The organism is Streptomyces sp. NPDC052396 (assembly GCF_044593195.1).
Classification (GTDB): Bacteria; Actinomycetota; Actinomycetes; order Streptomycetales; family Streptomycetaceae; genus Streptomyces.
Genome location: NZ_JBIUAW010000004.1, coordinates 336,789 through 450,597, shown reverse-complemented (window position 1 = coordinate 450,597; position 113,809 = coordinate 336,789). Strand labels below are relative to the sequence as shown.

At 71.1% G+C, this 113,809-nt stretch carries 97 protein-coding genes, 2 tRNA genes and 3 pseudogenes (2 of these 102 only partly in view); 39 read left to right on the top strand and 63 right to left on the bottom strand.

All coding sequences use genetic code 11. The features are described from left to right. Positions 1 to 1,342: the 5' portion of an N-6 DNA methylase gene (locus ACIHFE_RS13400; protein ID WP_400105978.1), read on the bottom strand. It extends 722 nt beyond the left edge of the window; the window shows 1,342 of its 2,064 coding nt (coding positions 1-1,342); the start codon lies at positions 1,340 to 1,342; the stop codon falls past the left edge of the window. A gap of 190 nt (positions 1,343 to 1,532) precedes the next feature. Here ACIHFE_RS13400 and ACIHFE_RS13395 point away from each other — a divergent pair, with 190 nt between their 5' ends. Both ACIHFE_RS13395 and ACIHFE_RS13390 read left to right on the top strand, forming a co-directional pair. After that, positions 1,533 to 2,264, top strand: a complete 732-nt coding sequence (locus ACIHFE_RS13395; protein WP_400105977.1) for a hypothetical protein — start codon at positions 1,533 to 1,535, stop codon at positions 2,262 to 2,264. Positions 2,265 to 2,371: 107 nt separating this feature from the next. Next, positions 2,372 to 3,832, top strand: coding sequence for a DUF2079 domain-containing protein (locus tag ACIHFE_RS13390; protein ID WP_400105976.1), 1,461 nt, complete (start codon positions 2,372 to 2,374; stop codon positions 3,830 to 3,832). A 31-nt stretch (positions 3,833 to 3,863) separates the two neighbouring features. Here the strand turns inward: ACIHFE_RS13390 and mfd are convergent, their stop codons facing one another. The 3 genes from mfd to ACIHFE_RS13375 all read right to left on the bottom strand — a co-directional run bounded on the left by mfd (position 3,864) and on the right by ACIHFE_RS13375 (position 11,020). Then, positions 3,864 to 7,394 (bottom strand): transcription-repair coupling factor, encoded by a 3,531-nt coding sequence (gene mfd, locus ACIHFE_RS13385; protein ID WP_400105975.1) that lies wholly within the window; start codon positions 7,392 to 7,394, stop codon positions 3,864 to 3,866. A gap of 282 nt (positions 7,395 to 7,676) precedes the next feature. Then, a complete protein-coding gene (locus ACIHFE_RS13380) occupies positions 7,677 to 10,235 on the bottom strand; it encodes an ABC transporter permease (protein ID WP_400105974.1) in 2,559 nt (852 codons plus the stop codon). Further along, complete coding sequence (locus ACIHFE_RS13375) at positions 10,232 to 11,020, bottom strand: ABC transporter ATP-binding protein (RefSeq protein WP_400105973.1); 789 nt, start codon at positions 11,018 to 11,020, stop codon at positions 10,232 to 10,234. The genes ACIHFE_RS13380 and ACIHFE_RS13375 overlap by 4 nt, the downstream gene beginning before the upstream one ends. A 474-nt stretch (positions 11,021 to 11,494) precedes the next feature. Between ACIHFE_RS13375 and ACIHFE_RS13370 the strand changes: the two genes are divergently transcribed. Beyond that, entirely contained in the window at positions 11,495 to 13,198 is a 1,704-nt protein-coding gene (locus tag ACIHFE_RS13370) for a lytic murein transglycosylase (RefSeq protein WP_400105972.1), read from the top strand. A gap of 42 nt (positions 13,199 to 13,240) precedes the next feature. Here ACIHFE_RS13370 and ACIHFE_RS13365 read toward each other — a convergent pair whose 3' ends face one another. From ACIHFE_RS13365 to ACIHFE_RS13355, 3 genes are all read right to left on the bottom strand, one after another. Then, positions 13,241 to 14,077: a cellulose-binding protein gene (locus tag ACIHFE_RS13365; protein WP_400105971.1), complete on the bottom strand. Its 837-nt coding sequence runs from the start codon at positions 14,075 to 14,077 to the stop codon at positions 13,241 to 13,243. 259 nt (positions 14,078 to 14,336) lie between these two features. Continuing rightward, positions 14,337 to 17,069 (bottom strand): SUKH-4 family immunity protein, encoded by a 2,733-nt coding sequence (locus ACIHFE_RS13360; RefSeq protein ID WP_400105970.1) that lies wholly within the window; start codon positions 17,067 to 17,069, stop codon positions 14,337 to 14,339. 5 nt (positions 17,070 to 17,074) lie between these two features. Further along, on the bottom strand, positions 17,075 to 18,052 hold the full coding sequence (locus ACIHFE_RS13355; RefSeq protein WP_400105969.1) for an SMI1/KNR4 family protein: 978 nt from the start codon (positions 18,050 to 18,052) through the stop codon (positions 17,075 to 17,077). 284 nt (positions 18,053 to 18,336) lie between these two features. Between ACIHFE_RS13355 and ACIHFE_RS13350 the strand changes: the two genes are divergently transcribed. Then, the gene (locus tag ACIHFE_RS13350) at positions 18,337 to 18,891 is read left to right on the top strand and encodes a YwqJ-related putative deaminase (protein WP_400105968.1); all 555 of its coding nucleotides are present in this window, start codon (positions 18,337 to 18,339) and stop codon (positions 18,889 to 18,891) included. A 6-nt stretch (positions 18,892 to 18,897) separates the two neighbouring features. Beyond that, a complete protein-coding gene (locus tag ACIHFE_RS13345; protein WP_400105967.1) occupies positions 18,898 to 19,401 on the top strand; it encodes an SUKH-3 domain-containing protein in 504 nt (167 codons plus the stop codon). 25 nt (positions 19,402 to 19,426) lie between these two features. On the opposite strand, the gene ACIHFE_RS13340 is transcribed toward ACIHFE_RS13345, so the two are convergent. Beyond that, positions 19,427 to 20,785 carry a sensor histidine kinase gene (locus tag ACIHFE_RS13340; protein WP_400105966.1) on the bottom strand — a complete coding sequence of 453 codons (1,359 nt, stop codon included), beginning with the start codon at positions 20,783 to 20,785 and terminating at the stop codon, positions 19,427 to 19,429. A gap of 219 nt (positions 20,786 to 21,004) precedes the next feature. Here ACIHFE_RS13340 and ACIHFE_RS13335 point away from each other — a divergent pair. From ACIHFE_RS13335 to pth, 5 genes and pseudogenes are all read left to right on the top strand, one after another. Then, positions 21,005 to 21,077, top strand: a tRNA-Gln gene (locus ACIHFE_RS13335). A 117-nt stretch (positions 21,078 to 21,194) separates the two neighbouring features. After that, positions 21,195 to 22,649 (top strand): bifunctional UDP-N-acetylglucosamine diphosphorylase/glucosamine-1-phosphate N-acetyltransferase GlmU, encoded by a 1,455-nt coding sequence (gene glmU, locus ACIHFE_RS13330; RefSeq protein WP_400105965.1) that lies wholly within the window; start codon positions 21,195 to 21,197, stop codon positions 22,647 to 22,649. Between the two features lie 73 nt (positions 22,650 to 22,722). Next, positions 22,723 to 23,700: a ribose-phosphate diphosphokinase gene (locus ACIHFE_RS13325; protein WP_400105964.1), complete on the top strand. Its 978-nt coding sequence runs from the start codon at positions 22,723 to 22,725 to the stop codon at positions 23,698 to 23,700. A gap of 161 nt (positions 23,701 to 23,861) precedes the next feature. Continuing rightward, a pseudogene (locus ACIHFE_RS13320) lies at positions 23,862 to 24,143 on the top strand (50S ribosomal protein L25); the annotation flags it as partial. 97 nt (positions 24,144 to 24,240) lie between these two features. Further along, a complete protein-coding gene (gene pth, locus ACIHFE_RS13315; RefSeq protein WP_400105963.1) occupies positions 24,241 to 24,837 on the top strand; it encodes an aminoacyl-tRNA hydrolase in 597 nt (198 codons plus the stop codon). A 3-nt stretch (positions 24,838 to 24,840) separates the two neighbouring features. Here the strand turns inward: pth and ppc are convergent, their stop codons facing one another. Then, positions 24,841 to 27,591: a phosphoenolpyruvate carboxylase gene (gene ppc / locus ACIHFE_RS13310; protein WP_400105962.1), complete on the bottom strand. Its 2,751-nt coding sequence runs from the start codon at positions 27,589 to 27,591 to the stop codon at positions 24,841 to 24,843. 196 nt (positions 27,592 to 27,787) lie between these two features. Here ppc and ACIHFE_RS13305 point away from each other — a divergent pair, with 196 nt between their 5' ends. Next, entirely contained in the window at positions 27,788 to 28,825 is a 1,038-nt protein-coding gene (locus tag ACIHFE_RS13305; RefSeq protein WP_400105961.1) for an acyl-CoA desaturase, read from the top strand. 3 nt (positions 28,826 to 28,828) lie between these two features. Further along, complete coding sequence (locus tag ACIHFE_RS13300; RefSeq protein WP_109281497.1) at positions 28,829 to 29,509, top strand: TetR/AcrR family transcriptional regulator; 681 nt, start codon at positions 28,829 to 28,831, stop codon at positions 29,507 to 29,509. Between the two features lie 96 nt (positions 29,510 to 29,605). Here the strand turns inward: ACIHFE_RS13300 and ACIHFE_RS13295 are convergent, their stop codons facing one another. Beyond that, positions 29,606 to 30,448 carry a trans-aconitate 2-methyltransferase gene (locus ACIHFE_RS13295; protein WP_400105960.1) on the bottom strand — a complete coding sequence of 281 codons (843 nt, stop codon included), beginning with the start codon at positions 30,446 to 30,448 and terminating at the stop codon, positions 29,606 to 29,608. A 118-nt stretch (positions 30,449 to 30,566) separates the two neighbouring features. Between ACIHFE_RS13295 and ACIHFE_RS13290 the strand changes: the two genes are divergently transcribed. Beyond that, the gene (locus ACIHFE_RS13290) at positions 30,567 to 31,064 is read left to right on the top strand and encodes a MarR family winged helix-turn-helix transcriptional regulator (protein WP_400105959.1); all 498 of its coding nucleotides are present in this window, start codon (positions 30,567 to 30,569) and stop codon (positions 31,062 to 31,064) included. Here ACIHFE_RS13290 and ACIHFE_RS13285 read toward each other — a convergent pair. The 4 genes from ACIHFE_RS13285 to galT form a co-directional block, all read right to left on the bottom strand. Continuing rightward, a complete protein-coding gene (locus ACIHFE_RS13285; RefSeq protein WP_400105958.1) occupies positions 31,023 to 31,811 on the bottom strand; it encodes a LuxR C-terminal-related transcriptional regulator in 789 nt (262 codons plus the stop codon). The genes ACIHFE_RS13290 and ACIHFE_RS13285 overlap by 42 nt on opposite strands. A gap of 222 nt (positions 31,812 to 32,033) precedes the next feature. Further along, on the bottom strand, positions 32,034 to 33,185 hold the full coding sequence (gene galK / locus ACIHFE_RS13280) for a galactokinase (RefSeq protein WP_400105957.1): 1,152 nt from the start codon (positions 33,183 to 33,185) through the stop codon (positions 32,034 to 32,036). Further along, positions 33,166 to 34,134 (bottom strand): UDP-glucose 4-epimerase GalE, encoded by a 969-nt coding sequence (gene galE, locus ACIHFE_RS13275; RefSeq protein ID WP_400105956.1) that lies wholly within the window; start codon positions 34,132 to 34,134, stop codon positions 33,166 to 33,168. Before galE ends, galK begins: the two co-directional genes overlap by 20 nt. Further along, a complete protein-coding gene (galT, locus tag ACIHFE_RS13270; protein WP_400105955.1) occupies positions 34,131 to 35,177 on the bottom strand; it encodes a galactose-1-phosphate uridylyltransferase in 1,047 nt (348 codons plus the stop codon). Before galT ends, galE begins: the two co-directional genes overlap by 4 nt. 92 nt (positions 35,178 to 35,269) lie before the next feature. Here galT and ACIHFE_RS13265 point away from each other — a divergent pair, with 92 nt between their 5' ends. Both ACIHFE_RS13265 and ACIHFE_RS13260 read left to right on the top strand, forming a co-directional pair. After that, positions 35,270 to 36,940, top strand: coding sequence for a sodium:solute symporter family protein (locus tag ACIHFE_RS13265; protein WP_400105954.1), 1,671 nt, complete (start codon positions 35,270 to 35,272; stop codon positions 36,938 to 36,940). Between the two features lie 20 nt (positions 36,941 to 36,960). Continuing rightward, positions 36,961 to 37,212 (top strand): hypothetical protein, encoded by a 252-nt coding sequence (locus ACIHFE_RS13260; protein WP_400105953.1) that lies wholly within the window; start codon positions 36,961 to 36,963, stop codon positions 37,210 to 37,212. On the opposite strand, the gene ACIHFE_RS13255 is transcribed toward ACIHFE_RS13260, so the two are convergent. From ACIHFE_RS13255 to ACIHFE_RS13235, 5 genes are all read right to left on the bottom strand, one after another. Next, complete coding sequence (locus ACIHFE_RS13255; RefSeq protein WP_400105952.1) at positions 37,166 to 37,885, bottom strand: response regulator transcription factor; 720 nt, start codon at positions 37,883 to 37,885, stop codon at positions 37,166 to 37,168. The genes ACIHFE_RS13260 and ACIHFE_RS13255 overlap by 47 nt on opposite strands. A gap of 271 nt (positions 37,886 to 38,156) precedes the next feature. Next, entirely contained in the window at positions 38,157 to 39,953 is a 1,797-nt protein-coding gene (locus ACIHFE_RS13250) for a hypothetical protein (RefSeq protein ID WP_400105951.1), read from the bottom strand. A gap of 290 nt (positions 39,954 to 40,243) precedes the next feature. Next, positions 40,244 to 42,043, bottom strand: a complete 1,800-nt coding sequence (locus ACIHFE_RS13245; RefSeq protein ID WP_400105950.1) for an ABC-F family ATP-binding cassette domain-containing protein — start codon at positions 42,041 to 42,043, stop codon at positions 40,244 to 40,246. Between the two features lie 98 nt (positions 42,044 to 42,141). Then, positions 42,142 to 42,408 (bottom strand): hypothetical protein, encoded by a 267-nt coding sequence (locus ACIHFE_RS13240; protein WP_400105949.1) that lies wholly within the window; start codon positions 42,406 to 42,408, stop codon positions 42,142 to 42,144. Positions 42,409 to 42,505: 97 nt separating this feature from the next. Next, positions 42,506 to 45,013, bottom strand: coding sequence for an ABC transporter permease (locus ACIHFE_RS13235; RefSeq protein WP_400105948.1), 2,508 nt, complete (start codon positions 45,011 to 45,013; stop codon positions 42,506 to 42,508). 162 nt (positions 45,014 to 45,175) lie between these two features. On the opposite strand from ACIHFE_RS13235, the gene ACIHFE_RS13230 reads away from it, so the two are divergent. Further along, entirely contained in the window at positions 45,176 to 45,328 is a 153-nt protein-coding gene (locus tag ACIHFE_RS13230; RefSeq protein WP_400105947.1) for a hypothetical protein, read from the top strand. Positions 45,329 to 45,336: 8 nt separating this feature from the next. Here ACIHFE_RS13230 and ACIHFE_RS13225 read toward each other — a convergent pair whose 3' ends face one another. The 4 genes from ACIHFE_RS13225 to ACIHFE_RS13210 all read right to left on the bottom strand — a co-directional run bounded on the left by ACIHFE_RS13225 (position 45,337) and on the right by ACIHFE_RS13210 (position 48,191). Next, on the bottom strand, positions 45,337 to 46,023 hold the full coding sequence (locus ACIHFE_RS13225) for a rhomboid family intramembrane serine protease (RefSeq protein WP_400105946.1): 687 nt from the start codon (positions 46,021 to 46,023) through the stop codon (positions 45,337 to 45,339). Positions 46,024 to 46,309: 286 nt separating this feature from the next. Further along, entirely contained in the window at positions 46,310 to 46,498 is a 189-nt protein-coding gene (locus tag ACIHFE_RS13220; protein WP_400105945.1) for a DUF397 domain-containing protein, read from the bottom strand. Then, entirely contained in the window at positions 46,495 to 47,304 is an 810-nt protein-coding gene (locus ACIHFE_RS13215; protein ID WP_400105944.1) for a helix-turn-helix domain-containing protein, read from the bottom strand. The genes ACIHFE_RS13220 and ACIHFE_RS13215 overlap by 4 nt, the downstream gene beginning before the upstream one ends. An 80-nt stretch (positions 47,305 to 47,384) precedes the next feature. Continuing rightward, positions 47,385 to 48,191: an alpha/beta fold hydrolase gene (locus ACIHFE_RS13210; protein WP_400105943.1), complete on the bottom strand. Its 807-nt coding sequence runs from the start codon at positions 48,189 to 48,191 to the stop codon at positions 47,385 to 47,387. Positions 48,192 to 48,303: 112 nt separating this feature from the next. Between ACIHFE_RS13210 and ACIHFE_RS13205 the strand changes: the two genes are divergently transcribed. Together ACIHFE_RS13205 and ACIHFE_RS13200 are read left to right on the top strand one after the other, a co-directional pair. Further along, positions 48,304 to 48,942: a TetR/AcrR family transcriptional regulator gene (locus ACIHFE_RS13205; RefSeq protein WP_400105942.1), complete on the top strand. Its 639-nt coding sequence runs from the start codon at positions 48,304 to 48,306 to the stop codon at positions 48,940 to 48,942. 96 nt (positions 48,943 to 49,038) lie between these two features. Continuing rightward, positions 49,039 to 49,467, top strand: a complete 429-nt coding sequence (locus ACIHFE_RS13200) for an SgcJ/EcaC family oxidoreductase (RefSeq protein WP_400105941.1) — start codon at positions 49,039 to 49,041, stop codon at positions 49,465 to 49,467. A 19-nt stretch (positions 49,468 to 49,486) separates the two neighbouring features. On the opposite strand, the gene ACIHFE_RS13195 is transcribed toward ACIHFE_RS13200, so the two are convergent. The 6 genes from ACIHFE_RS13195 to rsmI all read right to left on the bottom strand — a co-directional run bounded on the left by ACIHFE_RS13195 (position 49,487) and on the right by rsmI (position 55,275). After that, complete coding sequence (locus ACIHFE_RS13195; protein ID WP_400105940.1) at positions 49,487 to 50,389, bottom strand: 4-(cytidine 5'-diphospho)-2-C-methyl-D-erythritol kinase; 903 nt, start codon at positions 50,387 to 50,389, stop codon at positions 49,487 to 49,489. Next, entirely contained in the window at positions 50,386 to 51,267 is an 882-nt protein-coding gene (rsmA, locus tag ACIHFE_RS13190) for a 16S rRNA (adenine(1518)-N(6)/adenine(1519)-N(6))-dimethyltransferase RsmA (protein WP_400105939.1), read from the bottom strand. Before rsmA ends, ACIHFE_RS13195 begins: the two co-directional genes overlap by 4 nt. After that, complete coding sequence (locus ACIHFE_RS13185; RefSeq protein WP_400105938.1) at positions 51,264 to 52,655, bottom strand: ubiquitin-like domain-containing protein; 1,392 nt, start codon at positions 52,653 to 52,655, stop codon at positions 51,264 to 51,266. Before ACIHFE_RS13185 ends, rsmA begins: the two co-directional genes overlap by 4 nt. 96 nt (positions 52,656 to 52,751) lie before the next feature. Then, the gene (locus ACIHFE_RS13180; RefSeq protein WP_400105937.1) at positions 52,752 to 53,663 is read right to left on the bottom strand and encodes a TatD family hydrolase; all 912 of its coding nucleotides are present in this window, start codon (positions 53,661 to 53,663) and stop codon (positions 52,752 to 52,754) included. A gap of 36 nt (positions 53,664 to 53,699) precedes the next feature. Further along, positions 53,700 to 54,209: a hypothetical protein gene (locus tag ACIHFE_RS13175; protein WP_400105936.1), complete on the bottom strand. Its 510-nt coding sequence runs from the start codon at positions 54,207 to 54,209 to the stop codon at positions 53,700 to 53,702. 205 nt (positions 54,210 to 54,414) lie between these two features. Next, positions 54,415 to 55,275 carry a 16S rRNA (cytidine(1402)-2'-O)-methyltransferase gene (rsmI, locus tag ACIHFE_RS13170; protein ID WP_400105935.1) on the bottom strand — a complete coding sequence of 287 codons (861 nt, stop codon included), beginning with the start codon at positions 55,273 to 55,275 and terminating at the stop codon, positions 54,415 to 54,417. Between the two features lie 68 nt (positions 55,276 to 55,343). On the opposite strand from rsmI, the gene ACIHFE_RS13165 reads away from it, so the two are divergent. The 3 genes from ACIHFE_RS13165 to ACIHFE_RS13155 all read left to right on the top strand — a co-directional run bounded on the left by ACIHFE_RS13165 (position 55,344) and on the right by ACIHFE_RS13155 (position 59,779). After that, positions 55,344 to 57,110 carry a dolichyl-phosphate-mannose--protein mannosyltransferase gene (locus ACIHFE_RS13165; protein WP_400105934.1) on the top strand — a complete coding sequence of 589 codons (1,767 nt, stop codon included), beginning with the start codon at positions 55,344 to 55,346 and terminating at the stop codon, positions 57,108 to 57,110. 130 nt (positions 57,111 to 57,240) lie between these two features. Then, entirely contained in the window at positions 57,241 to 58,863 is a 1,623-nt protein-coding gene (locus ACIHFE_RS13160; RefSeq protein WP_400105933.1) for a penicillin-binding transpeptidase domain-containing protein, read from the top strand. A gap of 64 nt (positions 58,864 to 58,927) precedes the next feature. Next, positions 58,928 to 59,779: an EamA family transporter gene (locus ACIHFE_RS13155; protein ID WP_400105932.1), complete on the top strand. Its 852-nt coding sequence runs from the start codon at positions 58,928 to 58,930 to the stop codon at positions 59,777 to 59,779. A gap of 188 nt (positions 59,780 to 59,967) precedes the next feature. On the opposite strand, the gene ACIHFE_RS13150 is transcribed toward ACIHFE_RS13155, so the two are convergent. The 5 genes from ACIHFE_RS13150 to ACIHFE_RS13130 form a co-directional block, all read right to left on the bottom strand. Continuing rightward, a complete protein-coding gene (locus tag ACIHFE_RS13150) occupies positions 59,968 to 60,750 on the bottom strand; it encodes an SDR family NAD(P)-dependent oxidoreductase (RefSeq protein WP_400105931.1) in 783 nt (260 codons plus the stop codon). Positions 60,751 to 60,796: 46 nt separating this feature from the next. Then, positions 60,797 to 61,963, bottom strand: coding sequence for a serine hydrolase domain-containing protein (locus ACIHFE_RS13145; protein ID WP_400105930.1), 1,167 nt, complete (start codon positions 61,961 to 61,963; stop codon positions 60,797 to 60,799). A gap of 94 nt (positions 61,964 to 62,057) precedes the next feature. Next, positions 62,058 to 63,251 carry a MarP family serine protease gene (locus tag ACIHFE_RS13140; RefSeq protein ID WP_400105929.1) on the bottom strand — a complete coding sequence of 398 codons (1,194 nt, stop codon included), beginning with the start codon at positions 63,249 to 63,251 and terminating at the stop codon, positions 62,058 to 62,060. A 147-nt stretch (positions 63,252 to 63,398) separates the two neighbouring features. Next, the gene (locus ACIHFE_RS13135) at positions 63,399 to 65,600 is read right to left on the bottom strand and encodes an MMPL family transporter (protein ID WP_400105928.1); all 2,202 of its coding nucleotides are present in this window, start codon (positions 65,598 to 65,600) and stop codon (positions 63,399 to 63,401) included. 121 nt (positions 65,601 to 65,721) lie between these two features. After that, positions 65,722 to 66,321, bottom strand: a complete 600-nt coding sequence (locus tag ACIHFE_RS13130; RefSeq protein ID WP_400105927.1) for a TetR/AcrR family transcriptional regulator — start codon at positions 66,319 to 66,321, stop codon at positions 65,722 to 65,724. A gap of 90 nt (positions 66,322 to 66,411) precedes the next feature. Here ACIHFE_RS13130 and ACIHFE_RS13125 point away from each other — a divergent pair, with 90 nt between their 5' ends. Continuing rightward, positions 66,412 to 69,723: a S41 family peptidase gene (locus tag ACIHFE_RS13125; protein ID WP_400105926.1), complete on the top strand. Its 3,312-nt coding sequence runs from the start codon at positions 66,412 to 66,414 to the stop codon at positions 69,721 to 69,723. Between the two features lie 170 nt (positions 69,724 to 69,893). Here ACIHFE_RS13125 and ACIHFE_RS13120 read toward each other — a convergent pair whose 3' ends face one another. The 3 genes from ACIHFE_RS13120 to ACIHFE_RS13110 all read right to left on the bottom strand — a co-directional run bounded on the left by ACIHFE_RS13120 (position 69,894) and on the right by ACIHFE_RS13110 (position 72,623). Next, positions 69,894 to 70,115 (bottom strand): hypothetical protein, encoded by a 222-nt coding sequence (locus ACIHFE_RS13120; RefSeq protein WP_400105925.1) that lies wholly within the window; start codon positions 70,113 to 70,115, stop codon positions 69,894 to 69,896. Positions 70,116 to 70,191: 76 nt separating this feature from the next. After that, positions 70,192 to 71,079, bottom strand: coding sequence for an SDR family oxidoreductase (locus ACIHFE_RS13115; protein ID WP_400105924.1), 888 nt, complete (start codon positions 71,077 to 71,079; stop codon positions 70,192 to 70,194). Further along, on the bottom strand, positions 71,076 to 72,623 hold the full coding sequence (locus ACIHFE_RS13110) for a flavin-containing monooxygenase (protein ID WP_400105923.1): 1,548 nt from the start codon (positions 72,621 to 72,623) through the stop codon (positions 71,076 to 71,078). The genes ACIHFE_RS13115 and ACIHFE_RS13110 overlap by 4 nt, the downstream gene beginning before the upstream one ends. 148 nt (positions 72,624 to 72,771) lie before the next feature. Here ACIHFE_RS13110 and ACIHFE_RS13105 point away from each other — a divergent pair, with 148 nt between their 5' ends. Next, complete coding sequence (locus tag ACIHFE_RS13105; RefSeq protein ID WP_400105922.1) at positions 72,772 to 73,521, top strand: MerR family transcriptional regulator; 750 nt, start codon at positions 72,772 to 72,774, stop codon at positions 73,519 to 73,521. Here ACIHFE_RS13105 and ACIHFE_RS13100 read toward each other — a convergent pair. From ACIHFE_RS13100 to ACIHFE_RS13085, 4 genes are all read right to left on the bottom strand, one after another. Next, on the bottom strand, positions 73,490 to 73,879 hold the full coding sequence (locus tag ACIHFE_RS13100) for a VOC family protein (RefSeq protein ID WP_400105921.1): 390 nt from the start codon (positions 73,877 to 73,879) through the stop codon (positions 73,490 to 73,492). The genes ACIHFE_RS13105 and ACIHFE_RS13100 overlap by 32 nt on opposite strands. A gap of 103 nt (positions 73,880 to 73,982) precedes the next feature. After that, positions 73,983 to 74,204, bottom strand: coding sequence for a DUF397 domain-containing protein (locus ACIHFE_RS13095; protein ID WP_400105920.1), 222 nt, complete (start codon positions 74,202 to 74,204; stop codon positions 73,983 to 73,985). Continuing rightward, positions 74,201 to 75,028, bottom strand: coding sequence for a Scr1 family TA system antitoxin-like transcriptional regulator (locus tag ACIHFE_RS13090; protein ID WP_400106075.1), 828 nt, complete (start codon positions 75,026 to 75,028; stop codon positions 74,201 to 74,203). Before ACIHFE_RS13090 ends, ACIHFE_RS13095 begins: the two co-directional genes overlap by 4 nt. Before the next feature lie 665 nt (positions 75,029 to 75,693). Beyond that, positions 75,694 to 76,485 carry an exodeoxyribonuclease III gene (locus ACIHFE_RS13085; RefSeq protein WP_400105919.1) on the bottom strand — a complete coding sequence of 264 codons (792 nt, stop codon included), beginning with the start codon at positions 76,483 to 76,485 and terminating at the stop codon, positions 75,694 to 75,696. A 67-nt stretch (positions 76,486 to 76,552) separates the two neighbouring features. On the opposite strand from ACIHFE_RS13085, the gene ACIHFE_RS13080 reads away from it, so the two are divergent. Next, positions 76,553 to 77,029, top strand: a complete 477-nt coding sequence (locus tag ACIHFE_RS13080; RefSeq protein ID WP_400105918.1) for a GNAT family N-acetyltransferase — start codon at positions 76,553 to 76,555, stop codon at positions 77,027 to 77,029. 56 nt (positions 77,030 to 77,085) lie between these two features. Here ACIHFE_RS13080 and ACIHFE_RS13075 read toward each other — a convergent pair whose 3' ends face one another. Both ACIHFE_RS13075 and ACIHFE_RS13070 read right to left on the bottom strand, forming a co-directional pair. After that, positions 77,086 to 78,306, bottom strand: a complete 1,221-nt coding sequence (locus ACIHFE_RS13075; RefSeq protein WP_400105917.1) for an ATP-binding protein — start codon at positions 78,304 to 78,306, stop codon at positions 77,086 to 77,088. Positions 78,307 to 78,327: 21 nt separating this feature from the next. Beyond that, positions 78,328 to 78,777 carry a hypothetical protein gene (locus tag ACIHFE_RS13070; protein WP_400105916.1) on the bottom strand — a complete coding sequence of 150 codons (450 nt, stop codon included), beginning with the start codon at positions 78,775 to 78,777 and terminating at the stop codon, positions 78,328 to 78,330. Between the two features lie 199 nt (positions 78,778 to 78,976). On the opposite strand from ACIHFE_RS13070, the gene ACIHFE_RS13065 reads away from it, so the two are divergent. Next, positions 78,977 to 81,157, top strand: coding sequence for an alpha-N-acetylglucosaminidase (locus tag ACIHFE_RS13065; RefSeq protein ID WP_400106074.1), 2,181 nt, complete (start codon positions 78,977 to 78,979; stop codon positions 81,155 to 81,157). 57 nt (positions 81,158 to 81,214) lie between these two features. Here the strand turns inward: ACIHFE_RS13065 and ACIHFE_RS13060 are convergent, their stop codons facing one another. The 5 genes from ACIHFE_RS13060 to ACIHFE_RS13040 form a co-directional block, all read right to left on the bottom strand. Beyond that, positions 81,215 to 82,600: a hypothetical protein gene (locus ACIHFE_RS13060; protein WP_400105915.1), complete on the bottom strand. Its 1,386-nt coding sequence runs from the start codon at positions 82,598 to 82,600 to the stop codon at positions 81,215 to 81,217. Positions 82,601 to 82,743: 143 nt separating this feature from the next. After that, positions 82,744 to 83,571, bottom strand: coding sequence for a putative RNA methyltransferase (locus ACIHFE_RS13055; RefSeq protein ID WP_400105914.1), 828 nt, complete (start codon positions 83,569 to 83,571; stop codon positions 82,744 to 82,746). 40 nt (positions 83,572 to 83,611) lie between these two features. Next, entirely contained in the window at positions 83,612 to 84,106 is a 495-nt protein-coding gene (locus ACIHFE_RS13050) for a nuclear transport factor 2 family protein (RefSeq protein ID WP_400105913.1), read from the bottom strand. Between the two features lie 95 nt (positions 84,107 to 84,201). Continuing rightward, positions 84,202 to 84,981 (bottom strand): ABC transporter ATP-binding protein, encoded by a 780-nt coding sequence (locus tag ACIHFE_RS13045; RefSeq protein WP_400105912.1) that lies wholly within the window; start codon positions 84,979 to 84,981, stop codon positions 84,202 to 84,204. Next, positions 84,974 to 85,867: an ABC transporter permease gene (locus ACIHFE_RS13040; RefSeq protein ID WP_400105911.1), complete on the bottom strand. Its 894-nt coding sequence runs from the start codon at positions 85,865 to 85,867 to the stop codon at positions 84,974 to 84,976. Before ACIHFE_RS13040 ends, ACIHFE_RS13045 begins: the two co-directional genes overlap by 8 nt. A 122-nt stretch (positions 85,868 to 85,989) precedes the next feature. Between ACIHFE_RS13040 and ACIHFE_RS13035 the strand changes: the two genes are divergently transcribed. Next, positions 85,990 to 86,625 (top strand): TetR/AcrR family transcriptional regulator, encoded by a 636-nt coding sequence (locus tag ACIHFE_RS13035; protein ID WP_400106073.1) that lies wholly within the window; start codon positions 85,990 to 85,992, stop codon positions 86,623 to 86,625. Positions 86,626 to 86,766: 141 nt separating this feature from the next. Here ACIHFE_RS13035 and ACIHFE_RS13030 read toward each other — a convergent pair. The 7 genes from ACIHFE_RS13030 to galU all read right to left on the bottom strand — a co-directional run bounded on the left by ACIHFE_RS13030 (position 86,767) and on the right by galU (position 91,917). Further along, a tRNA-Ala gene (locus ACIHFE_RS13030) sits at positions 86,767 to 86,840 on the bottom strand. An 86-nt stretch (positions 86,841 to 86,926) separates the two neighbouring features. Beyond that, positions 86,927 to 87,928 (bottom strand): hypothetical protein, encoded by a 1,002-nt coding sequence (locus ACIHFE_RS13025; protein WP_400105910.1) that lies wholly within the window; start codon positions 87,926 to 87,928, stop codon positions 86,927 to 86,929. A 129-nt stretch (positions 87,929 to 88,057) separates the two neighbouring features. Continuing rightward, positions 88,058 to 88,678, bottom strand: a complete 621-nt coding sequence (locus tag ACIHFE_RS13020) for a GNAT family N-acetyltransferase (protein ID WP_400105909.1) — start codon at positions 88,676 to 88,678, stop codon at positions 88,058 to 88,060. Next, positions 88,675 to 89,169: a molybdenum cofactor biosynthesis protein B gene (locus ACIHFE_RS13015; protein ID WP_400105908.1), complete on the bottom strand. Its 495-nt coding sequence runs from the start codon at positions 89,167 to 89,169 to the stop codon at positions 88,675 to 88,677. Before ACIHFE_RS13015 ends, ACIHFE_RS13020 begins: the two co-directional genes overlap by 4 nt. Next, positions 89,166 to 89,657, bottom strand: coding sequence for a cyclic pyranopterin monophosphate synthase MoaC (moaC, locus tag ACIHFE_RS13010; RefSeq protein ID WP_400105907.1), 492 nt, complete (start codon positions 89,655 to 89,657; stop codon positions 89,166 to 89,168). Before moaC ends, ACIHFE_RS13015 begins: the two co-directional genes overlap by 4 nt. A gap of 60 nt (positions 89,658 to 89,717) precedes the next feature. Continuing rightward, positions 89,718 to 91,010, bottom strand: coding sequence for a gephyrin-like molybdotransferase Glp (gene glp / locus ACIHFE_RS13005; protein WP_400105906.1), 1,293 nt, complete (start codon positions 91,008 to 91,010; stop codon positions 89,718 to 89,720). 4 nt (positions 91,011 to 91,014) lie between these two features. Continuing rightward, on the bottom strand, positions 91,015 to 91,917 hold the full coding sequence (galU, locus tag ACIHFE_RS13000) for a UTP--glucose-1-phosphate uridylyltransferase GalU (protein ID WP_400105905.1): 903 nt from the start codon (positions 91,915 to 91,917) through the stop codon (positions 91,015 to 91,017). Positions 91,918 to 92,018: 101 nt separating this feature from the next. Here galU and ACIHFE_RS12995 point away from each other — a divergent pair, with 101 nt between their 5' ends. Continuing rightward, positions 92,019 to 92,612 carry a 5-formyltetrahydrofolate cyclo-ligase gene (locus ACIHFE_RS12995; protein ID WP_400105904.1) on the top strand — a complete coding sequence of 198 codons (594 nt, stop codon included), beginning with the start codon at positions 92,019 to 92,021 and terminating at the stop codon, positions 92,610 to 92,612. On the opposite strand, the gene ACIHFE_RS12990 is transcribed toward ACIHFE_RS12995, so the two are convergent. Then, positions 92,602 to 95,367, bottom strand: coding sequence for a penicillin acylase family protein (locus tag ACIHFE_RS12990; RefSeq protein WP_400105903.1), 2,766 nt, complete (start codon positions 95,365 to 95,367; stop codon positions 92,602 to 92,604). The genes ACIHFE_RS12995 and ACIHFE_RS12990 overlap by 11 nt on opposite strands. 196 nt (positions 95,368 to 95,563) lie before the next feature. On the opposite strand from ACIHFE_RS12990, the gene ACIHFE_RS12985 reads away from it, so the two are divergent. The 6 genes from ACIHFE_RS12985 (at position 95,564) to mscL (ending at position 100,947) form a co-directional block, all read left to right on the top strand. Next, entirely contained in the window at positions 95,564 to 97,081 is a 1,518-nt protein-coding gene (locus tag ACIHFE_RS12985; protein ID WP_400106072.1) for a potassium/proton antiporter, read from the top strand. A gap of 246 nt (positions 97,082 to 97,327) precedes the next feature. After that, entirely contained in the window at positions 97,328 to 98,611 is a 1,284-nt protein-coding gene (locus ACIHFE_RS12980) for an MFS transporter (protein ID WP_400105902.1), read from the top strand. Between the two features lie 66 nt (positions 98,612 to 98,677). Then, positions 98,678 to 98,986, top strand: a complete 309-nt coding sequence (locus ACIHFE_RS12975) for an FmdB family zinc ribbon protein (protein WP_400105901.1) — start codon at positions 98,678 to 98,680, stop codon at positions 98,984 to 98,986. A gap of 117 nt (positions 98,987 to 99,103) precedes the next feature. Further along, on the top strand, positions 99,104 to 99,949 hold the full coding sequence (locus ACIHFE_RS12970; protein WP_400105900.1) for an S-methyl-5'-thioadenosine phosphorylase: 846 nt from the start codon (positions 99,104 to 99,106) through the stop codon (positions 99,947 to 99,949). A 155-nt stretch (positions 99,950 to 100,104) separates the two neighbouring features. Beyond that, positions 100,105 to 100,356: a hypothetical protein gene (locus ACIHFE_RS12965; RefSeq protein ID WP_400105899.1), complete on the top strand. Its 252-nt coding sequence runs from the start codon at positions 100,105 to 100,107 to the stop codon at positions 100,354 to 100,356. A gap of 102 nt (positions 100,357 to 100,458) precedes the next feature. Next, positions 100,459 to 100,947: a large conductance mechanosensitive channel protein MscL gene (gene mscL, locus ACIHFE_RS12960; protein WP_400105898.1), complete on the top strand. Its 489-nt coding sequence runs from the start codon at positions 100,459 to 100,461 to the stop codon at positions 100,945 to 100,947. Positions 100,948 to 100,983: 36 nt separating this feature from the next. Here mscL and ACIHFE_RS12955 read toward each other — a convergent pair whose 3' ends face one another. After that, positions 100,984 to 101,163, bottom strand: coding sequence for a hypothetical protein (locus tag ACIHFE_RS12955; RefSeq protein ID WP_400105897.1), 180 nt, complete (start codon positions 101,161 to 101,163; stop codon positions 100,984 to 100,986). Between the two features lie 57 nt (positions 101,164 to 101,220). On the opposite strand from ACIHFE_RS12955, the pseudogene ACIHFE_RS12950 reads away from it, so the two are divergent. From ACIHFE_RS12950 to ACIHFE_RS12940, 3 genes and pseudogenes are all read left to right on the top strand, one after another. Further along, positions 101,221 to 101,457: pseudogene (locus tag ACIHFE_RS12950) on the top strand (low temperature requirement protein A); the annotation flags it as partial. A gap of 1,200 nt (positions 101,458 to 102,657) precedes the next feature. Next, complete coding sequence (locus ACIHFE_RS12945; protein ID WP_400105896.1) at positions 102,658 to 103,587, top strand: Scr1 family TA system antitoxin-like transcriptional regulator; 930 nt, start codon at positions 102,658 to 102,660, stop codon at positions 103,585 to 103,587. After that, positions 103,496 to 103,684 carry a DUF397 domain-containing protein gene (locus ACIHFE_RS12940; RefSeq protein ID WP_400106071.1) on the top strand — a complete coding sequence of 63 codons (189 nt, stop codon included), beginning with the start codon at positions 103,496 to 103,498 and terminating at the stop codon, positions 103,682 to 103,684. The genes ACIHFE_RS12945 and ACIHFE_RS12940 overlap by 92 nt, the downstream gene beginning before the upstream one ends. Positions 103,685 to 103,960: 276 nt before the next feature. Here the strand turns inward: ACIHFE_RS12940 and ACIHFE_RS12935 are convergent, their stop codons facing one another. The 3 genes from ACIHFE_RS12935 to ACIHFE_RS12925 form a co-directional block, all read right to left on the bottom strand. Beyond that, a complete protein-coding gene (locus ACIHFE_RS12935; protein WP_400105895.1) occupies positions 103,961 to 104,803 on the bottom strand; it encodes a recombinase family protein in 843 nt (280 codons plus the stop codon). A 1,247-nt stretch (positions 104,804 to 106,050) separates the two neighbouring features. Continuing rightward, positions 106,051 to 106,239, bottom strand: coding sequence for a hypothetical protein (locus tag ACIHFE_RS12930; protein WP_400105894.1), 189 nt, complete (start codon positions 106,237 to 106,239; stop codon positions 106,051 to 106,053). 109 nt (positions 106,240 to 106,348) lie between these two features. Beyond that, on the bottom strand, positions 106,349 to 108,019 hold the full coding sequence (locus ACIHFE_RS12925; protein ID WP_400105893.1) for a recombinase family protein: 1,671 nt from the start codon (positions 108,017 to 108,019) through the stop codon (positions 106,349 to 106,351). Positions 108,020 to 108,126: 107 nt separating this feature from the next. On the opposite strand from ACIHFE_RS12925, the pseudogene ACIHFE_RS12920 reads away from it, so the two are divergent. Then, positions 108,127 to 109,125: pseudogene (locus ACIHFE_RS12920) on the top strand (low temperature requirement protein A); the annotation flags it as partial. A gap of 12 nt (positions 109,126 to 109,137) precedes the next feature. After that, complete coding sequence (locus ACIHFE_RS12915; RefSeq protein ID WP_400105892.1) at positions 109,138 to 110,247, top strand: P1 family peptidase; 1,110 nt, start codon at positions 109,138 to 109,140, stop codon at positions 110,245 to 110,247. A gap of 77 nt (positions 110,248 to 110,324) precedes the next feature. Here ACIHFE_RS12915 and ACIHFE_RS12910 read toward each other — a convergent pair whose 3' ends face one another. Together ACIHFE_RS12910 and ACIHFE_RS12905 are read right to left on the bottom strand one after the other, a co-directional pair. Beyond that, positions 110,325 to 111,290: a transporter gene (locus ACIHFE_RS12910; protein ID WP_400105891.1), complete on the bottom strand. Its 966-nt coding sequence runs from the start codon at positions 111,288 to 111,290 to the stop codon at positions 110,325 to 110,327. Next, entirely contained in the window at positions 111,287 to 112,195 is a 909-nt protein-coding gene (locus ACIHFE_RS12905; RefSeq protein ID WP_400105890.1) for an ABC transporter ATP-binding protein, read from the bottom strand. Before ACIHFE_RS12905 ends, ACIHFE_RS12910 begins: the two co-directional genes overlap by 4 nt. 248 nt (positions 112,196 to 112,443) lie before the next feature. On the opposite strand from ACIHFE_RS12905, the gene ACIHFE_RS12900 reads away from it, so the two are divergent. Then, positions 112,444 to 113,040, top strand: coding sequence for a GNAT family N-acetyltransferase (locus tag ACIHFE_RS12900; RefSeq protein WP_400106070.1), 597 nt, complete (start codon positions 112,444 to 112,446; stop codon positions 113,038 to 113,040). Positions 113,041 to 113,070: 30 nt separating this feature from the next. On the opposite strand, the gene ACIHFE_RS12895 is transcribed toward ACIHFE_RS12900, so the two are convergent. After that, positions 113,071 to 113,809, bottom strand: the 3' portion of a protein-coding gene (locus ACIHFE_RS12895; RefSeq protein WP_400105889.1) for an RNA polymerase sigma factor. The gene runs 512 nt beyond the window's last position; 739 of the gene's 1,251 nt are visible here — the last part of the coding sequence; its start codon lies off the right edge, out of view — the gene reads right to left on this strand; its stop codon occupies positions 113,071 to 113,073.

Below are 113,809 nucleotides of genomic sequence, written 5' to 3'. Positions count from 1 at the left end.
CATCGTCGAGCAACTCGATGACCGGCAGGGACCGGCGCCGTCCGGGCTGCTCCTCCACCGTGCCCGTCCGGTCGAACTCCTCCCAGGCGTCCAGGGCAGCGGTACGCACGGCCTGCCAGGGCAGCTTGTCCCGGCCGGCCGGCGCCAGGTCGGAGGTGTCCACCAGCAACAGCCGCGGACCGGGCGAGGGCTGGGCGCCGGGCCGCCGCAACACCCAGAGATGCAGGGGGATTCCATAGGGCGGGGCGGCACCTGCGGGCAGCGCGATCACGGCCCGCAACGCACCGCGGCGCAACAGGTCGGCCCGGATGCGGCGGCCGGAGCGGCGGGAGGCCGCGGCCGGCGGCATCAGCAGCACCGCGGTGCCGCCGTCCCGCAGCCGGGCGAGGGCGTGCTGGATCCAGGCCAGCTCGGACTCGGTGCGGGCGGGGAAGCCATACTCCCAGCGTGGGTCATAGGCCAACTCCTCATGGCCCCAGTTGCGTTCATTGAACGGCGGATGGCAGAGCACGGTGTCGACGGCCAACTCGCCGAAGGCATCGGCACGCAGACTGTCGCCGGCCCGCATCCGCACCTGGGCATCGGTCTGCAGGGCCAGGCGCAGGGCGCTGAGCGCCGCCAGGTCCGGGTCGGCTTCCTGGCCGAACACCGCGGAGGCGGGCGAGGCCGGCTCGGCCGCACTGAGCAGGGCGCCGGTGCCACAGGCGGGGTCGAGCACGGTGCGCGGGCGCTGCCGGTCCATCGCGCCCTGGCCGATGGCGGCCATCAGCTCGGCGGGACCGGGTGGCGTGACCGCGTTCTGCCGGGGGTTGGCGTCGAAGTGGCGACTGAGCAGGAACTCGAAGACCGGGGCGGTGCCGCGCGCGGCGGCGAGTTCGGCGGCGCCGCGCACCAGTGCGGTGGAGATGGCGAGTTCGGCCGGGGTGGGGACCGCGACCGGGTGCGCCTCACCGAGCCGGGCGGCCAGCACCGACTCCAGGGCGGTGGGCAGCGCTTCCGCGAGCTTGAGATCGGAGAGTGCCGCCAGCTCCAGCCAGGCGGTCGACCGGTCGCGGATCAGCAGCAGCACGGATCCGGCGTACCGGAGGGCGGTGAGTGCACCGGCCGGATGGCCGGTCAGCTGCTGCCAGACCCGCTCGCTCAGCGGGACCTCGGCGAGCTTGCCCTGGTGGCGCAGCCATTGCTCGACGTCTCCCAGGTCGAACGTCGGGCTGGTGTCGGTGCCGCCGATGGGCTGGGGGAAATCCAGATGGCGGCGGCGCCAGTTGCTGACCGCCGCGCGCCCCACCCCGGCCAGCCGGGCGATTCCGGCCGCGGTCACTTCCGTTGCGTTCTCGGCCACCGGGCTCCCCTCCCACTCGCTGTGTGTGCGTATCCGATCGATGTGCTGCCGAGCATAGGGGCCCACATCCGGCCGCCACCACTTCACAGCCGTGAACTCACCTCTTCGCGTGAACCTGGTTGACTCGGTTAACAGCCTCTGCTGTGATTGACCCGTTGGTTCACGAAGTCCGCGCCGAGAGGTGTTCGCCATGTATCAGCACGCCCCGCAGCCCGCCCCGCACAAGCAGCGCAACTGGTTCGCCCGGCACAAGGTCCTCACCGGGATCGGCGCCCTGGTCGTGGTGGTGGGCATCGGCGCCGCCACGGGAAGCGGCGGCAATGACGAGGACAAGACCGGCACCTCCGCCCGGTCCGCGGATCACGCCTCCGGCACCGGGGACGGCAAGGCGGCCGGCAAGGAGAAAGAGAAGGGGAAGGGCGGGAAGGCGGATCTCTCCGGCAACGGCACCTTCCAGGTCGGCTCCGACATCAAGCCCGGCACCTACCTCTCGGCCGGGAACAAGGAGGGCTGCTACTGGGAGCGCCTCAAGGACTCCACGGGCGACGCGGATTCGATCATCGCCAATGACAATGTGGTGGGCTCCTCCTATGTGACCGTCGAGGCCGGCGACAAGGTCTTCAAGACGCAGGGCTGCAAGGGCTGGAACCTGGTCCCCGCCACCAGGCCCTCGACCGGCAGCCGTAGAACGGAGTTCGCCGGGAACGGCATGTACCGGGTGGGCGTCGACATAGCCCCCGGCACCTACAAGTCCCAGGGCAACAAGGACGGCTGCTACTGGGAGCGCGCCAAGGACGCCCTGCATGGGACGGACTCCATCGCGGCCAATGAGAACGTCACCGGCAACGGCCTGGTGACGATCAGCGCCGACGACGCCTACTTCAAGACCAGTGGATGCACCGACTGGAAGCAGGCCGGCTGATCCGGCCGGACCGACGGCGTCCTCACCTGCGGGATGCCTGATGGTCGGTGGTGTCCGCGTATCTTTTCGACAGTCGTCCCACCGACCAGTCGAAGGAAAGGACCACCATGGACTCGGCCGCAGCCGCCGTGTCGGCGCCGGGGCCGGGCCCGGCCGAGATCGCGGGCAAAAGCCGCTCCTGGGGCACCACCCTGCGGGCACCACGACTCGACCCGTACTGGGTGGCCGGGGCTCTCTTCGTCCTCTACTCCCTGCTGTCCCTGTGCCGGAACCGGCAGATGCTCACCATGTCCTGGGACCTGGGCATCTTTGAACAGGCCATAAGGGCCTACGCCCACCTCCAGGCGCCCATAGTCGATCTCAAGGGCCCGGGCACCAATATCCTCGGAGACCACTTCAGCCCGGTCACCGTACTGATAGCGCCCTTCTACCGGGTCTTCCCGACCCCGGTGACCCTTCTGGTAGCCCAAGCCCTGCTCTTCGCCCTGTCCGCGGTGCCGGTGACCCGGCTCGCCGCCGGACTGCTGGGCCGGGCACGCGGGCTGGCCATAGGCATCGCCTACGGGGCGTCCTGGGGCATACAGCGCGCGGTCGACTTCGACTTCCATGAGATCGCCTTCGCCATGCCGCTGCTGGCCTTCTCCCTGGAAGCCCTGGTACGCAGCCGCTGGCGGACCGCGGTGCTGTGGGCCCTGCCGCTGGTTCTGGTCAAGGAGGACCTCGGGGTCACGGTGGCCGCGATCGGTGTGGTGATCCTGATACGCCTGCGGCCCCTGCGCCGCGACTCAGCCCGCGACTCACGCCGGGCCGCCCTGGCTCTGGGGGTGGTGGCCTTCGGTCTGGCAGCCACCGTGCTGACCCTGACCCTGCTCATCCCGGCCTTCAACTCCACCGGCTCCTACGACTACTGGAACAAGGTCAACGGCGACGGGCCCGCCCCGACCATCCCGGTACTCACCGCGATACGCACCCTGCTGTGGGTGCTGCTGCCCACCACCGGACTGCTGGCCCTGCGCTCGCCGCTGCTGATCGTCGCCCTGCCCACGCTGGGCTGGCGCTTCCTATCCCATGACGACCACTACTGGGGGACCGACTGGCACTACAACGCGGTGCTGATGCCCATCGTCTTCATCGCCCTGACCGATGCGCTCGCCAAAGCCCACGAGGCCGGCAAGCCCTGGCTGCGGTCCTACGCCAACCACCTGCCGGCGGCGGTGGCCGGTGCGGCGCTCTCGCTCAGCTCGGCGCTGCCGCTCTACAGCCTGACCCTCCCCGACACCTACCGCACTCCCCCGGCAGTGAAGGCGGCCGAGCAGTTGCTGGACCGGATACCCGACAACGCCACGGTGGAGTCGGACATAGGCCCCATCAGCCGTCTGGTCAGCCGCTGCCGGGTGCTGTGGATAGGGGACACCCGGGGCATCGCCCCGGACTATGTCGCCCTGCACATCACCGACGGCAGGACCCCCCAGGAGCTGATAGCCGGTACCCAGCAGATGCACCCGGGGACGTCCTACCGGCTCCTGGGGAGCGGGGGCGGCTACACGGTGCTCAAGCGGTCCGCTTAGCCCATGTCGGCGCCCCCGGCCGGGGCCGGCCTCAGCCGAGGATGGTGGTGAGGAACTCCCCGGTCCAGGCCAGGAGTTCCCGGCCGACCAGCGGCTTGCCGCCGATGCGGGCCGTGGCCGGGCGCGGCACCAGGATCTGCCGGGTGGCGGGCTTGTGCACCGTGCGCGGGTAGAGCCGGTTCAGCCGCAGTTCCTGGGACTCGCGCAACTCCACCGGGCCGAAGCGGACGTTGGAGCCCTGGAGCGTGATGTCGGCGACCCCGCAGGCCCGGGCCAGCATACGCAGGCCGGCGACCAGCAGCAGGTTCTCCACCGGCTCGGGCAACTTGCCGTAGCGGTCGGTGAGTTCCTCACGGACGGCCTTGATGTCCTCCTCGCTGTTGGCGGCGGCGATGGCGCGGTATGCCTGCAGGCGCAGCCGTTCGCCGGGCGCGTAGTCGTGCGGCACATGGGCGTCGACCGGCAGCTCGATCTTCACCTCGAGCGGCGGCTCGGCCTCCTCCGCGCCGCCTTCCAGCGAGGCGCGGTAGTCGGCCACCGCCTCGCCGACCATGCGGATGTACAGGTCGAAGCCAACGCCCGCGATATGGCCGGACTGTTCACCGCCGAGCAGGTTGCCCGCGCCACGGATCTCCAGGTCCTTCATCGCCACATACATGCCGGCGCCCATCTCGGTGTGCTGGGCGATGGTGGCCAGTCGCTCATGGGCGGTCTCGGTGAGCGGCTTCTCCGGCGGGTAGAGGAAGTAGGCGTAGCCGCGCTCGCGGCTGCGGCCCACCCGGCCGCGCAGCTGGTGCAGCTGGGACAGGCCGAAGTTGTCGCCGCGTTCCACGATCAGGGTGTTGGCATTGGAGATGTCGATGCCCGATTCCACGATGGTGGTGGAGACCAGGACATCGAAGCGCTTCTCCCAGAAGTCCACCACCACCTGTTCCAGCGCCGACTCCGACATCTGGCCGTGGGCGGTGGCGATCCGGGCCTCCGGCACCAGTTCGCGCAGTCGCGCGGCGGCCCGGTCGATGGATTCCACCCGGTTGTGGATGTAGAAGACCTGGCCCTCGCGCAGCAGTTCACGGCGGACGGCGGCGGCGATCTGCTTCTGGTCGTAGGGCCCCACAAAGGTGAGCACCGGGTGGCGCTCCTCCGGCGGGGTGGTGATGGTGGACATCTCCCGGATGCCGGTGACCGCCATCTCCAGGGTGCGCGGAATGGGGGTGGCCGACATGGTCAGGACATCCACATTGGCGCGCAGCTTCTTCAGCTGCTCCTTGTGCTCGACGCCGAAGCGCTGCTCCTCGTCCACGATGACCAGGCCCAGGTCCTTGAACTTGGTCTCGGAGGAGAACAGGCGGTGGGTGCCGATGACCACGTCCACCGAACCCTCGCGCAGGCCCTCCAGCACGGCCTTGGCCTCGGTGTCGGTCTGGAACCGGGACAGCGCCTTGACCACCACGGGGAACTGGGAGTAGCGCTCGGAGAAGGTGCCGAAGTGCTGCTGCACCAGCAGGGTGGTGGGCACCAGCACGGCGACCTGCTTGCCGTCCTGCACCGCCTTGAAAGCCGCGCGCACCGCGATCTCGGTCTTGCCGTAGCCGACGTCGCCGCAGATCAGCCGGTCCATGGGGACGGACTTCTCCATGTCCTCCTTGACCTCGGCGATGGTGGTGAGCTGGTCCGGGGTCTCGGCGTAGGGGAAGGCGTCCTCCAGCTCACGCTGCCAGGGGCTGTCCGCCCCGAAGGCATGGCCGGGGGCGGCCATCCGGGCCGAGTAGAGCTTGATCAGGTCGGCGGCGATCTCCTTGACCGCCTTCTTGGCCCGGGCCTTGGTCTTGGTCCAGTCCGCGCCGCCCAGCCGGTGCAGGGTGGGGGACTCGCCGCCCACATACTTGGTGACCTGCTCCAGCTGGTCGGTGGGGATGTAGAGCCGGTCGCCGGGCTGGCCTCGCTTGGCCGGGGCGTACTCCACCAGCAGGTACTCCCGGGTGGCGCCCTGCACGGTGCGCTGGACCATCTCCAGATAGCGGCCCACGCCATGCTGCTCATGGACGATGAAGTCGCCGGCCTGCAGGGTCAGCGGGTCGATGGTCTTGCGGCGGCGGGCCGGCATCCGGCCCATGTCCTTGCTGGCCGCCTTCTGCCCGGACAGATCGGTCTCGGTGAGCACCGCGATCTTCAGGGCCGGGTCGACAAAGCCGTTGTCCAGGCTCGCGCAGGAGACATGGACCACGGACGGGGAGAGCTCGGGCAGGTCCGCGTCCAGCCGGGCGGCGATGCCCTCGCCGCCGAGCACCTCGACGGTACGGGCGGCGGGGCCATGGCCCTCGGTGAGGAAGACGGTGCGCCAGCCCTCGGCCAGCCAGCCCTTGGTGTCGGCCAGGGCGCGGGCGGTGTCGCCCCGGTAGGTCTCGGGGGCGCGCATGCCCAGGGTGAGGGTGTCGCTGTCCGCATCCTCATCGGCCGCGAAGGGACTGACGGACCACCACATCATGCCCAGTTCGCGGGCCCGGTCGCGGACATCGGCGATGCCCCACAGCGAGGCCGCGCCCACATCGATGGGTGCCTCGCCACCGCCGGCGGTGGCCGACCAGGACGCCTGGAGGAACTCCTGGGAGGTGGCCACCAGGTCGGCGGCGCGGGTGCGTACCCGCTCCGGGTCGCAGACCACCGTCATGCTGCCGGCCGGCAGCACATCCAGCAGCAGCTCCATGTCGTCCACCAGCACCGGGGCCAGGGACTCCATGCCCTCCACGGCGATGCCCTCGGCCAGCTTGCCCAGCAGCTCGGCCAGTTCGGGGTGGTCCTCGGCCAGGGCCGCCGCCCGCTCGCGCACCTGGTCGGTCAGCAGCAGCTCCCGGCAGGGCGGCGCCCACAGACCGTGCTCGGCGACCTCCAGGGACCGCTGGTCGGCCACCTTGAAGTAGCGGATCTCCTCGACCTCGTCGCCCCAGAACTCGACGCGCAGCGGGTGTTCCTCGGTGGGCGGGAAGACATCCAGGATGCCGCCGCGGACCGCGAACTCGCCGCGTTTCTCCACCAGTTCGACCCGGGCGTAGGCGGCCGCGGCCAGCGCGTCCACCACCTCCTCCAGGTCGGCGCTCCGCCCGCTGCGCAGGCTGACCGGCTCCAGGTCACCCAGCCCCTTGACCTGGGGCTGGAGCACCGAGCGGACCGGGGCGACCACCACGCTGACCGGGCCCGCGGTGGGGTCGTCAGGGGACGGGTGGGCCAGCCGGCGCAGTACGGCGAGCCGGCGGCCGACGGTGTCCGAGCGCGGGGAGAGCCGCTCGTGCGGCAGGGTCTCCCAGGCCGGGTACTCCACCACGGCATCCGGCGGCAGCAGCGAGCCCAGGGCGGCCGCGAGGTCCTCGGCCTCCCGGCCGGTGGCGGTCACCGCGAGGACCGGCCGCCCGGCGTCCCGGGCCAGTGCGGCGATGGCGAAGGGCCGGGCGGCGGGCGGGCCGACCAGGTCCAGGTGCGGCCGGTTGCCGTCGGCCGCGGCCTTGACCGCCTCGGCGAGCGCCGGATCGTTGACGACGGCGTCGAGCAGACCGTGCAGGCTCATAAAGGGCATCCCGTCCAGGGGTGGACAACGCGAACCGCCCGGCTCGTCGAGGGACGGGCCGGGTGCGACTCCAGCGTACGACGGGGGGCGGACCGGGGCTTTGTGGATAAGCCCGGGCCCGGACGCGCACCCCCGTGGTGCGTCCGGGCCCGGGCCTGGTTCGGGCATGCTGCCGGATTCCGGCCGCGGGTTGCGGGCGCCTGCGGCGGGCCATCCCCACCCGCGCGCCGCCCGTGGCCCCAACCGTGAGGCTGCCCTCTCCGGTGGGGCCACTGGCGGCCGTCAGTCCGTGGCGATGGCCTTCAGGACGTTCATCCGGCCCGCCCGGAAGGCCGGGACCAGGGCCGCGATCAGGCCCACCAGCGCGGAGCCGAGGAAGACCCAGCCGAGGGTGGACCAGGGGATCTCCAGCACGTCCAGTCCCTGCAGGGCGAGCAGCTTCTGGGCGGTGGCGCCCCAGCCCATGCCCAGCCCCAGGCCGAGCAGCGCGCCGAACAGGGCGATCACCACCGACTCCAGGCGGATCATGCGGCGCAGCTGGCGCCGGGAGAGGCCGATGGCCCGCATCAGGCCGATCTCCCGGGTCCGCTCGACCACCGAGAGGGCCAGGGTGTTCACCACACCGAGGATGGCCACGATGATCGCCAGGGCCAGCAGGCCGTAGATCAGGTTGAGCAGCTGGCCGACCTGGTCCTTGATCATCTTCTTGTAGTCGGACTGGTCGCGGACCTTGATCTGCGGGTAGTCGGCCATGGCCGCCTTGAGTGCGGCGGAGGCCTCCTTCATCTGGCCGTCCTTGGCCTTGGCCAGCAGCATCAGCGGCGGCGGCATCTTGTCGGCCGGCAGGTACCGCTTGGCGGTGGCGATGTTGAGGTACATCGCGCCCTTGTCGAGGCTGGTGTCGTCCGAGGTGATGGCGTTGACCTTGAGCCTGGCGGTCCGGCCGTCGGTCATGGCCACGGTGAGCCGGTCGCCCAGCTTGATCCCATGGTCCTTGGCGTAGCCCTCGGGGACCGACATGGCGTCCTTGGCGTACGCCTGGGACAGCGTGCCCTGGACGGTCTCCTGGCGCAGGTCCCGGGCGTAGCTGGGGTCGGCGGCGGTCAGCCGCTGGCCGCCGGTCTTGCCGTCGGGGGTGGTGATCCTGGCGTGCACCGCGGTGTACTCGGTGAAGTGGTCGATGTGCCCGGCCGACCGGGCGGCCTTGACCATCGCCGGGGTGAAGCCGTTGTTGCTGTCCATGATGAAGTCCGCGCCGACCGACCGGTCCATCTGGTCGGTGGCCGAGGCGATCATCGAGGAGCCCACCACCGAGAGGGCGGCGACCAGCGAGAGGCCGATCATCAGGGCCGAGGCGGTGGCGCCGGTGCGGCGCGGGTTGCGCAGGGCGTTGCGTTCGGCGAGCCGGCCCACGGGGCCGAAGACCCGCAGCACCACCATGCTGAGGACGCGGACGACCAGACCCGCCAGCAGCGGTCCGACCACCACCAGGCCGATCAGCGTGAGCAGCACGCCCAGGCCCAGGAAGGCCGAGCCGGAGGACGCCTTGTCCGCCTTGGCGGCCACCAGCAGCGCGGCCCCGCCGCCCGCGGTGAGCAGCACACCGATGGCGGCGCGCACCCGGCCCGCCCTGGCGTCACCGGGGTTGCCGGCGTCGCGCAGAGCGGCCATCGGGGAGATCTTCCCGGCCCGGCGGGCGGGCAGATAGGCGGCCAGCACGGTGACCAGCACGCCGATGGCCAGGCCCACCAGGGGCGTGGTGGCCTTGACGGTCAGGTCGGAGGTGTCCAGCTTCATGCCCAGCGAGCCCATGAGCTTCATCAACCCCACGGCCAGCGCGATGCCGCCGCCGATGCCCAGCACCGAGCCGGTCACGCCCAGCAGCAGCGCCTCCGCCAGCACCGACCGGTTGACCTGCCGGCGGCTGGAGCCGATGGCCCGCATCAGGCCGATTTCCCGGGTGCGCTGGGCGACCAGCATGGAGAAGGTGTTGACGATCAGGAAGATGCCGACCAGGACGGCGATGCCGGCGAAGCCCAGCAGCGCGTACTTCATCACGTCCAGGACCGAGCCCAGGCTCTTCTTGTTCTCCTTCTTGGCCTCGGCCGCGGTGCGCACCTGGTAGGTGTCGCCGAGGGCGGCGGTGACGTTCGCCTTCAGCTGCTCGTCGCTGACGCCGGGGGCGGCGGTCAGCCCGTAGCCGGTGTACTCGCGGGCGCTGCCGAGGAGTTGGGTCTGGGCGGTGGCGGTGTCGAAGTAGAGGATGGCCGCACCGGGGTTGGTGGTCTTGTAGGTGGCCAGGCCGACCACCCGGACGTTGAAGTCACCGGGGGCGGCGATCACCCGCAGGGTGTCGCCCATCTTGACGTGGTGCTTGTGGGCGGTGTCGGAGTCCAGTACGGCCTCGCCGGCGCCCCGCGGCTGGTGGCCGCTGGTGATCTCCACCGACTTCAGCTGGCTGTCGGCCCAGTTGACGCCCACCGTGGGAGCGCCCGAACTGGGGCTCAGGCTCTCCTTGCCGGCGGTGGCCACGGTGATCTGCTGGGTGGCGACCTCGGGTTCGACCTTGGCGACGCCCCGCACCCCGGCCAGCCGGTCCCGTACCGAGGCGGGCAGGGTGGCGGGCTTTCCGGTCTCCTGGGCGTTGTCCTTCTCCTTGGGATGGACATCCACATCGGAGGCGGTGGAGGCGAAGAGCTTGTCGAAGGTGGCGGTCATGGTGTCGGTGAACACCAGGGTGCCGCAGACAAAGGCCACCGAGAGCAGCACGGCGATCAGGGACAGCACCATCCTGCCCTTGTGCGCCAGGAAGTTGCGCAGTGAGGTACGGAAGATGGTCACGACACCCGTCCCCGGGCGTCGAAGTTCTTCATCCGCTCAAAGACCATCTCCGCGGTGGGCTGGTGCATTTCGTCCACGATGCGGCCGTCCGCGAGGTAGAGCACGCGGTCGGCATAGGAGGCGGCCACCGCGTCATGCGTCACCATGACTATGGTTTGCCCGAGTTCGTCCACCGAGCGGCGGAGGAAGCCCAGTACCTCGGCGCCCGCCCTGGAGTCCAGGTTTCCGGTCGGCTCATCACCGAAGATGATCTCGGGACGGGCGGCCAGCGCCCGGGCCACGGCCACCCGCTGCTGCTGGCCGCCGGAGAGCTGGTTGGGCCGGTGCTTCAGCCGGCCGGCCAGACCCACGGTCTCCACCACCCGCTCCAGCCAGGCACGGTCCGGCTTGCGGCCCGCGATGTCCATGGGGAGCGTGATGTTCTCCAGGGCATTGAGCGTGGGCAGCAGGTTGAAGGCCTGGAAGATAAAGCCGATCCGGTCCCGGCGCAGCTGGGTGAGCTTCTTGTCCTTGAGCCGGGTGATCTCGGTCTCGTCGATCCAGATCTCGCCGGAGGTGACGGTGTCCAGCCCCGCCAGGCAGTGCATCAGGGTTGACTTGCCGGAGCCGGAGGGCCCCATGATGGCGGTGAAGCGGCCCCGCGCGATGTCCACGTCCACGTGGTCCAGCGCGGTGACCCGGGTCTCCCCGGAGCCATAGGACTTGACGATCTGCCGCCCCCGCGCCGCGACGTCCGCATGTCCTCCACTGCCCCCGGTCCTGGGAATCGATACAGCCGTGGTCACGGTGAGTCTCCTGATCGCTCGGTGTCCGCTGAACTTCCGCTGAAGTGGTGTCCAGCCTGCTGGAACGCGGCCTCGGTCACGATGGGGCTGGTCTGCCTCCTGATGGTGGTGCTAGCCCCACCACGCCTCCCCCGGCCACCTCCAAAAGGCTAGGCAGCGCCACTCGCCCGCTCCTCCTGCTGCGGGACGACGTGCGGGCGGGAGAAAGTACGGGCCGACCCCTAGGGGACGCGCCCCCTTCGAAGCGGTACGTCTCAGGGTCAGCCGGGCCGGGTAGCAAGGCAATTGCGGGCGGTGACGGTGAAGTGGCCGGTGTCCGGCGGCGGATGGGGCAACGAACGGCGAAGAATCCGTGAAGGCTGTCCCCCGGCAAGACAATTGGGGGCAGAGGGAATTAGTGTTCGGCTTTATGGCCGTGGGGGCGGCATGTGGCCCCGCAGCACGGCCGCCGGTCTCTCAAGGAAGCAGCCTCCGGTGAAGATACTTCGTACTCGCGCTGCCAGCGTCTCCCGACAGGGACTGTGCACGGCCCTGCTGGTCGCCAGCCTGAGTGCCGCGGTCGGCGCCGTTCCGGCGCACAGCAGCGGGGACCACGACGACCCCGCCCCGGCGCCCGGCAACCCGCAGAGCCGGCCGCATGGCTCCCCCAACCTCACCCTCCCCGACCTGGTCCCGCGGCCCGGCGCCTCCGGCAGACCCGGCCGCGACCTCGGCACCGGCGATATCCCGGACGGCGCCACCGGCATTCCGGCCACCGCGCTGGCCGCCTACCGGAACGCCGAGAAGATAGCCAAGGAACAGTGGCCCGACTGCCACATCCCTTGGGAACTCATCGCCGGCATCGGCAAGGTGGAGTCCGAGCACGCGGCCGGCTACGGACTGCGCTCCGACGGGTCGACCGAGAAGAAGATCCTCGGACCCGCCCTGGACGGCAAGCAGTTCGCCCTGGTCCCGGCCACCGACGGCGGCCGCTGGACCGGTGACCCGGTGTACGAACACGCCATCGGCCCCATGCAGTTCCTCCCGGCCACCTGGGCCGGCTACGCCATGGACGGCACCGGTCTGGGCCAGAAGGACCCCAACAACATCTTCGATGCCGCCGCCGGCACCGCCCGCTACCTCTGCGCCGGCGGCCTGGACCTGAGCAAGCAGGACGACATCGACAAGGCCGTCCTGCGCTACAACAACTCCCGCGACTACCTCAACGCGGTGGTCGGCTGGATGCGCGCCTACCAGAACGGCAAGGCGGTCCCGGTGGCCGATCCGCCGGCCGCGCCCGGCAACCCGGCACCCGCTCCCGGCGGCCCCTCCCGGGGCAGCGACACCAGCCCCACCGAGCCGCCGCGCCGTAGCTCCCAGCCCTCGCCGGGAACTCCGGCGCCCGGGCACTCCGAGAAGCCCACTCCGTCCCCCCAGCCCACCGACCCGGGGAAGGAAAAGGACCCCGGCAAGGACAAGGACCCGGGCAAGGACAAGCCCGTCCCGCCGGCCCCGGTCACCCGCCTGGACCGGCTCGGTGAGCGGACCCTCAAGGCCACCGCCGGTCAGACCTTCACCGACCGGACCCGGGTACGGGCCCTGGACCGGGACGGCAAGCCCGCCCAGGGCACCAAGGTCCGCTTCGAGATCATCGGCGACACCGAGGCCCGCTTCCCCGGCCAGTCCCGCACCGTCACCGCCGTCACCGGCAAGGACGGCTCGGCCACCGCACCCGCCCTCCAGGCGGGCGCCAAGGCCGGTGACTTCACCGTGCGGGCCACCGTGGAGGGCCGGGACATCAAGCCGGTCGACTTCGACGCCACCGTCGAGGCCGCGCCCGCACCGCACGCCGACACCCTCGAACGGGTCGGCACCGGCGCCCTCAAGGCCAAGGCCAACGCCTCCTTCACCACCCCGGTGCGGGTACGCGCCCTGGCCAAGGGCAAGCCGGTGCAGGGCCTCGCGCTCACCGCCACCGTGCTGGCCGCGGACGGCAAGACCCCGGTGAAGACCGGCCCGTTCTTCAAGGACGAGCACGGCAAGCCGGTCCGCACCCTGACCCTGCCCGCCACCGGCGAGGACGGACAGCTCACCCTGCCCGGCCTGTTCACCGGAGCGGACACCGGCGCGTACACCCTGGTGCTCGCCACCGAGGACGGCACCCAGCTGGTGCTGCACCTCACCGTGACCGCGAGCTGACCCCGGCCGGGCGGGCCCGACACGGCCCGCCCGGCACCGGGCTCAGCCCTCGCCGCCCACGTCCTCCGCCACCGGCTTGCCGGTCAGCGCCGCCAGACTGTGCCGGACATGCGCCATATGCGAGCGCAACTCCTCACGGCGCTCCTCGTGTTCACGCAGCACCCGTTCCGTCTCCCGGGCCACCCGCTCCTCACGCACCCGCGCCTGGGCGATCACCGACGCGGCCTGCGCCTCGGCGTCCTCCTGCCCATGCCGGGCCGCCTCCTCGGCGTCCGCATAACGCCGCTGGGCCTCATTGAGCGTGGAACGGGCGTACTCCTCCATCGCCGCGATCCGCGCCTCCAGCGCCGTCTCCCGCTCGGCGGCCTCCCGGCCGGCCGTCTCCCAGCGCTCCGCCTGGTCCTTCTCCTGCTCGGCCAGCATGGCGGCGGTCCGCTCCCGCATCTCCTGCAGCGCCCGCGCCGCCTCCGCCCGCCGGTCCTTGGCCTCCTGCCGCACCGTGGCCCGCAGCTCGTCCGCCACCGACTCGGCGGCCAGCCGGGCCTGCCGCGCCCACTCCTCCGCCTCGGCCCGCACCCCCACCGCATGCTCATGGGCGGCGTCCCGCAGCTGCCGGGCGTACCCCTCGGCCGCGTCCTGAAGCTCGGCGGCCTCCGCCTCGGCCCGCTGCCGCAGCCCAATGGCCTCCGCCTCGGCGGTGGTCACCAAGCCCTGCGCCCGCGGACCCAGCGACTCATAGGTCTGCGGAGGCAGCTGCGCCGCGATCTGGGCGAGGCGCTGGAGCTCGTCCTCCATCTCCCGCGCCAGCACCGTCAGCCGTGCCGCCCGCTCCCATGCACCGTCCCGTTGCCTGGCGAACTCCACTGCCGCACGGTCCACCTGGTCAGGCCGGTAGCCGCGGCCTCGTACGACAGTGAACCCCTCGGGAGGCACCGATGCACTCATGCTTGTAGCCCCTTATGTCCGGACCCGGTGTGCGACGCGGTCAGGCGCACATCATTCCCGTACGAGAGAAGTGCCCCAAAACCCGACACTCCGCCCGCCCCTTCTGTCAACAACACGCCGACCGACGGCGCGGGGCGCCCGACCCGAGATGTCCGGGTCAAGCGCCCCGCCCCCGCCCAGCCGAGGCCGGTCGCTAGAAGAGACCGTCCCACATCTGCTCCAGCAGCACCGCCCACCAGTTCTCCGGCGAGGACAGCGCGGTGGCGTCCAGCGCGGACAACTGGTCCTGGAAATCCACGGTCCAGCGTCCGGCCTGCTCCGGCGTCAGGCCATAGCGCCAGCGCCACATCCGGCCGAGCAACGCCAAAGAGCGTACGAATTGGGGAAGGCTCGTGTTGACGAACTGCGGCGGCGCGCACCGGCCGTCCGGCCCCGGCTCCAGCGGCACCGCCACAATGTGCGCCGTGCCGTACTGCACACACAGCTGACGGCCGAAATCGCCGCCCATCACCAGGTACGAGGCGGCGTCCGCGGCCGGCTGCACACCCCGCTCCACCGCCAGCTCCGCCAGCGTGGGCACCGGACGGCCCGGCTGGGCCTGGGCCCAGAAGAACGGACCGAAGTCCCGCGGCAGCCCGGCCCACACCAGGGTGTGCGCCACCACCTCGGGCACGCCCTGACGGGACACGGCACGCTGGTCGAAACGGAACACACCCTGCTCGGTGAAGGAGTCCACCAGCTCCCGGCCGATGGCATCCGGCGCCACCGGCGGCGCTGCGGGCACCTGCCCCGGCCGCGGCAACGGCACCCGGTTCGGCGCCGGACGCGCCGGAGCCCCCGCGACCTGGTGCAACTCGCCCTGGTGCGTCACCAGATGACTCATGCCCTGCTGCCGGCCGGCATGATCCCGGCCATAGGCGGCGGTATGGCTGATCCGCACCTGCGGCCAGGTCTCCCGCACCATCCGGGCACAGTAACCACCCGGCAGATCACAGGACTCCAGCTCGGTGTGCAGCTCCAGCACCTGCTGCGGCGGCACATTCAGCGCCCGCAGCTCATGCAGTATCTGCCACTCCGGATGCGGAGTGCCGGGCGCGCTGCGCCGGATGATCTGCTGCTCCGAGCCGTCCTGGGCGCGGTAGCGCAGCACGGCCATATAGCCCGGGCCGACCGTCGGCACCCCGGCCGGCGGCTGCGGGTAGCCATAACCACCGGGCGCGGCGGGCGAGCCGGCCGGACCGGGCGGCGGTACGGGCGCACCCGGGACGGCGGCGCCGGGGGCCAGCATGGTGGCCGCCTGGGCGATGCCCTGGCCGCCGCCCGAACCACCGGGTGCGGCGGGCGCGTTGGGCGGGCCCGGGGGACGCGGCGCGGCCCCCTGCGGCGTACCGGGCGGGCCCGGGGGCGGCGGGACGGTACCCAGGGCACCGGGGCCACCGGGGTGCGCCAGCATGGTCGCCGCATAGGCGACGCCCTGGGCGCCACCACTCGAACCACCGGGCACGGCAGGGGGGTTGGCGGGGGTGCCCGGCGGCACCGGCACACCGCCGGACGGGGTGCCCGGGGTGCCGGGCGGGCCCGGCGGCGGCGGAACGGCACCGGGGGCGCCGGGGCCACCGGGGTGCGCCAGCATGGTCGCCGCATAGGCGACGTTCTGCGCGGCGCCCGAACCGCCGGGCGCCGCGGGGGCGTTGACCGGCGGCGGCACGGGCGCACCAGGCACGGGCGGCGGCACCGGCGCACCGGGCACCGGCGGCGGAGTGGCGGTCCCGGCAGGCCCGTTGGCCGCCTCGGGCGCGGCGGGCGGAGCGGGCGGCGTGGGCGGCGTGGGCAGGGCGGGCGCACCGGCAGCACCATGCGCCGCGGGCGCGTCATGGGCGGGGGCACCCGGGATTCCCGGGGCGCCCGGCGTACCCGGCACCGGCCAGCGGCCGCCCGCCGGGTCGTCCAGCGCGGGCGCGATGGCCGTGGCCGGCAGCGCGCTGCCCTGTGGCAGCAACGCGGTCTTGGCATCGGGCCGGACGCCGGGCGCCGGGGCGCTGTCGGCATCGGAGCCGGACAGCGCGGGCGCCAGCACGGTGGCGGGCAGCCCGACCGAACGGTCGTCGTCCACCGCGCTGGAAGGCGCCTCCGCACCGGGCCAGGCGGCCGGCTCGGCGGCGTCGTCCCCGGCTTCCGCATCCGGCCAGGCGTCGGCCCGGCCGGCGCCCGTGCCGGAGTCCGCCGAGGCCGGCGGCGCCGCCGGAGTCACCGGCTCCGGCGCGGCGGCCGGAGCATCCGGCCAGGCGTCGGCCGACGCGGCCGAACCGGGCTGCCGCGGACCGGACTTGACCTCCGGACCAGCGGCCTCTCCGGACCAGGCGTCCGCCGCGGGGGCACCGTCACCGGCGCTCGCACCCGCACCCGCCGGCTCCGGCGCGGCGGCCGGCGCCACGGCGGCACCCTCCGACATATCAGGCACATCCGGCGTACCCGGCACATCCGTCGTGCCCGCCACATCCGTCGCACTCGCCGCGTCCGGCGCCTTCGCCGAGGACTCCCGGCGGTCCGGGATCCCCATCGCGTCCGCCGCGTCCTGCAACCACTGCGGCGGGCTGAGCAGGAAGGACGTTGCCTCCAGGTCCACCCGCTTGGGCGCCGTGGGCGCGACCGGCGCCGGTTCGTCCACCACCCCGTACTCCTCCTCGTAGCGGCGGATCACCTCACCCACCGGCAGCCCCGGCCACAGCGTGGTCTCCCCGCTGTCCCGGGCGATCACCAGCCGGGTGCGGCCGCCATCGCCGGAGGCCACCCCCTCCCGGCCCTCGGCCCAGGCCACAAAGCCCAGGTCGAACTCCCTTACCTTCACCTCGCGGTGCAGATAACCCGGCACCTCGCCGTTGATCCACCGCTCGGCGCGCTCCTGAGCCTGCGCGAAGGTCACCATCGCGCTCACCCCTCCACCGGGACGGCGTACGCGAAGCCGCCGTCAACCATCAGATTCGCCACCGTCTCCAGCTCCGGCGGGCCGCCGGCCAGCCGGCAGAGGAAGTCGTCGAAGTCCTCACCACAGGGCAGCAGCAGCCGCTCCACCCTCTCCTGCACCGTCCAGCCGTCCCGGTCCCGGGCATCGTCATACGGGCAGAACCAGACCGAACCCAGCGCCTCGCCCTTGACCTTGACCGCCAGCACGCCGCCCTGCACAAAGGCCACACCCAGGTAGTCCTTGGTGAAGTGGTCGCGCAGGCACTTGTTGACGTACACCAGGTCGTTGACCGCCGCCTCCTCGCGGACGGTGAAGAACGGCTGGTCCAGCAGCAGCCCCAGCTCGGCATCGAGCGCCGCGGCCACCGGGGCACAGCCGCCGGCCGCCTTGAGGAAGTCCCGGTAGGCGCCCGGCAGCCGGTAGCCCAGGTCCTCCTCCACACCCTGCACCTGCTCCTCGGAGACCGCCAAGTCCCGCTGCGGCAGCGCGAAGTGCACCGGACGGGTCTCCTGCAACGGTCGGGTGCCGCGCTTGTCCTGGTCCACCAGGGCCGTGGCCAACCCGCCGTGATGCCTCAGCAGCGCCTTGACCTCGACCGGGACCAGCTCCAGCCGGCGGGTGCCGGCCACATGGTGCCAGGTCCAGCCGTGCGGGGTGGCCACCGGCGACAGACTGGCCCACAGCTCATGGCCCTCGGCATGCAGCGCGGCATTGGCCGAGACATAGTCGGTCAGCCGCAGCTCGTCCACACCGAAGCCCTCCGGCGGCTCCGCGATCTCGGCGGCCGCCCGGGCATACGGGGAGAAGTCCGGATAACCGTGCTCATCCACCCGCACCCCCTTGGGATAACGGGCGTGCCGGACCGGATCCGGAAAGTGCACGACCTGCCCGGCGTAGGCCGTGTTCGGTGGCGCGGCGGCCTGTGCGGGCCGACCTGTCGTCATGGCGAAATGCCCCCTGCTGGCTGGCTGTGTTCCAAATGCACCCGGTGCCCCCGCCCGGGACCCGTAGTGACCGACAGCCTATGCGGTGCCGCAAGACGGCTCTCCGTCTCGTACCTCCGTCCCGCCCCAGAGCATCACCTCACCCCCGTGCGCCACTTCGCTTCTACGCAGCCACCACACAGCACTTCAGACCCACGCAACACCGACCTGCCTTCCACTCCCAGCACCACGTTTGGCAGGCTGATCTCCGCAACAGGGGGATTGCACGGGAGGGAAGAGCGACCATGCACACGACTCAGGACCGGCGGCCCCGGGAAGACGGGGCCGTACACACCGAGGAGGCCACCGCCCCCGGCGACCCCCGGCTCAGCTGGAGTTCCACCGAGGAGGCCGGCCGGCCGCCCGTACTGCTGCACCGCCGCGACGGCATCCTGCCCGCCGTCGCCGCCGCACTCTCGGTCCGGGGCACCACACACACCTGCACCGCGGGCAAAGCCGACCAGGCACCCGTACTGCACCCGCTGGTCCAGGACTTCCTGGACACCCTCACCAGCGAACGCCGTGAGCGCTTCACCGGCCGCTGCCCCGAAGCCCTGCTGCTCACCCGCTTCCTCACCGCCCATGAAGCCGGCCGCGGCAAGCGCGCCTCCCGCAAGCCGCTCACCCACGGCGAAGCCCGCCGCGCCCTCAAACAGGCCAAACTGACCGCCCGCCATATCCGCGAGGACGGCGACCCCCGGCATGGCGCCTACGCCGCCCCCTGCCGCTCCTGCACCGCACTCCTGGCCCACTTCGGCGTCCGTGCCATCGACCCCACCCCGGCCCAAGGCAGGGGCTGACCACCTATGCGCGCCTTCGAACGTACCGCCACCACCCGTTTCCCCGCCGCCGTCGACGCCGCCCTCCGCGAAGCCGGCTGGCAGCCCGGCCGCTGGGACATCAAGGCCGCCGAGAAATGGGCCGACGCCCTGCGCGCCCACACCTCACCCGCCGGCCACCGGCACACCGTCTTCCCGGCCGCCGTGGAAGCCTGGGCCGAATTCGGCGGACTGCACATCACCGGCGCCGGAGCCGGCCGCCATATCGCACCCACCCCCTTCCATATCGACCCCCTGCACGGGCTCCACCTGGCCCGCACCGTCGCCGACCTGGGCCGGGCACTGGGCACCGAGGTCTGCCCGCTCGGCCAGGAACTCGACGGCCAGGCCCTGCTCTCCATCGACGCCCATGGCCGGGTCTACAGCCTCGACCACACCGGCGACTGGTACCTCGGCCCCGATATCGACCAGGCGATAGGCACCCTGGTCACCGGCCTCCAGCCGGCCCGCCTCTCCGCGGGCGGACGCTGACGGCCCCGGCGCGCGCACACCGGCGTCAGGCCGCTCTCCCCCGCCGGGCACCCGCATCCGGAATCACCGCGGACACCCGGAAACCACCCAGCTCCGTCGGACCCGAGACAAAGGCACCGCCCAGCGCGGTGACCCGCTCCCGCATCCCGACCAGGCCATTGCCCCCGCTCGGCAGACCGGCGTCGGTGCCGCCCTCCGAAGGCCCGTTCTCCACCTGAAGCGCCACCTCGGCCTCCCGGTGCGCCACCCGCACCCGGGCACTGGCCCCCGGCGCGTGCTTGTGCACATTGGTCAGCGCCTCCTGGACCACCCGGTAAGCGGTGCGCTCCACCCGGGGCGCATACGCCCGCCGCTCCCCCTCCACCGAGAGCTCCACCACCATCCCGGCCGCCCGGGACTGCCCCACCAGATCGGCCAGCTCGGCCAGGCACGGCCCGTCCGGCCCCTCCCCCGGCTCCGCCGCCTCACCGGCCGCCCGCACCCGCGCCGAGGCCACCGCGGCCACCGCCGCCAGCCGCTCCGGCTCCACCGACGCCTTGGCCGCCGCGGCATCCGGCTTGGTCCGCAGCACGCCCAGCATCTCCCGCAGCTCGGTCAACGCCTGCCGGCCCATGTCACCGACCAGCCCCGCGTTCCTGGACGCCTTCTCCGGATCCTTCAGCGCCACCGCCTGCAGGGCCGCGGCATGCACCACCATCAGGGAGACCCGGTGCGCCACCACATCGTGCATCTCCCGCGCGATCCGGGTGCGCTCCTCGTTGCGCGCCCACTCGGCGCGCTCCTCCGCCCGGTCGGCCAGCAGCGACAGCTCGCGCTCCAGACCGTCCGCGCGCTCCCGCAGGCTCTCCACCAGCCGGCGACGGGCCCCCACATACAGCCCCAGCAGCACCGGCGGAGCGGTCACCGCCAGCGACAGCACCGCCGAGAAGCCCAGCACCGCCCACAGGCCCGGCCGGTAGCCGGCCTGGAGCATGTCCTGGTGGAAGCGCACCGCCGCCACGATCAGCGTCCCGGCCAGCGCGGCCGAGGACAGCAGCGCGATGATCCGCCGCGGCACATCGGAGGCGGCCAGCGTGTACAGGCCCACCAGCGACAGCAGGATGCCCATCTCCGCCGGTGACACCGCTATCGACAACAGCACCACGGCCACCGGCCACCGCCGGCGCACCAGCAACGCCGCCCCCACCGGCAGCCCCAGCAGCCCGCCCAGCATGGCGGGAAACCCGCTCTCATGAGCGAAGGCGATTCCCTCGAGCATGCACTCGAGCGCCGACACCACCGCCAGCACGACATCCAGCGCCAGGCCACGCCGCCTGGCCCACCACCACGGCCCCGCGGGCGCGCCCCGCGCGCCCGCGTCCGTGACTGCCCCCGTTGTGGTCATACCACCCAGACTACGGGTGGGGGCCACCGGTTTTCCGGGCCCTTCGACGGTGCTCAAAGCGTTCGAACGGAAGCGAAATCCGGGGCCTGGGGACCGCCTGAGGTACGTGTCCCGGACAGTGCTGGCCTATACCGTCGCATTGAAGGCGGGCGGTACGGCATAGTGTTGGGGGTCGAACGGGATCACTCGGCGAAACGTCCGAGTTGAGCCCGTTCACTATCCCCCGTGGTGTAATCAGGCAGCACCTCAGATTTTGGTTCTGATTGTCCAGGTTCGAATCCTGGCGGGGGAGCACATCGAGTCCGGGTCCTGACCCCCAGGTCAGGGCCCTTCCGCGTTCCCACCCTCTTACGCCCCGGTATCCTGCGGGTGTCCACCCCCTCGAACCCTGAAGCCGAAGGGCACACCCGTGAGCGCCAACCGCCCGGCAGCCGTCGTCGTCCTCGCAGCGGGTGAGGGCACCCGCATGAAGTCGGCCACCCCCAAGGTCCTGCACACGCTCTGCGGCCGCTCCCTGCTCGGACATGTCGTCGCCGCCTCCCGTGAGCTCGCTCCGGAGCACCTGGTCGTGGTCGTCGGCCATGCCCGGGAGCAGGTCTCGGCGCATCTGGCCGAGATCGACCCCGAGGTGCGCACCGCCGTCCAGCAGGAGCAGCGGGGCACCGGCCACGCGGTGCGGATGGGCCTGGAGGAGCTGTCCGGCAGCGGCATCGCCCTGGACGGCACCGTGATCGTGCTCTGCGGCGACACCCCGCTGCTGACCGGCGAGACCCTGAAGCTGCTGTCCGGCACGCATGCCGCGGACGGCAACGCGGTGACCGTGCTCAGCGCCGAGGTGCCGGACTCCACCGGCTATGGCCGCATCGTCCGTGATGAGACGGGTGCGGTGACCGCGATCGTGGAGCACAAGGACGCCACCGAGGAGCAGCGGGCCATCCGGGAGATCAACTCCGGGGTGTTCGCCTTTGACGCGCAGCTGCTGACGGACGCGCTGGGCAAGGTCCGTACGGACAACAGCCAGGGTGAGGAGTACCTCACCGATGTGCTGGGCATCCTGCGCGAGGCCGGGCACCGGGTGGGTGCCGCGGTGGCCGGTGACCACCGGGAGATCCTGGGCATCAACAACCGGGTCCAGCTGGCGGAGGCCCGCCGGCTGCTGAACGAGCGGCTGCTGGACGCGGCGATGATGGCCGGCGTGACGGTGGTGGATCCGGCGACCACCTGGGTGGATGTGACCGTCACCTTTGAGCCGGACGCTCTGGTGCACCCGGGCACCCAGCTGCTGGGCGCGACTCACCTGGCCTCCGGTGCGGAGGTCGGTCCCGGCACCCGCCTGACGGACACCACGGTGGGTGCGGGCGCGCGGGTGGACAACACGGTGGCGGACGGCGCGCTGATCGGCGAGGGCGCCACTGTGGGCCCGTTCGCCTATCTGCGCCCGGGCACCCGGCTGGGCCGGAAGTCCAAGGCCGGTGCCTATGTGGAGATGAAGAACGCGGAGATCGGTGAGGGCACCAAGGTGCCGCACCTGTCGTATGTGGGTGACGCCACCATCGGTGAGTACTCCAACATCGGCGCCGCCAGTGTCTTTGTGAACTACGACGGAGTGAGCAAGCACCGTTCGGTCGTCGGCTCCCACTGCCGCACCGGAGCGGACAATATGTTTGTGGCTCCTGTCACGATCGGGGACGGCGCCTACACTGCCGCCGGCTCGGTGATCACCAAGGATGTGCCCCCGGGTTCGCTCGCTGTCGCCCGTGGCCAGCAGCGGAATATCGAGGGTTGGGTGGCTCGTAAGCGCCCGGGAAGCGCCGCCGCGCAGGCCGCTTCCACAGCTCTCCAGGAGACCGCTGGAGAGCAGTGACCGTGACACGGGTGCGTCGTGCGGGGCGTACCGTGATAAGCGCACACAAAGCGACATCCAAGGAGACTGTGCTGTGACCGGGTTCAAGACGACCGGCGAGAAGAAGCTCATGCTCTTCTCCGGCCGCGCCCACCCCGAGCTTGCCGAGGAGGTCGCGCACCAGCTGGGCGTCGACCTGGTCCCGACCAAGGCCTTCGACTTCGCCAACGGCGAGATCTACGTCCGCTTCCAGGAGTCGGCGCGTGGCGCCGACTGCTTCGTGATGCAGAGCCACACGGCTCCCATCAACAAGTGGATCATGGAACAGCTGATCATGATCGATGCGCTGAAGCGGGCCTCCGCCGCCAGCATCACCGTGATCGTGCCGTTCTACGGCTACGCCCGGCAGGACAAGAAGCACCGCGGCCGGGAGCCCATCTCCGCCCGCCTGATCGCCGACATCTTCAAGACGGCGGGGGCCGACCGGATCCTCACCGTCGACCTGCACACCGACCAGATCCAGGGCTTCTTCGACGGCCCGGTGGACCACCTGTTCGCGCTGCCGGTGCTGGCCGACTACGTGGGCGCCAAGGTGGACCGCAACAAGCTCACCGTGGTCTCCCCGGACGCCGGCCGGGTCCGGGTGGCCGACCGCTGGTGCGACCGGCTGGGCGCCCCGCTGGCCATCGTGCACAAGCGCCGTGACAAGGATGTCGCCAACCAGGTCACGGTCCACGAGGTCGTCGGTGATGTGAAGGATCGTGTCTGCGTACTGGTGGACGACATGATCGACACCGGTGGCACCATCTGCGCCGCCGCCGACGCGCTGTTCGCGCACGGCGCCGCGGATGTCATCGTCACCGCCACCCACGGTGTGCTCTCCGGTCCGGCCGCGGACCGGCTGAAGAACTCCAAGGTGAGCGAGTTCGTCTTCACCAACACCCTGCCGACGCCGAACGAGCTGGAGCTCGACAAGATCACGGTCCTGTCGATCGCCCCGACCATCGCTCGTGCGGTCCGCGAGGTGTTCGAGGACGGCTCGGTGACCAGCCTCTTCGACGAGCAGGCCTGATCGATTTCTGAGGCGGCCTCCCCGCCGGGTAGACTCTGCGAGTTGCTCGGCGAGGGAGGCCGTACTCATGTACGGCGGTCCGTTATCGACGCGCTCTTCGTAGCAGGCCTGTCGTGGGCCGGGTAACCCGTCCACTTCGTAGCTTCCGAGGAGCGTGCACCATGGCTGAGATCAAGCTCGCCGCCACCATCCGCACCGAGTTCGGCAAGGGCTCCGCCCGCCGCATCCGCCAGGCCGCCCAGGTTCCGGGCGTCATCTACGGCCAGGGTGCCGAGCCGGTCCACGTGTCCCTGCCGGGCCACGACCTGATGATGGCGCTCAAGACCCCGGGCGTCGTGCTCTCCCTGGACATCGAGGGCCGCAACGAGGTCGTCGTCCCCAAGCAGGTCCAGCGCGACCCGCTGAAGGGCTTCCTGGAGCACGTCGACCTGCTGGTCGTCAAGGCCGAGGCCTGAGCCTCGCCCTTGCTCTGATTCACTCTGACCGCCGTCCCGCTCCGCCCGGAGCGGGGCGGCGGTCGGCTATCAAGGAGTTATGCGGATGACGGACGGCACGAGCGCGAGCCCCTGGCTGGTGGTGGGGCTGGGCAACCCTGGCCCGGAGTACGCGGGCAACCGCCACAATGTGGGCTTTATGGTGGCCGACCTGCTGGCGGAGCGGATGGGCGCCCGGTTCAAGGCGCACAAGTCCCGTGCCCAGGTCGTCGAGGGCCGCGTGGGCGCGCCGGGCCCCGGCAGCCGCCGGGTGGTGGTGGCCAAGCCGATGTCCTTTATGAACCTCTCCGGCGGCCCCACGGTGGCGCTGCGGGACTTCTACAAGGTGCCCGTCGACCACATCGTGGCGGTCCATGACGAGCTGGACATCGACTACGGCACGCTGCGGCTGAAGCTGGGCGGCGGGGACAACGGCCACAACGGGCTGAAGTCCATCACCAAGGCGCTGGGTGCCGACTATCACCGGGTGCGCTTCGGCATCGGCCGGCCGCCGGGGCGGATGCCGGTGGCCGACTTTGTACTCAAGGACTTCTCCTCGGCCGAGCGCAAGGAGCTTGACTATCTGGTCGACCGTGCGGCGGACGCGGTCGAGGCCCTGATTGCCGAGGGCCTCGAGCGCGCGCAGAGTACGTACAACTCGTAAGCCTCAGCCCGTGTTGCGCAGCCCCGCCGCAACACCGTTGACGGTCAGCAGCAGTGCCCGGTTGACCACCGGATCCGGCGTCTCACCGGCCGCGATCGCCTCCCGCTGCCGGTGCAGCAGCGTCACCTGCAGATAGGAGATCGGGTCCAGATACGCGTCCCGGATCCGGAAGGTCTGCGCCAACACCGGGCTGGACGCCAGCAGTTCGTCCTCGCCCGTGACACGGAGCACTTCCCGCACGGTCAACTCGTGCTCCGCCACGATCGCTTCGAAGACATGCCGCAACTCCTGCGGCACCAGCGTCTCCACATAGTGGCGGGCGATCCGCAGGTCCGTCTTGGCCAGCGTCATCTCCACGTTGGACAGGAAGTTGCGGAAGAAGTGCCAGTGCTGGTGCATCTCGTCCAGCACGGTGTCCAGCCCGGCCTCCCGGGCGGCCTTCAGTCCGGAGCCGACGCCGAACCAGCCGGGGACGATCTGCCGGGACTGGGTCCAGCCGAAGACCCAGGGGATGGCCCGCAGTCCGTCCAGGCCCGCCCCGGAGTCCGGGCGGCGTGAGGGCCGGGAGCCCAGGTGCAGTTCGGCCAGCTGGTCCACGGGCGTGGAGGCGAAGAAGTACGCCGGCAGGTCCGGGTCCTCCACCAGCGCGCGGTACGCGGAGTGCGCCGCCTCGGACACCGTGTCCATGGCCGCGTCCCAGCGCGCCAGCGCCTCGTCGCTCTGCCGGGGCGCGGTGTGCAGGGCGGACGCCTGGAGGGTGGCCGCGACGGTGAGCTCCAGGTTTTCCCTGGCGAGCGCCGGGATGAGGTACTTGTCGGAGATGACCTCGCCCTGCTCGGTGACCTTGATCTCGCCGTCCAGGGTGCCCCAGGGCTGGGCCAGGATGGCGTCATGGGTGGGGCCGCCGCCCCGGCCGACGGTGCCGCCCCGGCCGTGGAAGAGCCGCAGCCGTACCCCATAGCGGTGGGCGACATCACGCAGCCGGCGCTGGGCGCGGTGGATCTCCCACTGGGAGGTGGTGATGCCGCCGAACTTGGAGGAGTCCGAGTAGCCCAGCATCACTTCCTGGACATCGCCGCGCAGGGCCACCAGCCGCCGGTAGGAGGGGTCGGCGAGCATCTCGTCCAGGATCCGGTCGGCCTCGCGCAGTTCGTCGGTGGTCTCCAGCAGCGGGACGATGCCGATCCTGGCCCAGCCGGCGTGCAGGTCGACCAGTCCGGCCTCGCGGGCCAGCACGGCCGCCGCGAAGACATCGTCGGCGCCCTGGCACATGGAGATGATGTAGGACTCCACCACCTCCGGCCCGAACCGCTCCAGCGCCTGGCGGATGGTGTGGAAGACACCCAGGGTCTTGGCGCCGGCCTCGTCCAGCGGGGCCGGGCTGGGGGCCAGAGGGCGGCGGGAGCGCAGTTCCTTGGCCAGCAGCTTGCGCCGGTAGTCGCGCGGCATATCGGTGTACCGCCAGGACTCCTCGCCGAGGCGGTCGAAGAGCTGGCCCAGGGTGTGGTGATGGGCCTCGGCGTGCTCGCGGACATCCATGGTGGCCAGGTGCAGGCCAAAGGCGGCCAGGGTGCGCAGCGCCCGTTCCACCCGGCCGCCGGCGATCAGGGCGCCACGGTGGGTGCGCAGGGAGTCCTGGATGAGCTGGATGTCGGCCAGCAGCTCGGCGGCGCCGAGGTAGTCCCGGCCTTCTTGGTGGGGGGTGTCGCGGGCCAGCCGCTCGCGGGTGTTGAGCAGCTTCTGGCGGATGCAGGTGGCCTTGAGGCGGTAGGGCTCCTCGGCGTTGAGGCGCTTGTAGCGGGGGCTGATCTCGGGCAGCCGCTCCAGGTCGCTCTGGAGGGAGGTGAGCAGCTCCTCGGTGGCGCCGCTGTTGCGGATGGAGTTGGACAGTGCCACCCGCAGCTTGTCCACCAGCTCCAGGGCGTCGGTGATGCCGTGCTCATGCTGGAGGATCAGGACGTCCCAGGTGACCTGGGGGGTGACATTGGGGTTGCCGTCGCGGTCGCCGCCGATCCAGGTGCCGAAGGTCAGCGGGCGGGTGTCGGAGGGCAGCGGGGCGCCGATCCGGTCCAGCTCGGCGGCCAGGTCCTCCAGGACGTCGGCGGCGGCGCCGGCGTGCAGTTCGTCCAGGTAGTAGATGGCGTTGCGGGCTTCGTCGGTGGGTTCGGGCCGGGCGACGCGCAGTTCGTCGGTCTGCCAGAGCAGGTCGATGTTCTCGGCCAGCCTGAGGTCGGTGCGGCGGCGGTCGGCTTCGCCGGTGGCCGGCTTGTCCAGGAGTTCGGCGATACGCAGCAGCTTGTTGAGGACGCTGCGACGGGCGGCCTCGGTGGGGTGGGCGGTGAACACCGGCCGTACGCCGAGGTGTTGAACGGTCTGCCGTAGGTGTTCGGGGTCGGCTTCCTTGAGCTGGTCGGCGGTGCGGGCCAGGATCGAGCCCTCGGCGTCGCGGCGGGCGCCCAGTTCGCGGGCGCGGTGCACCTGCTCGGTGACATTGGCCAGGTGGAAGTAGGTGGAGAAGGCCCGTACCAGCTTGGCGGCGGTCTGGGGGTCGGTGGCGCCCAGCAGCTCGGCGGCGGCTTCGCCCTTGGTGCGGGTCAGCGCGCGGACCCGCTCGACGAGGTCGAGCAGCTCTTCGCCTTCCTGGCGGACCAGGGTCTCGCCGAGCAGGTCGCCGAGCCGGCGGATATCGGCGCGCAGGGCAGCGCTGCGCTGTGCCTCGGGGGTTTCGGCGGCGGGGTGGTCGGCACTGCTCACAGGTGCGGCTCCTTGCGGTGTTTCCGTGCATCTGGAGGGGTGGCGGACCGCGCTGTCCGACGCCCCCAGCATAGGTCGCCCGTCGACGCGCGGTCGCTCGGCAGCCCTCTTGCCCGCCGCCGAGGCCCTGCCATACTTACGTTGCCGTAGGTTACGGAACCGTAGCCAATGCTCCCGACCCCCCACGAGGGATTCCATGACTGCAAGCCCCGACCTGCTCGAAGACCCGGCGCCGGCCCAACCGGCCGCGTCCCCTTCCGCCACGCTGGGTGGCGACAGCAAGCGTTCGATCGAGCAGATCACGCTGTTGCTGTTCATCACCGTTCCGTTTATCGCGCTGCTGGCCGCGGTACCGCTGGCCTGGGGCTGGGGGGTGAGCTGGCTCGATCTGGGGCTGCTGGTGGCGATGTACTACATCGGCTGCCATGGCATCACCATTGGCTTCCACCGCTATTTCACCCATGGTTCGTTCAAGGCCAAGCGGCCCTTGCGGATCGCCTTGGCGATCATGGGGTCACTGGCGGTGGAGGGGCCGGTGGTGCGCTGGGTGGCGGACCATCGCAGGCACCACAAGTTCTCCGATGCCGAGGGTGATCCCCACTCGCCCTGGCGTTATGGGGAGACGATCCCGGCGCTGTTGAAGGGCCTGTGGTGGGCGCATGTCGGCTGGATGTTCGATGAGGAGCAGACGCCGCAGCAGAAGTACGCGCCGGATCTGGTCAAGGACCCGATGATCCGTGCCATCTCGCGGCAGTTTGTGTGGTGGACCACTGTCTCGCTGCTGATCCCGCCGCTGGTCGGGGGGCTGGTGACCTGGTCCTGGCAGGGCGCGGCCACCGCGTTCTTCTGGGGTTCGCTGGTGCGGGTGGCGTTGCTGCACCATGTGACCTGGTCGATCAACTCCATCTGTCATGCGGTGGGCAAGCGTCCGTTCAAGTCGCGTGACCGTTCGGGCAATGTGTGGTGGCTGGCGGTGCTCTCCTGTGGTGAGTCCTGGCACAACCTGCACCATGCCGACCCCACCTCTGCCCGGCACGGGGTGCTGCGCGGCCAGCTGGACTCCAGCGCCCGTCTGATCCGCTGGTTCGAGCTGGCGGGCTGGGCGTACGACGTGCGCTGGCCGGGGGCCGAGCGGATCGAGTCCCGGCGCCGGACGTCGGACGAGAACGAGCGCGAGAAGGAGGGTGCCGCGATGGGGGCACCGCCCAGCGGTAGCTGGGGGAGGCATGATTGACGGGTGGCGATCGACGGCAAAACCACCGGTAACAAGGACCTGACCCCCGCTTCCGGGGGCAGACGCACCCGCCGGGTACGCATGACCGGCGCGGAGCGCCGGGAGCAACTCCTGGACGTCGGTCGCACCCTGTTCGCCGAGCGGGGCTTCGAGGGCACCTCGGTGGAGGAGATCGCGGCCAAGGCCGGTGTCTCCAAGCCGGTGGTCTATGAGCACTTCGGGGGCAAGGAAGGGCTGTACGCGGTGGTGGTGGACCGCGAGATGCGCCAGCTGCTCACCATGGTGACCGGCGCGCTGACCGCCGGTCACCCCCGGGAGCTGCTGGAGCAGGCCGCGTTCGCCCTGCTCGACTACATCGAGACCTTCACCGACGGCTTCCGCATCCTGGTCCGCGACTCTCCGGTGGCCCAGTCCACGGGCACCTTCGCCTCGCTGATCAGCGATATCGCCACCCAGGTCGAGGACATCCTGGGCCTGGAGTTCAAGGCCCGGGGCTTCGACCCCAAGCTGGCCCCGCTCTATGCCCAGGCCCTGGTCGGCATGGTCGCCCTCACCGGCCAGTGGTGGCTGGACGTCCGCAAGCCCAAGAAGGCCGAGGTGGCCGCGCACCTGGTCAATCTGGCCTGGCACGGCCTGGACGGGCTGGAGCCACGGCCGCGGCTGGTGGGGCACCGCAAGAGCTGACCCGGGTCAGGCGGCCGGCTCCAGGATTAGGCGCGCAGGACGTCCTCGCTGCCGGGCGGAGCGGCGAGCTGGACATGGTCCAGGGCGGCGATCATCTCAGCGCTCCTTGCGGGCGACGACGAAGATGCGGCGGAACGGGAAGACGGTGCCATGCGGACCCGGCGGGTAGGCCCGGCGGAGCAGGTCGCGGTAGGCGGTGAGGAACTCGCCGGTGGCGGCCGGGTCGTCGGCCAGGGCGGTGAGCACCGGGCGCAGGCCGGTGCCCTTGACCCACTCCAGGACCGGGTCCTCGCCGGTCAGCACATGGCAGTAGGTGGTCTCCCAGGCGTCCACGGTCAGGCCGAGGCCGGCGAGACGGGTGAGGTAGTCGGCGGGTTCCCGGACATGGACGGGGCCGCGCAGCACCCCGGCGAGGCGTTCCCGCCAGCGCGGGGAGTCGCCCAGCTCGCGCATCAGGGCGTGCGAGGGCGCGGCGAAGTTGCCGGGCACCTGGAAGGCGAACACTCCGCCGGGGGTGAGGGCCTTGGTCCAGGCCGGGAAGGAGTCGGCATGGTCCGGCACCCACTGGAGCAGGGCGTTGGAGACGATCAGGTCGAGGGGTTCACCGGGCACCCAGTCGGCCGCGTCCGCATGGCCGAAGTCAATGCGTCCGCCGCCGGCGGTCGGTCCGGCGAAGGGCCGGGCCGCGTTCAGCATCTCGGGCGAGTTGTCCAGGCCGGTGATATGGGCCTGGGGCCAGCGCTCGGCGAGCAGGGCGGTGACATTGCCGGCGCCGCAGCCCAGGTCGGCGATGCGGGCCGGGCGGCCATGGGCCGGCAGCTCGGGGACGCGGGCCAGCAGGTCCTGGAAGGGGCGGGTGCGGGGGCCCGCGTGACGCAGGTACTGGCGGGGGTCCCAGGTGGGGGAAGACGAAGCGGGCGAAGCAGACGAAGAAGACATGGCCGGACCTCCGTACTGATGGCCGGGTGAGCGTGGCTGTGGTCAGGCCGCCAGGATGACCCCAGAAGTATCTTGACGTCAAGAGACTTCATGTCGACAGACCATCTACACTGTTGCCATGGAGGACGAGGTCGATCGGCTGGTCGCAGCATGGCGCCGGGAGCGCCCTGACCTCGACGTGGAACCGCTTGAGGTGCTCAGCCGGGTCAGCAGGCTCGCCCGCCACCTGGACCGGGCCCGTCGGCTGGCGTTCTCCGAGCATGAGCTGGAGCCCTGGGAGTTCGACGTGCTCACCGCGCTGCGCCGGGCCGGCCAGCCCTACCAGCTCTCCCCCGGGCAGTTGTTGACCCAGACCCTGGTCACCTCCGGCACCATGACCAACCGCATCGACCGGCTCGCCAAAAAGGGCCTGGTGGAGCGGGAACCCGACCCCAGCGACCGGCGCGGAGTGCTGGTGCGCCTCACCGACGAGGGCCAGGACCGCGCGGACCAGGCACTCGCCGGGCTGCTCGACCAGGAACGCGCCATCCTCGCCGAGCTCTCCACCGGCCAGCGCCATGAACTGGCCGGACTGCTACGCCAGTTGACCGCCCCGTTCGACAACCTCCCCGGCTAGGTCCACCGGCCCCACCCCGGCCCGCCGGGCCAGCGCCACCGCCGCCAGGGTGGAGTGCACCCCCAGCTTGCCCAGCACATTCTGCATATGGGTGCGGACCGTGTGCGGGGAGAGATAGAGCCGCTCGGCCACCGCCTTGCGGCCCAGCCCGGCCACCATGCAGCGCAGCACCTCGCGTTCGCGCGGGGTCAGCGACTCCACCAGGCGCTCGCTCTCGGTGCGGTGCTTGCGCGCCGCGGTCAACTCCCGCAGAACGCCGGTGAGCAGGGCGGGCGGCAGGTGTGTCTCATCCCGCAGCACACCCCGTATCACGGCCAGCAGCCGGGACAGCGAGCAGTCCTTGGCCACCCAGCCGCCCGCGCCCGCCTGGAGCGCGGCGGCCGCGCGGCGTGGGTCGTCCCGCTCGGCGAGCACCACCGTGCGCACCCCGGGATGCCCCGAACGCACCCCCGCCACCAGCGAGATGCCGTCCACCGCTCCCTCGCCGTTGACCGGCGGACCCTGCCCCGGCGCCCGGCGCTGTTCGGGCACCCGGGCCAGTTCGGCGGCGCCACCGCCCAGATCGGCGTCGATCAGCAGGACGTCAAAGCGACGCCCCTCCGCGGCGGCGCGCTCCAGCGCGCGCAGTGCCGCCGGTCCGCTGCCGGCCGCCGATACGTCGACGTCCTGCTCCGCCGCGAGGGCGGCGGCCAGCGACTCGGCGAAGATGCGGTGGTCGTCGACCACCAATACCCGAATACGTGCCACACCCACCCCCAAATCCGGTGAGGCGCACCAGCCGGGTACGGCGCCCGGTATGGGACCGTCACTCGCGCACGGCCGCCGCCGCGCGCCGGACAACTCCCCACCCCGGGCGTCGTACCTGCCTGTCTCGCCCCCTGATCAGCGTCGGCCCCCACCGGCGCTGTGCACAGCGTACGGCCGGGGTGGGATGACGGAAGGCGAATCGCGAAACTGAGGGAGCGCGAGTCATCCCACCCGCCCCGCGCTGCTCCCCGCTCCCACCGTGAACACCCGTGGCGCCCCATACCCGGCATAACCAAACGCCTCGGCCACCGCTTGTCGCACCGGTTCCGCCCTGGCCTCCTCCACCAGCACCACCGCCGACCCCCCGAAGCCCCCGCCCGTCATCCGCGCCCCGAGCGCCCCCGCCACCACGGCGGTGTCCACCACCAGGTCCAACTCCGGGCAGGAGACGGCGAAGTCATCCCGCAGGGAGCGGTGCCCGGCGGTCAGCAGCGCGCCCGTCTCCCGCACCGCACCCGCCTCCAGCAGCGCGGCCACCTCCCGTACCCGGTGGTTCTCGGTGACCACATGCCGCACCAGGGGACGCAGGCCGGCACTCAAGCCTCGCAGCACATCCGGGAGTTGCCCGGGGGTGATGTCCCGCAGCGCGCGTACTCCCAGCGCCCGTGCCGCCTTGGCGCATCCGGCGCGCCGCTCGGCATAGGCGCCATCGGCGAGCTCATGCCGCACCCCGGTGTCCACCACCAGCAGCCGCAGGCCCGTCAGTTCCAGGGGCACCTGGCGCATCCGCAGATCCCGGGTGTCCAGCAGCAGCGCATGCCCGGCCACACAGCAGGCGGCGGCCATCTGGTCCATCACCCCGCAGGGCACCCCGGCGAACTCGTTCTCCGCCCGCTGGGCCAGCAGCGCCAACTCGGCGCCGGCCAGGGACGATCCGCCCAGCGCCAGCGCGGTGGCCACCTCCAGCGCGGCGGACGAGGACAGCCCCGCCCCCAGCGGCACCTCGCTCTCCACATGGATATCGGCCCCGCCGGCGACGCCCGCCACTTCGGCCTCGCGCAAGGCCCAGCACACCCCGGCCGGGTACGCCGCCCAGCCCCGCACCGCGCCCGGTGCCAGCTCCGCCACCCGCAGCCGGACCACCTCGCCGCCCAGCCGTGCCGAGTACAGCCGCAGCACCCCGTCCTTACGCGGGGCGGTGGCCACCGCGGTACGCCGGTCCAGGGCGAGGGGCAGCACCAACCCTTCGTTGTAGTCGGTGTGTTCGCCGATCAGATTGACCCGGCCGGGCGCCGACCGGACGGTCTCCGGTGCCCGGCCGTACACCGCCCGGAACCCGGCGGCGGCCCGCTGCTCAACGGCTGTCGCGGTCACGGGCGAACTCCCAGGCGTCGGCGATGATTCCGGCCAGGTCGCCGCGGGACGGCCGCCAGCCGAGCAGTTCACGGGCCCGCTCGGCGGAGGCGACCAGCACCGCCGGATCGCCGGGCCGCCGGCCGGCGGCCACCTCCGGGATGGGATGGCCGGTGACCTTGCGGGCGGTCTCGATCACCTCGCGCACCGAGAAGCCATTGCCATGGCCCAGGTTGCACACCAGATGGGTGCCGGGCCGGGCCGCCGCCAGGGCCAGCAGATGGGCCTCGGCCAGATCGGCCACATGGAGGTAGTCCCGCACACAGGTGCCGTCCGGAGTCGGATAGTCCGCGCCATGCACCGAGATCGCCTCCCGCTGCCCCAGTGCCACCTGGAGCACCAGCGGAATCAGATGGGTCTCCGGCGAGTGCCGCTCCCCATAACGCCCGTATGCCCCGGCCACATTGAAGTAGCGCAGCGAGACCGCGGCCAGGCCATGGGCGGCGCACTCGCCGTGGATCATCTGGTCCACGGCCAGCTTTCCGGCGCCATAGGGGTTGGTGGGCGCGGTGGGCGCATCCTCGGTGATGGGCACCCGGGCCGGCTCGCCATAGGTGGCGGCGGTGGAGGAGAACACCAGGGTGCGCACCCCCGCCCCGCGCATGGCGGCCAGCAGCTCCAGGGAGCCGCCCACATTGTTGCGCCAGTACTTCTCCGGGTCGGCCACCGACTCCCCCACCTGGGAGCAGGCCGCGAAGTGCAGCACCGCGTCAAAGGAGCCGTCCAGCCAGCGCGCCGCGTCCTGCACCCGCCCCTCGATGAACTCCGCGCCCGGCGGTACGGCGTCCCGGTGCCCGGTGGAGAGATCGTCCAGCACGGTCACCCGGTGCCCGGCCGCCAGCAGACGATCCGCGACCACGCTGCCGATATAGCCCGCACCTCCGGTGACCAGGCACTTCCCAAGCTTCATCCGCTCGCTACCTCTCGCAGTCTCCGGGCCGCGGCCTCGGGCGGTACATCGTTGATGAAAACGTTCATGCCGGATTCGGAACCCGCGAGGAACTTGAGTTTGCCGGGAGTGCGGCGAATGGTGAAGAGCTCCAGGTGCAAGGCGAATTCGGTGCGCCGGGGGTGTTGGAGGGGCGCCTGGTGCCAGGCGGAGATATAGGGCGTGGGCGGCATGTCCGGCCCGAAGATCCGGTCGAAGCGCCGCACCAGTTCCCGGTGCACCCCCGGCAGTTCCGCCCGGGCCGCCTCGTCCAGCGCAGGCAGGTCGGGCACCCGGTGCCGGGGGTAGAGGTGCACCTCATAGGGCCAGCGGGCGGCATAGGGCACAAAGGCCAGCCAGTGTGCGGAGCTGAGCACCACCCGGCGGCCGTCCGACTCCTCCGCCGCCATCAGCTCATCGAACAGGTTGGCCCCGCCGGTGCGTTGGCGGTGTTCCTCCAGTGACCGCAGCATGCGCTCGGTGCGCGGGGTGATGAAGGGGTAGGCATAGATCTGGCCATGGGGGTGGGCCAGGGTGACACCTATCTCGGCGCCCCGGTTCTCGAAGCAGAACACCTGGCGCACCCCCGGCCGGGCGGCCAGCTCCCGGGTGCGGTCGGTCCAGGCGGCCAGCACCAACCCGGCGCGCTCATCGTCCAGTTCACCGAACGAGCCCTGGTGGTCGGCGGTGAAGCAGACCACCTCGCACCGGCCGGCGTCACCGGACAGCGCCGGGAACCGGTTCTCGAACACAACGACTTGGTAGTCCCCGGCGGGGATCTCGGTCGGCCGGCCGTCCCCGGACGGGCACAACGGGCAGGACTCGGAGGGCGGATGGTAGGTCCGCTCCTGCCGGTGCGAGGCGATGGCCACGGTGTCCCCCAGCAGCCGGTCGTGGCGCAGTTCCCCGAGGGTGGTGACGGGCGGCAGCGGCCGCCGGTCGACGGCATCCCGCAGTGGACTGCCCTCGCGGTCGTAGTAGATCAGCTCGCGGCCGTCCGCGAGCCGGGTCGCCGTCTTACGCACTGATGACGTCTCCTCACCCAACACCTTCCCACAGAACCAAACACAAGGAATCATGAGCCAACAGCTCGGTCAACAGTGAGTGGGGTGAACTCGTGCACCAACTGGCCGCAGGGCTCCGACTGCCCGTCAACGCACTCGACTACACCATCCTGATCCTCTACTTCGTCGTCGTCCTGGGCATCGGCTTCGCCGTGCGCCGCTCGGTGCGCACCAGCCTGGACTTCTTCCTCTCCGGCCGGTCGCTGCCCGCCTGGGTCACCGGACTCGCCTTTGTGGCCGCCAATCTGGGCGCCACCGAGATCCTGGGCATGGCCGCCAATGGCGCCCAGTACGGCGTCTACACCGTGCACTGGTACTGGATCGGCGCGATACCGGCCATGGTCTTCCTGGGCCTGGTGATGATGCCCTTCTACTACGGCTCCAAGGTGCGCTCGGTGCCGGAGTTCCTGCTGCACCGCTTCGGCCCGGCCTCCCATCTGCTCTCCTCGGTGATCTTCGCGGTGGCCTCGGTACTGATCGCGGGCGTCAACCTCTATGCCATGGCGATCGTGCTGCAGGCCCTGCTGGGCTGGCCGCAGTGGGTGGCGATCCTGGTGTCCGGCTTCTTCGTCCTCGCCTACATCACCCTCGGCGGCCTGTCCTCCGCCATCTACAACGAGGTACTGCAGTTCTTTGTCATCCTGGCCGCGCTGATACCGATGACCATCATCGGCCTGAAGCGGGTGGGTGGTTGGGGCGGACTGCGCCACTCGCTCTCCCACCGCCATGGTGACAACTTCCTCAGCACCTGGGGCGGCACCGGCATAGGCCACCCCAACTCCCTGGGCGCCAACTGGCTGACCATAGTCCTGGGGCTGGGCTTCGTCCTGAGCTTCGGCTACTGGACCACCAACTTCGCCGAGGTACAACGGGCGTTGTCGGCCCGGAACCTCAGCGCGGCCCGCCGCACCCCGCTGATCGCCGCCTTCCCCAAGCTGCTGATCCCGCTGGTGGTGGTGCTCCCCGGGCTGATCGCCCTGGTGATGGAGCCGGCCCTGGGCCAGGAAGGCAGCGGTCTGAGCTACAACGACGCCATTCCGGTGCTGATGCGCGACCTGCTGCCCAATGGGGTGCTGGGGCTGGCGGTGACCGGACTGCTGGCCGCCTTTATGGCCGGCATGGCGGCCAATGTCTCGTCCTTCAACACCGTGTTCACCAACGACATCTGGGCGGCCTATGTGCGGCGTGGCCGGCCGGACGCCTACTACCTCACCACCGGGCGCTGGGTGACCGCCGCCGGGGTGCTGGCCGGGATGGGCACCGCCTTTATCGCCTCCTCCTTCTCCAACATCATGAACTACCTCCAGACCCTGTTCTCCTTCTTCAATGTCCCGCTGTTCTGCGTCTTCATCATCGGCATGTTCTGGTCGCGAGCCTCGGCCGCGGCCGGATTCTGGGGACTGCTCTCCGGCACCGTGGCCGCCATGGTCAACTACTTTGGCCTCTACCGGCAGGGCGTGCTGGACATCCCCTCCGACCAGGGCGCCAACTTCGTTTCCGCGATCGTGGCGTTTGTGGTGGGTGGGCTGGTGATGGTGACCGTCTCCCTGTTCACCAGGCCCAAGCCCGCCGGCTCCCTGGTCGGCCTGGTCTATGGCACCAGCAGCCCCGGCGCGCAGGCGCCGCCGGACACCGGTGATGACGCCTGGTACCGCCGGCCGGCCCTGCTGGGCTGGGGAGCGGTGCTGCTGGCCGCCCTGTGCTACGTCCCCTTCTCCCTCTGATCCGCTGCCGAGGTACCGCCATGGACAAGCCCCAACTCCCCGCCAAAGCCCGCCTCTTCGATGTACGCCTGGTCATCGGCGGGCTGTTCACGGTGTACGGCCTGGTGCTCACCGGCGCCGGGATCGCCGCCTCCGACCGGGACCTGGACAAGGCACAGGGCATCAACATCAACCTCTGGGCGGGCCTGGGCATGCTCGCCCTCGGGCTGGGCTTCCTGCTCTGGCTCAGACTCCGCCCGGCCGTGCCACCGCCCCCCGGGGAACGGGACTGACCTGGCCGCCGGTGGCCGCCCGGTCCAGCAGGCCGGTACGCGCGGCCAGCGCCGCGGCCTCCAGCCGGGACCCCACACCCAGCTTCATCAGCACCCGCTGCACATGGGTGCGCGCCGTGCTGGGCGCTATCCCCATGCCGGCCGCGATCAGCCGGGTGTCCTCGCCCTCGGCCACCCGCACCAGCACCTCCACCTCGCGCGGGGTGAGCAGCTGGAGCAGCCGGGCGCCCTCGTCGTCCGGCTGCGCGGCCGGGTTGAGCAGCTCGGTGAACGCGCCCTGCAGCAGCTGGGGTTCGACCGCGGCCTCACCGGCGCGGGCCTTCATCATGGCCCGCTCCACGCCCTCAATCCGCTCATTGTGCCGCACATAGCCGGAGGCGCCGGCGGCGAACGCGGCCGCGATACCCAGTGGGTTGGGCACCGGCCCCAGCACCACCACCGCCACCTGCGGGCGCTCCCGTTTGATCCGCACCACCGGATCGAAGGCCCCGGGCTCGGCCGGGGCCGCGGTGCCCAGCAGGCACACCTCCGGTGCCCGGCTGACCACCAGGTCGGCGGCCCCCGCACTCGGTGCCGCCGCGGCCAGCACCCGGTGCCCGCGCAGCTTCAGCGCCGAGGCCAGGGCCTCGGCCAGCAGACGGTGGTCATCGACCACCATGAGCCGCACGCCCATGCGCTGCCCCCCTGTCGCCCGCGTACTCCCCCAGCTACCGCTGGGAGGTGCCCCCACCCCAACTGCCGCTGGGAGGTGCCCTTATCTCGTCGCCCTCTTGCCCCCGGAAGCTACACGCTTGTTCGACGTTCCGCGCCCCCTACTAGTGAGAAGTCCCCCGGAATGCCGAAATCCCTGCCATTCATGTGTACTTCGCGTCTGAAACGGATCGTTCAGGCATGTACGCACGATGGACAGGGATTTGGCCGGAGCGCTCCTCAAATGATCAGGATCAGTTGGCTCCCCAGACCTCGGCCAGGTACTCCTTGCCCTTGGCGAAGGTGTTGGGCTGGTGGATGTACTCCCGGCCCAGGTAGAGCCGGTTCTGCGTCCAGGTCACCCAGTCGTAGTCGGGCAGGATCTGGTTCTCCGTCTCATAGGAGTCCTTGGGGTTCCGCAGCAGCACATCGCTCTTGAAGCTCTTGGGGTCGATGCGCACCACCTGGCCGCCGTACCGCCAGCTGGAGGTCTGGTAGCCGATGACGCTGCCGTCCTTGTCCACCCCGATCGGCGACATGGAGGAGCTCAGCCGCCCGTCCGCCTTGCCCCGGGCCTGGCCGCTGGACAGGTCGAAGCCGACGATCTCATTGACCTCGCCGACGTCCCCGGACTTGCCGGTCTGGTGGTCATTGGTGGGCAGGTAGAGGGTGTCCTTGCTGACCGCCACCTTCTTGCAGCCGTCCACCTTGCCCCTGGTGCAACGGGCCACATACTTCCCGTTCTCGGTCGAGATCTTGCTGCGCAGCTTGCCGTCCTTGGCGCTGTCGTCAATGACCATGAAGTCCGAAACGCCGGATCCGGTGTGGTCATTGGCGTTGACCCCGACCACCAGCGGGTCGGTGGAGACCACATTGGCCTCGTCGATGCCATTGGGCAGCTTGAAGCTGGACGCCACCGCGCCATCGGGCTTGAGGGTCTGCACCGACATCTGCGGGTGGGCGTAGTCACCGCAGCGACGGACCGCGATCAGCTTGTCGCCGCCGGCGTAGCCGTCGTCCTTGCAGGTGTCCTGCGCCTTGGGCTTCCACAGCTCCTTGCCGTCGAGGGACCAGGCGGCACCGCCGTCCAGGCCGCCCGCGGCCACGACGCCGGAACCCACGGTGAGTTGCTCGAAGGTGATCGTCTGGTCACCCACCTGGGACTGCTTCTGCCACAGCTTCTTGCCGTTGTTGAGGTCGATGACCACGATTTCGTTGCAACGGCCGCCGGAGAATTTCTCGTTGGTGGGCTTCTTGTCCTCGACCAGGAGGGCGGTCTTGCCGTCATCGGTGACATGGGGCGAGGCCGAGCAGATCTCGCCGTCCAGCGGGATCTCCCACTTCTGGCCGCCGGTCAGGCCATAGCCGACCACCTTGAACAGGTCGGTCTTGGCGAAGACCTGGCCGGTGACCCACATGCCCGGGGCCTGGCGGCTGTCCGGCACCTTGGGCTGGTCGACGCCGAACACCAGCTTGCCGTCCAGCGTCTGGGGCTTGGGCCCCGGCTTGTCGGTGGAGCCACCCCCGCTGCCGCCGCTGCTGCCGGCGGAGTTGTCCGACTTGCCGCCGTCCTTGGTGAAGAACCAGACGCCGCCGCCGGCCACCAGCAGCACGGCGATCACCGCGCTGATGATGACCACCAGACGCTGCTTGGAGCCCTGGCCGGCCGGGGCCGGCGCGGCGGCCGGGAACGGCGCCTGGGGCGTGAACGGGCCGCCGTACTGGGGCGGTTGGGGCGGCTGGCCGGGGTTGGGGTAGCCATAGCCGCCCGGCGCGGGCGGCGGCGTCCCGGGCGGGCCCGGCGGTGCGGCGGGCGGCGCGGGCGGCATCTGGGGGTAGCCGTAGGCGGGCGCGGCGGGCGTGGGGGCACCCGGCGCGGGGGCGCCCGGCGCGGGCTGCCCCGGAGACTGCGGCGGCATGGCCGGCGCGGCGCCGAAGCCCGCGCCGCCGGCCGGCGCCGGCGGGAAGTCCTGGGGAGCGCCGAAGCCGCCGGCCGGCTGCTCCGGCGGAACCCCCTGCGGCGGCTGAGGTGGCATGGGCGGCTGTGACATGGCTTTCCTCTTGATATGCGAGACCCCAGGGCCCGATCGGCCTCCCCCGCGATCCCGGTGACCTAATGTCCGAAATGGTCACCGAGAAGGAGCGAATCGGGTTGAAATCCCGCCAGTGAGCGGCAGGCAAGCGGGAATTCTTTGTATCACCCGACACCGACAGCACAGGGGGCGGTATCGGACGGGATCACCCGCCGATACCGCCCTGTAACGAGACTGTTGTGGCCCGTGTGCCTTACGCCGTAGTAGTCAGCCGACGGTCATCCGGTCACCGTCCGGCGGCCAACCGGTCACACCTCATCGGCGAGTTCCAGCCACCGCAGCTCCAGCTCCTCGCGCTCGGTGGCGAGTTCACGCAGCTCGGCGTCCAACTTGGCGACCGCCTCGAAGTCGGTGGCCTGCTCGGCGATCTTCTCGTGGAGCTTGGCCTCCTGCTCGCTGATCCTGTCCAGCCGGCGCTCGATCTTCTGGAGCTCCTTCTTGGCGGTCCGGGAGTCACCGGCCGGCTTGGGCTTGGCCGCGGGGGCGGACGGCGCCGCGGGGGCCGCCGCCTCGATCACCGCCTGCCGCCGCTCCAGGTACTCGTCCAGGCCGCGCGGCAGCATCCGCAGGAAGCGGTCGCCCAGCAGCGCGTACACCCGGTCGGTGGTGCGCTCCACGAAGTACCGGTCGTGGCTGATGACCACCATGGAGCCGGGCCAGCCGTCCAGCAGGTCCTCCAGCTGGGTCAGCGTCTCGATGTCCAGGTCGTTGGTCGGCTCGTCCAGGAACAGCACATTGGGCTCGTCCATCAGCAGCCGCAGGAGCTGGAGCCGCCGCCGCTCACCGCCGGAGAGGTCGCCGACCGGCGTCCACTGCTTCTCCTTGGTGAAGCCGAACTTCTCGCACAGCTGCCCCGCCGTCATCTCCCGGCCCTTGCCGAGGTCGACGCGGTCACGTACCTGCTGGATGGCCTCCAACACCCGCTTGGCCGGGTCGAGTTCGGTGACCTCCTGGGAGAGGTAGGCCAGCCGCACCGTCTTGCCGACCACCACCTTGCCGCCGGCCGGCTGCTTCTCGCCCTGGGTACGGGCCGCCTCGGCGAGGGTGCGCAGCAGCGAGGTCTTGCCGGCACCGTTGACGCCCACCAGGCCGAGCCGGTCGCCGGGGCCGAGCTGCCAGGTCAGGTGCTCGATCAGCACCTTGGGCCCGGCCTGCACGGTGACGTTCTCCAGGTCGAAGACCGTCTTGCCCAGCCGGGCGTTGGCGAACTTCATCAGCTCGGAGCTGTCCCGGGGCGGGGGCACATCCGCGATCAGCTCATTGGCGGCCTCGATGCGGAACCGGGGCTTACTGGTGCGGGCCGGGGCACCGCGCCGCAGCCAGGCCAGCTCCTTGCGCATCAGGTTCTGCCGCTTGGCCTCCTCGGTGGCGGCGATCCGCTCGCGCTCGGCGCGGGCGAAGACATAGTCGCTGTAGCCGCCCTCGTACTCATGGACGGCGCCGCGCTGGACGTCCCACATCCGGGTGCAGACCTGGTCCAGGAACCAGCGGTCGTGGGTGACGCACACCAGCGCCGAGCGGCGGGCCCGCAGATGGCTCGCCAGCCAGGAGATGCCCTCCACGTCCAGGTGGTTGGTGGGCTCGTCCAGGACGATCAGGTCCTGCTCGGCGATCAGCAGCTTGGCCAGCGCGATGCGGCGGCGCTCACCGCCGGAGAGGGGGCCGATGACCGTGTCCAGTCCATCGGTGAACCCCGGCAGGTCCAGCCCGCCGAACAGCCCGGTCAGCACATCGCGGATCTTGGCGCTGCCCGCCCACTCATGGTCGGCCAGGTCGCCGATCACCTCGTGCCGGATGGTGGCCTTGGGGTCCAGGGAGTCGTGCTGGGTGAGCACGGCCAGCCGCAGGTGACCGGCGTGGGTGACCCGCCCCTTGTCCGCCTCCTCCAGCTTGGCGAGCAGCCGGATGAGCGTGGTCTTGCCGTCACCGTTGCGGCCGACCACGCCGATCCGGTCGCCCTCGTTGACGCCGAGGGAGACGCCGTCGAGGAGTGCGCGGGTTCCGTACACCTTGTCGACGGCTTCCAGATTGACCAGGTTGGCTGCCATTGGGCTCCTTGCGTTTATGGGGTCCCTTCCAGGATCCCATGGGGCGCGTCTGGCTCTGGGGGCAGACCCTGGTCCCTCTCGCCGGTCTCCGACCGGGCTCAGTCCTCGTCCGTGATGAGGGTGTCCTGCCGGTCGAAGACGTTGAGCACCAGAATCATGACGAACTGCTGGAAGATCACGTATTCCGCGAGGATGTCGTTGGTGAGACGGATGTGCCGCACGTTCTCGCCCATGGCGAGCGACTTCTCGTGGAGCGGGTGCTCGGCGAGGACGTCAATGGCACGTTCGAAGCTTTTGCGGCGTGCCGGGTCCAGACTGTCGCGTTTGACCGCGGCTTCTTCGCTGTAGCGGATGGCGTAGCGCATGTCGGCCAGCATCTCACGGCGGCACTGTCCAGCCCGTCCGGCGTTTGAGGACAGCGCGCGCAGCGTGCTGCCGGGCCCGGCAACGGCCCCGGTAGCCCTACCTTGCCGCCTCCACCGCCCGGCCCCGCAGCGCCGCCCAGGTCGGCACCAGGGTCGCGGCCAGGGTCAGGGTCAGCGCCAGCCCGACCACCGACAGGTAGATCGACAGCGGCCCCGAGGGCATCCACGAATCCCCGGCCGCCAGACTGAACGGCACCAGCGTGGTGGCCGCGGCCAAGGAACCCAGCACCAGCCCCACCACCGCGACCAGCGCCCCCTCCACCGTCATCATCCGCAGCACCTGCCCCCGCGTGGAGCCCGTCAGCCGCTGGAGGGCGAAGTCCCGGCGCCGGTTGCCGACCGCGACGGCCGTGGAGTTGACCACCGACAGCGCCGTGTATGCCACCAGCATCCCGACGATCAGGTAGTTCACCCATGCCTGGGTGCGCGAGTCCCGTGCCTGCCCGTCCAGGACCGCCTCCCGGTCCCGGACCTGGACGCCGGGGTGCCGGGCGGCCAGCCCGTTCAGCTCGCGGAGCAGCCGCTCCCGCTGGAGTCCGTCCTCCGCTCGCACCAGGATCCGGGCCGGCAGCCCCTCGGTCGTATGCCGCGCCAGCAGTTCCACGCTGGTCAGCGCCGACTCGTACCCCTCCCGCGCCGGGAAGAGGGCCACCACCCGTACGTCCGCCACCGCACCGTCGCCCATCCGCAGCCGCACCGTGTCACCGATCGCCCGCCCCATCCGGTGGGCCATCCGCTCCGGCAGGGCGATGGTGTCCCCCGTCAGGTCGCGCAGGCTGCCCCGGCTCGGCCGGACGGCCAGCGTCCGCTCGGCGTCCGCCCCGCTGACCCCCTCGATGGCCAGGCCGCGCTTGGACTCGTCGCCGTCGTGCGGGCGCTCGGTGTACACCTGGCTGCTTACCGACGCACTGGCCCCGGCCACCCCGGGCAGCCGCCGCACCTGGTCCACCAGCGCCGGGTCCAGCCCGCCGGCCGCCGAGGTGAGCACCGCATCGGCCCGCAGGTTCGCCACGGCCGCCTGATCGGTGACGCTCTGCACCGTGGTCTGCAGATAGAGCATTCCGGTGGCCAGGGCACTGGCGAGCATGATCGGCGTGACCACCCCGGCCATCTTGACCGTGCTCACCCGGCAGTTGATCGCCGCCAGCCGCCCCGCCGCCCCCGTGCACAGCCGGACCGGCCAGTACAGCAGCAGGGTCACCAGCCTGACGAACCAAGGCCCCAGCAGCGCCAGACCGATGGCGCAGCACATCACCGTCGGCCCCGCCGTGCTCGCCGCCACCGGCCCGCGCAGCACCAGCGTGGTCACCAGGCCCAGCGCAAGAGTGCCCGCCAGGAACAGCAGCCCCAGAACCAGCCGCAGCGGGCTGAACCACCGCTGGACCACCGCCACTTCGCCCAGCGCCTCCACCGGCTTGGCGCCCACCGCGCGCCGGGTGCCGAGCAGGGTGCCGAGGACGGCGGTCAGCAGCAGTGCGCCATAGGCGGGCAGGGACGGGATCCAGCCGTGCCGGTACACCATGGCGTCCGCGACCATCCCCTGCGCCGCCATCCGGTCGAACAGCGAGCGGCCCAGCACCGGCCCCAGCGGCCAGGCCACCGCGGCCGCGACCACCGTGACCGCCAGCGTCTCGCCGAGCAGCATCCGGCGCAGCTGCCCGGGGGCGGCCCCGATCGCCCGGAGCAGGGCCAGCTCGCGGCGCCGCTGCTGGGCGGCGAGCCCAAGGGTTCCGGCCACCACGAACATGGCGACCGCGATGGCCAGTCCGCCGAAGACTCCGGACAGCGATATCAGGTCATCGCCGCCCCGCAGCGCCTCCGGGTGCTCCGCCAGGCCGCGTCGGTCACCGGTCAGCAGCGAGACCCGCTCGCCCTTGAGCGCGGCGGCCACCTCCTTGCGCGCCCCGGGCGCGAGTTGGACGGCGATGTCGGCGACGGCGTCCGGGCGGGGCGAGAGCCGCGCGGCCTCGGCATCACCGAAGAACAGGGCGGGCCGGGGCCCGCGCACCAGGCCGCTCACCGTGTACACGGCGGAGCCGCCATGCGCCGTGATCCGCACCCGCTCGCCGACCGCCGCCTTCATCCGCCGGGCGAGCGCCTGGTCCAGCACCACCTCGCCGGAGCGCGCCGGTCCACTTCCGCCTGCCAGGACATACGGGGTGAGGGCGGCCGAACTCCAGCCGTACGCCCGCGTCTTGGCGTTGCCCCCGACCGCGACGTCCAGGACGCGCTCGCCCACGGCCGTCCGCACACCCGGCACGGCCCGCACCCGCTGCACCAACTCGGCCGGCAGGGTGGCCCGTTCGGAGAGGTAGACCTCTTTCTTGTGCTTCTTGCCGGGCTGCTTGATGGAGTAGGTCTGGTCCCCGGTGATCACCAGCCCGGCCCCGGCGAGCCGCTGCGGCGGGACGCTGGACCGGATGCCGGTCTCCATCAGCCCCCCGCAGGCCATCACGATGGTGGCCCCGATCACCAGGGCGAGAAAGGTGGCGACGAACGCGCCGAGGCGGTGGCGCAGTGAGCGCCGGGCAAGCTTCCCGATCATGCGCTCAACGCTAGGGACGGAACGGCCGGCGCCCCATGGGAGCAGCAGGCGGACGGAGGGTGGGGTTAGCCCCAGTCGCCGGTCCACCGATCGGTCTACTCAGCGGCGAAATGAGTAGCAGCGCTCAGGCGCGGCGGCCGGCCGGGCGGCCAGCCTGGACGCATGACGACACCGCCGCTGACCGCACAGCCCTACCTCCCGCTCCGGCCCGCCTTCGGGCGGCCGGCGCGCACCCGCCAGGTGAACGACGACCACGCCGGGCTGGCCGGCGCGGGCCGGGCTACGGAAACCGCCGCCCGGTCCAGCGTGGCGTGATCGGAACTTCAGGCGCTCGGCGCGATGGACGCTGCGGACGCCGCCCGGGCGCGGACGCCCGCCGAGCCCAGGATGAGGGCCGTGCCCAGGACGGATCCGGTCAGCACCCCGATGCCGTGGTTGTTCTCCAGCACGCTCAGCACCACCCCCGAGGCCGGGACCAGCAGCGCCACCCACCGCAGTGGCGTCTGTTCGCCGGTCAGGGCGTAGGCGCAGGCCAGCGCGCCGACCAGGCCGCACAGCGCCACCGAGTCGCCACCGCCGTGGACGCTCCACCCCGCCATGCTCACGGTGTGCGCCGCGATGCCGCTCAGCAGGAAGACCACCGGCATCAGCACCGGGCCCAGCCGCCGCTGGGCGACCGGGGCGATGACCGCGACAGCGGCAAGGTTGAAGGTCAGCTGCGTCCAGCCCGAGGTCTGGACGAACATCGCGGTCACCGCCCGCCACCAGGGTCCGTCGGGCGTGCGCTCCAGATGGCCCATGATGCCGGGTGCGGCGGTCTGCACCACGCCCATCGCCGCCATCAGCGCCACCAGCCCGGCGGCCACCCCCGGCGCCGGCCGCCGCCACAGCGCGGCGAGCAGCTGGGGCGGGGCGGCCCGGTGCCCGACCGTCCAGGCGGTGATGACCTGAAGGCCGGGGGCGACCACGGCGGCCGCGCAGGTGTAGAGGGCGATGACGTGCGAGTTCATGATCCAAAGCTTGCCGTACGGGGGCGGGCGGCGACAGAGCCCTCTGTCAGGAGGCGGCCATGACAAATGTCTTCGTCAGGAGAGCCGTCCCGGCGGTAAGGGCTCCCCGCGCGCCTGGTGGGCCGTACGTGGCAGGGTGCGGCCCGGTGTTGGGCAGCTGCCACTGAATGTGGCCCCCGCCCCGCCCTTTCACCGTTTCTCCGGGGGCTGCCGTCCCCAGGGAGCCCCCCGCTTTGCGTGTCGGGTGCGGGCCGCCGGTGGCTGGTCGCGCAGTTCCCCGCGCCCCTTAGGGGGCGTACCCGGCGGCGTACACGAGGAAGGGTGCCCACGAGGGAGCGGGTATGGCCAGTTGGGCACCGCCCTTGCGCTTGGAGTCGCGTATTCGGATGGCACCGGGTACGGCGGCGGCTTCAACGCACGCAGCACCCTCGCCATCGCTGTAGCTGGACTTGAACCACGACTGTCCGCTTCTCATAGCTCGCTTGCCACCCGTCTGATTAGTTGGGACGAATCCGCTGCGTTGAGAGCATGCATGCGGATCGTGGCGTGACACTTCATTAGGTCGTTTACCCTCGCTGGATCCGCATGGAGCATGCTGGCCGACTGTGCCTCGTGATAGCCGTGAAGACGGCGGTCCTCCGTCTCAAGCACGATGAACTGCCCGTTCAGTCCTGGGTTTACCCCGCGGTTCATCGGTAGCACCTGAATCGCCACGTTGCGCAGATTGCCCAACTCGATCAGGCGACACAGCTGTTCCTTCATCACCTCGGCCTCACCAACGCCGCTCCGCAAAGCGGCCTCGTGCAGGACGAAGCTGAACGCCGTGGTGGTCTTCTTCAAGAGTTCCGTCCGCTGCACCCGAGCGGCCAGCCGAGACTCCACCGTTTCTTGATCGACGAGCGGAAGGTGCCCCTCCATCAGCGCACGCGCATAGCCTTCGGTCTGCAACAGCCCGGGCACGAGCAACGCCTCGTACCAGTGAACCGCGACCGCCTCGGCCTCAAGGGCCATGTACTCACGCGAACGACTCGCGAACCGCTCCGGCTCCAGATACGGGTACGTCGCCCGCAACTTCCCCTGCGCGCCCAGCATTTCGTCGGCGACTTCCAGGAACCGCAGGGTCGGCCGGCGCCGGCCCAGTTCCATGGACTTGATCATCTCGGGCCCGTAACCCGCCTCGTCTGCCAGCTGCTCCCGCGTGACATTGGCAGCGGTCCGCCACACCCTGACCTGATTCCCACACAGCCGCCACGCCATCGGCGGCTCGGACAGCTCACTCATGTCAGCCGACGCTAGGGCGAACCCGCCTCCCCCAGCACCGAATCCGCCTGATTCCCCACCCCACGAGCGAATGGCGACGCTCAGGCGACACCCGCCAGGAAGTCCGCCACCACACCCCCGAACCCCACCGGGTCCGCCGTATAGATCAGGTGGTCCGTGGCCAGCTCGGCAACCTCCGTGCCCGGCCGGCGCTCGGCCATCTCCCGGGCCTGCTCGGCGGAGACGACGCCACCCTTCGCGCCCCGGATCACCAGCGCCGGGCAGGCACTGGCCGTCCAGTCAGCCCAGTGGCTGCCATGCACCAACTCCTCGGAGTCATATATGTCCTGGGGGTGGAAGGGCAGCCGCCAGCTGCCGTCCGCGCTCTGGCGGAGCCGGTCGGAGAAGTAGGGCGCGGCCGGGCCCATGCCCGCCACCAGGGCCTCGCGAGTCGGCGCCGCGTACGGCAGGCTGAGCACAAAGGCGAGCGGGTTGCCGCCGTCCAGGCCCAGTTCGACCGGGGCCTCGGCGTTGATCAGGGCCGCGACCCGCCCGGGGTGGCGCGCGGCGAACTGGTAGGCGTTGATGGCGCCGAGCGAGTGCCCCAGCAGAACGGCCTGCTCCAGGCCGAGGTGGTCGAACAGGGCCAGCAGATCCGCGAGGTAGCCCTCACGCGAGTAGTCGGCGGCCCGGTCGGAGGCCCCGTGTCCGCGCTGGTCGGGGGCGATCACCCGCCACTCGTCGCCCAGCCGGGCCGCCAGGTCGGCGAAGGTGGCGCCCTCCGACATATGGCCGTGCAGGGCCACCAGCGGCCGCCCGGCGCCGCCGAAGTCCAGATAGGACAGGCGGCGGCCGCCGTCCAGCGCCAACTCGGCGCGGATGGCGTGGGTTTCGGCGGTCTCGTTCATGGTCTCCCCCTTGAGCTCGGTCGGTACGACGGGAACCGTAGCGGGGATTTGGGCAAATGCGCAAGACGCTTGCCCAAGACGTTCGTCCAAGTCCTGGGCTAGGCTCCCTGCCATGGGAAACCGTGAGGATCTGCTGTCAGGCGCCAGGCGCTGCCTGAAGGAGAAGGGCTGGGCGCGGACCACCGTCCGCGACATCACCGCGGCCTCCGGCGGGGTGAGCATGGCCGCCATCGGCTACCACTTCGGCTCGCGCGAGGCGCTGCTGACCGCCGCCCTGATCGAGGCGATCGACGAATGGGGCGCCGCCACCGGCGGCGCCCTGGCCGCGTACGGGACCCCGGACGCGACGCCCGCGGAGCGCTATCAGGCCATGTGGCAGGGACTGATCGAGTCCTTCGACACCCACCGGAAGTTGTGGCTGGCCGGCATCGAGGCGCTGGTTCAGGCCGAACACTCGGAGGAACTGCGGCGCTATCTCGCCGGCGGCCAGGCGCAGGGACGCAGCGGCATGGCCGCGCTGCTCACCGGCGTACCGGAGGAAGAGCTGGATCCTGCCGCCGGCCGCGACCTGGGATCGGTACAAATGGCTCTGCTCACCGGCCTGTTGGCCCAGTGGCTCACGGACCCCGCAGGGGTTCCGGACGCGGCGGGAGTCGTGGCGGGGCTGCGGAGCCTGGCGGACGTCATCGAGGGGAAGGGGCAACACAGGGACGCGGACGCCGTCCGGCCCAACGCGGATGCCACCCCTTGACCTGAACCGCAGTTGAGGATCTTGACTGGTCGGTGGCGGCCATCAGGCGCCGCCCCCGGGCCGGTCCCGGCGAGCGACGAGAAAGGGCACACCGTCATGAGCGAGGGCAACACCCTTGTGGTGGGAGCGATTTCGCCGGAGACCCGGTCCGCGGTGACCGCCGTGGTGGAGGACCTGGAACGGGCCTTCAACGCCAAGGACCCCATCGCGCTCAGCGAGTGCTTCAGCGAGCGGACGTCCTGGACCAATGCCATCGGCAAGCGGCTGGACGGGCGGGCGCTGATAGCGGAGTTCAGCGCTCCGGCGATGAAGGGCTTCCTGAGCGGGGTCTACGCCCGGTACGAGGTCGTCAAGCTGCTGGAGATAGCACCCGAGGTGATCGCGGTGAATGTCGCCCAGACACCGACCGATGCGGCGGGCGAGGCCACTGACGGCGCCAGGGGCGTCACCCTCTACATCATCGCCCGGCGGAAGGACGGCTGGAAGATCGTGGCCGGCCAGAACACGGCCGTGGAGCCGTCCTGACCGCCACCCGACCGGCACCCTAAAGAACCACGGCCCCCGGCACCGGCCCCGCCGCGACCCGGACCGCCCGGCAGGTACCGGAATTGCGCAGCGCCTCGGCGACGCGGTTCGCGTCCTGCTCGTCCTTGACGAGGAAGGCCGTCGTCGGACCGGAACCCGACACCATCGCGGCCAGCGCCCCCGCCTCCGTACCCACCGTCAGCGTCGCCGCCAGCGAGGGCCGCAGCGAAACGGCCGCGTCCTGAAGGTCGTTGGAGACCGCGGCCGCCAAGGCCACCGCATCCCCGTCCCGCAGCGCGCCCAGCACCGCGGCGGACGCGTCCGGCTCCGGGATCGCCCGGTCCCCCCGCAGCCGGTCGCACTCGGCGTACACGGCGGGCGTGGACAGGCCACCGTCCGCCACCGCGAACACCCAGTGGAAGGTGCCACCGGTCTCCAGCGGGGTGAGCAGCTCCCCCCGCCCGCGCCCCAGCGCGGCCCCGCCCACCAGGCTGAACGGCACATCGCTGCCCAACTCGGCGCAGATCTCCAGCAGTTCGTCCCGCGAGGCACCCGTGCCCCACAGCGCGTCACAGGCCACCAGCGCACCGGCGCCATCCGCGCTGCCGCCCGCCATGCCCCCGGCGACCGGAATGCCCTTGTCGATATGGATATGCACGCGCGGCGCGCCCAGCCCATGCCGCTCGGCGAGGATCGCCGCCGCCCGGGCCGCCAAGTTACTGGCGTCCAGCGGGACCTGGTCCGCGCCGGGGCCCTCGCAGGTCACCGTCAGCCGGTCCGCCGCCGTCACCGTGACCTCGTCGTAGAGGCCCACGGCCAGGAACACATTGGCCAGGCCGTGGAAACCGTCCGGGCGGGGTCCCCCGACCCCCAGCTGGACGTTGACCTTCGCCGGAACCCGCACCCGGACCGAGGACCTCACGCGCCACTCCCCTTGTGCTCGGCGATCGCCGCGAACTGCTCCACCGTCAGTGACTCACCCCGCGCCTGCGGCGAGATCCCCGCCGCCACCAGTGCCGCCTCCGCGGCCGCGGCCGAGCCGGCCCAGCCGGCCAGCGCGGCGCGCAGCGTCTTGCGGCGCTGGGCGAAGGCCGCGTCCACCACCGCGAAGACCTCCTCCTTGGAGGCGGTGGTCTTCAGCGGCTCGGCGCGCCGCACCAGCGAGACCAGCCCGGAGTCCACATTGGGCGCGGGCCAGAAGACATTGCGGCCGATCGCGCCGGCCCGCTTGACCTCCGCGTACCAGGCGGCCTTCACCGACGGCACGCCGTACACCTTGGAGCCGGGCGGGGCCGCCAGCCGGTCGGCGACCTCGGCCTGGACCATCACCAGGGTGCGCTCGATGCTGGGGAACCGGGCCAGCATATGCAGCAGCACCGGCACGGCCACGTTGTAGGGCAGGTTGGCCACCAGTGCGGTGGGCGGCGGGCCGGGCAGCTCGGTGACATGCAGGGCGTCGCTGTGCACCAGGGCGAAGCGGTCGGCGCGCTCGGGCAGCCGGGCCGCGACCGTGGACGGCAGCGCGGCGGCCAGCACATCGTCGATCTCGACCGCGATGAGCCGGTCGGCCGCCTCCAGCAGGGCCAGCGTCAGCGAGCCCAGTCCGGGGCCCACCTCGACCACCACATCGTCCGGCCGCACCTCGGCGGTGCGCACAATGCGGCGCACCGTGTTGGCGTCGATCACAAAGTTCTGACCGCGCTGTTTGGTGGGGCGCACCCCTAGGGCGGCGGCCAGTTCGCGGATGTCGGCGGGGCCGAGCAGGGGGCCGGAGTCGTCTGTGCTGGGGCTGGAGCTCACCCGTGAAGTTTACGGCCGCACACGGGCCACGGGCTCGCCCCCCGGCTGATGTACAGCTTCTTCGCCCGCATCGTCTGCTCTCCGGCGGGCGCGTCCTGCGGCCGGCCGCTGCCGCCCAGGGACTGCCAGGTGTGGACGTCGAACTGGTACAGCCCGCCATAGGTGCCCGAGGGGTCCACCGCGCCGGGCCGCCCGCCGGCCTCGCACTGGGCCAGGGCCGCCCAGTTCAGGCCCCCGGTGCCCTTGACCGTGGTGGGCACCGGCTTGGTGCCCACCTTGATGATCTGGGTGCGGGGCTTGCTCACCAGCTGGGCGGCGATCTTCCTCGGCCGCTGCTTGACGCCATTGACGCTGCGCAGCAGGTAGGTGACCCGTTCCATGCCCTTCTCGCCGCGCTGGGCGACCACCTGGGTGCCCTTGGGCAGCGTGGGGTCGTCATGGCGCTCGGTGGTGAAGTCGATGGGCTCCTCCCGGACCTCCTGGCTGCCGGTGATGCGCATGATGGAGATGGTCTGACCCTCGCGGGGGAAGCTGTCCGGGTCCACCGAGGCGGTGTCCTCGCCGTGCAGGGCGATGCCCGCGTCCCGGATGGCGTCCCGCACGGTGGCGGCATTGGTGCGGACCAGCCGCTCATGGCCGTCCACCAGGAAGGTGAGGCTGCGCTCGGTGCGGACGTCCAGGTCCAGGCCCTGGCGGCCGATGGCCTCCGAGCGGGAGGCGGAGAGGTAGGCGCCCTCGGCCCGTACCCCCAGCTGGCGCAGTGCGCCGTCAACGGTGCGCGCGGTGGTCCACACCTGCTGGCGGTGGCCGTCCAGGGTGAGGGTGACCGGGCGGCCGTAGCGGACGATCACCCGGTCCCCGGTGGCCAGGTCGTGGTGGCGGCCGGGCGCCACGATGTCGTGTTCGCCGACCCGCATCCCCTCGTCGGCCAGCAGCTCATCCACATCGTCGGCGAAGGTGTGCAGGGTGCGCGGGGTACCGTCCACGCTGAGCTGGACGGCCTTGTCGCTGGCGATAAAGGCGGAGGTGCCGCCGGCCAGGAAGGCCACCACCAGGGCCTGGGGCAGCAGCCGGCGCAGCGGATCGGAGTTCAGGCCGGAGCGCTTGCGGCCGCGGCCCCGGCGCGCGGCCGGGGTGGTGGCGGGGGCGGGTGCCGTGCCCTCGGCCGGTGCCGGGTCCGGTGCCAGGCCCTGGGACGGGTCCGAGGACTGGTCCTGGGGCAAGGCGGAGGACGCGGCCTGGCGGGGCAGGCTGGTCTCGTAGCGGGCGCTGGTCGGCTCGGGGGCCGCGTACGCGTCATACGGTGCGTACGCGAACGGAACGTACGGCGGCGGCGCTTCCGTCCCGCCGCGCGAAGCGGCGTGCGGGCTGCCCTGCGGATGACTCACGGCTCTCCACTGGGTCCGGACTGACGGGCCAGGACTGTAGCGGAGCTTTGGCCACGCTCCAAAGTGCGATAGTCACACTGTGTCGCGATCCAAGAGTTAGTAGCCGAACGCCCGTGCGGTATTTGCGGCGACCGCCGTGGCCAGCGCGTCCTCGTCCAGCCCCCGTACGGCGGCCATGGCACGCAAAGTGACCGGAATCAGATAGGGCGCATTGGGCCGCCCGCGATACGGCGCCGGCGTCAGGAACGGGGCGTCGGTCTCCACCAGAATCCGGTCCAGCGGGGCCACCGCCAGGGCGTCCCGCAGCGGCTGGGCGTTCTTGAAGGTGACATTGCCGGCGAAGGAGAGGTAGTAGCCCTCCTCCGCACAGATCTTCGCCATCTCCGCGTCACCCGAGTAGCAGTGGAAAACCACCGTCTCGGGGGCACCTTCCTCGGCCAGCACCCGCAGCACATCCTCGTGCGCGTCCCGGTCATGGATCACCAGGGCCTTGCGGTGCCGCTTGGCGATGTCGATATGGCGGCGGAAGGAACGCTCCTGTGCGGCCATGCCCTCCGGGCCGGTGCGGAAGTAGTCCAGGCCGGTCTCGCCGACCCCGCGCACCTGGTCCAGCGCGGCCAGCGCGTCTATCTCCGCCAGGGCCTCGTCCAGGGCGGCCTCGCCGCCGGGCACGCGGACACCCTGGCGCGACCAGCCGTCGGGGTCGCCATGGACGATCCGTGGGGCTTCATTGGGATGCAGCGCCACCGCTGCCCAGACGGGCCCGTACGCCGCGGCGGTCTCCGCCGCCCAGCGGGAACCGGCCAGGTCACAGCCGACCTGGATCACGGTGGTGACGCCTACGCCGGCGGCCTTGTCCAGGGCTTCCCGGACCGTCGTCCCCTGCATGTCGAGATGCGTATGGGAGTCGGCGACCGGGACATTCAGGGGCGCGGGGAGCGGAGGAGGGGCGTCCTTGTCGATCCGCTTGCGCTCGCCGCCGTTGTCCTGGGTCGTGGTAGCCGCCATGCCCGGAATTCTAGAGACCCTCCGGGAGCGCTCGGATCACTTGCGGTGGTGCTGGAAGGGCCGCAGCAGATCCGAGAGGTGCGGGAAGTGCCAGTGCCAGTGGTGCTGCACCCCGTCGGGATGCCGGGGCTCGCGGTAGCCGGCGCCATAGCCGACCGGCCCGGCCGGGGACTGCTGGGTGGCCGGGATCACCGAGCGCGAGGCGAGGTGCAGGGCGTCGGCGACCTGGGACACCCGGCCCGGGCGCATGATCCGCACCACATGGGCCCCGCAGTTGGCGCAGGAGGGGTGGGAGATGGGAGACGGCACGCGGACGCCGTCCGCGTAATAGATCACGAAGGGCCGGCCCTTGGCGTCCACATGGTGCTCTATGGAGTACGCCTGCTCCCAGGCGTGCCCGCACCGCATGCAGGCGAAGGCATAGGACTCGTGGACGGTTTCCTGGGCGGTCTCGTGTGTCACCGGCGGCAGCGTCGCACGCGGTCCGGTCACCGTGTGCGGCGTGGCCTTGGGCTCCGCACCGCTGGTTCCCGCGGTCTCGCTCATGGCAGCTCCTTAAGTCCGCCGGACACCGTTGCCGGTGTCCTCTGGACTGGTTCCGGAAAACCTCGGACGTCCCTGCTTCCAGGGAACGCCCATCCCGGCGCCGACGCAGCAGCTCATCCCGCGAATTGGGGCAAACTTAACGGCTTCATGCCCGAAGGGGCCGCTGTCGGGGGCTGATCTTTGCTTTTGGTGACAGCCCTTTACTCTACGGCGAAGCGGTGCCTTCAGCATTTTTTGCGGCCACCACCGCATCAAACACCTGCCTCTTGGGCAAACCGGCCGCCGCCGCCACTGCCGCGATGGCCTCCTTGCGGCGTTCGCCCGCTTCCTCCCGGGCCCGTACCCGGCGCACCAGCTCGGCCGGGTCGGCCTCCTCGGGGCCGCGCTCGGCGGCACCCTCCACCACGATGGTGATCTCGCCGCGCACACCCTCGGCCGCCCAGGCCGCCAGCTCACCCAGCGGGCCGCGCTTGACCTCCTCATAGGTCTTGGTCAGCTCCCGGCACACGGCCGCCCGGCGGTCCGCGCCGAAGACCTCGGCCATGGCGGCCAGGGTGGCGTCCAGCCGGTGCGGCGCCTCGAAGTAGACCAGGGTCCGGCGGTCCCCGGCGACCTCCCGCAGCCGGGCCAGCCGCTCGCCCTGCTTGCGCGGCGGGAAGCCCTCGAAGCAGAACCGGTCCACCGGCAGTCCGGAGACCGCGAGCGCGGTGAGCACCGCGGACGGGCCGGGCACCGCGGTGACCTTGACGCCCCGCTCCACCGCGGCGGCCACCAGGCGGTAGCCGGGGTCGGAGACCGAGGGCATCCCGGCGTCGGTGACCAGCAGCACCCGCGCCCCGCCGGCCAGCGCCTCGACCAGCTCGGGGGTACGGGCCGACTCATTGGCCTCGAAGTAGGAGACCACCCGGCCGGTGGTGTGCACCCCCAGCGCCTGGGTCAGCCGGCGCAGCCGCCGGGTGTCCTCGGCGGCGATCAGCTCGGCGGCGGCCAGTTCGGCGGCCAGCCGGGGCGGGGCGTCGGCCACATCGCCGATGGGGGTTCCTGCGAGTACGAGCGTTCCAGTCACGCCCCCATCCTCGCAGGGCCGCGCGCGGTCCCCGGGACTCGCACCGGACCGTTCCCTACGATGGCGCGGTGACCAGTGACACCGCGACGCAAGACCGGCAGGGCCGCACGGCGGACCGGCAGCGCCCCTCCTGGCAGGCCCGGCTGCGCCGTTTCGGGCCGGTGGCTCCGGCCGGGCCCGGCGTACGCGAGCGGCTGGTGCCGCCCTATCCGGAGCCGGGCACCGGGGTATGGACGGTGCTGGGGGCGAGCCCGGGCACCGCCCGGCTGCTGGCCAGGTCCATGGGCTGGGCCGGGCCGCTGCTGGTGGCGCTGATCGCCGGACTGACCCGGTTCTGGAACCTGGGCAGCCCCAACGCGGTGATATTCGACGAGACGTACTACGCCAAGGACGCCTGGGCGCTGTGGAAGTACGGCTACGAGGCCAAGTGGTCGGACGACCCCGACCTCAACAAGCGGATCATCGAGGGCTTCCACCAGGTCCCCGACGCTCCGTCCTATGTGGTGCACCCGCCGGCCGGCAAGTGGGTCATCGGCTTCGGTGAGTGGATCTACGGGCTGAACCCTTTCGGCTGGCGCTTTATGGTCGCCCTGCTGGGCACCCTGTCCGTGCTGATGCTCTGCCGGATCGGGCGGCGGCTGTTCCGCTCCACCTTCCTGGGCTGTGTGGCCGGCGCGCTGCTGAGCCTGGACGGGCTGCACTTCGTCATGAGCCGCACTTCGCTGCTGGACTCGGTGCTGATGTTCTTCGTGCTGGCCGCCTTCGGCTGTCTGCTGGTCGACCGGGACAAGGCACGCGCCCGGCTGGCGGACGCCCTCCCGCTGACCGACGAGGGCGAGGCCAGGCCGGACGCCGGCATCGGCGAACGGCTGGGCCTGGGCCTGCGGCCCTGGCGGATCGCGGCCGGCGTGTTCCTTGGCCTGGCCTGCGCCACCAAGTGGAACGGCGCGGTCTATCTGGCGTTCTTCGGGGTGCTGATCGTGCTGTGGGACGTCGGCTCCCGCCGGGTGGCCGGCGCCCGGCACCCCTGGCAGGCCATGCTGCGCCGGGACGCGCCCTGGGCCTTCCTCAGCACGGTGCCGGTGGCGGTGGCGGTCTATCTGGCCTCCTGGACCGGCTGGTTCCTCAACAGCGGCACCTACAGTCCGGCCCAGGGCTGGCAGCACAGCGGCTACTTCCGGCACTGGGCGGAGACCGAGGGCGGCTACAGCAGCCACGGCTTCCTCTCCGGCATCATCAACCCCCTGGCCAGCCTGTGGCACTACGAGCACGAGGTGTGGAAGTTCAACACCCATCTCTCCTCGCCGCACACCTACCAGTCCAACCCCTGGAGCTGGCTGGTCCAGGGCCGCCCGGTCTCCTACTTCTACGAGTCCCCCGGGGCCGGCGTGGACGGCTGCCCCAAGGACGTCCATGAGAAGTGCGCCCGCGAGGTACTGGCTCTGGGCACCCCGCTGCTGTGGTGGGCCGCCTGCTTCGCGCTGGTCTATCTGCTCTGCCGGTGGGTGCTGCGCCGCGACTGGCGGGCCGGCGCCATCCTGTGCGCCACCGCGGCCGGTTATCTGCCCTGGTTCTACTGGCAGGAGCGCACCATCTTCGTCTTCTACGCGGTGGTGTTCGTGCCCTTCCTGTGTCTGGCGGTGGCCATGATGATCGGGGGGATCCTGGGCCCGCCGGGATCGACGGAGCGGCGGCGGGTGGCCGGCATCGTGGGCGCGGGAGCGCTGATGCTGCTGATCGCCTGGAACTTTATCTACTTCTTCCCGCTCTACACCGGGCAGGCGATTCCCATGGACGCCTGGCGGAACCGGATGTGGTTCGACAGCTGGATCTGATCAACTTCCCCCCTCTGGCCGGAAGTTCGCCGCCCCGGCCCGGCCCGGCAGGCCCCTTGTCAGTGTGGTCACGTAGTGTGCCGGAGCGCATACGTTGTCCCGCTCGGGCGGGACGGGGAGGGGACGGACCATGGGCAAGGGCGCGAAGATCGCCGTCGGTGTGGCGGCCGCGGCGGTGCTGGGCGGGGCCGGAGCGGGCGTCTACTGGCTGACCGGAGGCTCCTCGGGGGCGGAGGCGAGACCGGTGCCCACCGGGCCGCCGAGCAGATCCGAGGTGGAGACCACCGCGCATGACTTCCTGGCGGCCTGGTCGGCGGGCCGGACGGCGGAGGCGGCCGCGCTGACCGACGACTCCGCCGCCGCCTCGGCCGCGCTCACCGGCTACCGGGAGAGCGCCCATGTCGGCAGGGTCGGCTTCACCCCGGGCGCCGTCCAGGGCAGCCAGGTGCCGTTCGCGGTCACCGCCGAGGTCGCCTTCCACAACCGGTCCTCCACCTGGCGCTATGACTCCTCGCTCGCCGTGGTCCGGCGGCCCGGCGACGGCCATGCGGTGGTCGCCTGGCAGCCCTCCGTGGTCCACCCCAAGCTGGCCAAGGGCGAGACGCTCAGGACGGCCGATGCCGCACCGGCCACGATCACCGCCGTGGACCGCAACGGCAAGGCGCTGGATCCCAAGGTCTACCCCTCGCTGGCCGCGGTCCTGCCCGAGCTGAGCCGGCGCTTCGGCGACAAGGCCAGTGGCGAGAAGGGCGTCGAGGTACGCGCCGAGCCGGCCGGCGGCGCCGGTGCCGCTCCCGCCGCCAAGGCGGGCAAGACCCTGCATGTGGTCTCCAAGGGGGCGGCCGCCACCCTGCGCACCACCCTGGACGCGGGGATGCAGCGGGCCGCCGAGGAGGCGGTGAGCCGGCGGCCGGACGCCTCGGTGGTGGCGGTGCGGCCCAGCACCGGGGAGATCCTGGCGGTGGCCGACACCGGGGCCCGCAAGGACGGGTTCAACGCGGCGCTGCTGGGCCGTACCGCGCCCGGCTCCACCATGAAGATCGTCACCTCGGCGCTGCTGCTGGAACGGGGCCACGCCCGTCCGGAACTGCCGCTGCCCTGCCCGAAGTTCGCCACCTATGGCATGCGTTTCCACAATGTGGAGGAGGGCGAGAACCCGGGCGCCACCTTCGCCCAGGACTTCGCGGCCTCCTGCAACACCGCCTTTATCTCGCTCGCCGGGCGAATATCCGACGGCGAGCTGAGCGCCGAGGCCCGGGAGGTCTTCGGGATCGGCCTCAACTGGCAGACGGGGGCCACGACTTACGACGGCAGCGTGCCGGCCGACAGCGGGGCGGGCAAGGCCGCCGCGATGATCGGGCAGGGCCAGGTGCAGATGAATCCGCTGACCATGGCCTCGGTCGCCGCCACCGCGATCACCGGCACCTTCCGTCAGCCGCATCTGGTGGACCCCGGCGCCATGGGGCTCCGGACGGCCTCGGCCACGCGCTCCCTCCCGGAGGCGGTGGTACGGCAGTTGAAGTCGATGATGCGCCTCACGGCCGCCCGGGGCACCGCCGCCAAGGCGATGGCCGGGCTGAGCGGGGACATCGGCGCCAAGACCGGCTCGGCCGAGATGGACAACCAGACGCTGCCCAATGGGTGGTTCGCCGGTTACCGCAACGATCTGGCGGCCGCCGCGGTGGTTCCACAGGGCGGGCACGGCGGCGATTCGGCGGGTCCGGTGGTACGGGCGGTGCTGGCGGCGGAGTGACCGGGCCGACCGCAGTGACGCGGACAACACCGCGCCGGGCGGGGCGGCGTTAGCGTCGGGGACCATGACTCCGCTGGTCGCCCTCGCCGTTCTCATCGCCGCCGTCACCCATGCCAGCTGGAACGCCATCGCCCATGGCATCCGGGACCAGGCGGTGGCCTTCACCCTGGTGGGCGGGGGTGGTGCGGCCTGTGGGCTGGCACTGCTGCCGTTCACCCCGGTGCCGGCCGGCGGGGCCTGGCCGTATCTGCTGGCCTCGGTGCTGCTGCACCTGGCCTACCAGGCCCTGCTGATGCGGTCGTTCACCCTGGGCGACTTCGGCCAGATGTATCCCATCGCCCGGGGCACCGCACCCCTGGTGGTTACCGTGCTGGCCGCCGTCTTCGCCGGCGAGCTGCCGGACGACTGGCAGCTCGCCGGAGTGGCGGTGGCCTCAACCGGCCTGGTGGGCCTGGCCCTTTGGGGCATCCGCGGCTCGGGCGCCCGGCCGCACTGGGCGGCCGTCGGCGCCGCGGTGGCCACCGGCCTGTCCATCGCCGGGTATTCGGTGGTGGACGGGCTGGGGGTGCGGGCCGCCGGCTCCTCGCTGGGCTATATCGCCTGGCTGATGGTCCTGGAGGGGCTGCCCATCCCGCTGTGGGTACTGACCGCGCGCCGGTCCCGCTTCCTGCCGGACGTCCGCCCGTTCGCAGTGCGCGGGCTGCTGGGCGGGGTGCTGTCCATGTTCGCCTACGGCCTGGTGCTGTGGGCCCAGACCAAGGCGGAACTGGCCCCCATCGCCGCACTGCGGGAGTCCTCCATCATCGTGGGCGCCGCGATCGGCACGGTGGTGCTGAAAGAACGGTTCGGAGCGCCGCGGGTGGCGGCGGCGGGGCTGATGGTGGTGGGCATCGGGCTGATGCTGCATACGAGTTGACCGGCTGCGGGGGCCGGGGGTTCGCCGCCGGGTGCGACCCGGTGGCCGGCTGCCGCCGGCCCGCGAGGCGGCTGGACACCGAGGCGGGTGCGATCCGCCGCCATCGGCCCATCGGCCGGGGCCCGGCGAGTTGGGCGGGGCGCCGGGCGATCGGCCGTTCGCGGCGGCCGCCGGACCCGGCGCAACCGTCACCCCCTGTGCAAGGCGCGCCGCAACGCCACGTTGCCCACCAGGATCCCGCCGTCCACCGGCAGCGTCACCCCGGTGACCCAGGCCGCGTCCGTGGAGGCCAGGTACGCCACCGCCGCCGCGATGTCCTCCGGCCGCCCCACCCGCCCCAGCGGATACAGCGGGGCCGCCCGCTCCAATGACTCTTCCCAGCCCGCCCAGTTGGGCGTGCGCACCGTGCCCGGCGCGATGAGGTTCACCCGCACGCCCCGCCCGGCGCACTGCCCGGCCAGGGTGCGGGTCAGGCTCGCCAGGCCCGCCTTGGCGGCGCTGTAGGCGTGGTTGCCGAAATCCTGTTCGCCGTTGACCGAGCCGATGTTGACCACCGAGCCCCGGCCGCCGGCCGCCGCCAGGTGCGGCATCGCGGCCCGTACACAGCGCAGCGCCCCGCCCAGGGTGATGTCCAGGTCCCGGGCCCAGACCTCGTCCGGGTAGTCCTCGACCAGCGGCGGATCGGGGTGACAGGAGGCCGCGTTGTTGACCAGCACATCCAGCCGGCCGAACAGCGATACGGCCTGTGCCACGGCCGCCTCGACCGCCGCCCGGTCCGTCACATCACAGGGCCGGGACTCCACCGCCAGCTCCTCGGCCCGCATGGCGGCGGCCGCCCGCTCGGCCCGCTCGGCGTCGGCATCGGTAACCAGCACCCGCGCCCCCTCGCCGGCCAGCCGCCGTGCCGTGGCCTCCCCGATGCCGCGCCCGGCACCGGTGATCAGTACCGCATAGCCGTCGAACCGTCGCACCACGGGAACCCCCACCCGGCCGGGACCGTCACCAACGGGGAGCCCCCTACCCCCCGATCACACCGGCAACCGCGCGCACCAGGGCCTGGGCCCGGGGGTCGGCGGTGATGTTCCGCTGCAGCCCGTTGGTCACATAGCCGAAGGCGATCCCCGACTCCGGGTCGGCGAAGGCCAGCGAGCCGCCCCGGCCGGGGTGGCCGAAGGAGCCGGGCGCCAGCAGCGGCGAGGCCGCCCCGTGCAGCATGTAGCCCAGGCCGAACCGGGTCGGCGAGATCAGGACCCGGTCCGGACCGGCGGACTCCTCGGTACGCGCCAGGGTGAGCGTGGCCGGGGCGAACAGCCGCCGGCCGCCATCGAGGCCGCCGATCAGGGAGGCGTAGAAACGGGCCAGCCCCCGGGCGGTGGCGATGCCCGCCGTGGCGGGCAGCTGGGCGGCCCGGTAGGCGGGGTCGTTCTCGTCCACGGGCGGATCGATGACGCCAAAGGCGCGCCGGGTCAGCGAGCCGGGGTCGTGGTAGGCATCGGCCACCGACTTCTTGGGCCGGACCCGCAGGCCGGGGGTGGCCGCGGCGGGGGCCTCGACCTCGCCGACCCGCCCCACCCGGTGCCGCTCGGCGTCCGGCAGTCCTATCCACAGGTCCAGGCCGAGCGGGCCGGCCACCTCCTCGGCCAGCCAGTCACCGATGCCCCGGCCGGTCACCCGGCGCACCAGCTCGCCGATCAGCCAGCTGTAGGTCTGGGCGTGGTAGCCGTGCTCGGTGCCCGGTTCCCAGGCGGGCGCCTGGGCGGCCACCGCGTCGGCGCCGGCCGCCGGGTCCAGGGCCTGCTCCGGGGTGAGCGGGGTGTCCAGGACGGGCACGCCCGCGCGGTGCGAGAGCAGGTGCCGCACCAGGGTGCGCTCCTTGCCGGCCGCCTTGTACTCGGGCCAGTAGGTGCCCACCGGGGCGTCCAGGTCGACCAGTCCGCGCTGGTGCAGCAGCAGCGGAACCGCGGCGGCCACGCCCTTGGTGGCGGAGCGCACGATCTGGGCGGTGCCGGCCTGCCAGGGGGCGTCGCCGTCCACATCCCTGGTGCCGGCCCACAGATGGGCGACCTGGTGGCCGTCGCGGTAGACGGCCACGGCCGCGCCGCGCTCGCCGCGCCGGGCGAAGTTCTCGGCGAAGGCGTCCCTGAGCGGCTCATAGCCGGCCGCCACCGTGCCTTGGACGTCCATCACTGTTGATCCGCTCCCGCCGTGCCAGTTGGTTGTATATGCCATTCCATGGTGCATGGCGGCCCCCGGCGGCCTGGGGCGGGGGTACCCCGCGTTACAGCGCCGCGCGGCTGCCGGTGTCCACCGGGGTGGTGGCGGTGGCGGCCCGCTGGGCGTCCGCCGCCACCTGCCGGGCGGTCAGCGCGTAGCCGGTCTCGGTGTTGGCGGTGGAGCGGGCGAAGACCACGCCGTAGACCCGGCCGGCGGGGCTGAGCAGCGGCCCGCCGGAGTTGCCGGGACGGACGGTGGAGCGCACCGAGTAGACGGTGCGGGTGGTGACACCGTCGCCGTAGATGTCCTGGCCCTTGGCGCGGACCTCGGTGGCCACCACGGCGGGGCGCAGATCCAGCCCGCCGTTCTCCGGGAAGCCCGCCACCACGGCGGCGTCGCCGCGCTTGGCGCTCTTGTCGAAGGGCAGCACCGGGGCGCCGAGCCCGGGGACATCCAGCACGGCCACATCGGTGCGGGGGTCGAAGAGCACCACCTTGGCGCGGTGCGGGCGGCCGACGCCGCCGACCCGTACGGTCGGCTCGGTCACCCCGGCGACCACATGGGCGTTGGTCATCACATGCTCGGGGGCGTAGACAAAGCCGCTGCCCTCCTGACCGCGCTCGCCCTCGCCGACGTCCGCCACTCCCTCGATCTTCACCACGCTGCGGCGGGCGGCCTCGGTGGCGGCGGCGGACGCGGTGCCGGAGGGCTTGGCCACACTGGTCGCGGGCTCGTTCTCGAAGGGGTTGAAGACCTGGGGGAACCCGGCCCCGGACAGGGCGTCGGTGGTGCGGCTGAACCAGGTGGGAGCCTGCTCCGGCATGGCGTCCTGGACCGCGCCCAGCACCCGGGAGTCCTTGATCTGCTGGCTGAGGAGGGTGGAGTTGGCCGAGACCAGGACGCTGGCGGCGACCCAGGAGACCAGCAGCACGGCCACCCCGTTGACGACCGCGCCGCCGGCGCCGTCCACACCGCGGACCGGGGCCCAGGTGAGCCGGCTGCGCAGTTCCCAGGCCAGCCGCCCGGCCAGCGCGTGCCCGAGGGCGGCGGGCAGCAGGACGACCAGCACCGCGACCACGGCGGCCATGGAGGAGCCGGCCTCGAAGTGTTTGATCACGGTGGGCAGCACCCAGACGCCGATGACGGCGCCGCCCAGGAAGCCGGCCAGCAGGACGGCGCTGGCCACCAGGCCACGGCGGAAGCCGGATATGGCGTAGCCGATCACGATCAGGATCAGCAGCAGGTCGAGCAGGTTCACGGGTCGCCCCTTCCTTCGACCTGGAAAACGTGGTTTGGGTGGGGGGCGGTTCCGTGTGGTGGGATTTGCCACGTTTTACGGCTGCCCACGCCTGCCCACCGCCGCCCACGGGGCACGCGCCCGCGGCGCGTGCCCCACGGCGGCGGGTCAGACGCCCGCCGGCTCCGGCTCCGGCTGACGCGGCGCCTCCGGCGAGGACGCGGCGGCCGCCAGCCCCTCACCCTCGACGTCGACGTTCGGCAGCACCCGGTCCAGCCACTTGGGCAGCCACCAGGCCCGCCGGCCCAGCAGCGCCAGCACCGCCGGCACGATGGCCATCCGCACCACAAAGGCGTCCAGGAAGACCGCCGCCGCCAGGCCGAAGCCAATCATCTTGATCATCGATTCCGAGGAGCCGATGAACCCGGCGAAGACGCTGATCATGATGACCGCGGCAGCGGTCACCACCCGGGCCCCATGCCGGAAGCCGGTCACGATGGCCTCGCCCGGCTCCTCGCCGTGGACAAAGGCCTCCCGCATCCGGGTCACCAGGAAGACCTCGTAGTCCATGGCCAGACCGAAGACCACGCCCACCATGAAGATCGGCATCATGCTCATGATCGGCCCGGTCTCCTCGACCCCGAACACCGAGCTCAGCCAGCCCCACTGGAAGACCGCGACCACCGCGCCCAGCGCGGCCAGGACGGAGAGCAGGAAGCCCAGGGCCGCCTTCAGCGGCACCGCCACCGACCGGAAGACCGCGATCAGCAGCAGGAAGGCCAGTCCGACCACCAGCGCCAGATAGGGCAGCAGGGCGTCGTTCAGCTTCTGCGAGACATCGATGTTCATCGCCGTGGTGCCGGTGACCAGCACCGTCGCCCCGGTCTCGGCCTTCAGCGAGCGGCCCTTGCCCCGGATGGCGTGCACCAGGTCCTCGGTCTCGGTGCCGCTGGGCTTGGACTTGGGCACCACATTGATCATCGCGGTGTCGCCATGGGGACCATTGGGCATGGGCCGGCCGACCGAGGCTATGTCGTCCATGCCGTTCAGGGTCTTGGTCACGGTCTGCGCCGCGTCCTTGACCGGGTGGCCCTTGCCCGCGTCCACGACCACCAGCAGCGGGCCGTTGAAGCCGGGGCCGAAGCCCTCGGAGATCAGGTCATAGGCCTTGCGCTGGGTGGTCTTCACCGGCTGTGCGCTGTCGTCCGGCAGCCCCAGCTGGAGCGAGGCGGCGGGCACCGCCAGGGCGCCCAGGGCGAGCACACCGGCCAGCAGCACCATCAGCGGACGGCGCAGGACGAAGCGGGCCCAGCGGGTGCCCATATTGGGCTTGCCGGCGTCCGCCGCGGTGCCCTTGCGCACCTTGCGGGCCAGCACCTTGCGGCCCGCGATGCCCAGCAGCGCCGGGATCAGGGTGAGGGCGATCAGCACCGCGATGACCACGGTGCCGGCGGCCGCCACGCCCATCTGGGTCAGCATCGGGATGTTGACCACGGCCAGGCCGACCAGGGCGATGACCACGGTCAGACCGGCGAAGACCACCGCGGAGCCGGCCGTGCCGACCGCCCGTCCGGCCGCCTCCTCGCGCTCCCGGCCCTCGGCCAGCTCGGCCCGGTAGCGGGAGACGATGAACAGCGCGTAGTCGATGCCCACCGCGAGGCCGATCATCATGGCCAGGGTGGAGGTGGTGCTGGACAGGCCCAGGGTGGCGGAGAGCGCGGTGATGGAGGAGACACCGATGCCCACGCCGATGATCGCGGTGAGCAGCGGCAGTCCGGCCGCCACCAGCGAGCTGAAGGTGATCAGCAGCACGACCGCGGACACGGCCAGGCCGATGACCTCGGTGTTGCCCTCGGCCGGCATCTGCTGCAGGGCGCTGCCGCCCATCTCCACGGTCAGCCCGGAGTCCTGGCCGTGCTTCTGGGCGTCGGTGAGCGTCTTGCGCGAGGCGTCGGTCAGCTCATTGGACTTGACCTTGTAGGTGACCTGGGCGAAGGCGGTGGTGCCGTCCTTGCTGATGGTCTTGGACACAAACGGGCTGTCCGCGCGGTCCACCTGCGGGCCGGTCAGCTCACCGACGACCTTTTCCACCTTGGCCTTGTTGGGCTTGGCGGTGATCTTCTGGCCGTCCGGGGCCTTGAAGACGATCCGCGCCGAGGCGGCGTCGGCCTTCATGCCCGGGTAGCGGTCGGCCAGCACATCGAAGGCGTGCTGGGCCTCGGTGCCCGGGATGGAGAAGCTGTCGTTGGTGGACTTGGAGGCCGTGGCGGCGCCGGTGCCGGCCAGGACCAGCAGCACCACCCATATCAGGGCGGCGTACCAGCGGCGCCGGAAGGCGAGCCGGCCGAGTTTGTAGAGGAAGGTGGCCACGAGGGGTTCTGCTCCCGTCGGAGAGGTGAACGAGCGTTTCCGGCAATGGGGGACCAGCCCGGCGACGAGAGCGGCGCGCCAGGTCCGGCAACGTATGGGTGATGTGCGGTTGTGGTGGGGGCTAGAGGCCGAGCGCGGGGAGCACCACGGCGTCGATGTAGCGGACGAGGTAGGCCCGGTCCACCGGGCAGTCCTCGATCAGCGGCCGGGTGATGAAGCCGCCGAGCATCATGTGCCCGACGTACTCCATCGCGGGGCGGCCCGGGGCGACTTCGCCGCGGTCCACCGCGCGCTGCAGCATGCGCCGCATGGCGGCCATCTCGGGTTCGATCAGCAGTTCGCGAAGCGCCCGGTGCAGGTCGCGGTCGCGGTGGATGGCATGACCCAGCCCTCGCATCAGGGCCACGTCCTGTTCCATCCGGCGCTCGTCCGCCTTGTCCGCCATCGCCACCAGATCCCCGCGCAGGGAACCGGTGTCGATGTCGTCCAGGCAGACCGGCTTGGTGTGCCGCAGCGCGCTCGCCACCAGTTCCGGCTTGCCCTTCCACTGGCGGTAGAGGGTGGCCTTGCTGGAGCGGGTGCGGGCCGCGACGGCGTCCATGGTCAGGGCCTCATAACCGACCTCGCGCAGCAGGGCGAGGACGGCCTCGTAGAGCTCACCCTCGCGCTCGGGGGTGAGCCGGGTGCGGCGAACCGGCGGCTTGGGTGATTCCGTCGGCATACCGCGCCTCCCTTCGAAGAGCCGATCGAACGAAACGGTTTCGTACTGTACGAGCGTACGTCCGGGTCAAAGCGAAACCGGACCGTTTCGATGGTGTTCTCCATCACGGACCGAGTTGCCGGGCCCCTGCGGCCTCGAAACCATGGAGAAGTGACCGATGCCTATCTGCGGTTCCCCCACCTCCATGGCGATCTGCTCTGCTTCATCGCCGAGGACGACCTGTGGCTGGCCTCGCTGTCCCCCGCCGCCGGACGGGCCTGGCGGCTGACCGTGGACCGCACCCGGCTGGGGCACCCCCGCTTCTCACCGGACGGACGGAACATCGCCTTCACCAGCTGGCGCAGCCTGGACCCGGAGGTCCACCTGGCGCCGGTGGACGGCGGCCCGGCACGCCGCCTGACCTACTGGGGCAGCACCGACACCCGGGTGTGCGGCTGGACGCCGCCGGACCACGAGGGCCACAGCGACATCCTGGCCGTCTCCTCGCACGGCCAGCCCTTCTCCTATTTCTCCTGGGCCTACCGGCTGCCCACCGACGGCAGCCCGGGCGGGCGGCTGCCCTGGGGCCCGGTGGCCGACATCGCCATGCGCGGCACCGGGGACACCCCGGGCCACACCCTGCTGCTGGCCGGCAAGCCCCCGCATGAACCGGCCTCCTGGAAGCGCTACCGGGGCGGGGCCATGGGCCGGCTCTGGCTGGACGGCACCCGGCTGGTCCCGGACATCAACGGGCATCTGGACTCGGTGATGTTCGTGGGCGACCGGATCGCCTTCCTCTCCGACCACGAGGGCGTGGGCAACCTCTACTCCTGTCTGCCCGACGGCTCCGATCTGCGCCGGCACACCGACCATGACGCCTGCTACGCCCGGCACGCGGCCACCGACGGCACCCGGGTCGTCTACCAGTGCGCCGGCGACCTGTGGCTGGCCGAGGACTTCGGCCCCGGCGGTACCCCGCGCAAGCTCCAGGTGCGGCTGGGCGGTCCCCGTGCCGGGCGGCGCACCTACCAGGTGCAGACGGCCTCCAATGTGGACGCGATCGGCGTGGACACCACCGGCCGGGCCAGCGCGGTGCAGGTGCGCGGCAGCCTCTACTGGCTCACCCACCGCGACGGCCCGGCCCGGGCCATCTCCGACACCCCGGGGGTGCGCACCCGGCTGCCCGAGATGCTCGGCTCCACCGGCCGTATCGCCTATGTGACGGACGTCCAGGGCGAGGACGCCATCGAGATCACCCAACTGCCCAGCGCCACCCACGCCCTGGAGCCGCACCGGGTGGCCGCCGGGCAGATCGGGCGGGTGCACGAGATGGTCGCCTCGCCGGACGGACAGCGGCTGGCGGTGGCCGCGCACGACGGGCGGCTGCTGCTGGTGGATGCCTCCGAGGACGGTGAGGGACAGGTCACGGAGCTGACCGAGTCGGCCAACGGCCCGGTGCGCGACCTGGCCTTCTCCCCCGACTCCGGCTGGCTGACCTGGTCGCAGCCCGGCATCGGCCGCTCGCTGCGGCAGATCAGGATCGCCCGGCTGTCGGACCGGCTGACCGTGGACGTCACCAACGGCCGCTTCGAGGACGAGCAGCCGGTGTTCACCCGGGACGGCCGCTATCTGGCCTTTCTGTCCTGGCGCGGCTTCGACCCGGTCTATGACGTGCACACCGGGGACCTGTCCTTCCCGCTGGGCTGCCGCCCGTATCTGGTGCCGCTGTCCTCGGCCACCCCCTCGCCGTTCGCGGTGTCCGCCGAGGGCCGCCCGGCCGGCGGCGGGCTGGACCTGGACGGGGGCGAGGGCGAGGGCGGGGCGGTGATGGTGGAGACCGAGGGGCTGGAGAACCGGGTGACGCCGTTCCCGGTGGCCGCCTCCAAGTACTCCTCGCTGCGCCCGGTCAGCGGCGGCGGACTGGTCTGGCTGCGCTGGCCGATCTCCGGCGCGCTGGGCGAGACCTTCGCCAACCCGGCCGACACCTCGGGCCGTCCCACCCTGGAGCACTTCGACCTCACCAAGGCCAAGCGCACCGAACTCACCAGCTCCATCGACTGGTTCGCGGTCAGCGGCGACGGCAGCCGGCTGGTGGTCAATGACGAGGGCGACCTGCGGGTGGTGCCGGCCACCGACACCGCCGACCTGGAGTCCACCGTCTACATCGATATGCGGCGCATCCTGCACGAGGTGGACCCGGCCGCCGAGTGGCGGCAGGCGTACGCCGAGGCGGGCCGGATCGTCCGGGCCTACTTCTGGGAGCCCGGGATGTGCGGCATCGACTGGGACGGGGTGCTGGAGCAGTACCGTCCGCTGGTCGAACGGGTCGCCTCACCGGACGAGTTCGCCGATCTGCTGCGCGAGGTACTGGGCGAGCTGGGCACCTCGCACGCCTATGTCACCCCCTCCCGCCGCAATGAGGGCCCGCCGCACTACCAGCGCGCCATCGGGCTGCTGGGCGTCAACCTCACCCACCGGAAGGACGGCTCCTGGACCGTGCGCCGGGTGCTGCCGGGCGACTCCTCGGACCCCAAGGCCCGCTCCCCGCTGGCCGGTTCGGGCATCCATGAGGGCTGGGCGCTCACCCATGTCGACGGACGGCCGGTGGACCCGGTCACCGGCCCCAACCCGCTGCTGGCCGCGGCCGGCGGCACTACCGTGGAGCTGACCTTCCGGCCCCCGGACGGCGAGGGGCCGCCGCGCCGGGTGGCGGTGGTGCCGCTGATCGACGAGCGGCCGCTGCGCTACCAGGACTGGGTGGCCAAACGCCGGGCGGTGGTAAGGGAGTTGAGCGGCGGCAAATGCGGCTATCTGCACATCCCCGATATGGGCGGCTCCGGCTGGGCCCAGTTCAACCGCGATGTGCGGATGGAGATGTCCCGGCCCGCGCTGATCGTGGACGTCCGGGGCAACGCCGGCGGCAACATCAGCGAGCTGGTGGTGGAGAAGCTCACCCGCACCATCATCGGCTGGGACCTCACCCGTGACGCCCAGCCGGTGAGTTACGCCTCCAACGCCCCCCGCGGCCCGATCGTGGCCATCGCCGACGAGATGACCTCCTCCGACGGCGACATGATCACAGCGGCCTTCAGACTCCAGGGCATCGGGCCGGTGGTCGGCCTGCGCACCTGGGGCGGAGTGGTCGGGATGACCGGCCGCCACCGGCTGGTGGACGGCACCTCGATCACCGTGCCGATGAACGCGGCCTGGTTCGACGCCTATGGCTGGGGCGTGGAGAACCACGGGGTGGAGCCGGACATCGAGGTGGACCGCACCCCGCTGGACTGGGCGGAGGGCCGCCACAAGCAGATGGACGACGCGGTGCGGCTGGCGCTGGAGCTGCTGGAGCGGCATGGCGCGGCCACCCCGCCGGACTATTCCGACGTCCCCGACCTGCGCCGTCCGCCGCTGCCGCCGCGGTGAGCCGTGGTTCCGACCACCGGGCCGCGCCCGGCGACGATACGGCGTCTGCCGACGACCCCCGTCGCTCGACCGCGGGCCGCGGGTGGCTGGTCGCGCAGTTCCCCGCGCCCCTTACGGGGAACGCGGAAGGGGCGCCCCTGGCCATGGGGGCGCCCCTCACCGCAGCGGGACTACTGCTCGTCGATGTCCTGGATGTCGTCCAGCGACTGCTGCCGCGACTGCTGACCCTGCTGCTGGCCGCGCTGCTGCTGCTGTTGCTGCTGCTGGCCACGCACCTTGTCCTGCGACTGCTGGCCCCGCTGCTGCGCCTGCTGCTGAGCCTTCTGCTTGGCCTGCTGGGCCTTCTGCTTGGCCTGCTGGGCCTTGTTCTGCATCTCGTCCTTCATGCCCATGTGCGTTCCCTCCTGGGGGAGCTCGGGGTTCGGGCCGCGACCAGCCTCACACGCCCGGATACGCACCGCATGTCGATCAGTGACGCTCCGTGCGCGCCGCCTCGTCCGCGGCCCCGCCCGCGCCCACCAGCCCCCGGCCGCGCACCGCCGCCAGCCTGGGCGCCAGCTCCCGCAGCCGCCGCCGGGCACCCAGCGCCAGCGCCCCGGGCAACAACCCCCGAACGGGCTGCATCCCACGCAGCCAGCCCTGCCCGTAGACATGCGCCGAGCGGCGCTCGATGCCCGCCACCAGCCGGTCCACGGCCGGGCCCAGCGGATAGGTGCGGTTGGCCGGCCAGGGCAGCCGCCCGCGCAGCTCCCGCATCAGCTCGTCCTGGTCGGCGCCGCGCACCATGTCGGTGTCGGTCCAGCTGAGGTAGGCCACCCCGACCCTGATCCCCCGGTGTCCGACCTCCGCGCGCAGGCTGTGCGCATAGGCCTCCACACCGGCCTTGGAGGCGCAGTAGGCGGTCATCATCGGCGCCGGGGCGATCGCGGCCAGCGAGGCGATCTGCAGCAGATAGCCCCGGCCGGCGGCCAGCGCGTCCAGGAAGGCACGCCCGGTCACCGCGCTGCCCACCAGATTGACCTCGATCACCCGCCGCCAGGCGGCCGGATCGCTGCCCTCCAGCGGCCCACCGGTGGCCACCCCGGCGTTGGCGACCACCACATCCACCCGGCCGAAGCGCTCCTTCACCTCGGCCGCCACCCGGCCCATCGCCTCCGCGTCGGTCACATCGGCGTACCAGTGCCCGGCGTCCCCCGGCAGTGACTCGGCCACCCGCCGCAGCTCCTCCGGCTCCAGGCCCACCAGCGCCAGGCGCGCCCCGCGCGCCGCCAGCCGGCGCGCCAGCAGTTCGCCCACGCCGCGCGCCGCCCCGGTGACCACCACCACCTGCCCGGCCAGTGGCGCCCGGGGGCTCATCGGGCGTCCTCACGAGTGGTGGTACCGGCCGTGGAGCCGGCCGCCACCGGGGTGCGCCGCCCGGCACCCGGCGGCCGCAGCAGCCGGTATTCCTGGAGGTCCACCCGCCGGGTGGCGCGGCGGAACTCCGCGGTGGTGCCCGGCCAGACCACGGTGTTGCGCCCCTGGGCGTCCAGATACCAGCTGGTGCAGTTGCCGGTGTTCCACACCGAGCGCTCAAGCCGCCGCTGAAGCCGGCGGTTCCAGGCGTTGACCGCCGAACGGCGCGCGTCCAGGGCCGCCTTGCCGCCCAGGGTGTCCAACTGCCGCAGGAAGTCCACCAGATAGTTCAGCTGGGACTCGATGATCAGGATCATCGAGCTGTTGCCCAGCCCGGTGTTGGGGCCGATCACGGTGAGGAAGTTGGGGAACCCGGCCACGCTGGAGCCGCGCAGCGCGCCCATGCCGTCCTTCCACTCCTCGGCCAGGGTGTGCCCGGCCTCCCCCACCACCCGCTCGGCGATGGGCAGATCGGTGACATGAAAGCCGGTGCCGAAGACGATGGCGTCCGCCTCGGCCCGGGTGCCGTCGGCGGCGATCAGGGTGGAGCCGCGCACCTCGGCCAGCCCGGAGGGCACCAGGTCCACATTGGGCCGGACCAGCGCCGGATAGAAGTCATTGGACAGCAGGATCCGCTTGCAGCCGATGCGGTAGTCCGGGGTGAGCGCGGCCCGCAGCGCCGGGTCCTTGACCGTGCGGTGCAGATGGGACTTGGCCAGCCACTGCACCGTCCGCAGCTCGCCCGGCCGTTTGGCGAAAGCGCTGACCTGCCACTCCCGTACGCCCCACAGCACACCCCGGCGCAGTTTCCCGGTGACGGGCAGCTTCTCGTGCAGCCAGCGCTCGGCGGCGGTGATCGGACGGTCAGCGCGCGGCAGCACCCAGGGCGGGGTGCGCTGGAAGAGGGTGAGCCGCTCCACCACGGGCTGGATGCCCGGCACCAGCTGGATGGCGGAGGCGCCGGTCCCGATCACCGCCACCCGCTTGCCGCGCAGGTCGTACTCGTGGTCCCAGCGGGCGGAGTGGAAGACCTTGCCGGGGAAGGAGGCCAGCCCCGGCACCTCCGGAATGCTGGGGTCGGCCAGCGGGCCGGCGGCGGACACCACCACATCGGCGGTGAGTTCACCCTGTGAGGTGCTCACCTCCCAGTGCAACCGCTCGCCGTTCCAGCGCAGTTGCCGCACCTCATGGCCGAAGCGCAGATGTGGGCCCAGCCGGAAGGTCTCCGCGACCCGCTCCAGATAGGCCCGGATGTGCTCCTGTCCGGAGAAGGCACGCGGCCAGGCGGGGTTGGGCGCGAAGGAGAAGGAGTACAGATGGGAGGGCACATCACAGGCACAGCCCGGATAGGTGTTGTCCCGCCAGGTGCCGCCGAGCGCCTGGGCCCGTTCCAGCACCACAAAGTCGGTGACGCCCGCGCGGCGCAGCCGTACGGCCGCGCCCAGGCCGCCGAAACCGGATCCGATCACCGCCACCCGGACGTGCTGACGATCACGTTCGGTCATGCTCGCCGCCTCTCGTGTCCCACACGAAGCTGCCAGCGTTCACTGGCAGGGTCCGAGCGTAGGACAGCCGGGCGTTCGCCAGTAGGCCCTGGGCACAAGGGATTTGACAGCGCTCGGCGACACCGGGTGCGCACCCTAGACTTCGGCTGTGGAGGACGAGCGAGCTGTGCCGGACGATCCGGACGACAAAACCGCCGGCCGGGGCCGGGAGTACCGTGCGCCGGAACTCGCCGAGGCGGCCGGCATCACGGTCCGCACGCTGCGCTTCTACCGGGAGCGGGGCCTGCTGCCACCGCCCCGCCGGGCGGGCCGGATCGCCTGGTACGACGACCGCCATCTGGCCCGGCTGCACACCGTGGCCGCCCTGCTGGAACGGGGCCATACCCTGGGCGGCATAGCCGAGTTGCTGGCCGCCTTCGAGTCCGGGCGGCGCGATGTGGGCGAACTCCTGGGCCTGCGGGAGCCGTTCGCCGTCCCATGGGCCGAGGAGACCCGGGTCCGGCTGACCCCGGGCGAACTGGCCGACCACTTCGCGGGCCAGGTCACCCCGGAGAATCTGGCCGCCTCCCTGGACATGGGCTATCTGGCGGTGGACGGCGAGGAGATCGTGCATATCAGCCGCCGCCTGCTGGATGCCTCCGCCGAGCTGGTGCGCGACGGCGTCCCGCTCTCCGCCGTACTGGAGGCGGGCCGCCGGGTACGCGTCCAGGCGGACGCCCTGGCCGAGACCTTCACCGCACTGGTACGGCAGCACCTCGCGGACGGCGAGGCGCTGTCATCGGAGCTGGAGCGGCTGTGGCCGCTGGCCCGGACGGTGATCGAGGCGGAGGTCTCCCTGGCGCTGGCCCGCCGGGTACGGGCGGAGGTCAGCGCGCCGCGCTCCCGTACGGACGGGTGATGATCTCCAGCACATGGCCGTCCAGGTCCCGGAAGTAGGCCCCGCGGCCGCCGTCGTGGTGGTTGATCTCCCCGGGCCGGTCCAGCATGGGCGACGGGTAGTAGGTCACCCCCGCCGCCTGGATCCGGCCGAAGATCTCGTCGAACTCCTTCTCCGAGACCAGGAAGGCATAGTGCTGGACGGCGATCTCGGCGCTGTCGCTGGTCGCGTAGTCCAGGGTCACCCCGTTGTCGGTGGCCACCGGGATGAACGGACCGAACGGAGCCTTGACCTCCAGGCCGAGCAGCCCGGCCACGAACTCGGCGGCCGCGTGCTTGTCCCGGGAGTGGACGATGGTGTGGTTGAGCTCAACCGGCATGCTTCCATGCTAGGCGCTCCGCCGGGATCGCGGAGGTGAATCCGTGGGCCGTTTACGGCCAGTCGCGCGGGTCAACTGGCCGTACCCGTCGTGCGAAGGGGGGTCAGCAGGCCGGGAGTTCGCCGCTCTGAACGCCGTCTATGAACGACGCCCAGGACAACGCGGGGAAGACCAGGGCAGGGCCGTGCGATGCCTTGCTGTCGCGGACGGGAACGTTCCCGGACGTTGCGATGCGAGGGGCCCATTCAAGGCACTGTCCGCCCTCTCCGCTGCTGTGACTTGACTTAACCCACTCCGCGCCGGAGAGATCAACGGTGGTGCTCATCTTGGTAGCTCCTCCATCACCTTGCGCAACTCAATCAACGTGTTCTCCGGCGAGAGAGCGTCAGCGCGCAACCGGTCGTAGTGCCCGCTGGCCTTCTCCACCATCGCGGCCGAGTCGATGACCCGTCCCATGCCCAGTGCTTCCGTGTAAAGGGTGGTGGGCCGGTCCTCGAACTGGAGCAAGGTGAACGGCTCACCCGCCGGTGGTGCCCCCGTGTTGAACGGGAGCACTTGAAGGGTGACATGGGGCGACTCGGCCGTTTCCAGCAGGTAGGCCAGTTGATCCCGCATGACATCCACACCGCCGACGGTGCGCCGCAGGCATGACTCGTCCAGGATCAACCACAGCAGCGGAGGGTTGTCCCTGTCCAGCACGTCCCGGCGCCGCAATCGGGCGCGCACCTTCTCCGCCGTAGCCGCTGGGTCGTCCCGGGGGAAGGAAGCGCGGAAGAGGGCATGCGCGTACCTCTCGGTTTGCAGTATCCCCATGACGAGATACGCGCTGAAGTCGAGAATGTGAGTGGCTACGGCCTCAAGGTCGAGGTACGGCTCGAACCATTCCGGATGCCCCCGCCTGCTCGCACGCTTCCACTGCCGTTTGAAGCTGCCCGGCGTGCCGAACACTTGGTCGCAATGGTCCGCGAAACCTGGGGAACCGACGCGATCCCCCTTCTCGACCATGGCTACGTACGACTGCCCGTACCCCGCGCCCGCACCCAGCTCACGCTGGCTCATGCCGCGCATGATTCGCCACGCCCGCACCTCTTCCCCATAGGAAGAACCCGAACTGTTGGCCGACTCAGCCACAGCGCAACTCCCCTTCATCACACCTCAGTTGTGATGGGTCAAACCCTGTCGCCAGGTGCTCGTGACGCGCAACTCTGTCTCACCTACACGGGAGTTGCCCGGCTGGGATGGTCGGGACACACGGAGGTTGGAACGCATGACCGGGCAGCGGGACGGCGATCGGTCGGCAGCGAGGATGACGCTGCGGGTATCCCTGGACGGTGGGCGCACATGGGGGCCGACGACATATGTGCAGCACGGCAAGGAACCGGCTGCTGAGACGCAGCGCTGCACGGAGTGCGCCCGGATCAAGGCTGAGCGCGCGGCAGCCGGCGAGCGGGGCGACCGGAGCAAGGTCAGTGACTGCATCGTGCTCATGGGTCGGCACCTGCGGGAGGCGCACGGATGACGCAGGGAAACGCCATGGGCTCTACGCCGCGTTCGGCCTGTAACGGGACCGGGTACGTGACCGTTGACGGGCTGGTGAACCAGGAGGGATCGGGATGTGCAGCAAGTGCTTCGGAGTGGGCTACATCAACGAGGAGCTCCCGAACGGCACGAAACTGGTTCACGCATGTCCTGCGTGCAACGGCATGGACAGGGCGGGCAAGCCGGACAGTCGGCGCGCGGAACCGCGCAAGCCACCACCTGGGGAGCGCCGCTGACCCCGCGCCAACGGAACAAGGGCTCTCCGCGGCCCTCCGCTACCTGTCAAAGACGGCCGTCACCGGCGCATGGTCGCTCCACCGCTCCGCATGACTGTCCGCCCGCTCCACCCGGGCCTTCAGCGCCCGCGCGGCCAGTCCCGGCGAGGCCACCAGATAGTCGATGCGCCAGCCGGAGTCGTTGTCGAAGGCCCGGCCCCGGTAGGACCACCAGGAGTAGGGCCCGTCGACGTCCGGGTGCAGCGCGCGCACCACGTCCGTGTACTCCTCGAAGACCTTGGTCAGCCAGGCCCGCTCCTCGGGCAGGAAGCCCGCGCTCTTGCGGTTGGCCTTCCAGTTCTTCAGGTCCGCCTCCTGGTGCGCGATGTTCCAGTCACCGCAGACCAGCACCTCACGGCCGGCGGCGGCCGCCCGGGCCTTCAGGGCCACCAGGTAGGGCAGGAACTCGGCCATAAAGCGTTCCTTCTCGTCCTGCCGCTCGGTGCCCACCTCGCCGGAGGGCAGATAGAGGCTGGCGACGGTGACGCCGGGCAGGTCGATCTCCAGATAGCGGCCGCTGCCGTCGAACTCGGCCGAGCCGAAACCGGTGCGCACCGCGTCCGGCTCGCGCCGGGAGTACACCGAGACGCCCGCCCGTCCCTTGGCCGCCGCCGGGGCGTGGAAGGCGTACCAGCCGGCCGGCTCCCGCACCTCCTCGGGGAGCTGCTGCGGCTCGGCGCGGACCTCCTGGAGGCAGACCACATCCGCCTCGGTGGCCGCCAGCCACTCCACAAAGCCCTTCTTGGCCGCGGCGCGCAGCCCGTTCACATTCACGGTCGTCACGGTGAGCATTCCGGAACGATACCGACTTCCCGGACGGCCCGTGCCCCGGCGGCGGAGGCTGCGTACGATCCCCGGCATGCGGATCCTGCCGGTCGGCTACGACCACCCCGACGCCAAGTCCCTTGATGGCCAAGCCCAGCAGGAGTATCTGGCCCGCTACGGTGCCGTCGATCTGGCCGCCATGGACCCGGCGGAGTTCAGCCCGCCGCGTGGCCTGTATCTCATCGCCTATGCCGGGGACGGTGCCCCGGTGGCCACCGGCGGCTGGCGGGCCCAGGACCGGGCGGACGAGGGGTATACGGACGGCGACGCCGAGATCAAGCGGATGTTCACGGTGGAGGCGGCCCGCGGGCGCGGGCTGGCCCGGCGCATCCTGGCCATGCTGGAGGACAGCGCCCGGGCGGCCGGCCGGCTGCGGATGGTGCTGGAGACCGGCCTTGAGCAGCCGGAGGCGGTGGCCCTGTACGCCTCGGCCGGCTACCGGCCCACGCCGGGGTTCGGCCTCTACCGGTACGCGGACCACAGCCAGTTCTTCGCCAAGCGCCTGGCCTAGGGCCCGTAAGGGGAGCGACCAGCCACAGACGGCCCGCACCCAGAACACAACCGCGGTCATCCGGCGTCAGGCAGCCGCTCCGAGCCGCTCAGGTCCAGCGTCGCCCGGGCGCCCCCGTCCCAGGGGTTGGCGAAGTCCAGCCGGGCGCCCAGCACCCGGGCCTGGCCGGCGGCGATGGTCAGGCCGAGGCCCAGACCGTTGCCGGAGCCGGTGCGGAAGCGCTGCGGTCCGCCGTGCAGCAGCTGGTGGGGGAAGCCGGGGCCGGCGTCCCGGACATGCACCACCGGCCCGTCCACCTCCACGGTCACCGGTGCCGAGCCGTGCCGGAAGGCATTGGTGACCAGATTGGCCAGTATCCGCTCCACCCGGCGGGCGTCCGTCTCCACCAGGCTCTCGCGCACCACCTCGACCCGGACCGTCTCCTGCTCCGGCGCGGCCGCCCGCACCGCGCGCCGGGTGAGCTCGCCCAGCGCCCTCACCTCGGTCTCGGCCCGCTCGGCGTCGCCGTCCAGCCGGGCCACCTCCAGGACGTCCGCCAGCAGTTCGCTCACCCGCCGGACCCGGTCGCGCACCATCTCGGTGGCCCGGCCCTCCGGCAGCACCGCGGCCGCCGCCACCAGCCCGGCCACCGGGGTGCGCAGCTCATGGGAGATATTGGCGGTCACCTCGCGCTCGGCCTGCAGCCGGGCGGCCAGCGCGTCGGCCATGGAGTTGACGGCCTCCATCAGCCGGGCGATCTCGTCCTTGCCGCCGCGCGGCCGCAGCCGGGCGGTGAGGTCGCCCTCGGCGATCCGCTCGGCGATCCGGGCCGAGGAGTTCAGCCGCCGCCCGGCCACGGTGGCCAGGCCGACGCCCACCACCCCGGCGAAGCCGGTGCCCAGCCCGCCGGCCACCAGCAGCACATCGTCCAGGTCGCGCAGATTGCGGGTCTCCCGGTTGTACGGGCGCTTGACCACGATGATGTCGTTGCCCAGCCGGCTGGCCGCCCAGAGGGTGGGGTCACCGCCCCGGTCGTCCAGATAGGTGGCCCGCTTGCCGCGCTCGGCCGCCCGGCGCAGCGGCTCGGGCATCCGCCGGGGGTTGACCAGGGTGTGCGGCCGCCAGTTGGTGCCCGCCGCATGGTCCTCCACCGCCGAGACCAGCCGGCCGTCGAGGGCGTCCCGGGCGGCGTCCAGCTGGTTGGCGGCGGTGCGCTGGTGCACCACCAGACCCATCAGGACGGCGACCAGCGCGGCGGTGACGGTGATCGCCACGCCGATCTTCGAACGCAGTCCCATACGGTCAGGGCTCCTCGACGGCTAACGCTTCGGTACGAAGAGCCGCAGGTCGCGCAGCTCGTTGTGCTGTTCCGGGGGCAGACCGTCGGCGATCACCACGGCCCGGCTGTAGTAAGCGGAACGATCCTGCCGCACCAGTCCGGTCAGCTTGACCTCGGCCCTGCTGGGACGGGTCCCACAGCCCGGCATGCACCAGGTGCCGGACACCTCCCCGGTCGCCTCCGCGCTGGGCCCGTCCCAGCTCCGCCAGTGCAGCCCGGTCAGCCGGACCGTGCCGCCCACCTCGAAGGAGGCCGGACGCCGCAGCCCGGGACGGCCGGGGCCCTCCACCACAAAGGCGGTCACCGGGCCGGTCGCCGGACTGGCCGCCGGTCCCGTGATCTTGAGCCCGGCCGGGTCACCACAGCCGGTCAGCAGCGCACCCAGCAGACCGGCGGCGGCGATGCCGCGAGTCGCGGTGAGTGGTCGCACGGGCTTCCTCATGGCTGGGGGACAAGCAGGGGGACGAGCCGGACGGGGCAGGACTGTCTGGTGGGGCCATTCGTGCCAAATGTAACCGGTGTGGTGGGGCGGCCCTTCGCGCCCTTGACGCTTCGCGGTCGTCGGCTCATAGGATCTCCGCGCTCCAGTGGTCCAGCCAAGGAACCGCAGCGCCATGGGAGGTCACCCCATGCACATCGCCCGCCGCACCCTTCTCGGAGCCTTCGCCACCAGCGCCGCGGCCGGAGCCCTGGCCGCCTCTCCGGCGCAGGCCCGGCCCCCCGGCGGCGGGGCCGCCGCCGCGGCCCTGGCCCGGCTGCTGCCCCGCCACCACGACCAGGTCACCTTCCGCTCCCTGCCGCGCCACGGCGGCGCCGACGCCTACCGGGTGACCGGCACCGCGGGCCGGATCCTGGTCGAGGGCAGCACTCCGGCTGTCCAGCTCACCGGATTCCACCGGTATCTCAGACACACCGCGCACGCCCACTTCTCCTGGTCCGGCGAGCAGACCGGCCTCCCGCGCAGTCTCCCCGCCGTCCGTACCCCCCTGACGGCCACCGCCAACGTGCGCCACCGTTTTGTGCTCAACGACACCAACGACGGCTACACCGGCCCGTACCAGGACTGGGACTACTGGCAGCACGAGATCGATGTGCTGGCCCTGCACGGCTTCAACGAGGTGCTCGTGTACGCGGGCGCCGACGCCGTCTATCACCGAACGTTCATCGAACACGGTTATAGCGACGCCGAGTTGCGGCAGTGGGTTCCCGGCCCCGCGCACCAGCCCTGGTGGCTGATGCAGAACATGGCCTCCTTCGGCGGCCCGGTCTCCCGCCAACTGCTGGACCGCCGCACGGCCTTGGCCCAGCGGATCGTCGGCCGGCTGCGCGAGCTGGGCATCACCCCGGTGCTGCCCGGCTACTACGGCACCGTCCCGCCCGGCTTCGCCCACCGTGAGTCCGGCGCGCGCACCATCCCCCAGGGCGACTGGGGCGGCTTCCCGCGCCCGGACTGGCTGGACCCGCGCACGGCCGCCTTCACCAGGGTCGCCCGCACCTACTACCGCGTCCAGCGGGAGCTGTACGGCGCCACCTCCATGTACAAGATGGACCTGCTGCACGAGGGCGGCACCCCGGGCGACGTACCGGTGGGCGCCGCCGCCAGGGCGGTGGAGAAGGCGCTGCGCACCGCCCACCCCGATGCCGTCTGGGCCATCCTGGGCTGGCAGTCCAACCCCCGCCGGGAGATCGTGGACGCCGTGGACCGGTCCCGGATGCTGGTGCTGGACGGCCTCTCCGACCGCCGGCCCTCGGTCACCGACCGGGAGCAGGACTGGGGCGGCACGCCCTATGCCTTCGGCTCCATCTGGAACTTCGGCGGCCACACCGCCATGGGCGCCAACACCCCCGACTGGATCCGCCTCTACGACCGCTGGCGCACCAAGCCCGGCAGTGCGCTGCGCGGCATCGCGCTGATGCCGGAGGCGGCCGACAACAACCCGGCGGCGCTGGCCTTCTTCGCCGGCCTCGCCTGGAGCGACGGCCCCACGGACGCGGCCGGCTGGTTCCGGGACTGGCCGGTCTGCCGCTATGGCGCCGAGGACCCCGGTGCCCGCCGGGCCTGGGAGGTACTGTCCCGCACCGCCTATGGCACCACCCGGGCCGATGGCTGGAGCGAGGGCGCCGAGGGCCTGTTCGGCGCCCGCCCCGACCTGGCGGTGGCACACGCCGCCAGCTGGTCACCGGGCCAACTGCGCTATGACGCCCAGGAGTTCGAACGCGCCCTGCCCGCCCTGCTGACGGTGGCCCCGGCGCTGCGGCACAGCACCGCCTACCGCCATGATCTGCTCGATGTGGCCCGTCAGTGTGTGTCCAACCGCAGCCGGGCCCTGCTTCCGGCCCTGAAGTCCGCCTACGAGGACGGAAACCGCACCCGTCTGGCCGCGCTCTCCCGCCAGTGGCTGGGCTGGATGGACCTGCTGGAGGAACTGGTCGCCACCGACGCCCACCATCTGCTGGGCCGTTGGACGGCCCAGGCGCGCTCCTGGGGCTCCTCGGCCGCGGAACGCGACCGGCTGGAGTACGACGCGCTCTCGGTGCTCACCACCTGGGGCCCACGGGCCTCGGCCAACGGCGGCAAGCTGCACGACTATGCCAACCGTGAGTGGGCCGGGCTGGTCGGCGGCCTCTACCGGCTGCGCTGGGCCACCTATCTCAAGGAGCTGGACGCCGCCCTGGCGGCCCGCCGCAAGCCCAAGCCGGTCGACTGGTTCGCCCTGGAGGACCGCTGGACCCGCCACCATGGCGCGCTGCCCAGCACCCCCAAGGGCGATGTGCTTCAGGCGGCCCGCAAGGTAGCGGACCGCCTGTAGCTGTTGCGTGTGACCGCGAGCCGCCGGTGGCCGGTCGCGCCCCCTACGGGGTGCGGCCTACCGCCCGCTCCCCGCCAGGAACCACTCCTTGTGGATCCCCGGCAGGGCCAGCTTCCGCTCAAAGATCGGCGTACCGAAGATGGCCAGCTTCAGCTGCAGCGCACCGTTGACATCGATGCCCCCATACGCGCCCCACTTCCCCTTCACCTTGGGCGCGTCCGTGCTCACCGACACATCGCCCTCGGCCCGCAGATAGGGCGCGACCTCGCCGCTGACGCCCACCGTGCCGTACAGACCGAGCTCCGCCTCCGCGCCCAGCGCGGCCTTGACCTTGCCCTCACCCGAGGCGCTGGCCTTGATCGGCGACCCGCTCATCTTCGACTCGCTGACCGGCTTCCAGCCCGCCGCCCGGCTGTAGGACCCGCCGACCTTGAAGTCGCCCTTGACGTCCTGCTTGACGTCCACGGTGACCTTTCCGTCCGCCTCCACCTGGAGGTAGCAGGTCAGATCTGTGTTGATCACCACCGGCACCGGTCCGACGTTGATCACCGGCGTGGCGTGCAGCTTGGCGAAGGGAATCCGCACCGGCTTGGAGACGGACGCCTCGCCCTTGAGCTCCCACTGCGACGCCCAGTCGCCCTTGAGCGCCAGCGAGGCCGTACCGGGCGCCCGCCCGCCGGTGCCCCGGCCGTCGTACGAGAAGTCGACCTCCGGCGCCAGCTGGACAAAACCCGCCACCGTGGCGGAGGCCGAGGCGGGCGCGTCCTTGGGCGTGCTCAGCCCGGTGCTGACGTCCAGCCGCAGATTGCCCATCGGCAGCTGCGCCCCCTGCGGACCGAAGTGCAGGTCACCCTGCTTGGCCCAGGACACCTTCACCCCGTCGACCAGCGGCAGCACCTTGACAGCCGACGGGTCGACGGCCGCCTTGCCCGCCGCGTTGGCCTCGCCCAGCAGCGCGTTGAGGTTGGCCGGCTCGGTACGCACCGCGGTGCCGTGCTCGGTCTTGCCCTCCACCTTGGTGACCTTGGCCAGCACACCGTTGGGCGCGCCCGGCGCGGGCGCGCTGGCGATCACATCGCCGACGGCCACCGCGGGCTTGGCGGCGGGCTTGGCCGCCTTCTTGGCGCCATCGGAAATGACCGCCCGTCCGCTGTGCTGGTCGAAGGAGGCGACCTTCAGCGAGGACTTCCGGGCCTGCGGCGCCGGGGCGGAGGAGTCGGACGAGGCGTCATCGGCCTGATGCGCCACCGCACTCGGCACGGCCACCCCGGCCGGCGCGGCGGCGACCGCGAGCTGGGGTTCGTCGGCGGGGGCGGAGGACGAGGGCGCCTGGCCCGCGCCCTTGGCGTCGGAGTGGCCGGAGCCGGACGACGAGCAGCCGGCCAGCGCGAGGGAGGCGATGGTCAACGCCGGTATGAGTACGTTCCGTTGGGACGCGCGCAAGTGGGTTCCTCAGGGGGCAGGAGGTGCGCCGGCCCCCGCTCCGGCCGCACGACAGCGGACACCTTGCGATTACTCGCAGGTAACGACGCACGATCCTGTCATGCGGCGGGAACGCCGCGCCGCCGCCCAAACGATGATCTACGTCACAGCGCCCGGTACACCGCCACCCGGCAGGAGACCGTCACCGCCGCCGGTACCGTCAATTGCGCGATGCGCCGCCGCAGTTCATCCGGGTCCACATGGTGCGCGCTGGGCCCCATCAGCACCAGGTTTTCCATGTCCCCGGCGCCCAAGTCCACGCGGTACTCCACCAGTTGTGCGTCCGCCGGCCGGAACCGGTCACCCAGGGAGCGCCGCAGCCGCTCCTCCTTGGCCTCGTCCACCGTCAGCAGACCCGCCGGGCCGCGCAGTTCGGACAGATGGCGCGGCGTCGGCGTCACCACGACCAGCGCCCCGCCGGGCTTCAGCACCCGGTGGAACTCCGCGCCATTGCGGGGTGCGAAGACATTGAGCACCACATCCACCGTGCCGGACCGCACCGGCAGCGGCTGCCAGACGTCCCAGGTGGCCGCCGTGGCCCGGGGGTGTGCCCGCCCGGCCTGCCGCAGGGCGAACTTGGACAGGTCCAGCCCCAGCCCGGCGGCCTCCGGCACCGCCTCCAGGGCGGCGGCCAGGTAGTAGCCGGTGCCCGCTCCGGCGTCCAGCAGGGTGCCGCCCGGCGGACAGCAGCCCGCCACCGCCCCGGCGACCGCGCGGGCCAGCGGCGCGTAGTGCCCGGCCGCCAGGAAGGCCACCCGGGCCCGCACCATGTCCGCGGTGTCCGCGCTGCCCGTCCGCATCCCGCCGGTCAGCAGCCCCACATACCCCTGGCGGGCCACATCGAAGGTGTGCCGGTTGGCGCACCGCAGCGCATGGCCGGCGGGCACCAGATCTTCGCGACAGACCGGACAGACAAGGACGTTGTTGAGCACGCCCGAGGCTAACACCGGCCGGGAACGCCCTTGGCACCACTCAACGCGGGGCCGTGCCCGTCCCGTTCAGCTCGCGCAGCGTTTGCTCCGCCTTCGCCGTGCGCACCCGGGGCCCCTCCCCCTGGGTCCACACCGCGCGTACCTCCAGCCGCCGGAACCGCCAGCCGGCATCGGTGCGCACCACCTCGCCGGAGAAGGTGCCGCCCACCACGAACCGGCCGTCCGCGGTGTCCAGATGCACATGGGTCATCAGGGCGTTCCAGCGCACGGTGGCCCGGTCCCCGTCCAGGTCGATCAGGTGGTTCGTCCCGATGTGCTGGGTGCGCCGGAACTTGGCCATGGTCGCGCGCTCGGCCTCGGCCAGCCCGTCCAGCCCCTGCTGGTCGCCGACCGGCGTGCTGATCCGGATGTCGGCCGTGAACAGCCCCCGCGCCCAGGCGTCATCGAACCGCGCCTCGTCCAGGCTGCGCAGATAGCGGTCGATCAGGCCGGTGATCTCGGTGTGGTCGGTCAGGTCCTGGAGGGTAAGGGTCATCTGGAGTGCTCCCGTCGCACTGGTGCCGTGCGACCGGCCCGGCCGCACGACACTCAAGCTAGGAGCTCAACCAAAGTTGAGGTCAACCCTGTTGATCAGCGGGCGGTTTCCTTCTCGTACGCCGCGACCACTTCCTCGGTGGGCCCGTCCATCATCAGCTCACCACGCTCCAGCCACAGCACCCGGGTGCAGGTGTCCCGGATCGAGCGGTTGTTGTGACTGACCAGGAACACCGTCCCGGCCTGCTCCCGCAGTTGCCGCACCCGCTCCTCGGACCGCTTCTGGAACGCCCGGTCACCGGTGGCCAGCGCCTCATCGATCATCAGAACGTCATGATCCTTGGCCGCCGCGATGGAAAACCGCAGCCGGGCCGCCATACCCGAGGAATACGTCCGCATCGGCAGGGTGATGAAGTCGCCCTTCTCATTGATCCCGGAGAAATCCACGATCTCCTGGTAACGCGAACGGATCTGCTCCCGGGACATCCCCATCGCCAGACCGCCCAGCACCACATTCTTCTCACCGGTCAGGTCGTTCATCATCGCCGCGTTCACCCCCAGCAGCGAGGGCTGGCCATCGGTGTAGACCTTGCCGCGCTCGGTCGGCAGCAGCCCCGCGATCGCCTTCAACAGCGTCGACTTTCCCGAGCCATTGGAACCGATCAGACCGATCGCCTCACCCCGGTACGCGGTGAAACTCACCCCCTTCACCGCATGCACCTCACGCACCCCCGCACCCGGCTTACGGCGCACCATGCGGTTCAGGGCGGCGGTGGCACTGCCCCGGCCGGTGCTGCCACCGTGCACCCGGTAGACGATGTGCACATCGTCCGCGATCACGGTCGGAATACGCTCGTTCTGCTTCTGCTCAGCCACGGCCGTACTGCTCCTCAGCCTTCCAGAAGTAAAGGAAACCGCCCACGCCCAGCGCGACCGCCCAGCCGATCGCCAGCGGCCACACATGCTGGGGCAGCGGAGCGCCCTTTATATGGCCCATCAGGGAGAAACGCATCAGGTCGATATAGACGGCCGCCGGATTGGAACTGATCAGGTCGACCACCCAGGGCGAGGCATGCATCCGCTTGAGGTTGTTGATCAGCGGATACATCACGCCGGACATATACATCCAGGTGCGCAGGACAAAAGGCAACAGCTGCGCCAGGTCCGGCGTCTTGCTGCCCAGCCGCGCCAGCACCAAGGCCAGCCCGGTGTTGAAGAAGAACTGGCAGACCAGCACCGGAATCACCAGCAGCCAGGACAGCCTCGGCATATGGCCGCAGCCCACCATGATGGCCAGCAGCACCACCATTGAATACAGCAGCTGCTGAAGCTGCTGCAGGGCAAAGGAGACCGGCAGCGCGGCGCGCGGGAAATGCAGCGCCCGCACCAGACCCAGATTCCCGGAAATCGCCCGGACACCGGCCATCGCCGAACTCTGGGTGAAGGTAAAGACAAAGACGCCGGTCACCAGGAACGGAATGAACGCCTTGGGAGTGCCGTCTCCCACATGGCGCTTGCTGTCCAGCAGCAGACCGAAGATGAGGTAGTACACCGCCGCGTTCAGCAGCGGGGTCGCCACCTGCCAGACCTGGCCCAGCTTGGCCTGGCTGTACTGAGCGGTCAGCTTGGCCCGGGAGAAGGCCAGGATGAAGTGCCGCCGGGCCCACAGCTGCCGGGCGTACTCCCGCAGCGAAGGCCGGGCGCCGCTCACCGACAGGCCGTACTTCCCGGCCAGCTCGGCGGCGGGCGTCTCTACGGTCACCTGCGCACTCTCAGCTCTCGATCGACACGACGGAACGGGACCGTTCCGCGAGGCGACACGCTAGAGCACCACACGATGGAACGCAACCGTTCCGTCGTCGCGGTAGGCTCGGGCGCATGGAAATGGAGCGCATGGAAAAGGAGCCGGTGAAGCCTCGTCGCACCCCCGCGGGCGCCGCGGTGCTTCGCCCCGAGGTCACCGACGCCATCCGCGCGGCCGTCTTCGAGGAACTCGCCACCGTCGGCTACGGCCGGCTGTCGATAGAGCGGGTCGCCCGGCGGGCGGGCGTCGGCAAGGCCGCCATCTACCGCCGCTGGCCCTCCAAGCTGCCCATCGTCCTGGACCTGGTGTCCGCCCTGGCCGAGCAGGGCATGCCCGCCCCCGACACCGGCGCCCTGCGCGGCGACATCAAGGCCCTGCTCCAGGCGATCGCCCGGATCATGCGGCACCCGGTGGCCCACCAGATCATCCCCGACCTGCTGGCCGAGGCCGCCCGCAACGACGACATCGCCCAGGCCCTGCGCACGGCCCTGCGCGACTCACAGCAGGCCATGGCCGAAGCGGTGGTCCGCAAGGCCGTCGACCGCGGCGAGATCCCCGCGGACGCCGATGTCACCCTGGCCGTCGACCTGGCCAGCGGCCCGCTCTACTGGCGCCTGGTGATGGGCCGCGCCGCCCTGCCGCCGGGTTACCTGGACACCCTGACCACCGCCATCTGCGCGGCCCTGGGCGCCACCACCCCGACCGGGGCGCGCTAGCCGGACGACGCCGCCTGTCGCACCGTCAGCGACGACCGGCGACCGGACCCTCGCCCCGGACCCTGACGGCCGCTCAACTCGGCGCCCCGCCATATACGAAGATCCCGCCCGATCTCAATGATCGGACGGGATCGTTGCTTGTGGACCTGAGGGGATTTGAACCCCTGACCCCCTCGATGCGAACGAGGTGCGCTACCGGACTGCGCCACAGGCCCTTGCAACGAGTGAAACTCTAGCACCCCCACAGGGGTGGTTGGAAATCGCTCTCCTGCCACCCCATCGCTGGTCAGCGCGGCGAGCGTCACTCATTGGCCGCACGCGGGCGGCTGCCGTCCTCGGCGTACTGGTCGAACAGCGGGGTGCGGCCGCGCTCCCGGGGCCGGCGGCGGGGGCGGCCGCCACGGCGCTCCTCGGCGGGCTGGCGGCGGTCCGCTGCGGGCTCGGCGGTGCTGGAGCGGGCCGAGCTCCAGGTGTCGGAGGCGCCGAGGTCGACGCCATCGGTGGCCCGGGGCGCCACCGGCGCCGTGACATAGGTCGGCAGCGGCACCGGCACCGGCTCCCAGCCGTCGCCCGCGCCCCGGTCGCGCTGCTGGTCCACCCACTCCGCGTGGTCGGTCTGCTCGACCAGGGCCCGGCGGTCGGCGCTGCGCGGCGAGGGCTCGGGGGACGGGGTGGGGTGCACGGCGGTGTCAGCGGCGATGGCCGCGTCCACCGCCTGCGAAGGGCGGGGCCGGCCCTCCCGCAGCCGCTGGGCGGCCAGTTCGGCCCGGCGCTGGTCCATCACAAAGGCGAACCGCCGCCGCTCATGGACCCGCAGGTAGCAGATATAGGCGCTCAGCAGCGCCGCCGGACCGGCCGGAGCCCACAGGAACGCCAGGCCGCCCACGCCCGCGACCACCGCGCCCAGGGTGAAGGCCAGGAACAGCACCACCGTGGTGCGCCGGCGCCGCGCGAGGACCTTGGAACGCCGGGCCCGCTCGGCCGGCGTCGGAGGGTGCCCGGGGGCATGTGCGCCGGACGGCCGGGCGGCGACCGGCTCGGCCACCGTCTCCGGCTCGGCCGGGCGTGGCTCCGGCTCGGCGGACTCCTCGGGGACGGGCACATCGGCCCGGGTACGCCCCTCGAGCTCCTTGGCGTACCGACGCTCCATGCCCGCCCGTCCGGACAACAACCGGATGGCGGTGCTGAAGCGTTCCGTCGGACGGGCTTCGTTGAGCTCGTCCTGCCTACGGAGCCACATCGGCACCAAGTAGGCGGCCCAGGCTCCGACGATGACTGCGTAGATCAGGCCGCTGCTGCTCACAGGCACACGGTAGAGGGGGGCGCGCAAGAGATTCCGCCAATTGGCGCGGTGTGTCGCACGAACCGGCTGATATCTCGAACTTTTTTTGTGATTTGTGGGATCGGAAGCGACTGAATTCGAACGCTTATTTTATTTCTCGGACCGGTGCCGCTGAGCGCGGTGCCAACGGGAGAGCAGTGCCTCGGTCATCTCCTCCGCCGTCAGCACGTACACCAGGTGGTCCCGCCAGGCGCCGTCGATGTGCAGATAACGGGGGCGCAGACCCTCCTCGCGGAAGCCGAGTTTCTCCACCACGCGCCGGCTGGGCAGGTTCTCCGGGCGAATGCAGACCTCCACCCGGTGCAGGCCCAGAGTGCCGAAGCAGTGGTCGACCGCCAGCGCCACCGCGGTGGGCATCACCCCGCGGCCGGCCACCGCCTCGTCCACCCAGTAGCCGATATGGGCCGAGCACATCGAACCCCAGGTGATCCCGGCCACGGTGAGCTGGCCGGCCAGCCGGCCCTGGTACTCGATCACAAAGGGCAGCATCCGGCCCGCGTGGGCCTCGGCGCGCAGATGCCGGACCATCTGCCGGTAGCTGGGCCGCCGGGCGGGCACCGCGCCGGGCGGCGGGGGCGGCACGGTGGCCTCCCAAGGGCGCAGCCAGTCGCGGTTGCGCCGGTTGACCTCCCGCCAGGCCCGCTGGTCGCGCTGGCGGATGGGGCGCAGCACGACATCGCCGTCCGCCAGCCCGACCGGCCACAGGCTCATGCGGTGGTCCGGGCGTCCGGTCTGGGGTGGTCACCGCCGTGCAGCTGCTCCACCGCGTGCACCAGCAGGCGCTCCAGCACGGCCAGGCCGTCGCGGACGCCGCCGGTGGAGCCGGGCAGGTTGACGATCAGGGTGCGTCCGGCGACTCCGGCCAGGCCCCGGGAGAGCGCGGCGGTGGGCACCTTGGCCAGGCCCTCGGCCCGGATGGCCTCGGCGATGCCGGGCACCTGGTAGTCCAGCACCCTGGCGGTGGCCTCCGGGGTGCGGTCGGTGGGCGTCAGGCCGGTGCCGCCGGTGGTCACCACCGCGTCATAGCGGGCCGCCACCGCCTCCCGCAGCGCCTCCTCCACGGGGTCACCGTCCGGGACGACGCGCGGGCCGTCCACCGTGAAGCCCAGCGCGGCCAGCCCCTCGGCCAGCAGCGGGCCGCCGCGGTCCGGGTAGACGCCGGCGGCGGCCCGGTTGGAGGCGGTGACCACCAGCGCCCTCATGTCCGGCTCCAGGGGCCGGACTTGCCGCCGGTCTTCTCCTCGACCCGGATGTCGGTGACCACCGCGGCCTTGTCCACCGCCTTGACCATGTCCACCACCGTCAGGGCGGCGACCGAGACCGCGGTCAGGGCCTCCATCTCCACTCCGGTACGGCCGGTGGTCTTCACGGTGGCCGTGATCTCCACCGCGTCATCGGCCACCGAGAGGTCCACGGTGACGCCGGAGACATCCAGGGGGTGGCAGAGCGGAATGAGGTCGGGGGTGCGCTTGGCGCCCATGATGCCCGCGATACGGGCGGTGGCCAGGGCGTCGCCCTTGGGGATGCCGCCGCCGCGCAGCAGCTCCACCACCCGGGGTGCCACCAGCACCCGTCCGCTCGCCCGGGCGGTTCGGGCGGTGACGTCCTTCTCCGAGACGTCCACCATGCGCGCCGCGCCCGCGTCATCGAGATGGGTGAGGCGGGCGGGCCGGTCCTGGGCGCTGCTCATCGTTCTCCCGGTCCAGTGCGGTCAGCAGTGGGCAGAACGGTACCCCGGCGGGGCGGGCGCTCAGCCGAGCAGGATCACCTCGACCTCCGCCCCGGCGGGGACGGAGGTGCTGTCCTCCGGGACCACGATCAGGGCGTTGGCCTCCGCCAGCGCCTTGACCAGGTGCGATCCCGAGCCGCCCACGGTGCTGACGGTGCCGTCGGCGTACCGGCCGCGCAGATACTGGCGGCGGCCCCTGGGCGAGGACTCCACCGCCTCGGCGCACTTCGCGCGCATGGTGCGCCGGTCGCGGGGCTCCAGGCCCATCAGGGCCCGTACCGCGGGACGGACGAAGAGTTCGAAGGAGACATAGGCGCTGACCGGGTTGCCGGGCAGGGCGAACAGCGGGATGCGGTCCGGGCCGATCCGGCCGAAGCCCTGGGGCTTGCCGGGCTGCATGGCCAGCCGCCGGAAGTCCACCCGGCCCTCCTCCTCGGTGAGCCCGGAGAGCGCCTCCTTGACCACGTCATAGGCGCCGACGCTCACCCCGCCGCTGGTGACCACCAGGTCGGCGCGGATCAGCTGGTCCTCCAGGGTGGCGCGCAGCGACTCGGGGTCGTCATGCACCGTGCCGGCCCGGTAGGCCAGGGCCCCGGCGTCCACGGCGCAGGCGGCCAGGACAAAGCTGTTGGAGTCATGGATCCGGCCGGCGGTCAGCTCCTCGCCGGGCGGGACCAGCTCACTGCCGGTGGAGAGCACCACCACCCGGGGCCGGGGCCGTACCGGCACGGTGGCCCGGCCGATCGCCGCCAGCAGCCCCAGCTGGGGCGGCCCCAGCACGGTGCCGGCGGCCAGCGCCAGCTCCCCGGCGCCCACATCGCTGCCCTTGGCGCGCACATGCGCCCGGGCCTCGGCCGGGCGGAACACCCGGACCTCGGTCGCGCCGGGGGCGGGCATGGCCTCCGCCGGCCCCCCGCCCAGGCCGCCGTCCGTCCACTCCACCGGAACCACGGCCTCCGCACCGGGCGGCAGCGGGGCACCGGTCATGATGCGGGCGGCCTCACCGGGGCCCAGGGCCAACGGCCCCTCGCCACCCGCCGCGATGTCGCCCACCACGGTGAGCACCGCCGGGAACTCCTCGGACGCCTCCCGGACATCGGCGGTGCGCACCGCGTAGCCGTCCATCGAGCTGTTGTCGAAGGGCGGCAGCGGGGCCGGCACGGTGACGTCCTCGACCAGCACACACCCCTGGGCGTCCAGCAGTTGCAGCTCGATCGGCTCCAGCGGGCGGATCTTCCGCAGGATGTCGTCGAGATGCTCGTCCACCGACCACAACGCGGGCCGCTCGGTGGCATCTTGGGCGGTGCTGCTCAAAGCGCTACATCTCCTCGGTGACGTAACTGCGAAGCCAGGCACGGAAGTCCGGACCCAGATCCTCACGTTCGCATGCCAGTCTGACAATGGCACGCAGATAGTCACCGCGATCCCCGGTGTCATAGCGGCGGCCTTTGAAGACCAGGCCGTGCACCGGACCGCCCAGGCCGGGTTCGGCGGCCAGCGCCTGCAGCGCGTCGGTCAGCTGGATCTCGCCGCCGCGGCCCGGCGGGGTCTCGCGCAGCACCGCGAAGACCGCGGGGTCCAGCACATAGCGGCCGATCACCGCGTAGTTGCTGGGCGCCTCGGCCGGGTCGGGCTTCTCCACCAGGCCGGTGACCTCCACCACATCCTCGGTGTCGGTGGGCTTGATGGCCGCGCAGCCGTAGAGGTGGACCTGGGAGGGGTCGATCTCCATCAGCGCGATCACACTGCCGCCGCGCCTGCGCTGGATGTCGACCATGCGGGAGAGCAGGTCGTCGCGGGCGTCGATCAGGTCGTCGCCCAGCAGCACCGCGAAGGGCTCATTGCCCACATGCGGCGCGGCGCACAGGATGGCGTGGCCCAGGCCGCGGGGGTCGCCCTGGCGCACATAGTGGATGGTGCCCAGGTTGCTGGACTCCTGGACCCGGGAGAGGCGGGACTCATCGCCCTTGCGCCGCAGGGCCTCTTCCAGCTCGTAGTTGCGGTCGAAGTGGTCTTCGAGGGGGCGCTTGTTGCGGCCGGTGATCATGAGGACGTCAGAGAGACCCGCGTTGACCGCCTCTTCCACCACGTACTGGATGGCCGGCTTGTCGACCACCGGCAGCATCTCCTTGGGAGTGGCCTTGGTGGCGGGGAGGAAACGGGTACCAAGCCCGGCGGCGGGGATGACAGCCTTGCTGATCCGAGGGCGCGCTTGAGTCATGGGTCGAACACTATCCGTTGCATAAGGGCGACGATACGGCTCCACCGAGTATGGACCCCGAAAATGAGTTTGTACGAACAATGCTCGATGGGGAGGGTCTGATGACCGGCGCCAAGGCAGATCTACGGCGCTCACTGCTGGCCGCGCGGGCCGCGCTGAGCGCCGAGGAGCGGGCGGCCGCGGAGCGGGAGCTGGCCCGGCACGCACTGGAGCTGCCGGAGCTGGCCGGGGCGGCCACCGTGGCCGGCTATGTCTCGGTGGGGAGCGAGCCGGGCACCCGCGCCCTGCTGGAAGCGCTGCGCACCCGGGGCGTACGCGTCCTGCTGCCCGTACTGATGCCGGACAACGATCTGGACTGGGCCCGCTACCGGGGCCCGGACCATCTACTCCGGGCCGGCCGCGGTCTGCTGGAGCCGGACGGCGAGCGGCTGGGGCCGCGGGCGGTGACCGAGGCGGACGCGGTGCTGCTGCCGGGCCTGGCGGTGGACGGCCGGGGCCTGCGGCTGGGGCGCGGCGGCGGCTCCTACGACCGGGTGCTGGCCCGGCTGGCGAGGGCCGGGGTGGACCCCGCGCTGATCGTCCTCCTCTATGCGAACGAGGTGGTCGCGCGGGTCCCGGAGGAACCGCACGACCACCCCGTGCACTCGGTGATCACACCCGGCGGCCCGCGCCGGTTCGGGCCCGCTAGGGCCTGAGGGTCAGAGTGTCGTCCCCGGCCTTGTCGACCGCGGCCTGACTGAACGCCCAGGGCAGCAGCTCACCCTTGGCCCACTTGTCCGTCTGGTCGTAGTAGTGGGCGTTGTAGGCGTGCCCGGAGGCACCGGTGAGGTTTATCCACCGGGACTTGTCCAGGTCGGCCAGGTTGACCACCATCCGCATCGACGGCACCCAGACCACGCCGTAGCCGCCCGCGGCGTTCCAGCCGGCCGCGTTGACGGCTGCCTCGCCGCCCGCCAGGTTCCACGGGCCGCGGTTGAGCATCCAGCGCACGATGGCGGGACCGCTGGTGCCCAGCGTCTGGTTCCGCAGGGTCAGCTGGTGCAGCCGGCCCCAGCTCCAGGAGTTGACGTCCTTGCCCAGCTTGGCGGTCAGCTCCCAGCGGGCATCCTGCATGGCCTTGTTGAGCAGCTGGTCGCGGTTGTGGGCGCCGGGCACGGCCCGGGTGTCGGGGGTCTTCCACCACGGGCTGTCCGGCTTGTCGAGGATGTTGCGCACCACCTCGGACCAGCGGTCGCCGCCGTCTGGCTGCGCCGAGTCAGGGTCGCGCTCGCCGCACTCGTTGACCAGCCGGGCGTTGCCGTTGAGGTCCTCCTGCGGCCCGGAGTCATTGGCCGGGCGGACCCGCAGGCACTGGCCCTTGACCCGCAGCTCCTTGGGCAGCTTGTTGCCGAAGGCCAGCTTGAGGACATTGCGCCAGACCGCGTTGAAGTACGCGGCCGCGGCCGAGTCGGCGTCCTGGTTGTAGTCCCAGTCCTTCAGCAGCTTCTGGGCGTCGCGGACGTACTGGGTCTCGCGGTCGTTGGCGGCCTTGACCTTGACCTTGAGCAGGTAGGGCGTCAGCAGCTTGCCGATCTCGCTGCTGTTGTCCATCTGCATCTTCTGCATGTCGTCGGTCGAGATCTTCCCGCCGTCCTTGATCTTCGACTGGATCAGGTCGTTTATCCGCTGGCTGCGGGTTCCGTAGCCCCAGTCGCTGGTGAGCTTGAAGGGGTAGTCCTTGCCCACCACCGCCTGGTTGGCGGTGACGATGTAGCCGCGCGCGGGGTTGTAGTCCCAGGGCAGTGCGGACTGCGGCAGGTAGCCGCCGGCCCAGCGGGTGCCGGGGTCCCAGCCGGCCGCCGGCAGGCTGCCGTCGCTGTCCTTGCCGCGCACCGGGATCCTGCCGGGCGCCTGGTAGCCGATGTTGCCCTTGGTATCGGCGTAGATCAGGTTCTGCGAGGGCACGTCGAACTCGCCCGCGGCCTTGCGGAACTGCTGGAAGTCGGCGGCCTGGTCCAGGGCGAAGACCGCGTCCATGGTGCGGCCCGGCTCCAGGGCGGTCCAGCGCAGCGAGACCGCGTAGCCCTCGGCCCGGTCCGGCGCCTGGTCCTTCACCGGGGCGTCCTGGCCGACCTTGCCCAGTTCGTCATTGCGGTCCGAGACGATCGGCCCGTTGTTGGTGGACCGGATGGTGAACTCGCGGCTGGCACCGCCGGCGACCTTGACGGTCTCCTTGCGGGTGGTCAGCGGCACCTGCTTGCCGTCATAGAGATAGGTGTCCGAAGTGACCTTCTCCAGATAGAGATCGGACACATCCGCACCCAGATTGGTCATGCCCCAGGCGATGTCCGCGTTGTGGCCGATCACCACGCCCGGCATGCCGGAGAAGGTGTAACCCGCCACGTCATACGGGCAGGAGGCGCTGACCTTGGTGCAGTGCAGCCCCATCTGGTACCAGAGCGAGGGCATCTGCGGTGCCAGGTGCGGGTCATTGGCCAGCAGCGGCTTGCCGGTGGTGGTGTACTTCCCGGACACCACCCAGGAGTTGGAGCCGATGCCATTGCCGTTGGGGCCCAGCCCCGTGGGGACGCCGTCCAGCTTCTTGGACAGCTCCGACAGCCCGCTGCGCAGCCCGTTGGCGGCGTTGGAGCCGCCGACGGTGCCGGTGCCCGGAGTGTGCGTGGTCTGGGTGGGCGTGCCCTTGGGGTCGAACGACTTGGTCAGCGGGTCATAGGAACCGCCGTCCACGATCGGCTTGTTGCGCTCGTAGGGGTACGGCGGATACAGCTCGTCGATCTGCTTGGCGCTCAGCCGGGTGGCCGCCAGCGAACGGTCGATCTCGTCGCGCATATTGGAACGCAGGTCCCAGGCCATGGCCTTGAGCCAGGCGACCGAGTCGACCGGGGTCCACTGCTCCGGCTTGTAGTCGTTCTTGAACTCCAGCGCCGCGTACTCCACCGACAGCGACTTGCCCTGGTGGTCCTTCAGATAGGCGTTGACGCCGTCCGAATAGGCCTGCAGGTACTTCTTGGTGGTGGCGGAGAGCTTGGTGTCGTACTCCTGCTGTGCCACCCGGCGCCAGCCCATGGTGCGGATGAACGCGTCGGTCTCCACCTGGCTGTCACCGAACATCTCGGAGAGCCGGCCGGCCGTCAGATGCCGGCGGACGTCCATCTCCCAGAACCGGTCCTGCGCCTGGACGAAGCCCTGGGCCTTGAACAGGTCCTCGGCGTTGTCCGCATAGACCTGCGGAATGCCGTTGCCGTCCCGGACCACCTTGACCTGGCCGCTCAGTCCCTTGAGCTGGAGGGTGCCGGTGGTCTGCGGGAAGGAAGCACGGACGGTACTGACGCTCCAGTACGCGCCGAATCCGACGCCCCCCACGAGCAGCAGCACAAGCATGATCACGAGCAGGCGGGCGCGTCGCCCCTTCTTTTTCTTGCCGGAAGGGCCGGTCTTGTTGGCGGGCATCGCTGTCCTTCGCGGGGCAGGGTGGTCCTGGAGTGCTGGAAGCAACCATAGGCGCAGGGCGGTCGGCGGCCGGACGCGGAGTGGCCGCAGCGCCCCGGGGCCGGACAGCGTCTGCCCCGAACTGCGTTAAGAACCCGTAAAATATTAGATGAGGAAATCAAGTTCTGATCCACACAGCTAGTGATGGGAGCGGCCCCTGACTGTCCACCATCTCAACGAACTCCTGCTCGTCTGCTCGCTGGTGCTGCTGGTCGCGGTCGCCGCGGTGCGCATCTCCTCCCGCAGTGGGCTGCCCAGCCTGCTGATCTATCTCGGCATAGGCGTGGCGATAGGCCAGGACGGCATCGGCGTCCACTTCAATGACGTGGGCCTGACGCAGGTCATCGGTTATGCGGCCCTGGTGGTGATCCTGGCCGAGGGCGGCCTGGGCACCAAGTGGCACGAGATCAGACCGGCCCTGCCCGCCGCCGCCGTCCTCTCCACCCTCGGCGTGGCCGTCAGCGTGGGCGTGACCGCCGCCGCCGCGCACTATCTGGCCGGCATCGACTGGCGCCAGTCACTGATCATCGGCGCGGTGGTCTCCTCCACCGACGCGGCCGCCGTCTTCTCCGTCCTGCGCAATGTTCCGCTGCCGTCCCGTCTCACCGGCATGCTGGAGGCCGAGTCCGGCTTCAATGACGCCCCCGTGGTGATCCTGGTGGTGGCCTTCTCGGCCACCGGCCCGGTCGACCACTGGTATCTGCTGCTGGGCAAGATCGCCCTGGAACTGGTCATCGGCGCGGCCGTGGGCGTGACCGTCGGCCTGCTGGGCGCCTATGCCCTGCGCCATGTGGCACTGCCCGCCTCCGGTCTCTACCCGATCGCCGTGATGGCCATCGCCACCGTCGCCTACGCCGGCGGTGCGCTGGCCCATGGCTCCGGCTTCCTGGCCGTCTATCTGGCGGCGCTGATACTGGGCAACGCCAAGCTGCCGCACTGGCCGGCCACCCGCGGCTTCGCCGAGGGACTCGGCTGGATCGCCCAGATCGGCATGTTCGTCCTGCTCGGCCTGCTGGTCACCCCGCATGAGCTGGGCGCTGACTTCCTGCCCGCGCTGATCGTGGGTCTGGTGCTGACCGTGGTGGCCCGGCCGGTGTCGGTCTTCCTGAGCACCGTCCCGTTCCGCACCTCCTGGCAGGAGAAGACGCTGCTGTCCTGGGCCGGGCTGCGCGGCGCGGTGCCCATTGTGCTGGCGACGATCCCCATGGTGGCCGCCGTCCCGGACAGCCGCCGGATCTTCAACATCGTCTTTGTGCTGGTGATCGTCTACACCCTGGTCCAGGGCCCGACCCTGCCCTGGCTGGCCCGGCGCCTGCGCCTGGGCGAGACCGAGCCCGAGGACCTGGGCATCGAATCGGCGCCGCTGGAACGGCTGCGCGGCCATCTGCTGTCGGTGGCCATCCCCGGCGGCTCCCGGATGCATGGCGTGGAGGTCTCCGAGCTGCGGCTGCCCGCCGGATCGGCGGTCACCCTGGTGGTGCGCGAGGAGGCCAGCTTTGTCCCGCTGCCCAGCACGGTGCTGCGGCGCGGCGACGAACTGCTGGTGGTGGCCACCGACCCGGTGCGTGACGCGGCCGAGAAGCGGCTGCGGGCGGTCGCCGAGGGCGGCAAGCTCGCGGGCTGGCTGGGGACTACTGCTACGGGTGGTGCGCCAGGTATGGTAGGGAAGAAGTAGGTCTTTTGTTCGCATTGCCGGGCTTCCCCGCCCGGCACTGCGAACGGACCGCTTTTTCTTGACCCCATATCCGAACCAACTCTGCCTGATGCAGGGCTGGCGCGACCGCACGGCGGCCGCGGTCGCGTAACACAAGGCGGCCGGGATCGGTATCTACCACGGTCCTGCGCGAGAGGACAGCTCTCGGCGCACTCCGTGGCGACCCCTCGTCCGGGATGCGCTACCAGGCGGCGGAAAGGCCCGGCCGTGGCGTCCACGGTCAATGACCCCTCCGCCGGGGCACGCTCCGGATACGGACAGCTGCTGCGCACCCGCGGCGCCTGGACGTTCCTGCTCCCCGGCTTCCTGGCCCGGCAGCCATTCGCGATGCTGACCATCGGCATCCTGCTGCTGGTCCAGCACACCTCCGGCTCGTACACCACCGCGGGCGCCGTCTCGGCGACCGCGGGCGTGGCCATGGCACTGTTCGCCCCGCAGGGCGGCAAGCTGGCGGACCGCTTCGGGCAGGGCGCGGTGCTGGCCCCCGGCGTGATCATCCACGCCGCGGCCATCTCGCTGCTGATCACCCTGGCACTGTCGGACGCCCCGCTGTGGGCACTGTTCACGGCCGCCGTGCCGGCCGGTGCCTCCACCCCGCAGATCGGCCCCATGGTGCGGGCCCGCTGGGCGGCCAAGCTGGACGGCTCCCCACTGATGGCCACCTCGGCGGCCTTTGAGTCGGTGACCGACGAGTTCACCTTTGTGATCGGTCCGGTGCTGGCCACCGCGCTGTGCACCGGCATCCACCCGGCGGCCGGCCTGGCCGCCGAGGCGGTGCTCACCGTGGTCGGCGGACTGCTCTTCGCCGCCCAGCGCGCCACCCAGCCGCCGGCCCACCGGACCGCCGCCGGCCAGCGGGAGAAGGGCGGCTCGGCGCTGTCCGTGCCCGGAGTGCGGGTACTGATCTTCGTCTTCCTGGGCATCGGCTCGGTCTTCGGCGGCATGCAGGTCTCGCTGGCCGCCGTCACCGAGGCCGCCGGGCAGCCGGGCCTCAATGGCCTGCTGTACGGGATCTTCGCGGCCGGAAACATGACGGCCGGCATCATCTGCGGCGCCATCGCCTGGCGCAGCACCCCGCAGCGCCGGCTGCTGGCCGCCTACCCGCTGCTGGTGCTGACCACCAGCCCGCTGTGGGCGGCACACGCGCTGCCGCTGCTGGGCGGGCTCGGCCTGCTGGTCGGCCTGTCCATCGCCCCCGCGCTGATCACCGGCTTCACCCTGGTGGAGAAGCTGGTCCCGGCGGGCATCCGCACCGAGGCGTTCACCTGGCTGACCGGCGCGGTCGGCCTGGGCCAGGCGGTCGGTGCGGCCATGGGCGGCCGGCTGATCGACGGACACGGCCCGCACAGCGGCTTCCTGGTGCCGCTGATCGGCACCTCGCTGGCGCTGCTGATCCTGGTGACGCTCCGCAAGGCCCTGGTACCGCGAGGTTCCGGGTCGCGGATCGCCGCGAGTGGGGTCGGTCACCGCGACCCCGTCTCAGTGGACTGACGGACCGGAATACTGCACTATGGAGCGTCGTTAGCACTCATCGAGTGAGAGTGCCAGGAGGAGCAAGTGCCGACTTACCAGTACCAGTGCACCGAATGCGGCGAGGGCCTCGAGGCGGTGCAGAAGTTCACCGATGACGCCTTGACCGTGTGCCCGAGCTGTGACGGACGCCTGAAGAAGGTTTTCTCGGCGGTCGGCATTGTCTTCAAGGGCTCCGGCTTCTACCGCAACGACAGCCGCGGCTCGTCGTCCAGCAGCACGCCGGCTTCGAAGTCGTCGTCCTCGTCGTCTTCCACCTCGACGTCGTCGTCCTCGTCGTCCTCGACTTCGACTTCGGCTTCGTCGTCCTCCAGCAGCACCTCGACGGCCGCCTGACGACCCCCCTCTCACCCGTACCACGCAACGGAGTCCACCGCCTGCCCGCAGGCCGGCGGGCTCCGTTTCGTCGTTCCGGCCCGGGCCCGGTCGTTCCGGCCCGGCTAGGGTGACCGCATGGTCGACACGAGCATGGCCGACGCACTCGGCACACAGGCTGAGATAGGGGTCATCGGCGGATCGGGGTTCTACTCCTTCCTCGACGACGTGACCGAGATCACCGTACGAACGCCCTATGGCGACCCGAGCGACTCGCTGTTCCTCGGCGAACTGGCCGGGCGCAAGGTCGCCTTCCTGCCCCGCCATGGGCGCAAGCACCACCTTCCGCCGCATCGCATCAACTACCGGGCCAATCTCTGGGCGCTGCGCTCCCTGGGCGTCCGCCAGGTGCTGGGGCCTTGCGCGGTGGGCGGCCTGCGGCCGGAGTACGGACCGGGGACGCTCCTGGTGCCGGACCAGCTGGTGGACCGCACCAAGTCCCGGACCCAGACCTACTTCGACGGCGAGGCCATCGGTGAGACCGGCCGGATCCCCGAGGTGGTGCACCTGGCCTTCGCCGACCCCTACTGCCCCTCCGGACGCGCGGTGGCGCTGGCGGCGGCGCGCGGGCGGGACTGGGAGCCGGTGGACGGCGGGACCATGGTGGTGATCGAGGGCCCACGCTTCTCCACCCGCGCCGAGTCCCGCTGGCACGCCGCCCAGGGCTGGTCGGTGGTCGGCATGACCGGGCACCCCGAGGCCGTGCTGGCCCGTGAACTGGGGCTCTGCTACACCTCGTTGGCACTGGTCACGGACCTGGACGCGGGCGCCGAGACCGGCGAGGGCGTCACCCACGAGGAAGTGCTCAAGGTCTTCGCGGAGAATGTCTCCCGGCTGCGCGAGGTGCTCTTCGACGCGGTGGGCGCGCTGCCGGCCGGCGAGGAACGGGACTGCCTCTGCGTCCCCTCGCACACCCTCCCCTGACTCCCAATAACCCTCATGGGTGAGCGAGTTGTTCACAACCCGCCCACCCTCCACAGGCCCCAGCGGGATCCATCGGAAGCGGGCATGGTGAGGAGCGTTCTTGATGAGCGCTCCTCCAACTCTCCTGCTTCTCCTGCCGACAGGTGGTGGTTCCCATGTCCCCTTTCCCCTCCTCGCTGGTATCGCCGGTACCAGCACTCCCGCCACGGCCCGCCTGGTCCTCGCCGCCACCCTCCGCGGGCTCCGCTCCTCCGCCCTATGTGCCGCCGCCCACGCGTACGGTGCCGCGGTTCGCGCCGGTGCGCGTCGGCGGACGCCGGCACAACGGCGCGCTGGGATGGTTCCTGGCGGCGGCGGGAACGCTCTCGCTGTACAGCTCACTGTTGATCTCCGACCGTCTCGGCTGATCGGGGCGGCGGATTGGACAGAGCGCCCGGACCCTGACGTACGGTGTGGAATCCATCATTCCAGGACAGATGCGTCAGGCGAGCGCAGAGAGAGGCCGTTCGGTGAGCGAGAAGACAACAGGAATCCTTGGCGGTTTCAAGGCATTCCTGATGCGGGGCAATGTGATCGACCTCGCGGTCGCCGTGGTCATCGGTGCGGCGTTCACCAACATCGTGAACTCTGTGGTGAAGGGCGTGATCAACCCGATCGTCGGCGCCTTCGGCACCAAGGACCTGGACCGCTACGCCTCCTGCCTCAAGGGCCCCTGCACCAGGAACGCGGCGGGCGAGGTGACCAAGGGCGTCTTCATCCAGTGGGGCTCGGTGCTCAGCGCCTCGCTCACCTTCCTGATCACGGCGGCGGTGGTCTACTTCCTGATGCTGCTGCCCATGAAGCGCTGGCAGGACCGCCAGGCGGCCCGCTCCTCAGCCGAGGAGAAGCCGGCCGAGCCCACCGAGATCGAGCTCCTCGCCCAGATCCGCGACGCCCTCACCGAGCAGCGCCGCGGCCCGTCGGGCAACACGGACTCCTCGGTCCCGGCACCGAGGTAGCCGAGGTCACGGCAGCGGGCCGCGGCCCGCACAGAGCTACAGGTGATGCGGCGGCTTCTGCTCGAGGAACCAGGACAGGTCATCCCGGCTCGCGGCCGGAGCCCGCTCGCCCCAGCCCTCGTCCCGGTCATCGGACGACTGCCGGTCCAGCGGATCCTCGAAGATCAACGCGGCGGCGGGGTCCCGGCGCGGCGCCGGTTCGGGGGCGGTACTCATACCCCCAGCGTACGGCCCCACCGAGCGCCACCCCCGCGCCCCGGCGACAATCACCGCATGAGCGACCATTCCCCCACCGAGCGCTCATACGGCGTCGTCCGCCGCATGACCGCCCGCGGCCGGGACGAGGTGCACCGCACCGCCACCCCGCTGGAGCTCTTCTTCGATCTCTGTTTTGTGGTGGCCGTGGCCCAGTCGGGCCGCCAGCTGGTGCACGCGCTGGCCGAAGGCCGGCCGGGCCATGGCATCCCGGGCTATCTGATGGCCTTCTTCGCCGTGTGGTGGGCGTGGCTTAAGGGAGCAACAGGTACAGGCAGACGCTACCGCAAGTCCCCAGCCAGCAAGAAGCCCCTCCCGGCTGTCCCGGGAAGGGCCCTTGATCTGTTGGCGCGTGGTCAGCGGCGTTCCCCCCGTGGCTTGCGCGGTTCCTCGCGCCTGCTGCCCGCCCTATCCATGCCGTTGCACGCATCGCATGCGTGAACCAGCTCCGTGCCGTTCTGTAGCTTCTCTTTGATGTAGCCCACTCCGAAGCACTTGCTGCACATCCCGATCGCTCCTAGCTGTGCTCTATGCGCCCGGTCCCGCCACAGTCATCGCACTGGTGCTGTAGCCCGTCGCGGGTAACGTACCCGCTCCCGTTGCAGGTCGTGCACGGTGTCGAACCCATGGCGTTTCCCTTCTGTCTACCCCCTGATGGGTTCCCGCCCGGCCATCGACGGCCACGAGGACAACCGGGCGGGCGTTGATGCCTGCCCCTCCGCTGCAAGGGTGGGGAAGCCCTCGTGGAGGTGGTCAGCGAAGGGGCAGGGGTTCATTCGCCGCTGCTCGGTGTCGGCGGGGAGTGGTCACGCATCCAGTGCGCCTTGGCGGTTCGGCCGAACTCCTCAGCCTTCGCCGTGTCGCCCCGGAGGGCAGCAGCCATCTTGGACGCCGTCAGCATGGTGCAGGACTCACAACTCAGCCTCGCGTAACCGGAGTTGGCGCCCATCGGTTGATCCTCGGAGGGCGTCAAGAGTGCGCCTCCCGCAGGTGCCGACCCATGAGCACGATGCAATCACTTGCCTTGCTCCGGTCGCCCCGCTCAGCGGCAGCCGCACGCTCAGCCTTGATCCGGGCGCACTCCGTGCAGCGCTGCGTCTCAGTGGGCACCCGGCCCCCCGGACAGGGCAGCGGACGACCGGTCCGGCTCGTGGCGATCCCTGCACCGGGGGCAGATGCAGGGCGGGAAGAGGCTCCGCACAGCCGGTTCCTTGCCGTGCTGTATGTATGTAGTCGGTCCCCACGTGCGCCCACTGTCCAGGGACACCCGCATCGTCATTTTCGCGGCCAATCGGTCGCCGTCACGCTGTCTAGGCATTGCGTTCGAACCTCCGTGTGTCCCGACCATCCCAGCCGGGCAACTCCCCTGCGGGGCCACCAGAGTTGCGTGGGGCGAGGCTGCTGAACAGTGCTTTGATGTTTCCAAACACCTGTGGAAAACCTGGGGGTTGCAACATGGACGAGGGGGCACAGGACGGCCCGGCGTTCTACGGAAGCGAGGTTCTGTACGCTCGGGAGCACGCGGGCGCGAAGCAGCATGAGCTAGCCGACGCGACGGGGTACAAGGTGCCCTATGTGTCCAAGGTCGAGAACGGGCACACCTTGGGGTCTGAGCTGTTCGCGGAGGGTTGCGACCGGTTCTTTGAAACCTCCGGGTACTTCCTTCGGCTGCACCGCCGGATCAGCGAAGCGGGTCATCCTGAGTGGTTCGTGCCGTACGTCAAGCTTGAGCGCCAAGCGGCCGTGATCGAGAATTATTCGAACGCGTTCATCGTGGGCATGTTGCAGACTTCCGCTTACGCGGAAGCCGTCTACCGGGCAGCCCACCCCCGCGAGGACACGAAGAAGATCAAGCAACTTGTGGAATCCCGGCTCGCCCGGCACAGCGTGATAGAGCGGGACGACCCTCCGCGCCTGTGGGTGATCCTCCATGAGTCCACGCTACGTATGATCGTCGGCAGCCGGGAGACGATGGGGGGACAACTTGAGTACCTGCTGGGGGAGATCGAACGCCCCAACGTCACGGTTCAGGTGCTTCCCAACGACGTCACCCCAGCGTCGCACTTGACGTTCGTACTGCTGACACCGAGGGACGACAACGAACCAACCGTCCTGTACGAGGAGATCAGGCACCATGCGCGGGTCGATGCCTCAGTGTCTGCCGTCAAGGAAGCCCAGGACGTCTACAACAGGTTGCGCGCTGACGCTCTGTCCCCCGGACAGTCAGAGGCATTGATTCGCAGCATCCTCAAGGAGATCACTGATGAGCACCAACCCGGACCTCTCCCGCGCGATATGGGTCAAGTCCAGTCACAGCGGCGGAACGGGCGGGGAATGCGTCGAGTGGGCCCCCACGTTCGCCTCTGGCATCGTCCCCGTCCGTGACAGCAAGGCGCCCAGAGGGCCCGTGCTGGCCTTCCCGGCGTCCTCCTGGTCAACGTTCGTGAGCGGCGTCCAGAGCGGCGAACTTCCGGCCGCCTGACTCCGGCGCCATCCCGGACCCGCTGGCCCCGTACAGGGCAACCTGGCCCCGGCAAGGGCCGTCCGCCACGATCGGTAGATGGCTCTGTCGGCACGGGCCGGATCGGTGCCCTTTTTTGGCTAGACCCCCGGGGTGCCAAATTCGCGGAAACGCGCGAGGCCATGGGGGCCGGGTCCGCGAGACGATCTTTCTCAGAGATTTGCTCGCCCCCCGTACCCCATACATGCAAGCGGCCGTCCCCCACAGCGGGCAGACGGCCCCTCAAATCGCGCAGAATTACTCCGTGTCGGCCAGTGCCCGGTACAGCGTCGCCCGAGACACCCCAAGAGCCTTGGCAATGGCCGTGACACTCTCCCCCTTGGCCCTGCGCGCCTTTGCAGCAGCCAGCTTGTCAGCGTCCATGACGGTTGGCCGTCCGCCATGGTTGCCCTTGCGAGCGGCAGTCTCCAGCCCCTCTAGCGTCTTCTCCCGTATCCCCTCCCGCTCCACCTCAGCGCTGACAGCGAGCACGGCGAACACGATCGCCCCAGCACCGTTCGGGTCGTAAACGCCCTGAAGCGGGCCGGAGAGGAGTTCCAGTTGGATGCCGTCCGCCTGAAGCGTGGCCGACAGGGACATGAGTTCAGCGGCGCTGCGGGCAAGGCGCTTCATCTCGGCCACAGTCAGGATGACCGGCTGGCCAGGCGCAGCCGCCCTGATCTCGCGAGCCAGCGTCAGAGCCTTCTCCAGTTCCGGGCGCTCCTTGACCCGCGTGCTGATCTTCTCCGAGAAGACGCGCGTGCAGTCGGCACCGGCCAGCGCGTCCAACTGGCTCTGGAGTTCCTGCCCGACCATGGAACAGCGCGCGTAGCCAATCCGGATCGCTGCGCCCGGCGCCACCTCGGCCGTTTCCGGCACCGCCGCACCAGCCACCCACGGCTTCCCGGGGCGACGGTCGGCCGGAGTCTTCACAGTCAGTTCCGCCTTGAGTGCGGGCACCAGGGCGAAGCGGCCCGTGTGGTAGTTCGCGGCAACCTTGCCCGTTGACGTACGGCAGGGGCTACCGGCGGGCGCCTCACACTTCGGGCAGTCGTGGCGCTCTGTCAGGTCGGCGTGGGTGGCGGTGTTCTTCGTCGTCATGATCGAAGCGTCTCATAAACGTGTCTCGAAATATAGTCTCCGGCTCGATCTTTTGAGACGAGTTATGAGACATCGAGGCTAGGGCATAACGGACACCTTTTGGCGAAGGCTGAGGCGTCTCAATAACCATCGTTTAAGAGATGGCCGGATCCGGTCACGCTCGGCAACCGTCAGCGGTCAAGCGCTCGAGATTCGAGCTGTGCGCCCTGTTCGCCTCTGTGGGCGTCCAAGGGCCTTCCCTGGTGTACGTGTTGGCGGAAGCCCTCAGCGGACCGCAGGGCGCTTCTCAGCGCGATAGTGGGCCGTCTTGCAGCGAGGGGAGCAGAAACGGCGTGGACGCCCTACTCCGTCCCACCCGGTCGGGGCCTCGCAGCCCTCACGCGCGCATATAGCGTCCCATCGCGCGTCCTCATCGCCGAGCTTCTTTTCGGCTAGCTCGTTCTGCATGGCGGCGCAGGACTCGTCAGCGTCACTCTGGTAGTCGCAGTACGTTTGCTTGCCCCGCAGCGGGCGGAAGGCGGCGCCGCAGAGTCGACAGATCTTCTCGACTGGCCTCGGGCCGTTGCGCCGAACGGCACGCATCTTGCAGCGCGCGGAGCAGTAGCGGGTTTGACGGCCGGTTAGCCATTCGTTGCATTCCTCGCACGCTGGCGAGTCGGCGAAACCGAGCATGGGATGTGTCTCCTATCAAGATGAGGCGTTACAGGTTCCCGGTTTCCCTATAGGTTTCTTATAGGAAGCCTGGTTCTAGTAACAACAGTTTTAGATTGAGAACAGCAACAGAGAGTTAGTGGTCCGCCCCAACCCTCTTCGCTGCATCAGCCGGTCCGGCGAGACCGGTAGGCCCGCGTCTTGCATGCACTTCCGCAGTACGTGCGAGGGCGCCCCGTAGCGGGCTGAGCAATGGCCTCTCCGCAGGAAGAGCAAGCCCCATCGGCCCCTAGGGCGGTTTCAGCGCGCAGGGCATTGTCGATGGCATCCAGCATCCTCGCCAGTTCTTCCGTCTCGCCGTAGAGGGCCGCTTCCAGTGCGGTCTGGGCGTCCCGGAGCAGCGCCAGTAGCTCACTCTTTGTCACCGAGTTTCGTTCCTTTCGCATGCAACAGGGTTGTTGCTAAACGGAGTTTCGTAGACATTGAGATGCGCCTAACGGGCTTTCGGCAACACCGCATGTCTACGAATGTGACTAAACGAGGGCAGGAAAAAGCCACCCGGTACCAAACCAGGTGGCTTTTTGTTCCTGTGGACCTCAGTCCAGCGAGAGACCAGCCTTACGCAATGCCTGACGCTTGGCATGGACGCCCAGGAGCGCGAGCCGGTCAGCCTGTAGCCGGGCGTCGTTCCCCATGTTCGACTGGAACGCCCGGACCAGTCGGCCACGGTGGGAATCCTCACCGGCCCACGACATGACGAGCTTCAGCATTTCTTCCGCTGGCATGGTGTTCCCTCTCTCCTGGTGGGGACCTGCCTCGAGGGTGTACTAGCCGGTCGGTTACCCGAGGGGCCTAGAGGGGCTGAAAGGCTGCCAGAGGGGCTCTCAGGGGCGCCTATGCAGTGCGCTTACCCCATGCCCCCCATGCAGCCTCAATCGCAGGGTTGTCGCTGGCGTCCCGCCATTCCGGCTCTAGCCGGTCAAGGATCGGGGTCCTGTCACCCTTCCCTTTGGCTGGCAGCAGAGCGACGCGCTTCAACGCTGCTTGAAGTAGCGCGCGTTGTCCCTCGACTCCGGCGACGTTCCACAAGTCAGCCAGCGCTTCCGGGTCCATCAGCGGGGACAGATCTGCCTCTTGGGACAGCTCCGACAGCTCAGCCTTGAGACCGGTGATCTGTGCTGTAAGTTCAGCACGCAGAATTTCGTACTGCGCTTCAGCCATGCCGCCACCGATGAAGAACTCTTTCTGAAGCCTGAGTTCTCGGGATGCCGCATTCTCCAGCGCTGCCGACACTGCACGCTTCCGCGACTCCTTTTCAGGGTCCTGGTACGTCAGCCAGCGTCGGGCAATGACCTGAATCGTGGGAGAGTCCGGCGAGAGGCCCAGAATGTGATTGATCCACAGAACGGCAATCGCCTCGTCAGCACGCTCGCGCATGGTGGCAACTCCCTTACATACCGACGGGCCCTGATTAATGCGGGCAAGGCACCGGTAGTTCCGTCCACCATTCCCCATGGGTCCCTTGCAGTGCGGGCAGCGCAGTACACCTGTGAGGATCGTTGCTGCCTTGCGCTTTCCGCGTGTCCGGTCGCCAATCGCTGTACCGGGGCGAGACCGAGCGGCGAACTTGGACAGGATTAGTTCCCGCTCGGCGAAGGTGACAACACCGTTTCCTGCCTTGACGGGGTGGCCGTCCGGGCCCATGAGCGGGTTGCCGCCTCTGTGCCACTTGTCCAGCGGATTGCCGAACTCATCTGTTGCCCGGTCACGGTCCGGAATGAGTCCCGCCCAACTCGGAGACTGCACAAGGTGGATGATGGTCTGTGCGCGCCAGTACTTGCCCTTACGGGTCTTGATTTGCTCGCTGTTCAGCACTTCTGCTATCGCTGCGGGTGTGTCGCCGTTCAGCAGTGCCTCAGCAATCCGGCGGGCGGTCGGATACTCCGCCGGGTCGTGTTCCAGCTTCCCCGTTCCCTTGGGGCAGCGCAGGCCGTAGGGTACTACTCCGCCGGGCCAGCGTCCTTCTGCCTTGTGCGCGTCCCCGCCTGCCTTTGTGCGAAGCGCGATATCTGCCGCTTCTTCCCTGGCACGCTCGCTCAGGAAGGCGATAGCAAACCGTGCGCCACGCTGGGAACTGTCCAGTCCCTCTGTCACACTGAACATTCGGGCTGAGCGCTTGTCGAATTCGTCCAGCAGAAGACCTACGGCGCCCATTCCCCGTCGGCTGAGGCGGTCCAGCTTCCAGACATAAAGTGTCTTGCTGAGTCCGTCGAGAACTGCGGAGGTGGCTTGCTCGAACTCTTCGCGCCGAACGTGCGCCTTGCTCGCACTGCGCTGCTCAAACCAGACCCGCCGAATGGCCACACCGGCATTGGTAGCCGTACGGCACACGTCTCGGACATGAGCCCGCAGGGTGGCCAAGTCATCTCGCTTCTTGCTTCGCCTGATGTACGCCTCTGCCAGGTTGCCAGGGTCGCCGGTCGCTGGCTCACACAGCCCGAGTGCCCTCAGTTCGTCATCCTTGAAGCCCAGCGCCCGCAGGGTGGCCAGGTCGTCTCTCTCCATCGGTGTTCCGTCCGCCGTAGGGGGTCCGCCCCGAGGAACTGGCGAGTGGGTTACCGATTCGGCACGTTCCCGCAGGTCAGGGCGGTGTGGCTCCCTTGGCTCACGGGTGGGCCTGGATGAACTTCACCTGGTTCTCCTCCGCCTACGACACCGACGACGTCCTGTACCGGGTGATGACCCTGGTGCAGATCGCGGGCGTGCTGGTGCTCGCCGCCGGCATCCCGCGCGCCTTCGACACCGGCGACTTCCGCGCCGTGTGGTTCGGCTATCTGGTGATGCGGCTGGCCATGGTGGGGCAGTGGCTGCGGGCCGCCCACTCGGCCACCGGCGCGGAGCGCCGTACCGACCTGCGCTACGCCCAGGGCGTGAGCCTATGCCAAGTGGGCTGGCTGGGGCTGCTGTTGCTGCCCAACCATGCCAAGCCCTGGCTGTTCCTGGGGATGGCGATCCTGGAGCTCACCGTCCCGGTGTTCGCGGAGCGCGGGTACCAGACCGGCTGGCACCCGCACCATATCGCCGAGCGGTACGGCCTGTTCCTGATCATCGTGCTGGGCGAGACCGTCTCCGCGGCGACCGTCGCCGTGCAGACCGGGGTGGACCAACACGGGGACCTGCGCACCCTGTTGCCCATAGTGGCCGGCGGCCTGCTGCTGATCTTCGCGGCGTACTGGATCTACTTCGCCGTGCCCATTCACCTCCATCTGGCTTCCAGCTCCCGGGAGTTCCTCTGGGGCTACGGCCACTACCCGGTCTTCGCCTCGGCCGCCGTGATCGGCGCGGGGATCGAGGTGGCGGTGGAGGAGGCGACCGGCAGGGCACACCTCACCCGGTTCGCCGCCTCGGCGGCGGTCACCGTCCCGGCCGCGCTCTTTATGTTCACCGTGTGGCTGATCCACTCGCGCCACCAGAAGCGCGGCCTGGCCCAGCAGTTGGTGCTGCCGGTCTCCGCCGTGCTGGTGCTGGCCTGTACCTTCGGCGGCCACTGGTCGGTGCTGCTGGCCGGGCTGGTGGCCACGGCCACCGTCACCACCGGAGTCACCCTGACCACCCGGGCCGCCAGAGCCGACGCCGCACCGACCGGCCAACAAGCGGACACGGAAGCGTGATTGCATGACGCCATGACTGACGCTCCTCGCACCGGACCCCTGGACGCCCTCACCGATGTCCCCGGCCTGCGGGTCGGGCACGCCCGGCTGGACGGTGCACGCGCGCTGTCCGGCACCACCGTGGTCCTCACCGAACCGGGCGGCGCCACCACCGCCGTGGACGTACGCGGCGGCGGCCCCGGCACCCGGGAGACCGATGCGCTGGACCCGCGCAATCTGGTGCAGCGGGTGGAGGCGCTGGTGCTCACCGGCGGCAGCGCCTTCGGTCTGGAGGCGGCCGCCGGGGTGATGGCCTGGCTGGAGGAGGCCGGCCGGGGCGTACGGGTCGGACCGGATCCGGGCCAGGTGGTGCCGGTGGTCCCCGCCGCCGCCCTGTTCGACCTGGGCCGGGGCGGCGACTGGCGGGCCCGGCCGGATGCCGCGCTGGGCCGCCGGGCGGCCGAGGCGGCGGCCGCCGCCCCGCTCGGCGCGCCCGTCGCACAGGGCAATGTGGGCGCCGGCACCGGTGCCGCGGCGGGCGGGCTCAAGGGTGGCATCGGCACCGCCAGCCTGGTGCTGCCCTCCGGGGTGACGGTCGCCGCGCTGGCCGCGGTCAACGCGGCCGGTTCGGTGGCCGACCCTCGAACCGGCGCACTCTATGGGCGACTTCACTCCGGTGAGCGGATCGCCTACCCCGACCCCGGCCGTCATGCCACCGCCCAGCGCGCTCTGGCCGCCGCCCGCGAGGAGTCCGCCCGGCGGTTCGCCGTCTCGGTCCGGCCGCCGCTGAACACCACCCTCGCCATCGTCGCCACCGACGCCGCGCTCACCCGGGCCCAGGCGCAGAAGCTGGCCGGTACGGCGCACGACGGTCTGGCCCGTGCGGTACGCCCGGTCCATCTGCTCACCGATGGCGACACCGTCTTCGCCCTGGCCACCGGGGCCCGGCCGCTGGACCCCGAGGAGGGGCTGCCGGAAGGGGTGGACTACGCCCTGGGCGCGGTCAACGAGATCCTGGCCGCCGGGGCGGATGTGCTGACCCGCGCCGTGGTCAAGGGCGTCCTGGCGGCGGAGGGCGTCGACGGCCCCGGCGGCGTCTTCCCCTCCTACCGGGACCTCTATGGAGACACCTGCGAAGGCTGAACCTGCGAAGACCGACCCCGGCGCCGGCAGATCCCGGCGCCAGCAGATCCCGGCGATGGCGCGCTTCACCAGCGGCCTCAGACCAGCCGGCGCCGCAGTGTCAGGCCCACCGCCGCCACCAGCGCCACCGCCAGTCCCAGATAGATCGCCGTCTCGATCCACTGGAAGACCCAGAAGTCCCCACTGGGATAGACCTTGTGATAGCGGGCGACAAAGCCATGGTCCGCCATGCACCGCTTGAGGTCCGCCCCGGACAACTGGCAGTACCGGTTGCTGGAGTACTCGCGCCCGGCTCCGTCCAGATAGCCGAATTGCCCGGTCGACCAGGCGCTTCCCACCGGTGTCCTGGGCGTCGTCCCCGGTGTGGCCCGGCGGGTGGGCGAAATCCAGTCCGGGCGGACGACGTCGAGCAGCACCCGTACCCCCACGACCACCGCGAGGGTGCACCCCATCGCCGCCATCGTCCGCCGGAACAGCAGTCCCGCCGCCGTGCCGGCGGCCAGTCCGAACAGCGCGCAGGCCACCGCCGCCGGACCGGTGGCGTTGAACAGGAACCCGTCGTGCCAGTACAGCCCGTCCAGCATGTTGGCGATCGGCGCCCACCACCAGGCCACCAGCGCGGCCAGGGCCGCGGCGCCGAGCGCCGTGCACCCCGCCGCCAGGGTGAACCGGCTGGTGAACCAGCCGCGTACGCCCACTCCTTGGGTGAGCGCCAGCTTGACCGTGCCGCTCTCCAGTTCCCGTCCGATCAGCGGCGCTCCCCAGAAGATGCCGATGATCACCGGCAGGGCCGCGCTGAGCGCGCCCAGGGCGCGGATGGCGTCGGTGTTGTCCCGCAGCACCCGCTCGGCGAGATCCACATCGGTGCGGGGGCACTCCGAGGCGTCCCACCCCTTGCAGATCACCAGGTGGTGGTCGTGGATGACCGCCATCATGTCCGCCCGCCGCCAGGCCACCCAGGCCGCGCAGACCAGCAGCGCGATGGTGCCGGCGAGGATCAGGGTGCGCTGCTGGCGCCAGGCCAGCCAGTAGGCGCCCTTCACGCCGCCGCCCCGGCGGGGGAACGGTCGGCGGGCGCACGCAGATATGCCAGCAACAGCTCTTCCAGGGTGGGGTGTTCGGCGATCAGCCGCCCCGGCGGCGTCCATCCGGGCGCCACCCGCACCAGGGCGGTCACCTGGCGTCCGGTGACGGTGGACTCCACCACGGCGGACCGGTCCACGCCCTCGGGCAGCCCGTCGCCCATGGCCTCCTCGGCCCGTCCCGTGAGCCGCAGATGCCCGTCGATCAGCTGCTGCGCGTCCCCCTCCAGGCGCACCCGCCCCTGCCGTAGCAGCAGCACCTGGTCGCAGACGCTCTCCAGCTCGCTGAGGATGTGCGAGGACAGCACCACGGTCACCCCGCGCTCGGCCACCTCGGCCATCACCAGGCCCATGATCTCGTGCCGTGCCAGTGGGTCGAGACTGGACAACGGCTCGTCCAGCAGCAGCAGTTCGGGCCGCTTGCCGAAGGCCAGCGCCAGCGCGATCCGGGTGCACTGTCCCGGGGAGAGCGTGCCGACCTGGGCGGCCGGCGAGATGTTCCCGGCGCGCACGATCTCCTCGGCGCCGGCCCGGTCGAAGTCGCGGTTGAGCTCCCGGCCGAAGCGGAGGGTGTCGGCGACCGTGAAGCGCGGATAGAGCGGCTTGTCCTGGGCCAGGAAGGCCACCCGCTGCCGCGCGGCCTCGGTGCCGGGCCGCTCGCCGCATACCCGCAGCTCCCCGCCGGTCGGCTGGAGCAGCCCGGTGGCCAGGTGCAACAAGGTGCTCTTGCCCGCACCGTTGGGGCCGACGAGTCCGGTGATCCTGCCCGCCGGGACGGTGAATTCGCAGTCACGCAGCGCCCAGCCGCCCCGGAACCTGCGTCCGAGCCGGGTGGCCGTCAGGGCTGCCGGGGCAGTCGTGATCATCTCCACCTGCTTTCACTAACGTCTTAGTGGAATGATGCGGACACGGAACCCACCCCGTCAAATTCCCGCCCCTGCCAACGCCTGCTCTTCAGCCGCAGGACCACCACGGTTCCCCCGGCCGCCACCGCCAGGACTCGGCCGCCGCCGATGTTGGACGCGCCCCACGAGGCTTGGCCAGCGGCACTTTTGCACTAGCCCAAAACCTCTTGTCATCTAGTGCGAAGCGACCTTAACTTTCAGCCATGCTCATCACAGCCACACCGCCCTCCCGCTCAACCACCCTCACCGGCCGCCATGTTCGGCTGGAGCCCCTGGCGCACTCCCATGTGCCGGACCTGTTCCAGGCGGTCCGCGGTGACGAGGAGGTGTGGCGCTGGGTCTCCGCGCTGATGCCGCACACCGAGGAGGAGATGCACGCCGTCATCGACGCCCGGCTGGACAACCCCGACCGCGTCCCCTTCGCCGTCATCCAGCTGGCGACCGGCCGCTGTGTGGGCGTGACCTGCTATGCCGACATCAGCGCGCGGGACGAGTCGCTGGAGATAGGCGGCACCTTCTACGGCCGCGCGGTCTGGCGCACGGCGGTCAACACCGAGGCCAAGCTGCTGCTGCTCACCCACGCCTTCGAGGAGCTCGGCATGGGCCGCGTCCAGTGGTGCGCCGACCGCCGCAATGAGCGCTCCCGCACCGCGATCCTGCGCCTGGGCGCCACCTACGAAGGCACCTTCCGCCGCGACCGGCGCCGCCCGGACGGCACCTGGCGGGACACCGTGCAGTTCGCGATGCTGCGCGAGGAGTGGCCGGCGGCCAAGGAGCGGCTGACGGAGCGGCTGCTGCGGGGGTGAGCGCGCCTGGTCCGCAAGTCGGGGCGGTGCCTACGCCCGCGGAGCGGACATCCGGGACGCCCGTGCCATCAGATGGCGCCGCTCCGGCGCGCTGGTGGTGCGCCGGGCGGCCTCCCGGTACGCCTCCGCCGCCGCATCGCGGTCGCCGAGCATCTCCAGGAAGTGGGCCCGGGTGGCCGGCAGCCGGTGCTGGGCGGCCAGCCGTGGCTCGGCGGCTTCCAGGGCGGCCAGCAGGTCGAGGCCGGCGGCGGGCCCATGCACCATGGCGACCGCGACCGCCCGGTTGAGGGTGACGATCCCGCTCGGCGCGACCCGCTCCAACAGGCCGTACAGGGCCAGTACTTGCGGCCAGTCGGTGGCCTCGGCCCGCTCCGCCTCGTCATGCACGGCGGCGATGGCGGCCTGCAGCTGGTAGGGGCCGACCGCGCCCCGCCGCAGCGTCCGGCCGGTCAACTCCGTTCCCTCGTCGATCAGTCGGCGGTCCCAGAGCGAACGGTTCTGTTCGGCGAGCGGTATCAGTTCACCGCCGGGGCCGACCCTGGCCGGGCGGCGGGCGTCGGTGAGCAGCATCAGGGCCAGCAGGCCCGCCACTTCACAGTCCTCCGGCAGCAGGCGGTGCAGCAGCCGTGTCAGCCGGATCGCCTCGGTGGACAGGGCCGGCGTGGTCAGATCCGGCGAAGCGGTGCTGGTGTAGCCCTCGTTGAAGATCAGGTAGAGGATGTGCAGCACCTCGCCCAGCCGCTCGCGGTACGCGGCCGATGGCGCGTCC

Bases quoted from the DNA above. Each gene is read 5' to 3' on its own strand.
- ACIHFE_RS13395 (WP_400105977.1), top strand. From the start codon at position 1,533: ATGTATCAGCACGCCCCGCAGCCCGCCCCGCACAAGCAGCGCAACTGG.
- ACIHFE_RS13390 (WP_400105976.1), top strand. From the start codon at position 2,372: ATGGACTCGGCCGCAGCCGCCGTGTCGGCGCCGGGGCCGGGCCCGGCC.
- mfd (WP_400105975.1), bottom strand. From the start codon at position 7,394: ATGAGCCTGCACGGTCTGCTCGACGCCGTCGTCAACGATCCGGCGCTC.
- ACIHFE_RS13360 (WP_400105970.1), bottom strand. From the start codon at position 17,069: ATGGTGACCTTCGCGCAGGCTCAGGAGCGCGCCGAGCGGTGGATCAAC.
- ACIHFE_RS13355 (WP_400105969.1), bottom strand. From the start codon at position 18,052: ATGACGACAGGTCGGCCCGCACAGGCCGCCGCGCCACCGAACACGGCC.
- ACIHFE_RS13350 (WP_400105968.1), top strand. From the start codon at position 18,337: ATGCACACGACTCAGGACCGGCGGCCCCGGGAAGACGGGGCCGTACAC.
- ACIHFE_RS13345 (WP_400105967.1), top strand. From the start codon at position 18,898: ATGCGCGCCTTCGAACGTACCGCCACCACCCGTTTCCCCGCCGCCGTC.
- ACIHFE_RS13340 (WP_400105966.1), bottom strand. From the start codon at position 20,785: ATGACCACAACGGGGGCAGTCACGGACGCGGGCGCGCGGGGCGCGCCC.
- pth (WP_400105963.1), top strand. From the start codon at position 24,241: ATGACGGACGGCACGAGCGCGAGCCCCTGGCTGGTGGTGGGGCTGGGC.
- ACIHFE_RS13305 (WP_400105961.1), top strand. From the start codon at position 27,788: ATGACTGCAAGCCCCGACCTGCTCGAAGACCCGGCGCCGGCCCAACCG.
- ACIHFE_RS13295 (WP_400105960.1), bottom strand. From the start codon at position 30,448: ATGTCTTCTTCGTCTGCTTCGCCCGCTTCGTCTTCCCCCACCTGGGAC.
- ACIHFE_RS13290 (WP_400105959.1), top strand. From the start codon at position 30,567: ATGGAGGACGAGGTCGATCGGCTGGTCGCAGCATGGCGCCGGGAGCGC.
- galE (WP_400105956.1), bottom strand. From the start codon at position 34,134: ATGAAGCTTGGGAAGTGCCTGGTCACCGGAGGTGCGGGCTATATCGGC.
- ACIHFE_RS13260 (WP_400105953.1), top strand. From the start codon at position 36,961: ATGGACAAGCCCCAACTCCCCGCCAAAGCCCGCCTCTTCGATGTACGC.
- ACIHFE_RS13255 (WP_400105952.1), bottom strand. From the start codon at position 37,885: ATGGGCGTGCGGCTCATGGTGGTCGATGACCACCGTCTGCTGGCCGAG.
- ACIHFE_RS13250 (WP_400105951.1), bottom strand. From the start codon at position 39,953: ATGTCACAGCCGCCCATGCCACCTCAGCCGCCGCAGGGGGTTCCGCCG.
- ACIHFE_RS13245 (WP_400105950.1), bottom strand. From the start codon at position 42,043: ATGGCAGCCAACCTGGTCAATCTGGAAGCCGTCGACAAGGTGTACGGA.
- ACIHFE_RS13240 (WP_400105949.1), bottom strand. From the start codon at position 42,408: ATGCGCTACGCCATCCGCTACAGCGAAGAAGCCGCGGTCAAACGCGAC.
- ACIHFE_RS13235 (WP_400105948.1), bottom strand. From the start codon at position 45,013: ATGATCGGGAAGCTTGCCCGGCGCTCACTGCGCCACCGCCTCGGCGCG.
- ACIHFE_RS13230 (WP_400105947.1), top strand. From the start codon at position 45,176: ATGACGACACCGCCGCTGACCGCACAGCCCTACCTCCCGCTCCGGCCC.
- ACIHFE_RS13225 (WP_400105946.1), bottom strand. From the start codon at position 46,023: ATGAACTCGCACGTCATCGCCCTCTACACCTGCGCGGCCGCCGTGGTC.
- ACIHFE_RS13220 (WP_400105945.1), bottom strand. From the start codon at position 46,498: ATGAGAAGCGGACAGTCGTGGTTCAAGTCCAGCTACAGCGATGGCGAG.
- ACIHFE_RS13215 (WP_400105944.1), bottom strand. From the start codon at position 47,304: ATGAGTGAGCTGTCCGAGCCGCCGATGGCGTGGCGGCTGTGTGGGAAT.
- ACIHFE_RS13210 (WP_400105943.1), bottom strand. From the start codon at position 48,191: ATGAACGAGACCGCCGAAACCCACGCCATCCGCGCCGAGTTGGCGCTG.
- ACIHFE_RS13205 (WP_400105942.1), top strand. From the start codon at position 48,304: ATGGGAAACCGTGAGGATCTGCTGTCAGGCGCCAGGCGCTGCCTGAAG.
- ACIHFE_RS13200 (WP_400105941.1), top strand. From the start codon at position 49,039: ATGAGCGAGGGCAACACCCTTGTGGTGGGAGCGATTTCGCCGGAGACC.
- ACIHFE_RS13180 (WP_400105937.1), bottom strand. From the start codon at position 53,663: ATGGCGGCTACCACGACCCAGGACAACGGCGGCGAGCGCAAGCGGATC.
- ACIHFE_RS13175 (WP_400105936.1), bottom strand. From the start codon at position 54,209: ATGAGCGAGACCGCGGGAACCAGCGGTGCGGAGCCCAAGGCCACGCCG.
- ACIHFE_RS13160 (WP_400105933.1), top strand. From the start codon at position 57,241: ATGGGCAAGGGCGCGAAGATCGCCGTCGGTGTGGCGGCCGCGGCGGTG.
- ACIHFE_RS13155 (WP_400105932.1), top strand. From the start codon at position 58,928: ATGACTCCGCTGGTCGCCCTCGCCGTTCTCATCGCCGCCGTCACCCAT.
- ACIHFE_RS13145 (WP_400105930.1), bottom strand. From the start codon at position 61,963: ATGGACGTCCAAGGCACGGTGGCGGCCGGCTATGAGCCGCTCAGGGAC.
- ACIHFE_RS13130 (WP_400105927.1), bottom strand. From the start codon at position 66,321: ATGCCGACGGAATCACCCAAGCCGCCGGTTCGCCGCACCCGGCTCACC.
- ACIHFE_RS13125 (WP_400105926.1), top strand. From the start codon at position 66,412: ATGGTGTTCTCCATCACGGACCGAGTTGCCGGGCCCCTGCGGCCTCGA.
- ACIHFE_RS13120 (WP_400105925.1), bottom strand. From the start codon at position 70,115: ATGGGCATGAAGGACGAGATGCAGAACAAGGCCCAGCAGGCCAAGCAG.
- ACIHFE_RS13115 (WP_400105924.1), bottom strand. From the start codon at position 71,079: ATGAGCCCCCGGGCGCCACTGGCCGGGCAGGTGGTGGTGGTCACCGGG.
- ACIHFE_RS13110 (WP_400105923.1), bottom strand. From the start codon at position 72,623: ATGACCGAACGTGATCGTCAGCACGTCCGGGTGGCGGTGATCGGATCC.
- ACIHFE_RS13100 (WP_400105921.1), bottom strand. From the start codon at position 73,879: ATGCCGGTTGAGCTCAACCACACCATCGTCCACTCCCGGGACAAGCAC.
- ACIHFE_RS13095 (WP_400105920.1), bottom strand. From the start codon at position 74,204: ATGAGCACCACCGTTGATCTCTCCGGCGCGGAGTGGGTTAAGTCAAGT.
- ACIHFE_RS13090 (WP_400106075.1), bottom strand. From the start codon at position 75,028: ATGAAGGGGAGTTGCGCTGTGGCTGAGTCGGCCAACAGTTCGGGTTCT.
- ACIHFE_RS13085 (WP_400105919.1), bottom strand. From the start codon at position 76,485: ATGCTCACCGTGACGACCGTGAATGTGAACGGGCTGCGCGCCGCGGCC.
- ACIHFE_RS13080 (WP_400105918.1), top strand. From the start codon at position 76,553: ATGCGGATCCTGCCGGTCGGCTACGACCACCCCGACGCCAAGTCCCTT.
- ACIHFE_RS13075 (WP_400105917.1), bottom strand. From the start codon at position 78,306: ATGGGACTGCGTTCGAAGATCGGCGTGGCGATCACCGTCACCGCCGCG.
- ACIHFE_RS13065 (WP_400106074.1), top strand. From the start codon at position 78,977: ATGCACATCGCCCGCCGCACCCTTCTCGGAGCCTTCGCCACCAGCGCC.
- ACIHFE_RS13050 (WP_400105913.1), bottom strand. From the start codon at position 84,106: ATGACCCTTACCCTCCAGGACCTGACCGACCACACCGAGATCACCGGC.
- ACIHFE_RS13035 (WP_400106073.1), top strand. From the start codon at position 85,990: ATGGAGCGCATGGAAAAGGAGCCGGTGAAGCCTCGTCGCACCCCCGCG.
- ACIHFE_RS13020 (WP_400105909.1), bottom strand. From the start codon at position 88,678: ATGAGCCTGTGGCCGGTCGGGCTGGCGGACGGCGATGTCGTGCTGCGC.
- ACIHFE_RS13015 (WP_400105908.1), bottom strand. From the start codon at position 89,169: ATGAGGGCGCTGGTGGTCACCGCCTCCAACCGGGCCGCCGCCGGCGTC.
- moaC (WP_400105907.1), bottom strand. From the start codon at position 89,657: ATGAGCAGCGCCCAGGACCGGCCCGCCCGCCTCACCCATCTCGATGAC.
- galU (WP_400105905.1), bottom strand. From the start codon at position 91,917: ATGACTCAAGCGCGCCCTCGGATCAGCAAGGCTGTCATCCCCGCCGCC.
- ACIHFE_RS12995 (WP_400105904.1), top strand. From the start codon at position 92,019: ATGACCGGCGCCAAGGCAGATCTACGGCGCTCACTGCTGGCCGCGCGG.
- ACIHFE_RS12990 (WP_400105903.1), bottom strand. From the start codon at position 95,367: ATGCCCGCCAACAAGACCGGCCCTTCCGGCAAGAAAAAGAAGGGGCGA.
- ACIHFE_RS12970 (WP_400105900.1), top strand. From the start codon at position 99,104: ATGGTCGACACGAGCATGGCCGACGCACTCGGCACACAGGCTGAGATA.
- ACIHFE_RS12965 (WP_400105899.1), top strand. From the start codon at position 100,105: ATGTCCCCTTTCCCCTCCTCGCTGGTATCGCCGGTACCAGCACTCCCG.
- ACIHFE_RS12955 (WP_400105897.1), bottom strand. From the start codon at position 101,163: ATGAGTACCGCCCCCGAACCGGCGCCGCGCCGGGACCCCGCCGCCGCG.
- ACIHFE_RS12945 (WP_400105896.1), top strand. From the start codon at position 102,658: ATGGACGAGGGGGCACAGGACGGCCCGGCGTTCTACGGAAGCGAGGTT.
- ACIHFE_RS12935 (WP_400105895.1), bottom strand. From the start codon at position 104,803: ATGACGACGAAGAACACCGCCACCCACGCCGACCTGACAGAGCGCCAC.
- ACIHFE_RS12930 (WP_400105894.1), bottom strand. From the start codon at position 106,239: ATGCCAGCGGAAGAAATGCTGAAGCTCGTCATGTCGTGGGCCGGTGAG.
- ACIHFE_RS12925 (WP_400105893.1), bottom strand. From the start codon at position 108,019: ATGGAGAGAGACGACCTGGCCACCCTGCGGGCGCTGGGCTTCAAGGAT.
- ACIHFE_RS12915 (WP_400105892.1), top strand. From the start codon at position 109,138: ATGACTGACGCTCCTCGCACCGGACCCCTGGACGCCCTCACCGATGTC.
- ACIHFE_RS12905 (WP_400105890.1), bottom strand. From the start codon at position 112,195: ATGATCACGACTGCCCCGGCAGCCCTGACGGCCACCCGGCTCGGACGC.